At 70.7% G+C, this 115,343-nt stretch carries 105 protein-coding genes, 1 pseudogene and 1 riboswitch (1 of these 107 running past the window's edge); of the genes and pseudogenes, 53 read left to right on the forward strand and 53 right to left on the reverse strand.

Features of this window, described 5'->3' with window-relative positions; translation table 11 throughout:
- The 5 genes from KY469_05080 to KY469_05100 all read left to right on the forward strand — a co-directional run.
- Positions 1 to 207, forward strand: a 207-nt coding sequence (locus KY469_05080; protein ID MBW3662455.1) for a DUF1801 domain-containing protein, incomplete at its 5' end; no start/stop codon positions are given.
- 129 nt (positions 208 to 336) lie between these two features.
- On the forward strand, positions 337 to 912 hold the full coding sequence (locus KY469_05085; GenBank protein MBW3662456.1) for a Fe-S cluster assembly protein HesB: 576 nt from the start codon (positions 337 to 339) through the stop codon (positions 910 to 912).
- Positions 912 to 1,409, forward strand: coding sequence for a PaaI family thioesterase (locus tag KY469_05090; GenBank protein ID MBW3662457.1), 498 nt, complete (start codon positions 912 to 914; stop codon positions 1,407 to 1,409). Before KY469_05085 ends, KY469_05090 begins: the two co-directional genes overlap by 1 nt.
- Before the next feature lie 2 nt (positions 1,410 to 1,411).
- Complete coding sequence (locus KY469_05095; GenBank protein ID MBW3662458.1) at positions 1,412 to 2,953, forward strand: AMP-binding protein; 1,542 nt, start codon at positions 1,412 to 1,414, stop codon at positions 2,951 to 2,953.
- A 113-nt stretch (positions 2,954 to 3,066) separates the two neighbouring features.
- Positions 3,067 to 4,518, forward strand: a complete 1,452-nt coding sequence (locus KY469_05100; GenBank protein ID MBW3662459.1) for a hypothetical protein — start codon at positions 3,067 to 3,069, stop codon at positions 4,516 to 4,518.
- 7 nt (positions 4,519 to 4,525) lie between these two features.
- Here the strand turns inward: KY469_05100 and KY469_05105 are convergent, their stop codons facing one another.
- Both KY469_05105 and KY469_05110 read right to left on the reverse strand, forming a co-directional pair.
- Positions 4,526 to 4,918 (reverse strand): nuclear transport factor 2 family protein, encoded by a 393-nt coding sequence (locus KY469_05105; GenBank protein ID MBW3662460.1) that lies wholly within the window; start codon positions 4,916 to 4,918, stop codon positions 4,526 to 4,528.
- Positions 4,915 to 5,724, reverse strand: coding sequence for an SDR family oxidoreductase (locus KY469_05110; GenBank protein ID MBW3662461.1), 810 nt, complete (start codon positions 5,722 to 5,724; stop codon positions 4,915 to 4,917). Before KY469_05110 ends, KY469_05105 begins: the two co-directional genes overlap by 4 nt.
- A gap of 95 nt (positions 5,725 to 5,819) precedes the next feature.
- Between KY469_05110 and KY469_05115 the strand changes: the two genes are divergently transcribed.
- The 4 genes from KY469_05115 to KY469_05130 all read left to right on the forward strand — a co-directional run bounded on the left by KY469_05115 (position 5,820) and on the right by KY469_05130 (position 10,515).
- On the forward strand, positions 5,820 to 7,046 hold the full coding sequence (locus tag KY469_05115; protein MBW3662462.1) for an alcohol dehydrogenase catalytic domain-containing protein: 1,227 nt from the start codon (positions 5,820 to 5,822) through the stop codon (positions 7,044 to 7,046).
- Between the two features lie 112 nt (positions 7,047 to 7,158).
- Complete coding sequence (locus KY469_05120) at positions 7,159 to 8,541, forward strand: OB-fold domain-containing protein (protein ID MBW3662463.1); 1,383 nt, start codon at positions 7,159 to 7,161, stop codon at positions 8,539 to 8,541.
- 1 nt (position 8,542) lies between these two features.
- Positions 8,543 to 9,721 (forward strand): thiolase domain-containing protein, encoded by a 1,179-nt coding sequence (locus tag KY469_05125; GenBank protein ID MBW3662464.1) that lies wholly within the window; start codon positions 8,543 to 8,545, stop codon positions 9,719 to 9,721.
- Positions 9,718 to 10,515 (forward strand): enoyl-CoA hydratase/isomerase family protein, encoded by a 798-nt coding sequence (locus KY469_05130; protein MBW3662465.1) that lies wholly within the window; start codon positions 9,718 to 9,720, stop codon positions 10,513 to 10,515. The genes KY469_05125 and KY469_05130 overlap by 4 nt, the downstream gene beginning before the upstream one ends.
- A 75-nt stretch (positions 10,516 to 10,590) precedes the next feature.
- Here the strand turns inward: KY469_05130 and KY469_05135 are convergent, their stop codons facing one another.
- The gene (locus tag KY469_05135; protein ID MBW3662466.1) at positions 10,591 to 12,066 is read right to left on the reverse strand and encodes a PQQ-binding-like beta-propeller repeat protein; all 1,476 of its coding nucleotides are present in this window, start codon (positions 12,064 to 12,066) and stop codon (positions 10,591 to 10,593) included.
- A 180-nt stretch (positions 12,067 to 12,246) separates the two neighbouring features.
- Here KY469_05135 and KY469_05140 point away from each other — a divergent pair, with 180 nt between their 5' ends.
- The 4 genes from KY469_05140 to KY469_05155 all read left to right on the forward strand — a co-directional run bounded on the left by KY469_05140 (position 12,247) and on the right by KY469_05155 (position 17,764).
- A complete protein-coding gene (locus tag KY469_05140) occupies positions 12,247 to 14,094 on the forward strand; it encodes a hydantoinase B/oxoprolinase family protein (GenBank protein ID MBW3662467.1) in 1,848 nt (615 codons plus the stop codon).
- Between the two features lie 76 nt (positions 14,095 to 14,170).
- A complete protein-coding gene (locus tag KY469_05145; protein ID MBW3662468.1) occupies positions 14,171 to 16,222 on the forward strand; it encodes a hydantoinase/oxoprolinase family protein in 2,052 nt (683 codons plus the stop codon).
- Positions 16,223 to 16,337: 115 nt separating this feature from the next.
- Positions 16,338 to 16,856, forward strand: a complete 519-nt coding sequence (locus KY469_05150) for a hypothetical protein (GenBank protein ID MBW3662469.1) — start codon at positions 16,338 to 16,340, stop codon at positions 16,854 to 16,856.
- Positions 16,811 to 17,764: an HTTM domain-containing protein gene (locus tag KY469_05155; protein ID MBW3662470.1), complete on the forward strand. Its 954-nt coding sequence runs from the start codon at positions 16,811 to 16,813 to the stop codon at positions 17,762 to 17,764. Before KY469_05150 ends, KY469_05155 begins: the two co-directional genes overlap by 46 nt.
- On the opposite strand, the gene KY469_05160 is transcribed toward KY469_05155, so the two are convergent.
- Together KY469_05160 and KY469_05165 are read right to left on the reverse strand one after the other, a co-directional pair.
- Positions 17,646 to 18,722 carry a hypothetical protein gene (locus tag KY469_05160; GenBank protein ID MBW3662471.1) on the reverse strand — a complete coding sequence of 359 codons (1,077 nt, stop codon included), beginning with the start codon at positions 18,720 to 18,722 and terminating at the stop codon, positions 17,646 to 17,648. The two genes, KY469_05155 and KY469_05160, sit on opposite strands and share 119 nt — an antisense overlap.
- Positions 18,719 to 20,419: a copper resistance protein CopC gene (locus tag KY469_05165; protein ID MBW3662472.1), complete on the reverse strand. Its 1,701-nt coding sequence runs from the start codon at positions 20,417 to 20,419 to the stop codon at positions 18,719 to 18,721. Before KY469_05165 ends, KY469_05160 begins: the two co-directional genes overlap by 4 nt.
- A gap of 143 nt (positions 20,420 to 20,562) precedes the next feature.
- On the opposite strand from KY469_05165, the gene KY469_05170 reads away from it, so the two are divergent.
- The 4 genes from KY469_05170 (at position 20,563) to KY469_05185 (ending at position 23,093) form a co-directional block, all read left to right on the forward strand.
- Positions 20,563 to 21,363, forward strand: a complete 801-nt coding sequence (locus tag KY469_05170) for a hypothetical protein (GenBank protein ID MBW3662473.1) — start codon at positions 20,563 to 20,565, stop codon at positions 21,361 to 21,363.
- 233 nt (positions 21,364 to 21,596) lie between these two features.
- Positions 21,597 to 22,517 (forward strand): alpha/beta hydrolase, encoded by a 921-nt coding sequence (locus KY469_05175; GenBank protein MBW3662474.1) that lies wholly within the window; start codon positions 21,597 to 21,599, stop codon positions 22,515 to 22,517.
- Positions 22,518 to 22,521: 4 nt separating this feature from the next.
- A complete protein-coding gene (locus tag KY469_05180) occupies positions 22,522 to 22,728 on the forward strand; it encodes a ribbon-helix-helix domain-containing protein (protein ID MBW3662475.1) in 207 nt (68 codons plus the stop codon).
- The gene (locus KY469_05185; GenBank protein ID MBW3662476.1) at positions 22,725 to 23,093 is read left to right on the forward strand and encodes a type II toxin-antitoxin system death-on-curing family toxin; all 369 of its coding nucleotides are present in this window, start codon (positions 22,725 to 22,727) and stop codon (positions 23,091 to 23,093) included. Before KY469_05180 ends, KY469_05185 begins: the two co-directional genes overlap by 4 nt.
- On the opposite strand, the gene KY469_05190 is transcribed toward KY469_05185, so the two are convergent.
- On the reverse strand, positions 23,090 to 24,241 hold the full coding sequence (locus KY469_05190; protein ID MBW3662477.1) for an acyl-CoA dehydrogenase family protein: 1,152 nt from the start codon (positions 24,239 to 24,241) through the stop codon (positions 23,090 to 23,092). The genes KY469_05185 and KY469_05190 overlap by 4 nt on opposite strands.
- A gap of 60 nt (positions 24,242 to 24,301) precedes the next feature.
- Positions 24,302 to 26,026 (reverse strand): AMP-binding protein, encoded by a 1,725-nt coding sequence (locus KY469_05195; GenBank protein MBW3662478.1) that lies wholly within the window; start codon positions 26,024 to 26,026, stop codon positions 24,302 to 24,304.
- Positions 26,027 to 26,229: 203 nt separating this feature from the next.
- Here KY469_05195 and KY469_05200 point away from each other — a divergent pair, with 203 nt between their 5' ends.
- The 3 genes from KY469_05200 (at position 26,230) to KY469_05210 (ending at position 30,258) form a co-directional block, all read left to right on the forward strand.
- Positions 26,230 to 27,435: an acyl-CoA dehydrogenase family protein gene (locus tag KY469_05200; GenBank protein MBW3662479.1), complete on the forward strand. Its 1,206-nt coding sequence runs from the start codon at positions 26,230 to 26,232 to the stop codon at positions 27,433 to 27,435.
- Between the two features lie 45 nt (positions 27,436 to 27,480).
- Positions 27,481 to 28,953 (forward strand): AMP-binding protein, encoded by a 1,473-nt coding sequence (locus tag KY469_05205; protein MBW3662480.1) that lies wholly within the window; start codon positions 27,481 to 27,483, stop codon positions 28,951 to 28,953.
- A gap of 153 nt (positions 28,954 to 29,106) precedes the next feature.
- Positions 29,107 to 30,258 (forward strand): S8 family serine peptidase, encoded by a 1,152-nt coding sequence (locus KY469_05210; protein ID MBW3662481.1) that lies wholly within the window; start codon positions 29,107 to 29,109, stop codon positions 30,256 to 30,258.
- An 86-nt stretch (positions 30,259 to 30,344) separates the two neighbouring features.
- On the opposite strand, the gene KY469_05215 is transcribed toward KY469_05210, so the two are convergent.
- Positions 30,345 to 30,614, reverse strand: coding sequence for a hypothetical protein (locus tag KY469_05215; protein MBW3662482.1), 270 nt, complete (start codon positions 30,612 to 30,614; stop codon positions 30,345 to 30,347).
- A gap of 44 nt (positions 30,615 to 30,658) precedes the next feature.
- The gene (locus KY469_05220) at positions 30,659 to 31,669 is read right to left on the reverse strand and encodes an acyl-CoA dehydrogenase family protein (protein ID MBW3662483.1); all 1,011 of its coding nucleotides are present in this window, start codon (positions 31,667 to 31,669) and stop codon (positions 30,659 to 30,661) included.
- Between the two features lie 214 nt (positions 31,670 to 31,883).
- On the opposite strand from KY469_05220, the gene KY469_05225 reads away from it, so the two are divergent.
- From KY469_05225 to KY469_05235, 3 genes are read left to right on the forward strand one after another with little or no spacing between them, the layout of a single operon-like run.
- Entirely contained in the window at positions 31,884 to 33,089 is a 1,206-nt protein-coding gene (locus KY469_05225) for an acyl-CoA dehydrogenase family protein (GenBank protein ID MBW3662484.1), read from the forward strand.
- Entirely contained in the window at positions 33,067 to 33,957 is an 891-nt protein-coding gene (locus KY469_05230; protein MBW3662485.1) for an enoyl-CoA hydratase, read from the forward strand. Before KY469_05225 ends, KY469_05230 begins: the two co-directional genes overlap by 23 nt.
- Before the next feature lie 36 nt (positions 33,958 to 33,993).
- Positions 33,994 to 35,220 (forward strand): CoA transferase, encoded by a 1,227-nt coding sequence (locus KY469_05235; protein MBW3662486.1) that lies wholly within the window; start codon positions 33,994 to 33,996, stop codon positions 35,218 to 35,220.
- Positions 35,221 to 35,295: 75 nt separating this feature from the next.
- On the opposite strand, the gene KY469_05240 is transcribed toward KY469_05235, so the two are convergent.
- Both KY469_05240 and KY469_05245 read right to left on the reverse strand, forming a co-directional pair.
- Positions 35,296 to 36,126: an LLM class F420-dependent oxidoreductase gene (locus KY469_05240; protein ID MBW3662487.1), complete on the reverse strand. Its 831-nt coding sequence runs from the start codon at positions 36,124 to 36,126 to the stop codon at positions 35,296 to 35,298.
- Between the two features lie 88 nt (positions 36,127 to 36,214).
- Positions 36,215 to 36,967, reverse strand: coding sequence for an alpha/beta hydrolase (locus KY469_05245; protein MBW3662488.1), 753 nt, complete (start codon positions 36,965 to 36,967; stop codon positions 36,215 to 36,217).
- Positions 36,968 to 37,086: 119 nt separating this feature from the next.
- Here KY469_05245 and KY469_05250 point away from each other — a divergent pair, with 119 nt between their 5' ends.
- Together KY469_05250 and KY469_05255 are read left to right on the forward strand one after the other, a co-directional pair.
- On the forward strand, positions 37,087 to 37,755 hold the full coding sequence (locus tag KY469_05250; GenBank protein ID MBW3662489.1) for a TetR/AcrR family transcriptional regulator: 669 nt from the start codon (positions 37,087 to 37,089) through the stop codon (positions 37,753 to 37,755).
- Positions 37,756 to 37,758: 3 nt separating this feature from the next.
- Positions 37,759 to 38,787 (forward strand): acyl-CoA/acyl-ACP dehydrogenase, encoded by a 1,029-nt coding sequence (locus KY469_05255; GenBank protein MBW3662490.1) that lies wholly within the window; start codon positions 37,759 to 37,761, stop codon positions 38,785 to 38,787.
- A gap of 9 nt (positions 38,788 to 38,796) precedes the next feature.
- On the opposite strand, the gene KY469_05260 is transcribed toward KY469_05255, so the two are convergent.
- The 3 genes from KY469_05260 to KY469_05270 are packed head-to-tail and all read right to left on the reverse strand — an operon-like array spanning position 38,797 to position 42,021.
- On the reverse strand, positions 38,797 to 39,483 hold the full coding sequence (locus KY469_05260) for an ABC transporter ATP-binding protein (GenBank protein ID MBW3662491.1): 687 nt from the start codon (positions 39,481 to 39,483) through the stop codon (positions 38,797 to 38,799).
- 5 nt (positions 39,484 to 39,488) lie between these two features.
- Positions 39,489 to 40,277: an ABC transporter ATP-binding protein gene (locus KY469_05265; GenBank protein ID MBW3662492.1), complete on the reverse strand. Its 789-nt coding sequence runs from the start codon at positions 40,275 to 40,277 to the stop codon at positions 39,489 to 39,491.
- A 1-nt stretch (position 40,278) separates the two neighbouring features.
- The gene (locus tag KY469_05270) at positions 40,279 to 42,021 is read right to left on the reverse strand and encodes an ABC transporter substrate-binding protein (GenBank protein ID MBW3662493.1); all 1,743 of its coding nucleotides are present in this window, start codon (positions 42,019 to 42,021) and stop codon (positions 40,279 to 40,281) included.
- A 77-nt stretch (positions 42,022 to 42,098) separates the two neighbouring features.
- Here KY469_05270 and KY469_05275 point away from each other — a divergent pair, with 77 nt between their 5' ends.
- Positions 42,099 to 44,603: a Rho termination factor N-terminal domain-containing protein gene (locus KY469_05275; protein MBW3662494.1), complete on the forward strand. Its 2,505-nt coding sequence runs from the start codon at positions 42,099 to 42,101 to the stop codon at positions 44,601 to 44,603.
- Between the two features lie 113 nt (positions 44,604 to 44,716).
- Here KY469_05275 and KY469_05280 read toward each other — a convergent pair whose 3' ends face one another.
- The 4 genes from KY469_05280 to KY469_05295 all read right to left on the reverse strand — a co-directional run bounded on the left by KY469_05280 (position 44,717) and on the right by KY469_05295 (position 47,595).
- Entirely contained in the window at positions 44,717 to 45,217 is a 501-nt protein-coding gene (locus tag KY469_05280) for a PaaI family thioesterase (GenBank protein MBW3662495.1), read from the reverse strand.
- Positions 45,218 to 45,278: 61 nt separating this feature from the next.
- Positions 45,279 to 46,259 (reverse strand): ketol-acid reductoisomerase, encoded by a 981-nt coding sequence (locus tag KY469_05285; protein MBW3662496.1) that lies wholly within the window; start codon positions 46,257 to 46,259, stop codon positions 45,279 to 45,281.
- The gene (locus KY469_05290) at positions 46,256 to 47,131 is read right to left on the reverse strand and encodes an SDR family oxidoreductase (protein ID MBW3662497.1); all 876 of its coding nucleotides are present in this window, start codon (positions 47,129 to 47,131) and stop codon (positions 46,256 to 46,258) included. Before KY469_05290 ends, KY469_05285 begins: the two co-directional genes overlap by 4 nt.
- Entirely contained in the window at positions 47,128 to 47,595 is a 468-nt protein-coding gene (locus KY469_05295; protein MBW3662498.1) for a 2,4'-dihydroxyacetophenone dioxygenase family protein, read from the reverse strand. The genes KY469_05290 and KY469_05295 overlap by 4 nt, the downstream gene beginning before the upstream one ends.
- Positions 47,596 to 47,715: 120 nt before the next feature.
- On the opposite strand from KY469_05295, the gene KY469_05300 reads away from it, so the two are divergent.
- Together KY469_05300 and KY469_05305 are read left to right on the forward strand one after the other, a co-directional pair.
- Positions 47,716 to 48,477 carry an SDR family oxidoreductase gene (locus KY469_05300; GenBank protein MBW3662499.1) on the forward strand — a complete coding sequence of 254 codons (762 nt, stop codon included), beginning with the start codon at positions 47,716 to 47,718 and terminating at the stop codon, positions 48,475 to 48,477.
- Positions 48,478 to 48,516: 39 nt separating this feature from the next.
- Entirely contained in the window at positions 48,517 to 49,329 is an 813-nt protein-coding gene (locus KY469_05305) for a sugar phosphate isomerase/epimerase (protein MBW3662500.1), read from the forward strand.
- A gap of 184 nt (positions 49,330 to 49,513) precedes the next feature.
- On the opposite strand, the gene KY469_05310 is transcribed toward KY469_05305, so the two are convergent.
- From KY469_05310 to KY469_05320, 3 genes are all read right to left on the reverse strand, one after another.
- Positions 49,514 to 50,713: a low temperature requirement protein A gene (locus KY469_05310; protein MBW3662501.1), complete on the reverse strand. Its 1,200-nt coding sequence runs from the start codon at positions 50,711 to 50,713 to the stop codon at positions 49,514 to 49,516.
- 252 nt (positions 50,714 to 50,965) lie between these two features.
- Complete coding sequence (locus KY469_05315; GenBank protein ID MBW3662502.1) at positions 50,966 to 51,184, reverse strand: CsbD family protein; 219 nt, start codon at positions 51,182 to 51,184, stop codon at positions 50,966 to 50,968.
- Positions 51,185 to 51,490: 306 nt separating this feature from the next.
- Positions 51,491 to 52,186 (reverse strand): uracil-DNA glycosylase, encoded by a 696-nt coding sequence (locus tag KY469_05320; GenBank protein ID MBW3662503.1) that lies wholly within the window; start codon positions 52,184 to 52,186, stop codon positions 51,491 to 51,493.
- Between the two features lie 100 nt (positions 52,187 to 52,286).
- On the opposite strand from KY469_05320, the gene KY469_05325 reads away from it, so the two are divergent.
- Entirely contained in the window at positions 52,287 to 53,048 is a 762-nt protein-coding gene (locus tag KY469_05325; protein ID MBW3662504.1) for an SDR family oxidoreductase, read from the forward strand.
- 21 nt (positions 53,049 to 53,069) lie between these two features.
- Entirely contained in the window at positions 53,070 to 54,227 is a 1,158-nt protein-coding gene (locus KY469_05330) for an acyl-CoA dehydrogenase family protein (protein ID MBW3662505.1), read from the forward strand.
- A gap of 94 nt (positions 54,228 to 54,321) precedes the next feature.
- Here the strand turns inward: KY469_05330 and KY469_05335 are convergent, their stop codons facing one another.
- The 9 genes from KY469_05335 to KY469_05375 form a co-directional block, all read right to left on the reverse strand.
- Positions 54,322 to 55,524: a hybrid sensor histidine kinase/response regulator gene (locus tag KY469_05335; protein ID MBW3662506.1), complete on the reverse strand. Its 1,203-nt coding sequence runs from the start codon at positions 55,522 to 55,524 to the stop codon at positions 54,322 to 54,324.
- Positions 55,521 to 56,792 (reverse strand): hybrid sensor histidine kinase/response regulator, encoded by a 1,272-nt coding sequence (locus tag KY469_05340; protein MBW3662507.1) that lies wholly within the window; start codon positions 56,790 to 56,792, stop codon positions 55,521 to 55,523. The genes KY469_05335 and KY469_05340 overlap by 4 nt, the downstream gene beginning before the upstream one ends.
- Positions 56,789 to 57,862, reverse strand: coding sequence for a chemotaxis-specific protein-glutamate methyltransferase CheB (cheB, locus tag KY469_05345; GenBank protein MBW3662508.1), 1,074 nt, complete (start codon positions 57,860 to 57,862; stop codon positions 56,789 to 56,791). The genes KY469_05340 and cheB overlap by 4 nt, the downstream gene beginning before the upstream one ends.
- A complete protein-coding gene (locus KY469_05350) occupies positions 57,859 to 59,991 on the reverse strand; it encodes a response regulator (protein MBW3662509.1) in 2,133 nt (710 codons plus the stop codon). Before KY469_05350 ends, cheB begins: the two co-directional genes overlap by 4 nt.
- Entirely contained in the window at positions 59,992 to 61,452 is a 1,461-nt protein-coding gene (locus tag KY469_05355; GenBank protein MBW3662510.1) for a CHASE3 domain-containing protein, read from the reverse strand.
- Positions 61,449 to 61,994: a chemotaxis protein CheW gene (locus KY469_05360; protein ID MBW3662511.1), complete on the reverse strand. Its 546-nt coding sequence runs from the start codon at positions 61,992 to 61,994 to the stop codon at positions 61,449 to 61,451. Before KY469_05360 ends, KY469_05355 begins: the two co-directional genes overlap by 4 nt.
- Complete coding sequence (locus KY469_05365) at positions 61,991 to 63,253, reverse strand: protein-glutamate O-methyltransferase CheR (protein ID MBW3662512.1); 1,263 nt, start codon at positions 63,251 to 63,253, stop codon at positions 61,991 to 61,993. The genes KY469_05360 and KY469_05365 overlap by 4 nt, the downstream gene beginning before the upstream one ends.
- A 32-nt stretch (positions 63,254 to 63,285) precedes the next feature.
- The gene (locus KY469_05370; GenBank protein ID MBW3662513.1) at positions 63,286 to 63,801 is read right to left on the reverse strand and encodes a chemotaxis protein CheW; all 516 of its coding nucleotides are present in this window, start codon (positions 63,799 to 63,801) and stop codon (positions 63,286 to 63,288) included.
- 213 nt (positions 63,802 to 64,014) lie between these two features.
- Entirely contained in the window at positions 64,015 to 64,584 is a 570-nt protein-coding gene (locus KY469_05375; GenBank protein MBW3662514.1) for a TetR/AcrR family transcriptional regulator, read from the reverse strand.
- A gap of 406 nt (positions 64,585 to 64,990) precedes the next feature.
- On the opposite strand from KY469_05375, the gene KY469_05380 reads away from it, so the two are divergent.
- The 5 genes from KY469_05380 (at position 64,991) to KY469_05400 (ending at position 69,974) form a co-directional block, all read left to right on the forward strand.
- Positions 64,991 to 65,710, forward strand: coding sequence for a hypothetical protein (locus tag KY469_05380; protein ID MBW3662515.1), 720 nt, complete (start codon positions 64,991 to 64,993; stop codon positions 65,708 to 65,710).
- A 118-nt stretch (positions 65,711 to 65,828) separates the two neighbouring features.
- Complete coding sequence (locus KY469_05385) at positions 65,829 to 66,983, forward strand: response regulator (protein MBW3662516.1); 1,155 nt, start codon at positions 65,829 to 65,831, stop codon at positions 66,981 to 66,983.
- 5 nt (positions 66,984 to 66,988) lie between these two features.
- On the forward strand, positions 66,989 to 68,170 hold the full coding sequence (locus KY469_05390) for an EAL domain-containing protein (GenBank protein ID MBW3662517.1): 1,182 nt from the start codon (positions 66,989 to 66,991) through the stop codon (positions 68,168 to 68,170).
- A 228-nt stretch (positions 68,171 to 68,398) separates the two neighbouring features.
- A complete protein-coding gene (locus tag KY469_05395) occupies positions 68,399 to 69,016 on the forward strand; it encodes a M73 family metallopeptidase (GenBank protein ID MBW3662518.1) in 618 nt (205 codons plus the stop codon).
- A gap of 136 nt (positions 69,017 to 69,152) precedes the next feature.
- Positions 69,153 to 69,974 carry a signal peptidase I gene (locus tag KY469_05400; GenBank protein ID MBW3662519.1) on the forward strand — a complete coding sequence of 274 codons (822 nt, stop codon included), beginning with the start codon at positions 69,153 to 69,155 and terminating at the stop codon, positions 69,972 to 69,974.
- A gap of 21 nt (positions 69,975 to 69,995) precedes the next feature.
- Here KY469_05400 and KY469_05405 read toward each other — a convergent pair whose 3' ends face one another.
- Positions 69,996 to 70,640 carry a response regulator transcription factor gene (locus KY469_05405; GenBank protein MBW3662520.1) on the reverse strand — a complete coding sequence of 215 codons (645 nt, stop codon included), beginning with the start codon at positions 70,638 to 70,640 and terminating at the stop codon, positions 69,996 to 69,998.
- A gap of 235 nt (positions 70,641 to 70,875) precedes the next feature.
- On the opposite strand from KY469_05405, the gene KY469_05410 reads away from it, so the two are divergent.
- Positions 70,876 to 73,638: a cell wall-binding repeat-containing protein gene (locus KY469_05410; protein MBW3662521.1), complete on the forward strand. Its 2,763-nt coding sequence runs from the start codon at positions 70,876 to 70,878 to the stop codon at positions 73,636 to 73,638.
- A 24-nt stretch (positions 73,639 to 73,662) separates the two neighbouring features.
- On the opposite strand, the gene KY469_05415 is transcribed toward KY469_05410, so the two are convergent.
- Positions 73,663 to 75,168: an aldehyde dehydrogenase family protein gene (locus tag KY469_05415; GenBank protein ID MBW3662522.1), complete on the reverse strand. Its 1,506-nt coding sequence runs from the start codon at positions 75,166 to 75,168 to the stop codon at positions 73,663 to 73,665.
- Between the two features lie 113 nt (positions 75,169 to 75,281).
- Here KY469_05415 and KY469_05420 point away from each other — a divergent pair, with 113 nt between their 5' ends.
- Positions 75,282 to 76,796 (forward strand): AMP-binding protein, encoded by a 1,515-nt coding sequence (locus tag KY469_05420; GenBank protein ID MBW3662523.1) that lies wholly within the window; start codon positions 75,282 to 75,284, stop codon positions 76,794 to 76,796.
- Positions 76,797 to 76,867: 71 nt separating this feature from the next.
- Here the strand turns inward: KY469_05420 and KY469_05425 are convergent, their stop codons facing one another.
- From KY469_05425 to KY469_05440, 4 genes are read right to left on the reverse strand one after another with little or no spacing between them, the layout of a single operon-like run.
- Positions 76,868 to 77,566 (reverse strand): hypothetical protein, encoded by a 699-nt coding sequence (locus KY469_05425; protein MBW3662524.1) that lies wholly within the window; start codon positions 77,564 to 77,566, stop codon positions 76,868 to 76,870.
- Positions 77,563 to 78,543 (reverse strand): ABC transporter ATP-binding protein, encoded by a 981-nt coding sequence (locus KY469_05430; protein ID MBW3662525.1) that lies wholly within the window; start codon positions 78,541 to 78,543, stop codon positions 77,563 to 77,565. Before KY469_05430 ends, KY469_05425 begins: the two co-directional genes overlap by 4 nt.
- On the reverse strand, positions 78,510 to 79,373 hold the full coding sequence (locus tag KY469_05435) for a hypothetical protein (protein ID MBW3662526.1): 864 nt from the start codon (positions 79,371 to 79,373) through the stop codon (positions 78,510 to 78,512). The genes KY469_05430 and KY469_05435 overlap by 34 nt, the downstream gene beginning before the upstream one ends.
- Complete coding sequence (locus tag KY469_05440) at positions 79,370 to 80,290, reverse strand: ABC transporter ATP-binding protein (protein MBW3662527.1); 921 nt, start codon at positions 80,288 to 80,290, stop codon at positions 79,370 to 79,372. The genes KY469_05435 and KY469_05440 overlap by 4 nt, the downstream gene beginning before the upstream one ends.
- Before the next feature lie 138 nt (positions 80,291 to 80,428).
- Between KY469_05440 and KY469_05445 the strand changes: the two genes are divergently transcribed.
- Together KY469_05445 and KY469_05450 are read left to right on the forward strand one after the other, a co-directional pair.
- Positions 80,429 to 80,680, forward strand: coding sequence for a ribbon-helix-helix domain-containing protein (locus tag KY469_05445; protein ID MBW3662528.1), 252 nt, complete (start codon positions 80,429 to 80,431; stop codon positions 80,678 to 80,680).
- Complete coding sequence (locus tag KY469_05450) at positions 80,667 to 81,110, forward strand: type II toxin-antitoxin system VapC family toxin (protein MBW3662529.1); 444 nt, start codon at positions 80,667 to 80,669, stop codon at positions 81,108 to 81,110. Before KY469_05445 ends, KY469_05450 begins: the two co-directional genes overlap by 14 nt.
- Positions 81,111 to 81,124: 14 nt before the next feature.
- Here the strand turns inward: KY469_05450 and KY469_05455 are convergent, their stop codons facing one another.
- Positions 81,125 to 82,222, reverse strand: coding sequence for an acyl-CoA dehydrogenase (locus KY469_05455; protein ID MBW3662530.1), 1,098 nt, complete (start codon positions 82,220 to 82,222; stop codon positions 81,125 to 81,127).
- A gap of 81 nt (positions 82,223 to 82,303) precedes the next feature.
- On the opposite strand from KY469_05455, the gene KY469_05460 reads away from it, so the two are divergent.
- Positions 82,304 to 83,518 carry an acyl-CoA dehydrogenase family protein gene (locus tag KY469_05460; GenBank protein ID MBW3662531.1) on the forward strand — a complete coding sequence of 405 codons (1,215 nt, stop codon included), beginning with the start codon at positions 82,304 to 82,306 and terminating at the stop codon, positions 83,516 to 83,518.
- 105 nt (positions 83,519 to 83,623) lie between these two features.
- Positions 83,624 to 85,756 (forward strand): hypothetical protein, encoded by a 2,133-nt coding sequence (locus KY469_05465; protein MBW3662532.1) that lies wholly within the window; start codon positions 83,624 to 83,626, stop codon positions 85,754 to 85,756.
- A gap of 9 nt (positions 85,757 to 85,765) precedes the next feature.
- Here the strand turns inward: KY469_05465 and KY469_05470 are convergent, their stop codons facing one another.
- Entirely contained in the window at positions 85,766 to 87,160 is a 1,395-nt protein-coding gene (locus KY469_05470) for an acetyl-CoA synthetase (protein MBW3662533.1), read from the reverse strand.
- Positions 87,161 to 87,430: 270 nt separating this feature from the next.
- Between KY469_05470 and KY469_05475 the strand changes: the two genes are divergently transcribed.
- Positions 87,431 to 87,697 carry a hypothetical protein gene (locus tag KY469_05475; GenBank protein MBW3662534.1) on the forward strand — a complete coding sequence of 89 codons (267 nt, stop codon included), beginning with the start codon at positions 87,431 to 87,433 and terminating at the stop codon, positions 87,695 to 87,697.
- 350 nt (positions 87,698 to 88,047) lie between these two features.
- On the forward strand, positions 88,048 to 88,728 hold the full coding sequence (locus tag KY469_05480; protein ID MBW3662535.1) for a DUF222 domain-containing protein: 681 nt from the start codon (positions 88,048 to 88,050) through the stop codon (positions 88,726 to 88,728).
- A 317-nt stretch (positions 88,729 to 89,045) separates the two neighbouring features.
- On the opposite strand, the gene KY469_05485 is transcribed toward KY469_05480, so the two are convergent.
- From KY469_05485 to KY469_05500, 4 genes are all read right to left on the reverse strand, one after another.
- The gene (locus tag KY469_05485) at positions 89,046 to 91,628 is read right to left on the reverse strand and encodes a cell wall-binding repeat-containing protein (protein MBW3662536.1); all 2,583 of its coding nucleotides are present in this window, start codon (positions 91,626 to 91,628) and stop codon (positions 89,046 to 89,048) included.
- Between the two features lie 102 nt (positions 91,629 to 91,730).
- A riboswitch (cyclic di-GMP riboswitch) is annotated at positions 91,731 to 91,806 on the reverse strand.
- A gap of 69 nt (positions 91,807 to 91,875) precedes the next feature.
- A complete protein-coding gene (locus KY469_05490) occupies positions 91,876 to 94,692 on the reverse strand; it encodes a penicillin acylase family protein (protein ID MBW3662537.1) in 2,817 nt (938 codons plus the stop codon).
- A gap of 114 nt (positions 94,693 to 94,806) precedes the next feature.
- Complete coding sequence (locus tag KY469_05495) at positions 94,807 to 95,613, reverse strand: enoyl-CoA hydratase/isomerase family protein (protein MBW3662538.1); 807 nt, start codon at positions 95,611 to 95,613, stop codon at positions 94,807 to 94,809.
- A 62-nt stretch (positions 95,614 to 95,675) separates the two neighbouring features.
- Positions 95,676 to 96,857, reverse strand: a complete 1,182-nt coding sequence (locus KY469_05500; GenBank protein MBW3662539.1) for a thiolase family protein — start codon at positions 96,855 to 96,857, stop codon at positions 95,676 to 95,678.
- A 77-nt stretch (positions 96,858 to 96,934) separates the two neighbouring features.
- Between KY469_05500 and KY469_05505 the strand changes: the two genes are divergently transcribed.
- On the forward strand, positions 96,935 to 97,753 hold the full coding sequence (locus KY469_05505) for an SDR family NAD(P)-dependent oxidoreductase (protein ID MBW3662540.1): 819 nt from the start codon (positions 96,935 to 96,937) through the stop codon (positions 97,751 to 97,753).
- Between the two features lie 163 nt (positions 97,754 to 97,916).
- Entirely contained in the window at positions 97,917 to 98,222 is a 306-nt protein-coding gene (locus KY469_05510; protein ID MBW3662541.1) for a hypothetical protein, read from the forward strand.
- Between the two features lie 99 nt (positions 98,223 to 98,321).
- On the opposite strand, the gene KY469_05515 is transcribed toward KY469_05510, so the two are convergent.
- Together KY469_05515 and KY469_05520 are read right to left on the reverse strand one after the other, a co-directional pair.
- Positions 98,322 to 99,095 (reverse strand): glucose 1-dehydrogenase, encoded by a 774-nt coding sequence (locus KY469_05515; protein MBW3662542.1) that lies wholly within the window; start codon positions 99,093 to 99,095, stop codon positions 98,322 to 98,324.
- A gap of 135 nt (positions 99,096 to 99,230) precedes the next feature.
- Positions 99,231 to 100,019: an SDR family oxidoreductase gene (locus KY469_05520; GenBank protein ID MBW3662543.1), complete on the reverse strand. Its 789-nt coding sequence runs from the start codon at positions 100,017 to 100,019 to the stop codon at positions 99,231 to 99,233.
- A gap of 53 nt (positions 100,020 to 100,072) precedes the next feature.
- Here KY469_05520 and KY469_05525 point away from each other — a divergent pair, with 53 nt between their 5' ends.
- Positions 100,073 to 100,957 carry an LLM class flavin-dependent oxidoreductase gene (locus KY469_05525; GenBank protein MBW3662544.1) on the forward strand — a complete coding sequence of 295 codons (885 nt, stop codon included), beginning with the start codon at positions 100,073 to 100,075 and terminating at the stop codon, positions 100,955 to 100,957.
- A gap of 29 nt (positions 100,958 to 100,986) precedes the next feature.
- On the opposite strand, the gene KY469_05530 is transcribed toward KY469_05525, so the two are convergent.
- From KY469_05530 to KY469_05540, 3 genes are all read right to left on the reverse strand, one after another.
- Positions 100,987 to 101,757, reverse strand: coding sequence for an Fpg/Nei family DNA glycosylase (locus KY469_05530; GenBank protein ID MBW3662545.1), 771 nt, complete (start codon positions 101,755 to 101,757; stop codon positions 100,987 to 100,989).
- Between the two features lie 206 nt (positions 101,758 to 101,963).
- On the reverse strand, positions 101,964 to 102,641 hold the full coding sequence (locus KY469_05535) for a hypothetical protein (GenBank protein ID MBW3662546.1): 678 nt from the start codon (positions 102,639 to 102,641) through the stop codon (positions 101,964 to 101,966).
- 19 nt (positions 102,642 to 102,660) lie between these two features.
- Positions 102,661 to 103,866, reverse strand: a complete 1,206-nt coding sequence (locus tag KY469_05540) for an acyl-CoA dehydrogenase family protein (GenBank protein MBW3662547.1) — start codon at positions 103,864 to 103,866, stop codon at positions 102,661 to 102,663.
- Positions 103,867 to 103,995: 129 nt separating this feature from the next.
- Between KY469_05540 and KY469_05545 the strand changes: the two genes are divergently transcribed.
- From KY469_05545 to KY469_05560, 4 genes are all read left to right on the forward strand, one after another.
- Positions 103,996 to 105,012 (forward strand): MBL fold metallo-hydrolase, encoded by a 1,017-nt coding sequence (locus KY469_05545; protein ID MBW3662548.1) that lies wholly within the window; start codon positions 103,996 to 103,998, stop codon positions 105,010 to 105,012.
- Between the two features lie 76 nt (positions 105,013 to 105,088).
- Positions 105,089 to 106,123, forward strand: coding sequence for an acyl-CoA/acyl-ACP dehydrogenase (locus KY469_05550; protein MBW3662549.1), 1,035 nt, complete (start codon positions 105,089 to 105,091; stop codon positions 106,121 to 106,123).
- Between the two features lie 33 nt (positions 106,124 to 106,156).
- Complete coding sequence (locus KY469_05555; protein ID MBW3662550.1) at positions 106,157 to 107,800, forward strand: metallophosphoesterase family protein; 1,644 nt, start codon at positions 106,157 to 106,159, stop codon at positions 107,798 to 107,800.
- 159 nt (positions 107,801 to 107,959) lie between these two features.
- Complete coding sequence (locus KY469_05560; GenBank protein ID MBW3662551.1) at positions 107,960 to 108,286, forward strand: ferredoxin family protein; 327 nt, start codon at positions 107,960 to 107,962, stop codon at positions 108,284 to 108,286.
- Between the two features lie 166 nt (positions 108,287 to 108,452).
- Here the strand turns inward: KY469_05560 and KY469_05565 are convergent, their stop codons facing one another.
- From KY469_05565 to KY469_05580, 4 genes and pseudogenes are all read right to left on the reverse strand, one after another.
- Positions 108,453 to 109,235 carry an SDR family oxidoreductase gene (locus tag KY469_05565; GenBank protein MBW3662552.1) on the reverse strand — a complete coding sequence of 261 codons (783 nt, stop codon included), beginning with the start codon at positions 109,233 to 109,235 and terminating at the stop codon, positions 108,453 to 108,455.
- Positions 109,236 to 109,246: 11 nt separating this feature from the next.
- Positions 109,247 to 110,996 (reverse strand): annotated as a pseudogene (locus tag KY469_05570) (OB-fold domain-containing protein).
- A 74-nt stretch (positions 110,997 to 111,070) separates the two neighbouring features.
- On the reverse strand, positions 111,071 to 111,409 hold the full coding sequence (locus KY469_05575) for a carboxymuconolactone decarboxylase family protein (protein MBW3662553.1): 339 nt from the start codon (positions 111,407 to 111,409) through the stop codon (positions 111,071 to 111,073).
- Between the two features lie 8 nt (positions 111,410 to 111,417).
- The gene (locus KY469_05580; protein MBW3662554.1) at positions 111,418 to 111,885 is read right to left on the reverse strand and encodes a MaoC family dehydratase N-terminal domain-containing protein; all 468 of its coding nucleotides are present in this window, start codon (positions 111,883 to 111,885) and stop codon (positions 111,418 to 111,420) included.
- A 249-nt stretch (positions 111,886 to 112,134) separates the two neighbouring features.
- Between KY469_05580 and KY469_05585 the strand changes: the two genes are divergently transcribed.
- Positions 112,135 to 113,043 carry an SDR family NAD(P)-dependent oxidoreductase gene (locus KY469_05585; GenBank protein ID MBW3662555.1) on the forward strand — a complete coding sequence of 303 codons (909 nt, stop codon included), beginning with the start codon at positions 112,135 to 112,137 and terminating at the stop codon, positions 113,041 to 113,043.
- A gap of 150 nt (positions 113,044 to 113,193) precedes the next feature.
- Here the strand turns inward: KY469_05585 and KY469_05590 are convergent, their stop codons facing one another.
- Positions 113,194 to 113,595, reverse strand: a complete 402-nt coding sequence (locus KY469_05590; protein ID MBW3662556.1) for a Zn-ribbon domain-containing OB-fold protein — start codon at positions 113,593 to 113,595, stop codon at positions 113,194 to 113,196.
- Positions 113,596 to 113,707: 112 nt separating this feature from the next.
- The gene (locus tag KY469_05595; protein ID MBW3662557.1) at positions 113,708 to 114,331 is read right to left on the reverse strand and encodes a MaoC family dehydratase N-terminal domain-containing protein; all 624 of its coding nucleotides are present in this window, start codon (positions 114,329 to 114,331) and stop codon (positions 113,708 to 113,710) included.
- Here KY469_05595 and KY469_05600 point away from each other — a divergent pair.
- Positions 114,297 to 115,133: an enoyl-CoA hydratase/isomerase family protein gene (locus KY469_05600; GenBank protein MBW3662558.1), complete on the forward strand. Its 837-nt coding sequence runs from the start codon at positions 114,297 to 114,299 to the stop codon at positions 115,131 to 115,133. The genes KY469_05595 and KY469_05600 overlap by 35 nt on opposite strands.
- A 40-nt stretch (positions 115,134 to 115,173) precedes the next feature.
- A protein-coding gene (locus KY469_05605) for an acetyl-CoA acetyltransferase (GenBank protein MBW3662559.1) crosses the window boundary here: on the forward strand, positions 115,174 to 115,343 show its beginning. The gene runs 985 nt beyond the window's last position; only the first 170 of its 1,155 coding nucleotides appear in the window; it begins with the start codon at positions 115,174 to 115,176; the stop codon falls past the right edge of the window.

Below are 115,343 nucleotides of genomic sequence, written 5' to 3' on the forward strand. Positions count from 1 at the left end.
CAGGGGTCCTTGGTGAGCTTCCGCTGCTTCACCGACTACATCAAGCTCACGTTCTTCGCCGGTGCCGAGCTCGACCCGGTGCCTCCGGTCGACTTCAAGGACCCGAACGAGAAGGCGCTCCACATCCACGAGGACGACGAGCTCGACGAGCAGCAGCTCACCAGCTGGTTCGAGCAGGCCGCTGCCATCCCTGGCTGGACGCCGTAGCCGTCGCTACCGGTGACCTCCACTCAACCTCAGCCCCGCACGCTCTACGCCGAGTCCGATCGCAAGGTCGCCGCGTAGCCCCACGGGCGGATCACTACGCTGCGTGGCGTCGATGTCGGAGGACGCCCCGTGGCTAAGCCGAAGAGCCTGGAGTTCACCGAGGAGGCGGAGGCCAACCGGCTGCTCGCGGACGACCCGCTGGCGCTGATGATCGGGATGCTGCTGGATCAGCAGGTCCCGATGGAGTGGGCGTTCCACTCGCCCTTCCGGCTCCGGCAGCGGCTCGGTCGTGACCTCGACGCTGCGGACATCGCCAGCATCGACCCCAACGAGTTCGAGGCGCTGTTCAAGCAGACGCCGGCGCTGCACCGCTTCCCCGGGTCGATGGCCAAGCGCGTCCAGGCGATGTGCGAGCAGATCGCGGAACGGTTCGACAACGACGCCGCCTCCATCTGGAAGGAGGCCGAGGACGCCCAGGACCTCGCCAAGCGCCTCGGCAGCCTGCCGGGCTGGGGCAAGCAGAAGGTCTCCATCTTCATCGCGCTGCTGGGCAAGCAGCTGAGCGTGACTCCGGACGGCTGGCGGGACGTCGCCGGCAGGTACGGGGAGGAGGGCTCGCACCGGTCCATCGCCGATGTCACCGGCCCTGACTCCCTTCAGGCCGTACGCGATACCAAGAAGGCCGCGAAGGCCAAGAGCGAGTAGTGGTCGACTTCCACCCGGAGGGGCACCTCATCGCGGAGGCGGCGGCGCGGGGCGGCTGGGACGTCGGCGCGGAGCTGCCCTACCACCTCCCCAACTGCTTCGGCTGCGGCCCGCAGAACGAGGTCGGTCTGGGGCTGCGGACGACGGTCGCGGAGCACGACGCGATCGAGGCCGAGGTGATCTTCGAGCGCCGCTTCGAGGGCGCTCCGGGTCTCGCGCACGGCGGTGCCGTCGCGGCCCTGTTCGACGACCTGTTCGGCAGCGTCCTCATGCGCGTGCTCGCTCTGGGCGTGACGACGGAGCTGACCATCCGCTACCGCCGCCCCGTGCGTCTCGACCAGACCCTGCACGCCCTGGCCCGGCTGGACCACCGCGACGACCGCGACCTGTACGTGTCCGGCGAGCTCGAACAGGATGGTGAGGTGGTCGCGACCGCGACCGGCATCTTCCGCACCGTGCCGGCGGAGCACGTCTTCGGCAACCGCGACGGAGCCTGACCTTGGACGCACTCCACGCACTCTCGCTCGACGACGTCCTCGGTGAGCACGCCCGCAGCCGTCCCCAGCAGATCGCGGCGGTCTGCGGCGACGTCCGGTTGACCTGGCCAGAGCTGAGCGACCGCGTCGACCGGCTCGCGACGGTGCTGGCGGATCGCGGCGTGGAGCGAGGCGACCGGGTGCTGTGGCTGGGACAGAACTGCCACCGGCTGCTCGAGGGGCTGCTCGCCTGCGCTCGGCTGGAGGCCGTGTTCGGGCCCGTCAACTGGCGCGGATCCAGCGACGAGCTCGCCTGGGCGGTCGGGCACGCTGCGCCACGTGTCGTGATCTGGCAGTCCGAGGAGATCGGCGACACGGTCGCGGAGGCGCGAGCGGCCGCTGGCGATCGGGCTGGGTGGATCGGACACGACGTGGATGACGCCGAGGGCTACGAGGCCCTTCTGGCCACGCCCGTCCCCGCGGCCGAACCCGCCCCACGGCCGACCGTCGATCCCGCCTCGTCGGTGCTGCTCATGTACACCGCCGCGTTCGAGGGTCGGCCCAAGGCGGCGCTGCTGAGCCACCAAGCGCTGCTGCACCAGAGCCTGGCCATCGCGCTGATCCAGGATGTCTCTCCCGGCTACGTCTACCTGAACTCCGGTCCGCTGTTCCACATGGCGACCTTCATGACCACGCTCGCCACCTTCCACCTCAGCGGGACCAACGTGTTCGTGCGGCGCAGCGACGCCGAGGAGATCCTGCGCCTCATCCAGGACGAGCGCTGCACCGGCGCTTTCCTGATGCCCCCAACGGTGAAGAGGATGGGTGAGCTGAACGCCGAGGGTGCCTACGACCTCAGCTCGCTGCGGACGATGAAGATGGGGGTGGAGGGCTTCGACGAGCACATCTCGTCGGAGCGATCAGCCTGGATCCGCCGCCCCGGCGGCTACGGCCAGACGGAGGTAGCGGGGCTGGCGACGTTCGGGGCGTACGGCGGCTCCGACTGGGCGTCGGGGCGCCCTTCCCCCGTCGCGCAGGTCCGGATCGTCGGTCCGGACGGCGACGAGGTGCCCCCCGGCGAGACCGGCGAGATCGTCGTCCGCGGGCCGATCGTCATGAACGGCTACCTCGGCGACGACCAGGCGACGGCTGTTCGGCAGCGGGATGGCTGGCACCACACCCACGATCTCGGCCGTCGCGAGGAGGACGGCACGATCGTCTTCGTGGGTCCGATGACGCGCATCATCAAGTCGGGGGCCGAGAACATCTACCCCGCGGAGGTCGAGGCAGCGCTCGCACAGCACCCCGCGGTCCGTGAGGCGGCGGTCATCGGGGTCCCCGATCAGCAGTGGGGGCAGAGCGTCAAGGCGGTGGTCGTGCTCCACGAGGGCAACGACACGAGCGAGGACCAGCTGATCGAGCACTGCCGCGAACGCATCGCCTCGTACAAGAAGCCCAGATCAGTGGTGTTCGTCGATGCCCTGCCCCGGACCTCCTCGGGGACGGTCGATCGCGACGCCCTAGATGCCGAACACGGCGGCGGCGGTTACCCCGGGGCCGGCTGAGCCCTCAGCTCCGTCCGCGCCGCCGGCGACCAGCTGTCTTGCGGCGGCCTCGACCCGTGGGAATGCCGATGACTCAGGCAGGAACTCGCCGTTCAGTGGCGAAGTAGACACGCATGCGAACCAGACTCACCCTCACCGTCCTTGCCCTCGCCCTGCTGGCGCTCGCCGTGACCGCAGCGGTCGATCCGAGCGCCGCCCCCGTCGACGCGACTGTCGAGCCGCTCGGCCTGTTGGAACGGGCGGAGAACTTCGAGCTCATCGGCCATGACCCCCTCAACAACCGGGGCATGAACGCGGCGCTCACGGTGCACGGCGACTACGCCTACGTGGGCAGCCGCACCGACGGGAAACCGGGGAACGACAACCTCACGGGCGCAGGGGTGCTGGTCGTGAACGTGTCCGACCCAGCCGCCCCCCAGGTCGTCCACGAGATCGGCCCGCCCGACCAAGGCCTCCAGGACCAGACCTCCCGCGAGCTGCGGATCTGGCCGGCGCAGGAACTGCTCATCGTGATGAACCTGGACTCCAACTGCAGCGAGCTGATCCACGCCTGCTCGCCGGTCGGGGGACAGCCCGACGAGTTCAGCTTCTACGACATCTCGGGGGACAACGCCGCCGCGCCGGTGAAGGTCGCGTCCTACGACCCGTCCTCCAACCCGCACGAGTTCTTCCTGTGGCAGGACCCCGCCGACCCGGCGCGCGCGCTGTTCTTCATCAGCGCGACGAGTAGCAACCGGCTGCTCATCACCGACATCTCCGGGGCCCGGGACGGCGAGTTCGTCGAGCTCGCGTCGTGGCCGATCCCGGTACCCGGCGGTGACCTGCACTCGATGACGCCGACGACGGACGGCAAGACCGTCCACCTCGCCTACCTCACGGGCGGGTACTACCTGGCCGACACCAGCTCGATCGTGGAGGGCCACGGCGGCCAGCCGACCCTCCTCACCCCCGCGGGCCAGGGGCCGAGCTGGCCGGGGCCGGGGGCCCACAGCGCGGTGCCGGTCCCGGGCCGGGACTGGTCGCTCGTCACCGACGAGGTCTACGGCGAGGCGCTGAGGGCGCTAGGTCACGGCTGCCCGTGGGGCTGGACACGGATGATCGACACCTCCAACCCCGTGTCCCCGCAGGTCGTTGCCGAGTACAGGTTGGCGGAGAACGAGGCGTCGTTCTGCGCCACCGACGTGCCGCGGCCGTCGTCGAGCTACTCGGCCCACAACCCGACGATCACCGACGAGCTGGCGTTCATCACGTGGCACTCGGGTGGGCTGCAGGCGATCGACATCTCCGACCCGACCAACCCGACCCAGGCCGGCTACTACTACCCCGACCCGCTGGCGTACGTGGTGACCGAGGACCCGGCGCTGTCGGCCGGGCAGGACAAGGTCGTGATGTGGTCCTTCCCGGTGATCCAGGACGGGCTGATCTACGTCGTCGACGTGCGCAACGGCTTGTACATCCTGCACTACACCGGTGACGGCTCCGACGTGATCGACAGCCTGGACTTCCTGGAGGGCAACTCCAACCTGGGCGACGCGTTGCGCTTCGCACCGGTCGAGAGCCCGTAGCCACGCATCACACGTCGTCGAGGACGATGCGACGGCGGCTGAAGACCCACGCCCCGTCGAGCGGCACGAGGTCGTCGAGGTAGCGCCCCGACGAGGTCACACGCGGCCCGCGCTCGCCGCGAGCGAAGAACAGGAAGTCGCTGACCGACGAGGCCGTGTCAGCCCCGGTCACGTCGATCTCGCTGTTCACCGTGACGTGCTTCCCACGTCGCTCCGGAGGCTGCGCGTGCTCCATCCAATAGCGGATCGCGGCGCGTCCCTCGATGAGCTCCCCGAGGACCTCGACGATGGCGTCCACCGCCCACAGCTGCTCGAAGTCGTCGAAGCGTCCGTCGTCGACGGTGTGGCAGTAGGCCGCCAACGTGCGACGCACCTCCGCGTCGATGGTCGGCTGGGTCACGTCGTCCAGCTCCCGTCCTCGGTGCGGCGCCACCCAGCCGCGGCTACGTTGCCACCGTCGACCGCCACCACCACGCCGGTGACGAACCGAGCGAGCGACGACGCCAGGAACAGCGCGACGTCAGCCACCTCCTCAGGCTCGCCGACCCGCCCCAGGGGCGTCGTGACACCGTCCAGTTCGCCGACGCCAGGGGTCGCGATCACGTCCGGGGCGATGGCGTTGACGCGCACGCCCCGGTCCGCAAGCTCCAGGGCGAGGGTCCGGGTGAGGTTGTCGGCGCCCGCCTTCGCCGCCGCGTAGAGCGCGAAGCCGGGCGCGGCGCGGACCGCTTCGATGGTGGTCACGTTGATCACGCTCGACCCCTCCTGCAGCAGCGGGAGGGCGGCGCGGGTGCACCACGCCACGCTGAGGAGGTTCTCGCGCACGAGCGCCTCGTCGCCCTTGGGCGAGCTGTCGGCGAACGCCCCGTGGTAGGTGCCGCCGGCGTTGTTGATGAGGACGTCGATGACCGCGAAGCGCTCGTCTATCCGTCGGAAGAACCGCTCGAGGGCCTCAGGGTCACGCACGTCCAGATCGGCGAAGATGCACTCGGCCCCGTACGTCCCCGCCTCCTTCGCGGTTGCGGTCAGTCCCTCGACGTCGCGGTCGCACAGGGCGAGGTCGGCGCCCTGCTCGGCGAAACGCAACGCGGCGGCCCGGCCGATGCCTCGGGCAGCGCCCGTGACGACGACGACCCGCGAGTCGAAGCGGAGCGGGTCCTGTGGCTGCTGCACCGTGATCCTCCCCCACGCCCGCCGTGCGTTCATGCTAACGACGCCACGTCCCCGGATCGCCCAAGCTGACCCCACCGACACGCGGACGCGCTAGCGTCAGGGCGGTTGCCAAGGGAGGGAGCACGCAGGTGCGGGGCTTGCTCTTCGGCGTCGCCCCCGACCCGGCCGCCGACGACCTGCCCGCGGGTGCCACAGCCGCCGAGCGGAGCCTGGCGACCACGCCGATGGCGCTACAGAACCTCGACGATCCCGTCTTGCCTGCCGACGACTGGGTCACTCTGCGTCCCCGGCTGACCGGCATCTGCGGCTCGGACGCCAAGCAGGTGTTCCTCGAGGGCGATCCCGACAACGCCATGACCGCCGTCATCAGCTTCCCGCAGGTGCTTGGCCACGAGGTCGTCGCCGACGTCGTAGACGTGGGGCCGGACTCCGAGATAGAACCCGGGATCCGTGTACTCGTCGACCCGTGGCTGACGTGTGCGACCCGTGGCCTCGAGCCCCCCTGCTCGGCCTGCGTGACCGGCAAGCACAACCTGTGCCACAACTTCGCCGGGGGGCACCTCCCGCCCGGCATCCACTCCGGCACGTGCTCGAAGGCGACCGGTGGTTTCGCCGAGCTCATGCCGGCCCACACCTCGATGTGCATCCCTGTTCCCGACGACGTCAGCGACGAGGCCGCCGTCCTCGCGGATCCGTTCTCGGTGTCGCTCCACGCGGTGCTCCGCGCCCCGCCCCCCGAGGGTTCGAAGGTCATCGTGTACGGCGTCGGCGCCCTCGGCGCGACCACCATCGCGGTGCTGCGGACCCTGTACCCGGACACCGAGGTGACGGCGATCGCGCGGTTCCCGGCGCAACACGAGATCGCCACGAAGCTCGGGGCACACAGCGTGCTCCCGCACCGACCCACGGAGGAGATCGTTCGGACCGTCGGCGATCTGACCGGCGGGACCCTTCGCGAGCCACTCCTGGGCCTGCCCTGGTTGCACCCCGGCGGCGTCGACATCGTCTACGACACGGTGGGGTCCCCCGAGACGCTGGAGGTCGGCGTTCGCATCGCCCGTCCGCGCGGCACGATCGTCGTCACCGGCGTGAGCACGCCGGGACGGTTCGAGTGGACCCCCTGGTACTTCAAGGAGCTGACGATCACCGGCTCGAACGCGTTCGGGATCGAGGGTCTGCGCGGCAAGCGCCAGCACGCCATGCGTCACTACCTCGATCTCGTACGCGAGGTCGGGCTGGACCTGCGACCGCTGCTCACGCACACCTACCGCCTCGAGCAGTGGCGTGAGGCGTTCGGGGCGCTGGCCGACCAGGGGCGGTCGGGCGCGGTCAAGGTCGCCTTCGACCTGCGCTGAACGCAGGCACCCGTCGCCGACCACAGCCCCGTTCATGACATCCGGGACGGATGTCTTCCTCGACGGCCAGCCGGCTCACCTGACGCTGGCGTCAGACACTACAGTCGGGGGCGTGGACGTCGCTATCGCTGCCGTCGGGGCAGCCGCCCCCTCACTTCGGCTTCGTGCCGAGGAGGTCGCGGGTGCCTGGGGCGGCCGCGCTCGAGGCGCGCTCGCCGTCTGCGCTGCAGACGAGGACGTCCTCACCCTCGGGTGGCTCGCCGCCACGCGTGCGTTGCGGGCCGGCGCGATCGACTCCACCGCCGTCGAGGGGCTGTGGTGGGCTACGACGACCCCGCCCTTCGCTGACGGCCCGAGCAGCGCGTACCTCGCCGCCGCGCTGCAGCTCCCGGCATCGTCGACGGGAGCGCTGCTCACCGGCTCACCCCACGCCGGCCTCGACGCGATCGTGACCGCAGCGGACGCCGTCCGGGCGGGGCGCGTGACCACGGCGCTCGCGATCGTCTCCGACGCCCCGGTTCCCGGGCCGGGTTCGGCGCTGGAGCGGCGCGCCGGGGCGGGCGCGGTGGCCTACGTGCTGACCGCCGCGGGCGGCCATGCACGGCTCGGTGAGCTGACCACGCGGAGCCGACCGCTGCTCGATCGCTACCGCGGTGCGAGCGACGCGGTGCTGCGCGACGTCTACGACCCCCGGTTGTACCGCGAACGCATCTACCTCCCCGAGATCGGAGCGACGGTCCGGGCGGTCGACCCCGCCCCCACCGCGTGGTCGCTGCCCGACCCCGATGGTCGGCTCGCCCGCCTGATGGCCAAGGACCTCGATCTCGACATCGCCCCGTCCGCAGATGTCTACGCGGCCATCGGCGATGCGGGCGCCGCGACGACCGCGATCGGTGCGGCCGCGGCACTTCGCGAGGGGGGCACGGTCGGGTTCGCAGCGCACGGCGGCGGACGCTCGTCAGCGCTGGTCATCGACGCGGATGCGGCGGTGCCGGGGGCGTTCGACATCCCGCAGCAGCTCGCGGGCGGGCGCAGCGTCACCTACACCGACGCCCTCCGGGCGCGCGGTCTGCTCGAACCCAGCGGCGAGCCGATCCCGATGGGAGTGCCCCCAGGCGGCGCGGGGTTCGTCCGCGGCGGGGAGGAGCTGCTCGGACTGCACGGGGCCAGGTGCGCCGACTGCGGCGTGATCTCGACGCCGCCGTCTGTCCACCCGGCGTGTGTCGGCTGCGGCGGCGACGACCTGGGGGCGGTGTCGCTGAGCCGGCACGGCGAGGTGCACACGTTCGTGGTCAACCAGACCATGCCGCCGCCGTTCGTCGCTCCGCTGCCACTCGTGGTGATCGACCTCGACGACGGCGCGCGCCTGATGGTGCAGGGTGCGGGCGACGGCAGCGACCTGGCCATCGGCGACCGCGTCGAGCTCGAGGTGCGGCGCTACACGATCGAGCGGGGCGTACCCATCTACGGCTACAAGGCCGTGAAGGAGGCCTGACGTGGGCTGGAACCGCGTGGCAGTAGTCGGCGCCGGCATGATCCCGTTCGGCGAGCTGTTCGACCAGAGCTACGAGCACATGGCGAAGGGAGCGTTCGAGGCCGTCATCGCGAGCGTCGACAAGGGGATCGAGCGCTCCGCCATCGAGGCGATGTTCGTCGCCACCCAGCGCGGCACGCTGTGGGGACAGGAGGGCATCGGCGGAAACACCGTTCCGTCGGCCATCGGTCTCAACGGGATCGCCGCGAGCCGGATCGAGAACGCTTGCCCGTCGGGCTCCGACGCCTTCCGCATCGGCGCGATGGCGGTCGCCTCGGGAGTGCACGACGTCGTGCTCGTGATCGGCGTCGAGAAGATGCGGGACAAGTCGACCGAGGAGGGGCTGCTGGCACGCGCCGCGAGCGGCCACCCGATCTACAACCGGGGCGAGACCGCCCCGGTGCTGTTCGCCCCGTTCGCCACGCGCCACATGCACGAGTACGGCACCACCCAGGAGATGCTCGGGGCGGTGGCGATCAAGAACCACAACAACGGCAGCCTCGATCCGTACGCGCACTTCCGCGACGAGATCACGCTCGAGCAGTACCTCGCGTCGCCGATCGTGTGTGAGCCGTTGCACCTCTACGACTGCTGCCCGCAGACCGATGGGGCGGCAGCGGTGCTGCTCGTCCGCGCGGAGCGCGCCTCGGAGTTCACCGACGCGCCGGTGTTCGTGGCCGGCTTCGGGGTCGCGACCGACCACCCCTCGCTGCACGAGAAGACGAGCTTCGTCGAGATCCCCGCGACGGTCGGGGCGGCCGAACGCGCCTACGCCATGGCGGGCCTCGGTCCCGACGACATCGACCTCGCCGAGGTCCACGACTGCTTCACGATCACCGAACTGCTCGACATCGAGGACCTCGGGTTCTTCGAGAAGGGCAAGGCCGGACCGGCGACCCTCGAGGGCGAGACGAGCCGGAGCGGCCGCATCCCCATCAACACGTCGGGGGGCCTGATCGCCAAAGGCCACCCCATCGGGGCGACCGGGCTGAGCCAGATCACCGAGCTGTGGTGGCAGCTGCGGGGCGAGGCGGGCGATCGCCAGGTCGAGATCAGGCGTGGCAACGCGCTGCAGCACAACGTCGGTGGCCGCGGCACCGGCGTCTCGGTGGTCAACATCCTGACGACGGAGCGGCCTTGAGCGCCCCGCTGCGGGTCGAACAGCGCACCGACGGGGTCCGCCGCCTCGTCCTCGACCGCCCCGACGCGCGCAACGCCATCAGCGTCGAGATGCGCGAGCTGCTCGTCGACGCGGTGGTGGCGGCCCGTCGCGACCCCGACGCCCGCTGCCTGCTGCTCACCGGGGCGGGCGACGCGTTCTGCTCGGGCATGGACCTGCGCGAGTCGACGGTCAAGGACGCCGGCGCCGAGGACTTCGACCCGCGCTCGACCTCCGAGACCTTGCGGACCGGGATCCAGGCGCTGATCCGCGAGCTGTGGGAGCTCGACAAGCCCACCGTCGCCGCGGTCAACGGCGTCGCGGTCGGCCCCGGGGCGCACATCGCGTTGGCCTGCGACTTCGTCCTGACCCGCCCCGAGACGAGGTTCGTCTGGTCGTTCTCCCGCTGGGGACTGGTCGCTGACGCGGGCGGGGCGTACCTGCTCCCGCGGCTGGTCGGTATGGCCCGCGCCAAGGAGCTGGTGCTCCTCGGCGACGACGTCGACGGCGAGCGGGCGGTCGCGCTGGGGCTGGCCTACCGCTGCTGCGAGGACCTCGACACCGAGGCGGAGGAACTGGCGGGGCGTCTGGCCGTGATGCCGACGCGGGCCGTGGGGCTGTCGAAGCGGCTGCTCAACACCGCGTTCGAGACCGACCTGCCCGCGTTGCTCGAGACCGAGGGCCACTACCAGGCGCTGGCCACCACCACCGACGACCTCGTCGAGGGCATGGCCGCGTTCCGCGAGAAGCGCGCCCCGCACTTCCGCGGACGCTGACCCTCCCGGACCTCGCTGTGGGTCGGATCATGCCCACGCACGGCCGAAGGTCGACCCGGAGCGGGGCGCCGCCGGTCACACCTCGCCCGACAGGGTCGGCGGCTCCGTCGGGAGGAGCGACGTCTCGCTGGGGACGGGGTCGGGGGACGGCGGGGCGGGGCGCCACACCCCGACGGCGACGAGGCGGTCGTCGGGCAGCACGACGACCGCGGCATCGTGCGCGATCGCGATCCCGGACGAGACCGGGGCACCCGCATCCCACATCCACCGCACCGCCCCGGTGTGCAGGTAGTTGGCGTACACCTGGCCGGTCGTGGTCGCCACGAAGACCGCCCGCGAGTTCGACGCCGGCATCCCCTGGGGGTCGCCGACGCCATCCGAGCGCCACAGGATCTCGCCGGTCGCAGCATCGAAGCCGAACAGCAGCGAGCCGGAGACGACGTAGACCCCGCCCTGTGACAGCGTCGGCGGCTCGGCGATCGACCCCTCCAGTACCTGTTGCCACCGCAGCTCGCCCTCGTGGCCGAACGCGACGACGTCGCCGAAGCGTGAGGCCACCACCACGAAGTCCCCGTCCTGATCCGCGGCACACGCCGGGGCACCCATCACCTCGTGTTGCCACACCAGCTCGAGGGTGGCCCGATCGCGTGCCTGGACCTCGCCGTCGGCGAGGCAGACGACGAGCAGCTCCCCGGCGACGACCGGTGGGTGGATGGCACCCCCGCTGCCCAGATCGATGCGCCGGAGCTCCTCGCCGGTGGCCGCATCGAGCACGGCCAGCACGGCCGAGGGACCGAACTCGTCCGAGCGCTGACCGAGGATGATGTGCAGCTCGGATCCCGTGACCGTCGGGGCGGTGAGCAACGGCAGCTCGAGCGACCAGACCGGTGTTCCGTCCTCGGACCGCAGCCCGTCGACGCGTCCAGCGAGGTCCGCGGCGACGAGCAGGTCGCCCCCCTCGACCAGCGTCGAGCCGGGAGCGACCGCCCCGGCGGGCCCGCGCCAGCGCACCTCACCGTTGCCTACCTCGATGGCGAGCACCTCCCCGTCGACCGTGACCGCGTACGTCACGTCGTCGACGACGAGCGGGGTGGTGCCCGAGACCCCGGACACGTCCCACAGCTGACGCGCGAAGACGACACCGTGGGGAGGCAGCATGCGGCGCGGACCGACATCGGGATCGATGCCCTCGAGGTCGCCCACCTGGTCGCTGGTCCCGACTTCGATGCCGTCGTCGGTCGGCTCCCCTGCGAGCCGTACCGTGAGGTCCGGCGTGGTGATGAGGATCACCGCGAGCGCGACGCTCACCAGCGCGAGCATCAGCAGCGCGACGCGCCGGTGATCTCCTGTGGGGGCCTCCTCCGCGATGAGGCGGACGGGGCGATCGTGCTCGCGGGGAAGGCGGAGCGGGATCGGATCAGCCGGTCCGGCGGGGTCACCACCGGTTCGATCCGACGATCGCGCTCGTTCCCGGGCTTCGAGTCGCGCCCCGCAGTTGCCGCAGAAACGCGACGTCCTCTCCGCGCTCGCTCCGCAGTCCCCGCAGTGCACCAGGCCTCCTCCGGTGGCCGCCGCCGGGCGCCTCCACGCTGCCGGACGCGTCCGCGTGCCGATGTTCCCGCATCGGGGCGCTGTCCGCCACCCCGACCCGCACCTATACTGCTGACACGCGTGTCAGGTTCCACGCGGACCGCGCGGACCACGCGGTCGTCGGAGTGGGAGGTTGACGGGGTGGGAGCGGTGCGCCCCAGTGGGACCTCCGCCGACGCGGTCGCGCTGGCACGCAAGCGCGCTCGGTTACACCCGCCTGGCGAGCTCGACCCGGTCACCGCCGAGGTCGTGCGCACGTCGATGGAGACGGTCTGCTTCGAGATGGCGACCTACGTGTCGCGCACGGCGACGACCCCCATCCTGAACCAGAGCAACGAGCGCAACGCCACGATCCTCGATCGCAACGGTCGTCTCGCCGCCCTCAGCGTCGGGATCCCGCAGTTCATGCTGACCTCCACCCTGCCGGTGCGGTTCGCGCTGGAGTTCTTCGAGGCGGACGAGTGGCGTGACGGCGACGTGTTCGTCTCCAACGACCCCTACCACGGCGGTGGCCACCTCCCCGACTACAACGTCTACGCCCCGGTGGTCATCGACGGCGAGCTGGTGTGCATCGCGTCCATCCAGTGCCACCACGGCGACACCGGCGGCTCCTCCCCTGGCGGCTACAACGTCAACGCCACCGAGATCTGGGCGGAGGGCGTGCGCTGGCCCGCGGTCAAGGTCGTCGACGAGGGCGTGGAACGTCGCGACCTGCTGTACGCGATGGCGTCCAACGTCCGCCTCCCCGGGTTCGTGGGGGACATCCGAGCCCAGATCGGCGCGGCCCAGCTCGGGGCGCGTCGTCTCAAGGGCATCGTCGAGCGTCACGGTCGCGAGACCGTCGAGCGCTCGATGGACTTCGCGATCGAGTACGCCGCGCAGCGCTTCCGCGAGGCGGTCGCGAGCTGGCCCGACGGGACCTACGCCGCCGACGTGTACGTCGACCACGATCCACTCGGCCATCCCGACATCCATCTGCACTGCGAGGTGACCGTCGCCGGCGACGAGCTCACGGTCGACTTCAACGGCACCGACACGCGTGACGAGATCCAGGCGTGGTCGACGTTCGGCAACACGCGCGGCTATGTGATCGCTCAGCTGGCGTCGCTGGTCGACCCGGAGGTGCCCAAGAACGAGGGCTTCTTCGACAACGTCGAGTTGATCGTCCCTGAGGGCTGCGTGCTCAACCCGCGCGCCCCGAAGCCCGTGTCCGCCGGGTCACACCACCCCGGCACCGAGGTCGGCGAGGTGGTCGCGCTCGCACTCGCGCAGGCGATCCCCGACCGCTCCGCCCCGCAGATCTACAAGCTGGGCATCCCCATCATCTTCGCCGGGCTGGACAAGGACGGGAACCGCTTCATCGACCACGGCGGCGAGGTGTTCGGGGCGTGGGTCCAGGCGGTGAAGGGCCAGGACGGCTGGGGCTCGAAGAACGCCGCCTTCGGCAACCTCTTCAAGGCTCCCGCCGAGCTGCACGAGACGTCCACGCCTCACCTGCTCTGGGGCCGCGACTTCATCACCGACAGCGGCGGGCCCGGGCAGTGGCGGGGCGGGTGCGGCTCGCGCTACATCAAGGAGACGCTCGTCCCGGCCCAGGTGCACACCTACGTGGTGGGCAAGAAGTACCCGATGCCCGGCATCGCCGGCGGTCGCAACGGCGCCCCGAACCGTCTCACGATCAAGGTCGGGTCGGAACAGCCGATCGAGGTCGACTTCACCGCCGAGTGGGTGCCGCACGAGGCCGGTGAGAAGGTGGTGTACGAGTTCGGCGGTGGCGGCGGCTGGGGCGATCCGCTCGACCGCGAGCCGCAAGCGGTGCTCGACGACGTGCTCGACGAGTACGTCAGCGTCGAGGCGGCCGCGCGCGACTACGGCGTCGTGCTCACCGGCTCGCTCGAGGAGCTCACGCTCGCGGTCGACGAGCCCGCGACCGAGCGTCTCCGCACCGACCTCCGCGCCTCCCGCTCCGACGCGGAGCCGCGAACTTGAATACCTGGGCACACGTCACTGCACCCAACCATTCAAGTTCGCGTGAGGTGGGGGTCGGCTGGGCGCGGGTGCGCTGATGGGGTACCGGGTCGGGATCGACGTCGGTGGGACGTTCACGGACCTCATCTGCGTGACACCGGATGGCACGGTGGTGCTCGACAAGACCCCGACGACCCCCGACGACCGCAGCGTCGGCGTGATGAACGGGCTGGCGCAGCTCGCCGAGCGGTTCGGGCTGGAGGTCGGGGCCCTCGCAGCGCAGCTCGACCTGGTCGCGCACGGCACCACCACCGCCGACAACACGATGATCGAGCAGGACGGGGCGCCGACCGGGCTGCTGACGACCGACGGGCACCGCGACGAGATCGAGCTGCGACGCGGCTACAAGGAGGACATCTGGGACCCGGCCGCCCCGCCCCCGTTCGCCATCGCGCGCCGGCGGGCTCGCATCCCGATCCCCGAACGGCTCGACCACGACGGCAACGTCGTGCTGGCGCTCGACGAGGACGCGGTACGGCGGGGCGTGCAGCGGCTCCGCAAGCTCGGCTGCACCTCCATCGCGGTCTGTTACCTCTACTCGTTCGTGAACCCCGAGCACGAGCTGCGCACCCGCGAGCTGATCCTCGAGGAGTACCCCGACGTCGACCACATCTCGCTCAGCCACGAGGTGCTCCCCAAAGCGCCCGAGTTCGAACGCGTCTCCACCACGCTGGTCAACGCGTACGTCGCGCCCCGCCTCGCCGCCTACCTCGAGCGGCTCAGTGACCGCCTCCGGGAAGCCGGCTACACCGGCCAGCTGCTCATCATGCAGTCGACCGGCGGCGTGATGACGCCGGAGTACGTCTCGAGCCGCGCGGTGACGCTGCTCGGCTCGGGCCCTGCGGCGGGGGTGCTCGGGGCGGCACGAACGGCGGACCGGGCCGGCATCACGGACTTCATCAGCATCGACATGGGCGGCACGAGCTACGACGTAGGGCTGGTGCGGGGCGGGGCGCCGGAGGTCTCGACGTTCTGGAACTGGCGCCACCGCTACTACGTCGATATCCCGATGGTCGACGTGCAGGCTGTGGGAGCGGGTGGTGGGTCGATCGCCCGGGTGGTCGCGGGAGCGCTCCACGTCGGACCGGGATCCGCAGGCGCCGCGCCCGGACCGGCGTGCTACGGGCGCGGCGGAGACCGTGCGACGGTGACCGACGCAGATGCGGTCCTGGGTTGGCTGCCGAGCTCGAGCTTCGCGGGTGGCCGCATACAGCTCGACCTCGACGCGGCGGAGGCGGCCATCGCGCGCGACGTCGGCGCTCCGCTGGGACTCGACGTGACGCAAGCCGCATGGGGCATCGAGCGCGTGGTGAACGCGAACATGGCCAACGCGGTCCGGCGCGTGCTGAGCACCAAGGGCCTCGACCCGCGCGAGCTGGCGCTCGTCGCCTACGGCGGCAACGGGCCGGTCCACGCGTGGGCACAAGCGCAGGATCTGGGCATCGATCGCGTGCTGATCCCGCGCACCGCCCCAGCCTTCAGCGCGCTCGGCCTGCTCGTCGCGGACTACGTCGTCGACCTCGCCCGGGCCTACGTGACCTCGCTCGAGGAGGCCGATCCACTCCGCATCGAGCGACTCGTGACCGAGATGCGCGACGAGGCCGACAAGGAACTGGCGCCGGCGAACCTCGACCCGGAGGCTCGGTCGGTGACGGCGTACGCCAACGTCTGCTACCCGGGGCAGAACTTCGACCTCGGGGTCCCGCTCGAGGCCGGCGCACCGGACGTCGGGGCGGTCACCGAGCGCTTCCACGAGTTGCACGAGGCGGACCGTGGCTACTGCTTCCGCGACCAGCGCCCGCTGCTGCGCAGCGTCCGGCTGGTGGTGCGGGGCGCGACACCGAAGCCGACGGCTGCGACGACCGACGGCACCGTCACCGACCCACGGGACGCGACGACGGGCAGCCGGGATGCGTACTTCGGAGCTGGCTACGTCGCGGCCCCCACCTACGACGGGCCCGCGCTCGCGTCGGGTGTGCGTGTCGACGGTCCCGCGCTGATCGAGGAGGCCTTCACCGTGGTCGTCGTGCCGCCCGGGGCGCATCTCACCGTCGACCAGCACGGCAACTACGACCTCCGGCTGCGATGATCGAACCGTTGAACCGGATCGTCCGGTTCAACGGTTCAATTCAACCTTCGGCGGGTGGCAGGCGTGGTGACGGCGGGACGGTCGGGGCGGTGGTGACGGCGGGACGGTCGGGGCGATGGTGACGGCGGGACGGTCGGGGCGGTGGTGGGCGCGTCGCGTCGTGTCCGCCATGGTCGTCGCCGCGCAGCTGGTGCTGATCGTGCGCGCGTACCACGCCCCGCAGCGCCCCTTCGGGTTCCAGATGTTCCCCGAGTCGAGCGACTGGCGCGCCGACATCGTCCGCGTCACCTCCGACGGGGAGCGCCACCCGATCGACGACGGCAGGTGGACCTATCACTGGTCCGAGCTCGTCCGAGGCCACGGGCTCGGCCGCCCCGAAGTGCGCCACCACGCGTCCGCCGGGCTGGACTCGACGCTCCACCTGTTCCGCGCGGCGCTCGACTGGGTCGCCGCGAACACACCCCGCGACACCGAGACCCGCTACCTCGAGGCGACCGTGACGACGTGGCACAACGGCGGCGCGCCCCGGACCATCCTCGTGCGATCCGACGAACGGTGCTCAAGTAGCGGAGCGGTAGCACGACCACGGTGCGTCACGGCACCGACGGACACCACCGCGACCGGGACGCGATGATCGCCGAGGGGGTCCGCCGCTGGAGCACACGCATCGACGCGACCGTCGATGTCCGCCACCTCGCGTGGCTGCGCGTGGCGCTTGGTCCGATCGCGCTGCTGCACCTCGCGCCGTTCCTCCGGGATAGCCTCGGCGGCACCACCTACCGCGACACGTTCCACCTCCCCTACGCGAGCTGGTACCCCGAGCTGCCCGAGCCGGCCTACGTGGCGCTGCTGTGGCTGGCCGCAGCCGCTGCGGTCCTGCTCACGGTCGGTCTGCTGTCGCGCCCCGCCGCCGCCGTGACCGCCGGCGTCGTCGCGTACAACCTCTTCATCAGCCAGACGCACTACTCGAACAACCGAGCGTTCCTGCTGATCCTGCTGGTGGGTGCGGCGGCCCTGCCGCTGGGTGGCGCGTGGTCGGTGGACGCGTGGTGGGCACGTCGCCGCGGGCGGAAGCCGCGCACGACGACGCGTGCGTGGATCGTCGATCTGCTGCGGTTCGAGGTCGCGGCGGTCTACCTCGCCAGCGGGTTCAGCAAGCTGATCGACCCCGACTGGTGGGGCGGGACCGTGCTCGCCATCCGGATCGGGCGGGGCGCCGAGGAGGCCGTCGCGGCCGGTATCCCGCGCTCGCTGGTGGACCTGCTGGCCGATCCGACGACGACGTGGTGGGGCGCCAAGGCGGTCGTGCTGACCGAGCTGTTCATCGGGCTCGGCCTGTGGTTCCCGCGGACGCGGCCCGCCGCGGTGCTGATCGCCGTGCTCTTCCACGTCTCGATCCAGCTCACCGCCGACGTGGAGGTGTTCACGTGGGCGGCGCTGGCGGCGCTGCTTCTGTGGGTTCGGACGCCCGCCCTCGCCGCACCAGATCCACCAGCCCCGCCACGGCCAGCCCGATCGCACCCGCGACCAGCACCCGCGTGACGACGTCTGGGAACGCGAACGGCAGCACCGGGGCGGTCAGCACGCCCAGGTTCTGCAGCGCGTAGGCGAGCGTGGCGAGCCCGGCCAGACCGGCGAGCAGGCGCGCGTCCTTCGGACGGCTCCCCCGCAGCATCACGGCAAGCACGCCCAGGAGTGCGGCCGCTGCTGCGACGATGAGATGGGTGGTCGCGACGGACCGGTCGACCTCGGCACCGAGGTAGCCGCCGATCGCCGCGGCCACGGCCACAGCGGCGCCGGCAGCGAGCACGAGGTCGGGGCGCGCCCCGCCACGCACGAGCAGTGCGAGAGCGGCGGCGCCCGCGACCAGCAGGACCAGCGACGGCACGATGGGGGCTTCGTCAGGCAGCCACACCAGCTCGCCCGCGACAGTCAGGGGCTCCCCATCGACGATCAGCGGCACCTCCCAGCGCTCGAACACCACGACCGGTCCGCCGTCGGCGGCGTGCACCGACTGCGGAGGCTCAGGCGACATCCAGTGGATGCGGTGGTCGTGCCAGGCGTGGCTGGCGCCCTCGCCGATGACCTCGAACGCCGGCTCGGCATCGACGGCGGCACCGGGCGGGGCGATGGTTCCCGCGTCGAGGAAGCGCGAGTCGTTGAGGTAGTACGCCGGCGAGCGCACGTTGACCAGCACGGTGCCGTCGGCCTCGATGCGGACGTACGGCTCCTCGTTCCGCCCTCCGTCGCCGTAGCCGAGGATGACCACCTCGACGCCGGGGCGCGCGGAGACGCGCAGGAACGAGTCGCCGCCGAGCACCTCGACGTCGATGCCGTCGGCGTCCGGTTCGATGTCCAGCACGCGTGAGCGGTAGTTCGTGGGGCCGGCGGCGTCCGCGAACACCGGCGTCGGTGCTCCGAGCACGAGCAGCGCCCCGAGGACGACGGCGAGCACGGGGCGGGCGACGGGGATCGAGCTGGCTCCTCGGACGCGGTTCACGGGTTGACGACGACCGGGATGGTCGCGGCGAGATCGCCCTCAGGACCGAGGTGCACCCGGAGCACGATCTCCCACGCGCCGGCGATCGAGAGTTCGTTGCCGGTGAGAACCCAGTGCCCTGGTCCCGCGGACGGTGGGGTCCGCTCGATGGGACCGATGTCGCGTATGGGCAGTCGCAGCATCAGCGTGACTCCCTCGGCATCGCCGACGGGGCGTCCGGTCGCGTCCAGCAGGTAGAGGTGGATCTGGTTCGTGCCGGCGCGGTTCGGATCCACCACCAGGTTGACCTCGTAGCCCTGACCGACCGGTTCGTAGACCGAGAACGCCCCGCCGATCCCCGCCGCCTCGGCGGCGGGTTGCAGGTTCACGAGGACGCCGGTGACCAGCAGCACGAGCGCCAAGCCGGCCACCTCGAGCCGGACGGTGCGGCGGAGCGTTCGCCACCCGGCTGCGTGAGTCGCGTCGCGGTGGCCGGCGTCCCCGCTGCCACCCGCCGGAACCGCCACCTGATCACCGACCACCGCGGCGATCGAAGGCACGAGCCGACGGTTGTTGTACGCCCCGAGGGCGATCACCAGCGCGGCCACCGCGAGCTTGACGATCAGGACACGGCCGTAGGTGGTCGAGGTCAGCGCACGCAGCGCGCGCACCTCCACCCACGCCAGCGCGACGCCGGCGGCGACCACGCCGACCAAGGACCCGGTCGCGAGGTCCGAGAAGCGCTTGAGCAGCCCGGCCGACACCACCGGATCGGACTCGGGACCTCGTTGCCGCAGCACGATCGCCAACGCCACCAGGCCACCGAACCACACCGCTCCCGCCATGAGATGGACGACATCGGCGATCACGACCACCCACTGCGGGTCGGTGGTCAGGGTGTGGCCCTCGAGCACGAACGACAGGGCTGCCACGACCGCCACCACGAGGGCGGCGACGCCGAGCCGCGACCGGGCGAGCAGCAGCAGCGCCACCAGCGCAACGACACGCACGAGGATGCTGGCCCCGTACCACGACCCGACCGCATCCCCCAGCGCCGATGCGTTGGTGAGGACCGACACACCCAGACCGGTCTCCAACGCACTCTGCAGGGGCACGGCGACGAGCGCCAACCCGATCGCCATCCACCCACCGAGCCGCAGCAGCCTCGACAGGCGGTGGCGGTCCTCGAACGCGCGGCGAGTGGCCAGGACGAGGAAGGCGGCCACACCGGCGACGAACAGCGTCGCGGCGTAGTTCAGGCCGCGAGACAGCGTCGCGAGGACGGCCACGCCTCGGTCACGGTCGCCCGCGAACAGATCGGACAACAGCGATCCGTCGACCGGACCTGCAGCACCGATCGTGAAGACGAACGCGCCTTTGAGCGGGTGGCTGTCGGCGGACGTAGCCCGCCACGTCACGATGTAGGTGCCGTCGGGGAGATCCTCGGACAGGTCGGCCGAGACGGTGGCACCGGTGGCCACGACCTGACCGAGCGGCACGCGTTCACCGTCGCGGTCGAACAGCCGCAGTCCGCCGGTCGGGACGCTCACGTCCTCGTTGAAGCTCAGCGCCAGTTCGTCCGGCGCCTCCGCGACCACCTCGCCGTCCGCCGGGTCCGTGCTGCGCAGGATGGCGTGCCCGGACGCTGAAGCCGCCCCGACCAGGAGCACGGCGACTCCGAGGAGCAACGCTACGACGACGCGGCGGAGTGCACGCACCCGCGGTTCACCTCTCAACTCGGCGCGGAGGCCCGATGCTACGCGCCCCTGCCACCACCGCCGTTCACGGCAGCACCCATGGCCGACGCCGTCTAGCGACGAGCGCTCCCCTCAACGAGGAGCGGCCTCGCTACGTTCCGGCGATGCCCCTGCTCGTCCCTGCCTTCTCGTTCGCCCCGCTCGCGCCGCTCGCCCACGGCGGGGCCGGGGCGGCGTGGCAAGCCGTCGTGACCGGCCTCGCTCTGGGTGTGGGCGTGGTCTTCGTGCTGGTCGTGATCGGACGGGTCGAGCTCGACTCTGCGGGCGACCTCATCACACCTCTAGCGCTCGCGCTGGTCGCCGGATCGCTGGCGACCACGGCACAGACCGTGCTGTCCGACTGGGTCGGCTACGCGATGATCGCGGGCGGCCTGACGTTGCTCGCGCTGGCGCTCGTCGCCTCGATCGATCGGTTCGGGCTGCGGCGCAACTGGTCCGTCGCGGTGACCTTCGCGGCCCTGGCCGCGATCCCGACGATGCTGTGGGGGGGCACGCTCAACGCCGAGGTGCACCCACCTGAGGAGCCGCAGAAGGCGCGGTTACCGGATCCGGGCGATGCGGTGTTGTCGCTCGCCTCCCCGGAGCCGGGTGGCACGGTTCCCGCTGGCCAGGTCGAGTTCACGTTCACCGTGACGGGCGGCAGCATCGGGCCGCGCATCGGCAGCCAGCCGATCCCTCCTCCCGACGATCCCCAGGGCTTGGGCCACGTGCGTCTCTTCGTCGACAACCGTCCCGTCACCACCTCCGATGAGGATCGCTGCAGCGTCGCTGCGCCGTGCCGCGAGGTGACCTTCACCACGATGCTGACGGCCGGGGCACACCGGGTCACGGCCGAGTTCGTCGCGTACGACGGGGCGCAGTTCGCCCCGCTGGTCGCGGTGGTCACGACGATCACGGCCGAGTGAGTGCTCAAGGGGCCGCAGGCCGGTAGCACGACCGAGTGTGCTCAAGCAGGCCGCAGGCCGTTAGCACGACCGAGTGTGCTCAAGGAGGCCGGAGGCCGTTAGCACGACCGAGTGTGCTCAAGGAGGCCGCAGGCCGTTAGCACGACCGAGTGTGCTCAAGGAGGCCGCAGGCCGTTAGCACGACCGAGTGAGGGCACGGTTAGCCTCACCCCTCCTGTCGCCCGGAGTCCACCGTGCCCGACCGCTGGCAGCACGTCACATCGTTCGATGGCACCCGTGTCGCGTGGCGACTCGATGCGCCAGCCGACAAGATCACGAAGGCGCGCACAGTCCGAGCCAGCGAGATCGCGGTGGTGCTCTGCAACGGCATCTCGTGTGACCACAGCTACTGGAACCACGTCTGGGGCCCGCTGGCCGAACGCGCCCCGCTGCTGCGCTGGCACTACCGCGGCCACGGGCGCAGCGACCCGCCCGCCGACCCGGACGCGTACCGAGTCGTCGACGTCGTGCGTGACCTCGAGGTGGTCACCCGGGAGAGGGGCATCAAGCGCGCGGTGCTCGTCGGGCACAGCTACGGCGTTCAGATCGCGACCGAGACGCCCCGCCACCTCCCCGATCTCGCCGCGGGCATCGTCTGCGTGGCGGGTACCTACGGCCACCCGATCATGCGGTTCGGGCCGTTCAACCCCGGCGTGAAGGTCTTCGACGTCCTCCACGCCACCACCAAGCTCCCGGGACTGCCGGCGCTGACGCGCGCGGCGATGCGCTCACCGATGGCGTACTGGGGGGCTCGCGCCATCCGACTCATCGGCCCACACGCGCCCCGCGACGACATGCGCCAGTGGTTCGACCACCTCGCTCGCCTCGACATGGGAGTGATCACGCGCATGATGCGGGGCATGCAGGAGCACACCTCGGAGGACCTCCACGAGCACTACGACGTCCCGGTCGTGACGATCGCCGGAGGCAGCGACTGGGCGACGCCGACCCGCATCCTGCGTCGCCTCGCGGAGCGCGCCCCGCACGGCCGCATGGTCGAGGTCGCCGACGGCAGCCACGTGCTGCCCATCGAGCACCCCGACGTCGTCGTGGAGGAGGTCCTCCGCCTCCTCGACGAGGCCCGTTTGACGCGTGGTACCACTTCGGTACCATAGCGTCATGGCTATGACGCTCCGCACCGATGACGAACTCGAGCACGCGCTCGACAAGCTCGCCGAGGCCGAAGGCCTCTCCAAGCAGGAGATCATCCGCCGAGCTGTGCTCGAACGCTACGAACGCGCCGGACACGCCCAGCGGGTCGGCGAGGCGACCGACCGGATGCTCGACCGCTGGAGCGATGTGCTCGACCGCCTCGGCTCGGTGTGACCGAGGTCGAGTACCTCGACCTCGAGGATCTGCTCCTGATGGTGCGGCGGGCGGGGCTCGGACGGGTCCGGGACGTCGGGCTCCTCGACGCGGCGGTCGCCCGCCCGCGGTCGACCGCGTTCGGTGAGGACGCGTATCCCACGCTCGAACTCAAGGCGACCGCTCTCCTGCATTCGCTCGTGAAGAACCACGCGCTGGTGGATGGCAACAAACGGTTGGCGTGGTTGGCCACGACCGTCTTCCTCGATCTCAACGGTGCCACCGTCGAGCTGACCGCCGACGAGGCGTTCGACCTGGTCATGGCGGCGGCGGTCGGCGATCTCGACGTCGAGGGGATCGCGCAACACCTCGGGAGTCGCGGCTAGCGGGGCAGGCCGAGGAGGCGGTCGGCGAGGATCGTGCGCTGGATCTCGGACGTGCCGCCGGCGATGGAGGCGGCCCGGGACCACAACCACTGGCGCTGCCACGCCTCGTCGTCGGGGAACAGCTCGACCGCGAGCGCGGACAGGTGCTGGGTGAGCGTGGTCCAGGCCAGCTTGACCCGGCTCGACTCCGCGCCAGGGGTCTCGCCGCGGCTGAGGCGAGTCATGGTCCGCAGGTTCGCGAGGGCGAGCAGGCGCAGCTCGGTGTAGACCTGCCCGAGGTCCTCGGCGACGAGCAGGTCGTCGAGCCGCCCGTCCTCCGCGGCCGCTCGGAACAGCCGATCGAAGTGGACCTCGTGGACGACCTGCTCCTTGAAAGGGAAGTTCACGCCCCGCTCGTAGGCCAGCGTGGTGGCGGCCACCGACCAACCGTCGTCGACCGCGCCGACGACGTGGTCGTCGGGCACGAACGCTGACTCGAGGAACACCTCGCTGAACTCGGCCTCCCCGGTGAGCTGTCGCAGCGGCCGCACCTCGATGCCGTCCGCCTCCATATCCACGATGAGGTAGCTGATGCCGGCGTGCTTGCGCGCGCCGGGTGCCCCGCTGGGGCTGGGGGCGGTGTCGGGGTCCGTGCGGGCGAGGCAGATGCCCCAGCGCGCGACGGTGGCGTAGGACGTCCACACCTTCTGGCCCGTGAGCGACCAACCACCCTCGATCCGCTCGGCGCGGGTGCGCAGCGCCGCGAGGTCGCTACCGGCGTCGGGCTCGGAGAACAGCTGACACCAGATCTCCTCCGCCGTGAGGATCGCGGGGAGGAAACGCTGCTTCTGCGCGTCGGTGCCGTGCGCGAGCAGCGTGGGACCGGCGTGGGACAGCCCCACCCGGTTCACGGGCTGCGGGGCGCCGGTGCGGGCGTAGGCGAGGTTGAACAGAGCGACCTCGACCGGTGTCGCGCCCCGACCCCCGTACTCCTCGGGCCAGTCGATGCCCACCCAACGGTCGGCGGCGAGCCGGGCCTGCCACCGCCGTCCCCAGGCCACCGCCTCGGCGTCGTGCTCGAAAGGGGGCGGCGGGGTGTACTTGGCGTCGAGCCACGTGGCCGCCTCCGCCGCGAACGCCTCCTGCTCGGCGGTGAACGACAGATCCACCTCAGCGGCCCTCCACGGAGTGGGAGCGAACTGGGGCGCATACGCACAGGTTCGCTCCCACTACAGCTCCCAGAAGCGATCACGACCGTGCTGCTCGAGCGCGACGCGGAGGTCGCCCTCGTCGGCCGTCGTGAAGGGACGGAACGCATCGGCGCCCCGCTCGCGGATCCACACCTCGTCGTCCCCGACCAGGTCCGAACGCCACTTCTGGGTCTTCAGGATGCGGGTGATCACCTTGGTGGTGGCGGTCTGCGGCAGCTCGCGCGCGAGACGGAGGTAGCGGGGCCGCCACTTCGGCGGCAGGTCGGGCTGACCGTCGAGCCACGCCGCGAACGCCCCGGGATCGAACGTCGCGTCGTCGCGCAGAACGAGCGCGACCATGAGCTGGTCGCCGGCTTCGGCGTCCGGTACCCCGTACGCCGCCACGACGACCACGTCCGGATGACGTCCGATCGCCTGCTCGACCGGACCGGTGGGGAAGTTCTCGCCGTCGACTCGCACCCAGTCGTCGGCGCGCCCCGCGAAGTAGAGGAACCCGTCGGCGTCGATGTAGCCGAGGTCGCCGGTCCAGTACCAGCCGAACCGGGTCGCGGCGGCGGTGGCATCGTCGCTGCCGTAGTAACCCTCGAACGGCCCGCCGCCGGCGGTGTTGACGATCTCGCCGACGCATTCCTCGGGGTTCAGCAGCCGTCCCGTCTCGTCGAGCCGTGCTCGCGTCAGGTCGTTGCCATCGTCGTCCACGACCCTGATGTCGTGGGTCGCACGTCCCAGCGCCCCACGGGGCGTGTCCTCGTCGGGCACCAGACCGATGGCACCCTCGGTCGGTCCGAACAGGTCGGTGACCTCGACGCCGAACCGCTCCGCGAAACGCGCGACCGCCTCCGGCGAGCCCTCGTTGCCGAGTGCTCGACAGAGCGGGTTGTCGGCGTCGTCGGGGCGCTCGACGGTCGCGAGGATGTAGCTCAACGGCTTGCCGGTGTAGTTGAACCAGGTGGCGCCGTAGCGGCGCACGTCATCGAGGAAACGCGACGCGGTGAACCGGCGCGCGAGGCCGACCGCCGCCCCGGCTACGAGCGCCGGCATGAACCCGACCATGAGCGAGTTGGAGTGGAACAGCGGCATCGAGATGTAGCCCACGTCGTCGGGTTCGACCCCGAGGAGCAGGCGCATCCGCTCACCGGTCTGCAGCATCCGTCGCTGCGAGCAGATGACCGCCTTGGGGTCAGAGGTCGTCCCGGAGGTGAAGATCAGGCACCAGGGTGTGGCGATGTCGACGTCGCGGTCGATCAGCGTCATACCCGCGTCGTCGAGCGCCTCCTCAGCGGGTGTGCCGAGCACGTCCCCGGACGCATCCCAGCGGGTCACCGTGAGGTAGCGACCGACGGGCGCGTCAAGGCCATCGACCAGGGGCTCGGCGAGCGGGGCGGTCGCGGACTGGGCCACGACGATGCCCACGTCCGTGTGGCGGGCGTCTCGGACGAGTTGCTCGCCCTGCCGCGTCGGGTTGAGCCCGACCACGGTCGCCCCGACCAGCGCCGCCCCGCCGAGGATGGCGAGGTAGTCGGGGACGTTCTGCATCAGCACGCCGACGTGGAACGGGCCCTCGTCGGGGCGCAGCGACGCGAGCACGTTGCCCCAGCGACGGGACTCGTCGAGGTAGGTCGCGTGCGTCCAGGTGACCTGGTCGAAGCGGACGAACGGGCGGCCGCCCACCTCGCTGGCGTTGCGCTCGAGCAGCGCCCCGACGCTCGCCGCGGGCAGCGCGGCCTCTCCCGGTGCCGGCACCGTCCGCGATCCTGACATGCCTGTCACCCTACAGCGTGTGCCTCCGGACCCGCCTCCCGGGTCCACCTGCACCCACTGGCGTGCGCCCCGACCGAGCGTGTGCATCCGGACCCGCCGTCCGGGTCCATCTGCACCCACTGCCGTTGACCACGTCCGCCAGGCCCGACCGTACACTCCGACCTGACGGCGGCGTCAGGCAGCACGTGGAGGCGGGGCAGGACCTGCTCGCAGATAGCGAGGACCAGGCAGCACTGCGCGCGCTCGCCCGGGAGGTCGCCGAGAAGGAGCTCGCGCCCCGTGCCGCTGAGTGGGACGAGCAGGAGCGCTTCCCCGACGAGGCCTGGGCCGCGTTCACCCAGGCGGGCCTGCCCGCCATCACCATCGGCGAGGAGTACGGCGGGGCGGGTCTCGGCGATATCGAGGCGGCCATCGTGCTCGAGGAGCTGGCCCGCGCCGACGTCTCCAGCGCCATCCTCCTCCAGCTCATCTACAACGGCGCCCCGCGCGCCATCGAGCACCTCGGCACGGACACGGCCAAGGAGCACTGGCTCCCCCGAGCCGCCAGCGGCGAGTCGCTGTTCTGTCTCGGCATCACCGAGGCAGACGCCGGCTCCGCGGTCATGGAGATGCGTGCCACGCTGACCCCCGACCGCAACGGGTGGATCCTCGACGCCTACAAGAACTACGTCACCGGGGGGCACAAGGCCGACGCGTGTCTGGTGTGGACCCGCTTCCCGGGCAGCGAGGGTCCACGCGGGATCGGCTCGATCGTCGTCGACCTGCACGCCGACGGTGTGTCGGTCACGGGCACCCACAGGAAGATGGGCCTGCGGGGCGTGACCGAGGCCGAGCTCGCGTTCGACGGCGTCGCCGTCAGCCCCGAGGATGTCATCGTGCACGGCGACGACGAGTCCGCGTTCCGGACCCTGCTCGACCACCTCAACCACGAGCGTTGCGGCAACGCGGCGATGTGCATCGGCGCGGCGCACGGCGCGCTCGAGCATGCCGTGACCTACGCCAACGACCGGGTGATCGGCGGCCGCCGCCTCCGCGACATCCAGGGTCTGCAGTGGAAGTTCGCGGACATGGCCACCGAGTTGGAGTCCGCACGCCTGCTGCTGTATCGCGCGGTCGCGCTGGCAGGGCCGCACGGGACACCGCCGGCGCTCGAGACCGGGATGGCGAAGACCAAGGCCAACCTCGCCGCCAAGTACGTGTGCGACGAGACCATCCAGCTGCTCGGCGGGTACGGCTACTCGCGCGAGTATCCGGTCGAGCGCATCTACCGCGACATCCGCGGGCTCAACATCGGCGCCGGCACCGTGGAGGTCCAGCGCAACTACGTCGGCTCACGGGTGGCGGCGGGGCGCCGTCCGTCCGGACCCGCCTGGCGTGACATCCTGCACTGATGTACCCGGCACACTGACACGCCGACCACCGCCCCACGAGACCCGATGCCGCGCCCCGACTACGACCGCCCCGGCGGACCCTGGGACGTCCCGCCGCTGTCGCGGCTGCCGCGGTCCGGCGTCGTGGACGGCGACACCATCCTCGATCCCGACGAGGTGGACCGCCGTGTCGGCCTGGTCGCAGCCGGTCTGAGCACACGGGGCGTGCGACTCGGCGACCGCGTCGCGTGGCAGCTCCCCAACTGGTGGGAGGCGGTCGTGCTCTACCGCGCCTGCTGGCGCATCGGGGCGGTAGCCGTGCCGATCCACCACCGGGTCGGGCCGGTGACGCGGCAGGTGATCGTCGACCGCGTGCGGCCGCGCGTGACCCTCGTGGCATCCGACCTCGGCCCACCCGACGACGCGATCGAGGTCCGCGGAGAGGGCGACGGCTTCGGGGCGCTGTTGGACGGCGCGCCACGGGGCCACCCATCTCGGAGCCGGGACAGCGCCCCGGCCCCGCCGAACGACGCGGTGATCCTGGCGACCTCGGGCTCGTCAGGGGTGCCCAAGCTCGTGCGGCACACCCACCGCGGACTGGCGTACAAGGCACGGGCGATGGTCGGGGCGCACGGACTCGACACGACCGACGCCATCCTGATGCCCGCCCCGCTGTCGCACATCTCGGGCCTGCTTAACGGCGTGCTCATACCGGGGGCGGGTGGGTTGACCACGGTGGTGGAGGATCGGTGGGACCCCGACCGCGCGCTCGAGCTCATCTCGTCCCAGCGCGTCACGTTCATGATCGGGCCTCCGACGTTCTTCATCGACCTCATGGCCGCGGACGCGTTCTCACCGGGTCGGGTCGCGCCGCTGAGGCTCGTGTCGTGCGGCGGGGCGGGTGTCACGCCCGCGTTCGTGGAGGAGGCACGCGAGCGGCTCGGTGCGGTCGTCAAGCGCACGTACGGCTCGACCGAGGCGCCGACCGTCACGACGAGCCACGCCGACGATCCGCTCGACCGTGCGCGCGACACCGACGGACGCCCCGTGGGTGCGGCCGAGCTGCGCGTCGCGGGAGGTCGGGAGGGGGCGGGGCGGCTGCAGGTCCGCGGGCCGGAACTGTTCGTGGGCTACCTCGACGCCGCGGCACCGATCGACGAGGAGGGCTGGTACGACACCGGCGACCTCGCCCGGCTCGACGACGAGTGGGTGACGATCCTCGGCCGAGCCGACGACACGATCGTGCGGGGCGGCGAGAACATCAGCCCGGGCGAGGTCGAGGCGGTGTGCGCCTGTATCCCCGGAGTCCGCCAGGCGATCGTGGTGGGCTACCCCGACCAGCGGCTCGGCCAGCGCATCGGCCTGGTCATCGAGGCGGAGACCGACGTCGGTCTGGACACGATCACCCGAGCGTGTGAGGCGGCTGGGCTCGCGCGTTTCAAGACCCCTGAGCGGGTGGTGCGGCTCGACATCGTGCCTCGCCTCGACGCCGGCAAGCCCGACCGGCGTGCCTTGAGCGAGTTGCTTGCAGCGCGGTGAGCGACGCCGTGGGCGCCAGATCGCTGGTGTGCCTCCCGTTCGGGCCCGGTCCTTCGGCCGCCCGAGCCGACGGAGGGGGTCGGACGATCGTGGCACTGCCGGTCGGGACGTCTGGGCTCACCCAACCTGGACTCAACATCCAGGGAGCACGCCATGTCGCACATCCGTCGCCCGATGATCGCCACCGCGCTCACGGTCGCGCTGTTCCTCGCGATCGGTCCGGCCGCGAGTGCCGCCACCGACCCGCTCTGGGCCGAGCAGTGGGGCCCCCAGCAGGTGGACGCACCAGAGGCGTGGCCGACGTCGACCGGCGACGGGGCGGTCGTCGCGATCGTGGACTCCGGCGTCGACCTCGACCACGAGGACCTCGCCGCCAACGCCGTCGCCGGCAACACCTTCCTCGACTGCGGCGATAGCGGCTGTGGCAACGGAGACTGGGAGAGCGGCGGCGAGCCAGGACACCCGCACGGCACGCACGTGGCCGGGATCGCGGCGGCGGTCACCGACAACGGTGTCGGGATCAAGGGGGTCGCGCCCGACGCGACGATCCTGGCGGTACGCGTGCTCGACGAGAACGGCTCGGGTTCGTTCGAGGACATCGCGCGGGGGGTGCGGTGGTCCACCGACAACGGCGCCGACGTGATCAACCTCAGCCTGGGTGCGCTCCCGGGTGTCCAGGTGCTCGAGATGACCGGCCTGGTCTCCGATGTGCGGGATGCCATCGCGTACGCGACATCGCGCGGGGTGGTGGTCGTGGTGGCCGCCGGGAACGAGTCGTTCCCGCTGTGCGCGTCGCCGGCGTTCAACGACGGGGCGGTGTGCGTGACCGCGACCGATCAGCGCGAGGCGAAGGCCTTCTACGCCAACCAGGCGATCAAGCCCGATCTGCTCGCGGTGTCCGCCCCCGGCGGCTCGGGGCTGCCGCTGTGCGGCGAAGACATCGTGTCCACGGTCCCGGCCGGTGAGGGCGGGGCGTGCAGCTACCCCGACACGTACGACGAGTTCGCCGGGACCTCGATGGCCGCACCGCACGTGGCCGGCGTCGCCGCGATGCTTACAGCCACCGGCTGTGCCGGTGACGCCGCCGTGAGCGCGATCACCTCGACGGCCCGCAACCCCGTGACCGGTCAACGGGGGGCCTGGGACCCGGCTTACGGCTACGGCATCGTCGACGCCGACAACGCCCTCGCCGCCTGCCCCGTGACCGTGACCCAGGACGCGGATGCCGAACCTCGAGAGACCCCACGCTCCGGACCACCTGACGAACGCGACCGCCCGGATCGTGCTCGCGAACGCCCCGAGTGAGAACCGCGAGCCGCGGAGACCGCGCTCTCCGCGGCGGGCCCCGTGGGAACGCCCCAGCGACGATGCGGATGCAGCGTCGCAAGTTACTAGAAGGGGGGAGCGCCCCGGCCGGTGATCTCGATGCGGTGGTAGACGTCGGTGGGATCCGTGCCGGCGTAACGGGCCGAACCCTCGCTGCCGTCGGGGAGGCGCAGCTTCAGGTCGGCGTCCTCCGCCAGACCGAACCTGGCCGCCCCGCGCAACTCGCCCCACCACTCGTCACGGTCGCCGACGGGTTCCGCGCACAGATCCGCGTGTACCGGACCGAGCGCCGTGTCCCCGTCGCACAGCTCCACCATCCCACTCCAGGTGCGCACCACCCACCTCCGCCCGGCCAACCGGGAGAGCTTGCCACGGCCGCTCACCAGAGGTCGGCGCCCGCCTCCACCCGTTCGCGCAGCAGCCGGGTGACGCGGCGCCGGTGCAGCGTGGCGTCGCCGAAGAGCCGCGACGTCAACTGTGCGCGCTTGAGGTACAGGTGCAGGTCGTGCTCCCAGGTGAAGCCGACGCCGCCGTGGACCTGCAGCGCCCCGGCGGTCACCCGGCGAGCCGCGTCCCCGCACCACGATTTCGCGACGGACGCGGCCAGAGAGCGGTCGGGGGCGTCGGTCGCGACCGCCCAAGCCGCGTAGTAGGCGGCCGAGCGCATGCCCTCGACGTCGACGAGCATGTCGGCGAGCCGGTGCTTGACGGCCTGGAAGCTGCCGATGGGTCGGCCGAACTGCTCGCGCACCTTGGCGTAGTCGGTGGCCATCTCGAGGCAGCGATCGGCGGTGCCCAGCAGCTCCGCCGCGTGCAGCGTCGCGACGAGGTCGAGGAGGCGTCGGGCGCGGTCGGCTCCGGCGATCTGCCCCCCGAGGGATAGGTCGAGCCAGGCGACCTGGCGGGTCAGGTCCATCGCCGGCTCGGCCTGCGGCGCCCCGTCGCGCAGGTCGACCGCGGTCACGTGATCGTCGGTGACGTGCAGCGCCAGCGTCGCGTGCGGGGCGTCGACGGCCAGCTCCTCGGCGTAGGCGAGGCTGGCGGAGGTGGCGCCGGCGATGAGGTCGTCGTGCCACGGCCGCAGGGCCCCCACCTCGGCCGCGACGACCGCTGCGGCCGCCGTCGAGGTGAACGGGATCGGGGCGACGTGCCGGCCGACCTGCTCGGCGAGCACCGCCAGCTCAACGGCACCCAGACCCAGCCCACCGCTCTCCTCTGGGACCGCGATCGCGAGCCACCCCTGGGCCGCGACCTGCTGCCACAGCTGGTGGTCGAGACCAGAACCGTCCTCGACGACCTGACGGACGCGCTCGCTCGTCGCGAGCGTGCCGAGGAGGTCGCGTGCCGCGTCCCGCAACGCGACCTGATCAGTCGACAGCTCGAAGTCCACAGCCCAAGCTTAGGAACCGCTGGTTGTCCGGAACGAAACCCGCGCTGCGCGGTGGTTCCCGTTGCCCAACGGGAACCACCGCTGGCGAGGGTTTCGGGGAAGCCGCGCACGCACCTGACCAGGCCGTAGCGGCCCACTGCTGGCGAGGGTTTCGGGGAAGCTGACAGCGCTACCGACCAGGCTGGGAACTGCAACCCGTGGCAGGATGCGCCCCATGGACCTGTCGTTCAGCCCCGAGCAGGAAGCGTTCCGGACGCAGCTGCGCACGTGGCTCGATGCCAACCGCACGTGGGATGCGCACGCTGGACCACCGCGGTTCGACGACCTCGCCGAGGAGGTCGAGTGGCTCCGCGGTTGGCAACGGCGCCTGGCCGACGGCGGATGGGTCGGCGTCGCGTGGCCCGCCGACCACGGAGGACGCGGCACCGGCACCGCGGAGCACTACATCGTCCAGGAGGAGCTGGCACGGGCTGGTTCGCCGGAACTGGCGGGGCGGATCGGCGTCAACCTCGCAGGACCGACGCTGCTGGCGCACGGGACCGACGAGCAGAAGGCGCGGTGGCTGCCGCGGATCCTGACCGCTGAGGACCTGTGGTGCCAGCTGTTCAGCGAGCCCGAGGCGGGGAGCGATCTGGCGTCGGTGCGCACGCGGGGCGAGCGTGTCGAGGGTGGCTGGCGCGTGACGGGGCAGAAGGTCTGGACCAGCTACGCGCAGTTCGCCGACTGGGGATTGTGCCTGGTCCGCAGCGATCCGGATGCGCCCAAGCACCACGGCATCACCTACCTGGTGATCGACATGCACGCAGCCGGGATCGAGATCCGGCCGCTACGGCAGATCACGGACGAGGTCGAGTTCAACGAGGTCTTCCTCGAGGACGTGTTCGTGCCGGACGAGAACCGCATCGGCCGGGAGCACGAGGGGTGGGCGGTTACCCGCTCGACGCTGTCCCACGAGCGAGGTACGTCGCCTCGCCAGCTCGTCAAGCACCTGCAGCTGGTCGAGGAGCTCCTGCGGCTCGCGCTCGAGACGGGACGCATCGAGGACCCACGCATCGAGCAACGCGTCGCCACCGCGTACGCCGACGTCCGCATCTTCCAGCTGCACAACTGGCGCACGCTGTCGCGCCTCGAGAAGGGCCTCGACCCGGGTCCGGAGGGGTCGCTGCTGAAGCTGTACTGGTCGGAGCGCAGCCAGGACCTCCACGAGACGCTGATGGAGGTGCTCGGCCCGGCAGCACCGCTGTGGCACGGCGCCGACGCCAACCCCGGCGACGGGCGGCTGCAGCGTTCGTGGCTGTACTACCAGGCGGCGACGATCTTCGCCGGCACCAGCGAGATCCAACGCAACATCATCGGCGAGCGTCTGCTCGGCTTGCCGCGCGAACCCAGGAGGCACGATGAGCGACGAGACGACGCCTGACGAGGTCCACATCGGGACGGCGATGCGTCAGCGCCGTCTCGACGCCGTCTCCTACACGGTCGAGGACCACGTCGCCACGGTGACGATGGAGCGTCCCGGCAAGCGCAACGCCATGAACACCATCCTGATCGACGACCTCGATCGCGCCTTCGCGGACCTCGACGAGGATGACGAGGTCCGCGTCGTGATCGTCGCCGGCGCCGGCGACCACTTCTGCGCCGGTCACGACCTCAAGGGCATCCTCGATCCCGCCGCCGCCGATCACTGGCGCGAGATGCGCGAGACGGCGGAGGGCAAGCTGCGCCACGAGGAGGTCATGTTCTACGAGCGCTCGCTGTCCATCCGCGACTTCCGCAAGCCGACCATCGCCGCGGTCCAGGGCGCGTGCATGGCAGCCGGGGTGATGCTCGCCGCCATGTGCGACCTCATCGTGGCGGCCGATGATGCCTTCTTCGCCAACCCGGTGCTGAGGATGAGCGGGGCGGGGGTCGAGCTGCTCGTCGAGCCGTACGAGCTGGGCTTCCGCAAGGCGAAGGAGTTCCTGTTCACCGGGATGACCATCGATGCGCAGGAGGCGTGGCGCCTGGGGTTCGTCAACCGCGTCGTCCCGCGCGCGTCTCTGGAGTCAGACACCCACGAGCTGGCCGAGGAGGTCGCCAAGGTCCCGCCGATCACGGCGCAGATGGTGAAGCGGTCGATCAACGACGCACAGGATCTCGCCGGTCAGCGTCAGGCGTGGCGCAACCACTTCATGATCCACCAGTTCACCTCCAACACCCAGACCGCGCTCGGGATGCTCGAGAGGCGCAAGCAGGCGGGGTCGATGAAGGAGGTCTTCGAGCAGCGCGACGCCGGCGACGAGGGATGACCGCCGCCACCGCGAAGCCGTGACGGTGCGGTCGCCGTGACGGATGCCCCGCAGCCGCTCGCCGGCCTACGTGTGCTCGACGTCGGCACGCGCATCAGCGCCCCGTTCTGCGCCGCCATCCTCGGTGAGCAGGGCGCCGAGGTCATCAAGGTCGAGGATCCGCGGGGCGGGGACTTCATGCGCGGCATCGGTCCGTTCCAGGATGGCTACTCGCTGTGGTGGGCGGTCGAGGGAAGAGGTCGCAAGAGCGTCACCTGCGACCTGCGCAGCGAGCGCGGTCAGGAGCTGTTCCGTTCGCTGGCGGTGCATGCGGACGTCGTGGTCGAGAACTTCCGCCCCGGCACCGTCGAGCGCTGGAACATCGGGCCCGACGACCTGCCCGACCGCATCGTCTACGTGCGCATCTCCGCGTTCGGCCAGGACGGCCCGTACCGCGACCGCCCCGGCCTCGACCGCGTCGGCATCGCGGTAGGGGGTCTGCTGCACCTCACCGGAGAACCCGACCGACCCCCCGTCCGGCCCGGCATCACGTTGTCGGACTACCTCACGGGCACGTTCGCCGCCGAGGCTGCCGTCGCCGCGCTCTACGAACGCGATGCCCGCGGACGCGGACCCGGGCGGGAGGGTGGCAGGGGCGTCGGGCGCGTGATCGACGCCCCGCTGTACGGCTCCATCCTGCGCGTGCTCGAGTGGACCATCGCCGGCCACGACCACCTCGACATCGTCCGCAGCCGGCACGGCAACCGCATCCCGACCTCCGCCCCGATGGACAACTTCCCCTGCGCCGACGAGGTCGTGGTCTGCATCGCCGCGGGCTCGGATGCCAACTTCGCGCGCCTCTGCACCGCCATGGAGCGCCCCGAGCTTCCCGAGGATCCGCGCTTCATCACCCTGACCCACCGCGTCGAGCACAGCGACGAGCTGCACGCGATCGTCGGGGCGTGGTGCGCATCGCTGCCTTCCGAGGAGGTGGAGCAGCGCTGCCTCGCGAGCAACGTCCCCGCCTCGCGCGCGTACACCGCCGCCGACATCGCGACCGACCCGCACCTGGCCGCGCGCGGCGACGTCGTCACCATCGAGGACCCCGTGGTGGGATCGATCCGCCAGCAGGCGCCCTACCCCCGCTTCGACGGCGTGCCGCCGCCCGTCCCCCGCGGGGCGCCGCGACTCGGCGAGCACGACGACGAGGTGTGGGGCGGCCTCGTCGGCCTCAGCGACGCCGACCTCGCCGACCTCCGCGCCGCCCGCATCCTCCGAACTTGAATACCTGGGCACATCTGAGCGCTCCCAAGTATTCAAGTTCGTGATGCGCGGATGCGCCGTCGCCAAGACAAGGGGTCACAGCTCGGCGAGGGCGTGGAGCTGCTCGATGCACTCGGGGCGCGAGCCGTGGCGGAGGCGCACGTTGAGAGCGGTCGCCCCGACACCCCGATGCGCAGCCGCGACCTCGCGCACGTGGTCGGGGTCCCCGATGGGGTCGAGCAACTCGTCGGGGTGGAGCACCACGTCCAACCCGCGGCGGCGCCCCGTCCACGCGGCGGTCTCGCGGGCGGCATCGAGCAGCCCGCGGACCTCGTCGAGGCCGAGGCCGAACGGCACCCAGCCGTCGCCGAGCTCGACCGCGCGGCGCAGTGACCGCGCGGTGCGTCCGCCCACCCAGATGGCCACGTCGGGGCGCGGGGCGCGGGGGTCGATGACGAGAGCGTCGAAGGAGTAGTGCGCCCCGCTGTACGAGGGCACCGCCTCACCCCAGGCGGCGCGGATAGCGCGGATGGCGTCATCGGCACGCGCGCCCCGCCCGTCGAACGGCGCATCGAGCAGCGCGAACTCCTCCTGGAGCGAGCCGACGCCGACCCCGAGGATCACCCGGCCCCGGGACATCACGTCCAGCGTGCTGTAGCGCTTCACGATCGCGAGCGGGTGGTGGTAGCCGAGCACGAGCACGTGCGTGGCCAGCCGGATGTGTTCGGTCCGCCCCGCCAGGAACGACAACGTCGCCAGCGGGTCGTAGTAGCGCGCGCCCCGCTTCGTGACCGCCGACCGTGGCACGGCGACGTGCTCCGATGCGGTCAGGTGCTGGAACCCCAACTCATCGGCCACCGACGCGATCGCGACGACGTCGCCGGGTGTCGCGGTGAGCTCCCACTCGTTGTGCAGCCGCGGGTTCATCGTGACGACGGGAGTGACCAGCCCGACCGGCAGTCCCTCCACCGCGACCGACCACGGCGTGCCCGACAAGTCCAACGCGGGCACCCGGTTACGCCCCGAGCAGATCGAGCTCGGCGAGCGTGGCGACGAACCGGCCCGGGTGGCGGAAGACCCAGTCGTGATCGACGCGACCCCCGTCGGGTGAGGCGACAGCCAGGAACGGAGCGCGCAGCCGCAGCGCCAGCAGTTGTCCCCACGCCACCGGCAGCAGCGAGTCGTCCCGCGCCCACAGCACCGCCGCCTCGACGTCGGACGCCGCGACCGCATCGGCCATCGGTTCCATCTCGAGTCGGAAGCCCCACCACCCGGCCCGCGCGATGTTGCGGGGCCGCGTGACGACCGTGCCCACGAACGCGCGCGCCCCGGGCCCCGAGATCAGTGGGAGGAAGTGGCGGCCGGGGCGCCCGAGCCGGGCGAGATCGCGACGCGTCGGAGCGGTCATGGCGTCCACGAGGACGAGGCGCTTGACGAGGTCGGGTCGCTCGGCGGCGAGCACGAGCCCCAACGCGCCGCCGAACGAGTGCCCGATGACCGTGGCTGGTGGACCGCCGATGTCGACGAGAAGGCGTGCCAGCCCACCCAACGCCATCTCGATCTCCCAGGTCCGGTCGGGAACCCGCAGCCACCACGGCACGATGACCCGGTGGTGGGTGCTCAGCCGGTCGATCGTGCCCTGGTACGCCGATGGGGCGAGCGCGAAGGCGTGCAGCAGCAGGAGCGGCGGGCCGTCGCCTGCCACGACGGCCTGGAGCGCCGGACCGCGCCCGCGATCCGAGCCACCGACCGCGTGCACCTCGGTCATCGCTCCTTCTCGCCCGGGTGATCCTGGCCCATCGGCGCCGGCATCCCCACCGTCCGCCGATCCCGCGCGACGACCGTACCCGATTCCCTGACGGAGCTGTCAGGTAGGCTCCCGCGGCCATGGCGAAGAACGATGATGATGCTGCTGCCGGTCGCCCTCGCGGCGGCGCTCCGGCTCAGGAGCGCGAGCTGCGCGCGCAGGGCAAGAAGACCATGCGCAAGCTGCTGGACGCCGGCAAGCGCGTGTTCGCTGACCGTGGCTTCCACGCCGCGCGCGTCGACGACATCGTCAAGGTCGCCCGGACCAGCCACGGCACCTTCTACCTCTACTTCTCCAACAAGGAGGACCTGCTCCGAGCCCTGATCGACGCCGCCTCAGAGGAGATGGTGCAGCTTGCCGAGACCCTGCCAGACGTCGAGAAGGGAGCGCGCGGGTACGAGGCGCTGCGCGCGTGGCTCGACCGCTTCACCGACCTGTACGAGGAGCACGGGGCGGTCGTGCGCACGTGGATCGAGGCGGAGACGCGCAGCAACGACTTCGCTCTCGTTGGAGCGGAGGTCCTGGGTGGGTTCAGCGCTGCGCTCGCCAAGCGCATCGAGGCCGCCGATACCACCGGGGCGCTCGATCCTGGCATCGCTGCCGTCGCGTTCGTCGCGATGATCGAGCGCTTCTTCTACATCCGCACCGCGATGGGTCGGATGTTGCCCTTCGACCGCGACGCGACCCTGGACACACTGACGACGATCATCCACGCCGGGGTGTTCGGCGGGCAGCGCCGGAAGCGCTGACACTTGGACCTGACGGTCAGCGAGACGCAGATCGAGCTGCGGGAGTCGGTCCGGGGCGTCCTCGAGCGTGAGTGCAGCGCCGAGGTGCTGCGTCGTCGCATCGAGGGAGGCGAGCGCCCCGAGGCACTGTGGCAGCGGATGGTCGAGCTCGGCTGGCCGGCGCTGACGATTCCGACCGAGTACGACGGGCTGGGTTTCGGCTTCGCCGAACTGCTCGTCGTGCTCGAGGAGATCGGGCGCGCGGCTGCACCCGGGCCGCTCCTGCCCACGGTGACTCAGCTGCTCCCCGCGGTCGCCCGCGAGGTCGATCTGCTCGCGGACATCGCCGCTGGGAACCGCACCGGCAGTCTGGTGACCGGCGATCTGCGACTCGACGGCGACGCCGTGCAGGGCACGGCACGGCACGTGCTGGAAGGTTCATGGGTGGACACCTTCGTGGTCGTCGTCGCTTCCGAGGGCGACGCGACGGTCCACCTCGTCGACGCGACTCAGACGCAGCGGACCCCGGAGCAGACCGTCGACGCGACCCGCGAGCTCACCACGGTCACGTTCGACGCTGCTCCTGCCCGGCAGGTCGGTGGCCGCGATCTCGCCGAGGCGGTTCGGGATCACGCGACGATCGGTCTGGCCTGCGAGACGGTGGGGACGATCCAGCGGCTGCTGACGATGACCCTCGACTACGTCCGCGTCCGCGAGCAGTTCGACCGTCCCATCGGGTCCTTCCAGGCGGTGAAGCACCAGCTCGCCGACGCCCACGTCGCCACCGAGAAGGCTCAGGCCGTGACCTGGTACGCGGCGCTGACGGTGGCCGAGGACGATCCGCGACGCAGCCTCGCCGGGTCCATGGCGAAGGCTGCAGCGGGTGAGGCGGCCCGACTCGTGGCGGCGCGCGCGGTCCAGCTGCACGGCGGGATCGGCTACACGTGGGAACACGACCTGCACCTGTACGTCAAGCGCGCCCGCGCCGACGCGGTCCTGCTCGGCGACCCCGCAGCGCACCGCGCCCGGGTGGCGGACCTGCTCGGGGCCTGACCGTACGGGTCAGACGCCGAGGTAGGTCTCGGCGAGGTGGTCGGAAGCTTCGAGCTCGTCGGGCTCGCCGGCCCAGACGACCTGACCGCGGCTGAGGATGTAGACCAGATCCGCGAGCGCCAGCGCCTGCGTGGCGTACTGCTCGACCAGCAGGACGGTCCGGCCCTCTTGGTGCAGCGCCCGGACCGTGTCGAAGATGTTCGCGACGAGTAGCGGAGCCAGGCCGAGGGACAGTTCGTCGGCCATCAGCAGTACGGGGTCGCTGGCAACCGCGCGGGCGAGCGCGAGCATCTGCTGCTCCCCTCCTGACAACGTGCCCGCCGGTTGATCGACCCGCTCGGCCAACCTCGGGAAGTACCGCATCACGTCGTCGCGGCGTTCATCGTGTCCGGCAAGCGCGAGTTGGAGGTTGTCGGCGACCGTGAGGTTGGGGAAGATCCCGCGGCCCTCCGGGATCAGACAGATGCCGTCGAGGCTGCGCTGGTACGCCGGCGATCCGTCGAGGTCCTCCCCACGGATCCGGATCGAACCGGCGCTCGGCTCGACGAGACCCGCGACCGCCTTGAGGGTCGTCGACTTCCCCGCACCGTTGGGGCCGAGCAGCGCGACGACGCTCCCCTCGGGCACGACCAGGTCGATGCCGACGAGCGCGGGCAGCTTCCCGTAGTGGACGACGAGGTTCTCGACTTCGAGCAGGGCACTCACGATGCCGCCTCGGTGCCGAGGTACGCAGCACGGACGCCCTCGTTCTGTCGGATCAGAGCGGGCGTGCCCTCGGCCAGCAGCTCGCCGAAGTCGAGCACGTAGACGTAGTCGCTCAGCTCGAGCACGAAGCTCATGTCGTGTTCGACCAGGAGGACCGACGTGCCCCCGTCGCGGACCCGACGCACCAGGTCAGCGAGGTGCTGTGACTCCTCGGCACGGAGACCCGAGCTCGGCTCGTCCAGCATGAGCAGACGCGGCTTGGTGACGATGGCCCGAGCGAACTCGACGACCCGGGCGGTGCCCAGCGGCAGCTCACCGGCCGCGACATCGGCCCGGTCCTGCAAGCCGGTCATCTCGAGGACCACGTCGACCTGTGCGTCGGCCTCGTACCGGGTCTCGATCGTCGCGGGTAGCGCGAAGAGGTCGCTGACCACGTCCCCCGACCCGTACCGCGCCTCGAACGCCGCCAGCACGTTCTCGCGCACGGTCAACGTTCGGAACAGCTCCAGACGCTGGTACGTGCGTGCGACCCCGAGGTGCGCACGTCGATCAGCGGGCCAGCCCGTGACGTCCTGTCCGAACAGCTGCACCCGACCGACCGTGGGTGGGTAGACGCCCGTGACGCAGTTGAAGAACGTCGTCTTGCCGGCACCGTTCGGTCCGATCAGGCCGACGATGCCGCGGGGCGGGACCACGAGCGAGACGTCCTGGAGCGCGGTGAGGCCGCCGAAGCGCTTGGTGATCCGTGAGGCCTGGAGTGGGTAGGCGACCCTGCGTGCGCCCACGTCAGAGCCACGGCGTGACGTCGCGGAGGGGGCCGCACTCGAACCCGTCGGGTCCGGTCCGCTGCCACGTCAGGTTCCCGCCCCCCGTGTCCACGACCTGGATGCGGACGATGCAGTTGAACACCCACTTGAAGTCCCACTCACCGAACGGCTGGGGCCCGTTCACACGGGTGCTCTGGAACGGCGAGATCGCCCCGAACAGCCCTCCGGCCTGCCAGTCCTGCATCCGGCGGACGGCGTCCATCACGCACTCGCGCGTCGGGGCGCCCCCGCAGGACTCGATCGCGTCAGCGAACATCCAGCCGCTGGCGTAGCCGACGACGGCGTACGTGCCGGTCGGTTCGACGTTGGGGTGAGCGGCGGCGAAGTCACGCAGGAACAGCGCCATGTTCGGGTCGTTGGGCTCCTCGAGGGGCACGTGCGGCAGGAACGTGCGCACCCCGAGCGCGTCCTGACCGAGGTCGTTGATGAACTTGGGGTCGTAACCAGCGTAGGGCTCGTACATCAGCTTGAAGCACTGCGTGACGCAGCGATCCGGCGGCCACGCGCCCTGGTCCGCGGCGGCCTGCACGAGGTTGATGTTCGACTGGAGGTCGGCGTAGGTGAAGACGCAATCCACGCCGTCGCTGCGCATCTGCTGCACGAGCAGCCGGTACTGCGGGACCGAGGCCGCGAGCGCCTGCTGGTACAGCTGGGTGTTGTCCTCGCCCAGTGCCATGCCCCACGACTGCTCGAGCGTGACCTGGCCAATTTCGGCCTGGTCCTGCGACGCCCCGGTCGGCTCGGCCAGGTACACGATCCCGCCGAACGTGCACTCCTCACCCTGTGCGGCGAGTTCCTTCGCGAAGCCGACGAACGCCGTCCCACCGCCGAGGACCGGCGACAGGCTGCCGAGCGGGCTGCCGTGCCACGGCGACTGCGACCGGTTGTAGCTGTACGCCTGACCGCCGATGTCGGGCAGGAACTCGCCGTCGTCGGACGCGCGCGGGTCGAACGGCCTGCTGCTGCCGTACATGCGGCCGTCCTGCAGTGAGGTGATGCCGACGAACGCGAACACCTCGCTGACCATGCGGTCGTAGTGGTTCTGGGCGTCGAACGGGTTGGCGTTGTCGTTGGCGACCTCGAGTTCGATCTGGCGGCCGCACACCCCACCCTCGGCGTTCTTGCGCGCGATGTAGGCCTCGAGGCCCTGCCGCACAGGCCGCAGCTGCGCTGGCAGCTGGCTGACGTCGCTGATGATCTGGCCGATGACGACCTTCTCGGCGTCGATCCCCGTCGCTTCGTAGCTGGGGTCCGGGGTGCAGCCGGCCGCCGTGCCGGTCGTCCCTCCGGACGTCCCGCCGCTCGTCCCGCCGCTGGTCGTCCCACCCGTCGTCGCGCCCGTCGAGCCGCCCGAGGTGCCACCCGACGTGCCCCCCGCGGTGGCTCCGGTCGTCCCTCCCGTGGTACCGGTCGTCGTGGTACCGGTCGTCGACGGTCCACCGGTGGTCGCGGCACCGGGGTCGCCTGGCGAGGTGGTCTCGGTCGGTGTCTCCTCGGCGGTCGGGGTCGCGGTCGGCGGCGCGGTCGGGCCGTCGGCGAGCGGATCGTCGACGGTGACGGCGGCGGGCGCGGTGCCGACACCGACCTCCGCAGCGAGGAACCCCATAGCACTCATGCCCACGCCGAGGAGGAACGCAGTCACGGCGGAGAACAGGGGGTTGCGCTCGATCCAGCCGATCCAGCCGCGCCGGTTGTTCGCCATGTCCCCGCCATCCATCCGCAGGCGCCGCGAGCGTACTCCCTGGACGGACCCTGACGTGGCGGTCATACTTCCGCGCCATGGCGCAGTTCGCGCAAGCCCTGGTCACCGGCGGGGTCCTCGGATCACTGCTCGCCCTGCTGGCGTTCGGCATCGTGCTCACCTACCGGACCACGGGCATCTTCAACTTCGCGCAGGGCGCGATCGGGATGGTGTTCGCGTTCCTGTACTTCCAGCTGGTCCAGGGTGGTCGGGTCTTCTTCGTCGCGGGCGTGTGGGACCAGACGGCGACGATCCCAGGGTGGATAGCGCTGCCGCTGATCGTTCTCGTGCTCGCCCCGGCGTTCGGCTGGTTCCTGCACCGGATCCTGTTCCGGCACCTGACCCAGGCCGAGACCCACGTCCAGATCGTGTCCACCATCGGCTTGCTCATCGCGTTGCAGGGGTTCACGGGGATGCTGTGGAGCGGCAACCCCTCGATCGCACCCGACGAGGTTTTCTCGACCACCCCGGTGACGATCGGGACCTTCACGACACCCGTGAGCAGCTTCTGGACCATCGCGATCGCGGTCGCGCTGGCTGCAGGCCTGGTGGCGTTCATGCGGTTCTCGAGCATGGGTGTGCGGATGCGCGGCGTCGTCGACCGCGCCGACCTCGCCGAGCTGGTCGGCGTCAACTCCTACCGTGTGTCCGCGCTGTCGTGGGGGCTCTCGACCAGCTTCGCCGCCCTCGCCGGCATCCTCGTCGCGCCGGTGATCAGCGCTTCCTTCGACCTACTGACCCTGCCGCTGCTCGTCGTGCCCGCGACGGCGGCCGCCGTGATCGGGCGCATCCGGAGCCTGCCGTGGACGCTGCTCGGCGGTCTGCTGATCGGCATCGGCCAGACGACCAGCCAGATCTACACGGGTGACACGCTCGCCCCGATCCTGGCATCGAGCATCCCGTTCCTGGTGCTGTTCGGAGCGCTGCTCCTGCCGATCGACTGGCACGAGGTCCGGGCCGAGGTCGCCGAACGCCCCACCGTGGCCCAGCGGGAAGGCGTGAGCCGACGGTGGATCCGCGGGGCGATCATCGGGCTCGCGGTGATCCTCGTCCTCCCCTCGGGGTGGCAGCTCGGTCGTCCCGCCGTGCTCGACTGGCCGCCCCTCTCGTGGGTCATCACGATCGTCAACGGTCCGTTGGGGTACTTCGGGGAGCTGCAGAACCAGTTCACCCGCGTGCCGGGCATCGCGGTGGTGTTCCTGGGGTTGGTGCTACTGGTCGGCTTCGCGGGCCAGATCTCGCTCGCGCATGCCTCGCTGGCTGCCATCGGGGCGATCATCGTCGGTCACTTCGTGGCCGACTTCGGCCTGCCGTTCGGGGTCTCGCTCGTGATCGCGGGTCTGGTCACGGTCGTCCCCGGCGTGATCCTGGCGTGGCGCGCCGTCCGCCTCTCGCCGCTGTTCCTCGGCCTCGCGACGCTGGCCTTCGCCGCCCTCATGACCCAGCTCATGTTCAACGTTCCCGCGATCACGAACGGCACCAGCGGCGTGCCGTTCGAGCGCAGCGCCGTGCTGGCCGACCCTTACCACTACTACCTGTTCGGGATCGGGATCTTCCTCCTCGCCGCTGCGCTCGTACGCAACCTCCGCCGCGGCTCGATCGGGCTCGCCCTCCGGGCGATGCGGGACAGCGAGACCGCGATCCGCGGCCTCGGTTCGAGCCTCGGCCGGCTGAAGCTGGCGGTGTTCTCCCTGTCGGCGTTCCTCGCAGGCGTCGGTGGAGCGATGTTCGCTGGCGCTGGCCAGGTGGCCGAGCCGACCCAGTTCGTCGAGCTCTTCTCGCTGCTGTTCCTCGCTCTCGCCGTCGTCGGCGGGATCCGCTACATCCGCGGCGCCCTGATCGGGGCGGGGTTGTTCGTGATGGCGCGACCGCTGCTCACCTCGCTGACGGACTGGATCTCCGGCGAGTTCACGGGTATCGCCTTCTGGAACATCGACCAGCTCCCGAACCTGTTCTTCGGAGCAGCGGCGATCGTGCTCGCCACCAACCCCGGCGGCATCGTGGAGCAGAGTCGCGACGGCTGGCTCGAGTTCGTCGCGAAGCGCGAGGACAAGCGCGCCCGTCGTCGTGGCGACCTCGACATCCTCGCCGACGTGTCAGGGACCGGTGTCGTCCCGGCGTGGGAGGCTCCCACCGACGAGGCGGCGTCGGGGTTCCCCGACATCTACGAGCCGACGCAGGAGATCACGCTGAACGGGCACCCCGTGACCTTCCCCGCCGCCGCGCTGTACCACCGGCCGTCGTGTCTGCTCGCCCGGGGCAAGACCCCCGAACCGATCGGACCGAAGCGCGCCAGGAAGCTGTCGCCCTGTCCGGTGTGCGCCCCGGACCCCCCCGACAGCGAACCCGATCCCCGGGCGGTCGCCGCCGCCCGTGAGCCGTTCGCTCCCGTGGCGACCCTGCCTCGACGCGACGACCTCGAGGAGATGACGCGCGCCGAGCTCTACGAACTCGCCCAGCACGTCGAGCTCGCGGGGCGGTCGAAGATGTCGAAGGCGGACCTGATCGACGCGTTAGCCAGCTACGGCCACGAGGGCGCGTAGCGCCTTCCCCCAGATTCCTCCCCGCCCTCACTGACCCCGACGTCACCAACGAACTTGAATACTCGGGTGCACTCCGATGCCCCCAACCATTCAAGTTCGGGTGGAGCCGCGCGTCATATGTCGGGGTCGGCGGTGTCGGCGTGCTCCGCGGCTTCGAGCGGTTGCCGCAGCGGCACCACCATCGCCGCGAAGTCGGCGATGGCGATGAGCCGCTCCTGCGGATCGACGACGCGGCACTCGACGACGACGAGCTGGCGCCCCGAACGCATCACCTGTGCGCGCGCCTCGACCGTGCCGCCCCGCGGCCGCCCGAGGTAGCGGATGTGCATGTCGGCGGTGACGATGGAGTTCTCGCCGGGCACGAACGTCCTGGACCCCAGACCCGCTGCCGTTCCCGCGGCGACATCGATGAGCGTCGCGATCGCCCCGCCGTGCAGGTTGCCACTGGAGTTGAAGGCCGGCTGGGCAACCGGCATCGAGAAGATGACCGGCATGGGGTCGAGACGGACGGGGCGTACGTCGAGGAGGCGGTGCAGGTCGGTGACGTGCATGTGCTCGACGATGTCGGCCTGTTGCTGGTCCGTGAGCCGGCCCGTCGGGACCTCGTAGGTCACGCCTCCCCCCTGGAGGGGGGAGGGGCCGGCGTTGCCGGCCTGGGGGGTGAGGTCTGATACGTCATGCGGAACCCGGCGCAGCGGTCTCGCCCAGGGTCGCGCGCAGCTCGCGCTCCCAGGCCACGACCTCCGGTCCGACGGCGACCGACTTGAGCTCCTGTAGGGTGGGATGCCCTTCCTCGCGTTCGGCATCCCACTCGTCGGCGAAGCGGCCGTCGGAGATCTCGCCGACGATCGATCGCATCGGCTCGACCAGGTCGATCTCGTCGTAGCGGTCGACGCGACTCAGCTGGCCGTACTGGCTGATGGGCGAGTGGTGCTCCATCTGGGCCGCGTAGCCCTCGAGCCGGAGCCGACGGAAGGTGCGCTCCATCTCGCCGGACAGGAACAGCTCGGCGACGATGGCCTCGAGCGGGATCCCGTGCTCTGCCATGACCTGGGTGAACGCGAGGTTGACGCGTCGCAGGGCCGGGGCGAGCGCCTGCTCGACGGCCAGATCGAGGATGGCCTCCTGCATCGGTGTCATCTCGATGGCGCCCTGCTTGAGCCCACCGATGGCCAGCGCCACCGCGAGCGTCCGCTCCCGCGCGCTGCCGGTCACGTCCTGCTGGACGCCGACGGCGGTGATGAAGCCGACGTCCTCGAGGTAACACTCGCGCACCTCGGGACCGAGCATGCGCGGGGCGACCATGCCGATGTCGCACGAGGGGGTGAAGCGCTCGTAGCCGACCGAGTAGCCCGAGGCGACGACGACCAGGGCGTCGTCACGTGGCGCGACGTCGAGGATCGGGATGATGTCGTCGGGCACGAGCAGGCACAGCACGTCGGCGTCCGATGCCCCGGAGATGTCTGCAGCGTCGAAGCCATCGGCCACGGCCTGCTCACGGCTGTCGTCGGCGCGCGCGTGGACGCGGACGTCGAGACCGGAGTCACGCAGGTTGAGCGCCCACGAGCGGCCCTGGTTGCCGTAGCCGACGACCGCGATGCGCTGGCCATCGAGCGCGTCGAGCGAGGCGTCTGCCTCGTGGTAGATGACGGTCACGGGATGTCCTCGCTGCCGTGGTGGCGGCCTGGCACCCCGGTCGAGCCTCGCCGGTCAGCGATCGCCATCGCGTCTTCGGGCGTTGCGCCCTCGGTCAGCGCGAGGACGTACTCGAGGATCCCGTCGACGCCTGCCCCGTGGAGCGTCATCCCGCCGTCGACGATGATGTTCTGGCCGGTGATGTAGCGCGCCAGGTCGCTGCAGAGGAACACCACCACGTCGGCGATCTCGTCGGGCTCGGCGATGTGACCCAGAGGCGTGACGCGGGTCCACCGCTCCTCCCAGCCCGGCATCATCAGCAGCGGGTCGGTCAGCCCGGTCCGTACGGACCCCGGCGATACCGCGTTGACGCGGACCTTCGGGGCGTACTCGAGCGCGGCGTTCTGGGTCATCGCGATGACGGCGGCCTTGGCAGCCGAGTAGGGCGTCTCGCCAGCGGAGGGTCGGGTGGCGCTGATCGACGCGGTGTTCACGACGCGGCCGTCACCGCCATCGAGCAGGTGGGGGATGGCTGCCTTGAGCACGTGGAACGCCCCGTCGAGGTTGACGCCCAACACGCGCCGCCACTCCTCGGCGGGGTACTCGTGCAGCCGCGACATCGAACCCGTCCCCGCGTTGTTGAACAGCAGGCTCAACCCGCCGAGCACCTCGGCCGCCCCGTTCACGGCCGCCACGACCGCATCGTGATCGGCGACGTCGACCTCGAAGGCGTGCCCGCCGACCTCGTCGGCCACCGTCTTGGCACCCGTCCCGTCGACGTCGAGGACCGCGACGGAAGCGCCCTCGGCTGCGAACCGCTGGGCCGTAGCACGTCCGATCCCTGACGCCCCGCCGGTCACGATCGCGCGGTGACCCGCCAGGAGACCGGTCACAGCACGGCGCCGTCAGGCAGGCTCTTGCCCTCCTGCTCCAGCGCCAGGAGGTAGCGCTCCATCGCGGACTCCGCATCCTCGTACATCCACACCTCGTCGTTCGGCCCCAGGAGCACCAGGCCGCCCTGCATGATGAACATCACGATGGTCTCCTCGGTGTTGTCGTCGAACACCTTCAACGTGTGCACCGAGCTGGCGGGTTCGTGCACGTAGCTGCCCGCCTCCGCGACCCAGTCGTACTCGAGGTAGTGCCACCGCCCCTGGATGGTGTGGGCGTGGACCTGGCCGAAGTGGCGGTGGCGCGGCAGCTCGATGCCCGGCGCGAACCGCACGATGAGCGTGTACTCGTTGTTGTCGAGATCACAGCGGAGGATCTTGACCTGCAGACCCTCCATCCAGGTGGCCCAGGGCAGGTCGTCGGGCAGGACGACGCGGGTATCGGGCGGGGCGGTGGCGATGGCCATGGCTTTCCTCCGAGGGGTCGCGGGGGCGGTCGGTCGGGCTGTCATGGTAGGCCCCACGCACCCTGACTGACACGTCCGTCAGCTACCGTCATCGGGGTTCCGGACCGGAGGTGGCAACGGGTGCGGCTCGCGGGAGCAGCAGCGCTCGTCACCGGCGCGACCGCCGGCATCGGGCGGGCGACCGCATTGCGCTTCGCCGCCGAGGGCGCGACCGTGGTCGTCACCGGCCGCGACCGGGAGCGGGGCGCCGCAGTCGAGGCGGCCGGTGACGGGCGCGTGCGCTTCATCGCGGCCGATCTGGGTTCCGAGGACGAGCGGGGCGCGCTCGTCGACGCAACGGTCGGAGCCCTCGGCGGACTCACCGTCCTCGTCAACTGCGCGGTTGCGCGGTCGGCTGGTCTCGACGGGCCCGTCACGGAGACGACCCCCGATGCGTGGCGCGCGCTGCTCGAGGTCAACCTCATCGCCGCCGCCGACCTGTGCCGGCACGCCATCCCCCACCTCGCCGCCAACGGAGGCGGCGCCATCGTCAACGTGTCATCGCGTGCCGCCACACGCGCCTCCTCGGGCCGGGTGGCGTACCCGGCGTCGAAGGCCGGCCTCGAGGCGCTGAGCCGCTCGATCGCCCTCGACCACGCCGACCAGGGGATCCGCTGCAATACGGTGAGCCCCGGCTACGTCATCAACGACCGCCGCGACGCGAACCTGTCGCCGGAGCGCCGGCTCGAGATCGAGGCGATGCACCTGACGCGGCTACCGACAGCGGACGACATCGCCAATGCGATCGTGTTCCTCGCCAGCGACGAAGCGGCGACGATCACCGGTACGTTGCTGCACGTGGATGGCGGTGGGCACGCCGTCCGTGGGCGGACCCTGGGGTGAAGCCGTCGTGACGTCGCGAACGATCCCGGCGAGGGGCGGATGAGCATCCACCCCAGGATCTCGGTCAGCCAGGCCTGCTCGATCAGGCAGAGGCTCGACGCCGACCTCGCCCTCTGGCACGACCTCGACATCGATCGCGTCGGCCTGCTCTGGCGCAAGCTCGAGGCGGCCGGAGCCGACACCGCCGTGGCCGCGATCGAGCGCGAAGGACTCGAGGTCACCAACGTGATCGCGACGGGGATCCTGACTCCTTCCGATGAGCTGCGGTGGGGCGAGCAGCGCGAGCGGGTCACGAGGATCGCCGAGGTGACAGCGCGCCTCGGCTCACCCTGGCTGGTGCTCACGTCGGGTCCCCTCGGACCGCTGCACTGGGAGGCCGCGGCGGACGGGCTGGCCGAGCTGCTGCGACCGTTGCACCGCGATCTCGCGGACCTCGGGGTCACGCTCGCGATCGAGCACACCAACTCGCTGCGACTCGACCTCTCGTTCGTGACCAGCTTCCGCCAGGCGGCCGCCCTCGCGGTGCGGATGGGCTGCGGGGCCGTGCTCGAGTTGAACGCCGCCTGGCACGAACAGGGGCTCAGCGAGTCGATCCGCTACGGCATCGACCATCTCGGCCTGGTGCAGGTCAGCGACTTCATCCTCGGAACGAAGCGGACGCCCGACCGGGTCGTTCCCGGCGACGGCGACATCCCGCTGCCGCGACTGCTGCGCCAGATCCTCGAGGCCGGCTACGACGGGGCGTTCGATCTGGAGGTCGTCGGCCCGAGGGTCGAGCGCGAGGGCTACGCGTCCACGGTCCGCCGCGGTGTCGAAGCGCTCGGGGCGCTGCTGACCGACCTCGGGGCGTGACCGTCCGCGGCTCCAGCGGGCCGTCGGGGCGGGGCAGACTCGCGGCACCTTCTCGCGGACGTCACGCGCCCCGACGCGGCGCGCAACTTCATCACCCGGATCACTCGCATATCCGAGCGGATCGGGGGACGAAGTGGATGGCAGCCGCCGTGAGAACACGGCCACCCCCGCGCGCACGGGCCGCTCAGGTTCCCGCCGTGGAGCCGTGCTCGGTCGGCATCGGGTGGCGGACGCGGTCGCGGGCTGAGCCGTAGCTGCGGGTCTCGTAGGCGATCAGCAGCCACAGCACCGCGGTGACGGCGGCGAGCGTCGTGGGCGCTGGCGGCTGGGTACCCAGCGGTACCAGGACGAGCAGCACGATCGCGAGCGCGAGTCGCTGGCGGTTGACCGAGTGCGCGTTCCGCAGCCGCAGCGCCACGTGGGCCAGCAGGTACAGCGCGACACCACCGAGCAGGGCGAAGGCCGCCACCGGTTCCAACGGCTCGTCGACGTGGGCGAGGGTGTTCTCGAGGCCGACGGCGACGAGCACGATCCCGGCCGCCATGGGGAAGTGCAGGTACGAGTAGGAGTCCCGCGCCAGGGCGTTGCGCTCACGCCCCGTCGCGGTGCGGGTGAGGCGCTGCTCGGTGACGGACGCGACGACGTCGAAGTACGTCCACCACAGCGCCGAGGCCAACGCGACACCGAGGACGGCCGCCACGATGACGCCCGCGGTGACTCCAGCGCTGGCGCCCACCCCGAGCACCACGATCGACTCGCCGAGGGCGAGGATGATGATGAGTCCGTGCCGCTCCGCGAAGTGCGCCGGCACCAGACGCCACCCCTCGACACCGAACAGAGCCGGCCCTCCGAAGTCGATGGTGATCGCGACCGCCCACAACACCTCCTGGCCGATGCCCTCGACGAACGACGCGGCCGTCAGAAGCCCGATGGCGATGACGGTGCTCACCGACAGCGTCGCGACCGAGTGGCGCAGATCGGGCGTACCGCGGCTGGCCAGCGCGAACAACGCGATGTGGCCGATCCGCACCGCCCCGTACGCCAGCGCGAACGTGAGCGCGAGCTCACCGAACGTCCCGGGGACGGCCAGCGCCACCACGAGCAGCGCGGCCATGACCGCGAACATCGCGATCCTGACCCCACCCTCCTCGGGGTCGACCACGCTGGTTAGCCACGCGTACCCCGCCCACGCCCACCACAACATCGCGAGGACGAACAGACCGTGCACGATCCCGGTCCAGGAGGGCTCGTGGACCATCAACGCCGTGCACTGGGTGAAGCCCAGGACGAACACCAGATCGAAGAACAGCTCGAGGAAGCGCACCTTCTCGGTGTCGCCGCGCAACACCGCCCCGAGTGGTCGCCGCCCGCCCGCGTCCGCCACGCTCTCGCCCTCCCGGTCCCGCCGCGGCTGCCGCTGCAGGCAAGCACAGACGTAGGGGCCCGCGTCCCCGGAGAGCCCACGTCGCCGGACGGGCACACGCATCCACGCGCGTTTCCGTCACCCTCGCGGCCAGAGCAGATCGACCGGACGGGAACACGCACCCACGCGCGTTTCCGTCACCACCCGCGCCGCCAGAGCGTCAGCCCGACAGGGCGCGTCTAACGCGTTCCTCTCTCGACCGTCGTGCGACCGCTACTTCTTCATCGACTCGGCCTTCTCGGCGCCCTGGTGCCCGGCGGCCTCCTGGCGCTTCTCGGCGGCCTTCTCCTCGTAGCGCTCGGCCTCCTCCTCGCTCTGGGCCTTCTTCTGCTGCTGTTCACCCTCGCGTTCGAGGTTCTCGTCGCCGACCGCCTCCCCCGCGATCTCCTTCGCCATGCCCTTGACCTTCTCGACGGTGTTGTCGGTGCCCACGGTTCGCTCCTGTTCGGGTCGGTCGTGCGGAGGTCGTGCTACCGCTTCGCTACTTGAGCACTCGGGTCGTGCTACCGCTTCGCTACTTGAGCACTCGGGTTGTGCTACCGCTTCGCTACTTGAGCACTCGGGTTGTGCTACCGCTTCGCTACTTGAGCACTCGGGTTGTGCTACCGCTTCGCTACTTGAGCACTCAGGATGACCGTCGCCAGCGGCTGGGTGGGCGGGCTGGCTACTGCCGCTCGGACAGCCCGGGCGGGAACGCCGTCCGGACGGCCAGGACGGCCAGGAGGGCCAGGAGGACCATCAGGGCAGGCGCCAGTCCACCGGTTCCGCGGCCTGCTGCTCCAGCAGGCGGTTGGCGCGACTGAAGGGCCGAGAGCCGAAGAACCCGTTGCGGGCGGACAGCGGGCTGGGGTGGGTGCTCTCCACGGCCGGGACGTCGCGCAACCAGCGGCGACAGTCGCGCGCGTCGCGGCCCCACAGGATCGCGGCCAGCGGGGCGTCCCGTTCCGCCAGAGCTCGGATGGCCTGCTCGGTCACGTCCTCCCACCCGATCCCGCGGTGGGAACCGGGGGCGCCGGGACGGACCGTGAGGACGCGGTTGAGCAGCAGCACACCCTGCCCGGTCCAGGGAGTGAGGTCGCCGCACTCCGGGTCGGGGTGGCCGAGGTCGTCTCGGTACTCCGTGAAGATGTTCTGCAGACTCTTCGGCAACGGCCGGACGTCGGAGGCGACGCTGAAGCACAGGCCGATGGGATGGCCAGGTGTGGGGTAGGGGTCCTGCCCGACGATCAGCACGCGCACCTCGTCGAAGGGCTGCTGGAACGCGGCGAGGATGCGATCGCCCGCTGGGAGGAAGCGTCGGCCGGCAGCCTGCTCCTCGCGCAGGAAGTCACCGAGTTCGGCGAGCTTGGCGGCCACGGGTTCCAGCGCCCGGGCCCACCCCGGCTCGACCGCGGCCGCGAGCCTCGCACGCGCCTCCTCCTCGCGCTCGTCGATCTGCTGTCCGAGTCTCAGCTGCCCGTCCACGTCGACCTCCCAGCACGCCCTCGTAGCCTACGAGCCGTAGGCTCCCCGCGACCGGATCGGAGGCGGACGGGTGAGCGGGTCGGGCGGGGCGCGTCAGCTCGATGGCAAGGTCGCGCTCGTCATGGGCGCCGGGAGCGGCCTCGGGCAGCACATCGCACTGGCCCTCGCACACGAAGGCGCGGACGTCGCGGTGGCCACGGTGGACGGCGCCGACCGCGCCCGCACCAGCGTGGTGAGCCCCGTGACCGACGAGGTCGAGACTGCGGGAGCAACCGCGTTCACGGTCTCCTGTGACGTCCAGGACGAGGCGTCGGTCACCGACGCCGTGGAGATGGTCGTCGGAGAGCTCGGCCACCTCGACGTCGTCGTCTGCAACCTCGGCACCCCCTGGCACGCCACGACGCTGGACACACCGGTCGAGCGCTGGCGTGAGGTCGTCGCCACCACGCTCGATGGCGTCTTCATCGTGACCCGCGCGACCCTGCCCCACCTACTGCGGCGCCCCGCAGGGTCGCTGATCGCCCTGACGACGCCCGCGGTGCACCAGCCAGCGTTGGGATCGAACGCGTACTGGGTGGCCAAGGCAGCCGTCGAGCGCTACTACCTCGGGCTCGCACACGAGCTGGCGGCGCACAACATCGCGGTCAACTGTCTCGCCCCGAAGGAGGTCCGCCCCGCCGCACCCGGCGCGGTCGACCGCGCCGAGGAGCTCGGCGAGGATCCGGACGCCGTGGCCCGGTGTGCCGTGTTCCTGGCGAGCCAGGACGCCTCCGGCGAGACCGGTCGGGTCGTGTACTCGCTCGACCTTCTCGAGGAGCTCGCGCGCCGCTGACCCGACAGACCGAGGCGTCACGTGGACTGGACCTACCCACCGGAGGCGGAGGCGTTCCGCGCCGAGCTCGCCGCCTGGCTGGACGAGGCGCTCGAACCCCGCTTCGCCGCGCTGGCTGGCGTCTCGACACACGACGAGGAGCAGCTGGCGATCCACCGGGAGTGGCAGCAGCGCGTCGCTGAGGCGGGCTACGCCGCGATCGCGTGGCCCGACGAGTACGGCGGGCGGGGCGCGGGACTGCTGGAGCAGGTGGTCCTCGCGGAGGAGTTCGACCGCGCCGGCGCCCCGATGCACCTGAACACCCTCGGCCTGTCGAACATCGCGCCGGCGATCCTCGCGTTCGGGACCGAGGAGCAGAAGCGCACGCACCTGCCGCCGATGGCATCGGGAGAGCGCGTCTGGTGCCAAGGGTTCAGCGAACCGGACGCGGGCAGTGACCTCGCCTCCCTGCGGACGCGCGCGGTCCGCGATGGTGGCGAGTGGGTGGTCACGGGGCGCAAGGTCTGGACCAGCTTCGGTCGTTACGCCGACCGCTGCGAACTGCTGGTGCGGACCGACGCCGACGCCCCGAAGCACCGCGGCATCACCTGTCTGCTGCTCGACCTCACGAGCCCGGGGGTCCAGGTGCGGCCGCTCGTGACCATCACCGGCGAGGCGGAGTTCAACGAGGTCGTCCTCGACGAGGTCCGAGTCCCCATCAGCGACACGCTCGGTCCCGTGAACGAGGGCTGGACCGTCGCGATGACCACGCTGGCGCACGAGCGGATGGGCGTCGTGAGCCTGCACCTGCAGGTGCGCCGCCGGATCCGCGAGCTCGCGACTCTGGCCGCGGGGCGCATCATCGACGAACGTCCCGCCGTTGCCGACGCCGGTGTCCGACGCGAGCTCGCGCGGCTCCACCGCGACGGCGAGCTGCTCAAGCTGCTCGCGGACCGCACGTTGTCGGCGGCGGTACGGGGCGCCGAACCAGGTGCCGCCTCCAGCGTCGCGAAGCTGCACTGGAGCGAGCTCGAGCAACGGATGCAGGAAGTTGCGGCCGCCCTTCTGGGTACGGACGCCGACACCGAGCCGTGGCGGACCGAGCGTCTGCGTGCACGCGGCTACACGATCGCCGGGGGCACGACCCAGGTGAACAAGAACATCCTCGCGCAGCGCATCCTGGGCCTGCCCCGCGGTTGAACCTGGACCGGGTGCAGGGAGAGCCCGGCCTTCTGCGCCCTGCCTCCAGGTGCCTTCGTTCCGTCCGTCGGTACGGCTCGAGCGTGAGACGAACTCAGGATCGTTCCGTATCCGTACTGGACGGTGACGGGAACGGGATACGCAGTCGGAACAGGGCGCCAGGTGTCGCGGGCTCGTAGGTGAGCTCGCCCCCGTGCGCGCGCGCGAGGCCGCGCGCTATCCACAGGCCCAGTCCGGTTCCCGTAGCCGTACGGAGGTTGCCGACGCTCGCTTGCGTGAAGCGTTCGAACATCTGGTCGATGAACTCCTCGGGCACCCCTTCGCCGTGGTCCCTGACGGAGATATCGATGAAGCCGTCGTCGAGGGTGCACGCCACCTCGATCGGGGGCTGGCCGTACTTGCGTGCGTTGTCGAGGAGGTTGGTCACAGCGGGCTGAAGGACCGACGGGTCCACGGGTACGGCCACGTCAGGAGCACAGTCGACCTGCACAGAAGCGGAGCAGAGTCCACTGTCCATCACTGCTCGTCGGAGAAGCTCATCGATACGCACAGTGCTGGTGCCAGTGTCAGCGGTTGTAGCGGGAGTCGCCTCTTCGCGGCCATGCAGTTGCGCCGCGAGCAGCAGGTTCTCGATCATGGCCTCGAGGCGGCTGACGCTGCGCCGGATCGCGTCGACGTACGTCGCACGCTGCGTCGTCAGCAGTTGGTCCCAGCGACCGGTGATCAGCTCGGTGAAGCCCGCGATCACGGTCAGCGGCGTACGCATCTCGTGCGACACCATGGCCAGGAGATCCGACTTCATGCGGTCCGCGGCACGCAACGCGTCGTTGGCGCGCTGAAGATCCTCGGTGCGCTCGGCGACGCGCTGTTCCAGCAGGTGCCTCTGCTGATCGAGATCGACGTAGAGCTGGCGGGTCCGTAGGAAGTTGCGGATCCGCAGGCGGACCTCGGAGGTGTCGAAGGGTTTGTTGAGGAAGTCGTGGGCGCCCATCGTGAGGGCTTCTCGACGCAGCCCCGGATCGACATCGGCGGTCATGATGATGATGGGAACGAAGCTCTGTTCGGGGATCGTCGCCAGTAGTTGGCGCATGACCTGGAACCCGTCTAGGTGAGGCATCCCGATGTCGAGTAGGACCAGATCGGGCGCGATCCGCTCGAAGGCGGCGAGCGCCAGCCGTGCATCGCTCACCGTCCGGATCCGTATCCCATCGTCGTTGGCGAAGATGTGCATCAGCAACTGGAGGTTCGCGGGTTCGTCGTCGACCGCGAGGATCGTTGCCTCCGGGCGATCGGTCACGACTCCTCCTCAACGTCCGTCGTGGGCCCCGCTGCGGGGATCTCGACCGTGAACGTGCTCCCTGATCCAGGTTCGCTCTCGACGTGCAAGCTCCCGCCCATCGAGGCGAGCAGTTCCTGTACCAGTGGCAGGCCGATGCCGCTTCCTTCGATGTCGCGGTCGGCGTCGAGTCGATCGAACGGCACGAACAGCCGGGGCAAGTCCTCTGGGGCGATGCCGCGCCCCGTGTCGGCGACCGCGATCCGGACCGTCCCACCGGATGGTGGGAGGCAGGTGAGCTGGACGGTTCCGCCTGCACGGTTGTACTTGATCGCGTTGCTGATCAGGTTGGTGAGCGTCTGGCAGAGCCGTCGGTCGTCGGCAACCACCTCGATGTCGGCGTCGCCGTGCACCGTCACCTCCACATCGTGGCGTTGCGCCAACAAGCGTGTCTGTTCGATGGCGTCATCGAGGACGGGAGCGACCCGGACCCGATCCCGGCTCAGCTGCAACTCCCCGGATTCGATCCCTTCGATGTCGCTGAGATCCTTGATGAGCTGGAACATGCGGTGGCCGCTCGTCCTGATGGCCTCGATGGCCTTGCGATGTCGGTCGCTGAGGTCATCGTCGAGGAGCAGGTCGCCGTACGCGCTGACGACGCCGAGAGGGTTGCGCAGCTCGTGCGCGAGTCGGCTGATGAAGGCGCTCTTGGCCTGGTTGGCAGCCACCGCATCCTCGCGGGCGCGGACCAGTTCCACCTCCTGGTCGCGCAGACGGGCGTTGGCGTACACGAGGTCCTCGAAGCTGCCCATGAGCAGGTCCAGGATCTGCTGGCGGTCGACATCGACGGTGAAGCGGTGTCCGAGCAAGCGCACCTCGGCTCCCATGCGGAAGCGTCCGCCGTCGGCCCGGTCACGGTGCGACTGCAGCGCGCTGTCGACACGCGACAGCAGACGCGCCGGCTCGTAGGGCTTGGTGAGGAAGTTGTCCGCGCCTGCTTCCAAGCCGCGCACGATGTCCACCGGATCGCGCAGACTGGTCAGCAGGATCACGGGTAGCAGGTGAAGGCTCTGGTCGGCCTTGATCGTGCGGCACAGCTCGTACCCATCCATCTGCGGCATCACCACGTCGGTGATCACCAGGTCGTGCCGGTCCTCGCCCGAGAGCATCGCCAGGGCCTCGGCCCCGTCGCGTGCCACGGTGACCTCGTACCCGGCGGTGGTCAGGTGATCCTGCAGGGCTTCGGCCTGGGTCCGGCTGTCTTCGACGACGAGGACGTGCGTGTTCATGTGACTGCCTTCGCGGTGTGCTGCAGGATCTGCTCGGCCAGAGCGCCGACCGGGCCGACGGTCTGCGCGATGCCGGCGGCCGCGACGACACCGGGCATGCCGAAGACGGCGCAGGTGGCCTCATCCTGGGCGAGCACCACGCCGCCCGAGGCGTGCAGGCTGAGCAGGCCCGCGAGCCCGTCGTCGCCCAAGCCGCTGAGCATCACGCCCGCACCCCTGTCGCCGTAGGCCTCGGCGATGGACTCGAACAGCGCCGTCGCCGCGGGGCGGAAACCTCCTATGGGAGGACCGTCGTCGAGGACCACCCGTCGGAGGTGGTCGACCCTGAGGTGGCGATCCTCGGGTGCGACGAGGACCGTGCCTGGCGTCAGCGGCTCCCCTTCGACCGCTAGCCGGACGACGAGTTCCGTGCCAGCGTCCAACCACCGTGCGAACCCCTCGACGAAGCCTTCGGCGATGTGCTGCACGACGAGTACGGGTACCGGGAGGTCGCGCGGCAGGGCACTCAGCAGTTCGTACACGACCCGGGGGCCACCGGTGGAGGCGGCGACCGCGACGATCTCGATGACGGCCCGGCGGGGGGAGACCACCTGCGCAGTCGCGACGTCGGTGGCCGACCGTCGCTGCCCTCTGCTGCCTGCACCCGGGTACCGGCGGATCACCCGCACGCTGGCCAGGGTGACGACCTTGCGGGCGAACCCGGCGGCTTCACGTCGGGCCCCGTCGTCGGTACCGCCCGTCGGTTTCGGCAGCACGGCCAACGCTCCGACCTCGACGCTCCGCAGCGCGAGCGCGACATCGCTGGGGTCCAGCGCCGAGGTGACGACCAGCACCGGAGTCGGGACGTCGGCCATGATCCGTTGGGTGGCTTCGAACCCGTCCATCCCGGGCATGACCGCGTCCATGACGACGATCGAGGGTTGCAAGCGCGTGGTCAGCGCCACCGCCTCGGCTCCGTCCCGGGCTTGCCCCACCACGACGATGCCCGGGTGAGCAGACAGGATGCCGACCAGGAAGGTCCGCGACGTCGCAGAGTCGTCGGCAACGAGTACGCGGATGAGATCGCTCACAGCAGCCTCGCGATCGTGTCCAACACCGAGGTCTGGTCGAAGCTGGACTTGACGAAGTACGCGTCGGCGCCGACCTGCAGACCTCGCGCCCGGTCGCGGTCATCGGCCAACGCGGTCACCAGCACGACCGGTAACGCTGCGAAGCGGGGAGAGGACCTGATCCTCATGCACAGCTCGAAGCCGTCCAGGTTGGGCATGTCCACGTCGGTGACGACCAGATCGGCCCCTTGCTGCTGCAACAGCCGCCACGCCTCGGCTCCGTCGACGGCGACGACGACCTCGTAACCGGCCGCCTCGAGGATGCTCTGCTCGAGCATGCGGGTCGTCGCGGTGTCCTCCGCCAGCAGGATCCGAGCAGCAGGCGGGGAGATCGGGGGCGACGGGAGCGCCTCTTGGCTGGCTCGCTGGCGTACCGCCCGAACCCAGGTCGCCGGACTGAGCAGCAACGCGCACCGTCCGTCGCCCAGCACCACGCCGCCGAGCAGGCCACGCAGTCCCCGAAGGCGGCTGGGCAGGGGACGCACCCAGACCTCCTGCTCGCCGAGCACGGCATCGACGATCAGCGCTGCGTCGGCGTCGGCCGTCCGCAAGCCGACCACGAGCAGCTGGGCGTCTCCGGCGACGGTGCCGTGCCCGAAGCCCAGCACCGTCGCGAGGTGGGCCAGTGCCACCGACCGACCATCGACGACGACCGTGGGACGCCCACCGACGTCCGTCACGGCATCTCGCGGGATCCGCCACGCCCCTTCGACCGCCGCCGCCGGGAGCGCGATCACCTCACCGGCGGTCGTCACCACGACCGCCCGCATGATGGAGAGGGTCAGCGGTAGCCGCATCCGGACTGCCATCCCCGTACCGGCATCGGCCTTGATCTCGACCGAACCACCCACCGTCTCGACGGAGGTCCGCACGACGTCGAGGCCGACCCCGCGTCCGGAGATCTCGGTGGTCGCTGATCCGGTGGAGAACCCGGGATGGAACAGCAGCTGCACGACCTCATCGTCGGTCCCGGACGCATCCAGTCCCCGACGGACCGCCGCAGCGCGGATCGCCGCCACATCGGGACCGGCACCGTCGTCGGACACCGTGACGACGAGCTCGCCTTCGTGGAGGGCGGCTGCGATCGCGACGCGTCCGCCAGCCGGCTTGCCGGCTCGGACCCTCGCCTCTGGAGGTTCGATCCCGTGATCGACGGCGTTGCGTACGAGGTGAAGCAACGGATCGCGCAGTACCGCAGCGACGCCGCGGTCGAGCTCGAGCGTGCCCGCGTCGACCTCCAGCGCAACCTGTTTGTCCGATCGCTTCGCGACGTCGCGCACGGCGCGGTCCAGCCCGACGCAGATCTCGTCGAACCGCACCAACCCCAGTTGCTGCACGGCGTGCTGGACCTCGCCGGCGGCCCGGTTCAGGTGCCGCTCACGCTCGGCCGCGCGGCGTTGCATGTCCGTCGCCAAGGTCGCCAGCTGCCGAAGCCCGGCGTCGACCCGGCCGGCTGCCGCGCGCAGCTGCGCCTGGTTCGCTTCCCCGGTCAGCCAGCCGCTCAGGCCCTGCCAGTCGCGTTCAACGCGTCGTGCCTCCGCAGCCGTGTCCCTCGCGACGTCTGACAGCTCCGTGACTCGAGCGACGCTGAGGTGCAACTCGCCAGCCGCGGCCACGGCCGCGTCGAGATCCTCCGACGCCACACGGGCACGGAGCTGTTCGCCTCTGGCTGGGCCGGGCGCCGGCCTGGCGGGCTGCTGCGTCTCGTCACCACGGCCAACACGGGCCGACGTCTCAGAGGAGGCTTCTGACCCGCCAGGTGGTCGCAGCTCCTGCGCGAGTGAGTCGAGCTGGTCGATGGCCTGCAACGCGGCATGCAGCTGTGCGCCGCCCGGGGCGTCCCCGCTGTCACGCAGCTGCGCGAACAGATCTTCGAGGTCGTGGGCGACGTGCGCGACCGCTGCGATGCCGGCGGAGTGAGCCGCCCCCTTCAAGCTGTGAGCGGCACGGAACAGCTCCGCCACCACTTCGCCCGCGCGGCCAGCCGATGGATGTCCTTCTAGCTCGAGCAGCCCACGCTCGAGGTCGCGACGACGATCCTCAAGCTCTTCCCCGAAGATCGCCAGCAGCCGGCCGCGGTCGAGCGCCACTCAGTCCACTCCCACCAGTGCCTTGAGCCGCTGCGCGATCGACTGCAGCTGGTGCGCGGTCTCGTCGGCCTGGCGTGCTGCAGCGAGGTTCTGCTGGGTCACCTCGTCGACGTTGACCATGGCCTCGCTGATCTGTGCCGTGGCACCCGCCTGCTGACCAGCCGCTGCCGCGATCTGCTCGCTGGCGTCAGCGGCGGCACTCACGCCCTGCGCCAGCTCGGTGATGGTCCCGCCGGCATCAGCGATGAGGCGCACACCCTCTGCCGCCTCCTTGGTGCCCGCTTCGGTCGCCAGGACGGCCTGATGGGTCGCCTGCTGGATCTCGGTGAGGATCTGGCCGATCTGGGCGTTGGCGCTGCGGGTCTGGTCCGCCAGCCGTCGGACCTCCTGGGCGACCACCCCGAAGCCCTTCCCGTGTTCGCCGGCGCGTGCGGCTTCGATAGCGGCGTTCAACGCCAGCAGGTTCGTCTGCTCGGCGATGTCGTCCACGGTCGACACGATCTCGGAGATGGACTGCGCCCGGTTGGCCAGGCCCGTGATCCGTTCCGCGATGGCATCCACCTGCTCGCTCACCGATCGCATGCCCTCGGCGGACACCTCCACCGCCGTGCTGCCCCGCTCGGCGATCTCCGAGAAGAGCTCGGCGTTGTCGGCGACGGAGCGGGCCCGCTGAGCCGTCTCGTCCGCGCTGGCTGCCAGTTCGTTGACGGTCGCAACGGTCTCCTGCACGGCCGCGGACTGCTGGGCCGCGCCCGACGTCAGCTGCCGGGTGCCCCCGGCCACCTCGGTCGAGGCTTCCTCCACCTCGGTGGCCAGCTGCGCGAGGCTGCCGGAGACCCGCCGCGTGACCCACCATCCGGTACCCGCACCGCCGGCGACGGCGACCACCCCCAGGAGGATGAACAGCCAGCGCGCCAGCGCGACCTGATCGTCGGCGCGTGCGGCCCCCGAGTCGACGAGGCGCTCCTCGCGTTCGACCAGCGTGTGGACGGCTGTCCGGGCGGCGTCGAGCGCCGGGAACAGCCGGGCGGCGGCCTCGCGCTCGATGCGGTCGGTCCCGGATCCGCCACCACGTAGCGCGATCAACTCGTCACTCGCCTCCTGGTAGCTCCTCTCGGCGTCACGTATGCGCTCCAGCAGCCGCCGCCCTTCGTCGGTGTGGATGCCCTGTTCCAGGGCCCCCATGATGGCGGTGAACCGCGCCTCTTCCGCGGCGACGTTCTCGCGCTCCGTGGACGCGCCCGTGAGCAGGTAGCCGCGGACGTGCGTCGCGCGTACCGCGAGGCTGGTCTCGAGTCGGTGCGCATCGATCACCAGACGCAGGTCGCGATCGATGACGACACTCTTGGCGCGCGAGACCTGTTGCAGGGCGACGGTGGCCACGACGACCAGCACCAGCGTGGCGGCCAGGGACACCACGAACCCGACGGCGACCTGTCGGCTGACGGTCATCGATCTCATGAGCGGTCTCGTCCCGATCCAGGCGATGGTTGCGGTGCTGGCGTGAAGCGGTCCCACGTCAGCAGGAGGTCAACGTCGAGTAGCCCGGCACCGTCGCGCGTCACCCTGGCCACTGGGGCCGCGTGCAGCTGGCTGGCGTCCGCGTCGAGCAGTTCCTGACGGTCGAGGCGCCGGGTGCCCGTGACGTGGTCCGCGGCGATCGCCAGGCGGTCGGCGCCGTCGCCGAACACGAGCATCCAGGCGGGTGTGACTCGGTCGGCGCCATGGGGAGCGAGGTCGAACACCGTCAGCAGCGAACCGCGCAGCGTGGCCACCCCCAAGAGGGCAGAGGGTGCGTGCGGTACTCGTGCCAGTGGCGAACCTGCCACCACCTGGACCACGTCGCCCAGGGCGACCACGAAGCGCTGCCCCGAGACTTCGAAGGCGAGGACCTCGATCCGGTCGGCAGGTTCGGATCGAGCCGGTTCCGCCAGCTCCCGGGCACGCTGTCGCAGGATCTCCTCGCTCGACCCGGCGACGCCGGAACCTGCCGCGCTGGTCACCTGGGCACCTCCGCGGAGCGACGGTTGAGCACGGACAGCTCGGCCAGCAGCCGGCCGGCGGACGCACCGCCAGCGAGCGGAACGGGCGCGTCGGGATCCATCCCCTCGAGCAGCGCCTGGGCCTGACGCCATGCCCTGCCCGCGCCGGCCAGGTCGCCGACGTGGAGTGCGGCGCGGCCGAACGCGACCTGCGCCACGACCAGGTCCGGCTGCAGGTACAGGGCGCTCCTCGCCGCCCGTACCGCTTCCTCCCAACGCCCTTCGGCGAGCAGCGTGGTGGCCCGCACGTACTCGGCCTCCGGCCTCGGAACCTCGCTCACGGGAACCGACGCCGCCTGCGGCCGCGCAGCACGGTCAGCAGCGTGAGGGTCGCCTCGCCGCCGGACGCGCGACGCTGCCGCCGTGGCGGACCGGCCGCCGGTCAGGCTGGTGTTCCGGGTGCCGGTTCCCCCCGGGACGGTCGTCGACGTGGTGGGTACGCGGCGGTACACCACCCCGTGCTCGGTCACGACAGCTTCCAGCCCAGCCTGCGACGACAGGTGTGGGTCCGAGGACGCCGTCATCAACCAGCCATCGGGCGCGAGCGCCCCGACGAGGCGTCGGACCACCGCGGCGATCGCCTCGGGCGTGAGGTAGATCAGCACGTTGCGGCAGAGGATCACGTCGAAACCCACACCGGACGAGGGGACCGGGTACGGGTCGGCGACGAGGTTGAGCACCTCGAAGGTCACCCGCTGCGCGAACCGTCGCTCAAGCTGGAGGTGGTCCCCTTCGGCACGGAAGTAGGCACGACGACGCGCGTCGCTGACCCCTCGCATCGACCACGGGCGGTAGCTGGCGTCACGTGCCCGTTGCAGGGCTGCGGCGGAGATGTCGGTCCCCCGCACATCGGCACGATCGGCCAAGCCCAGCTCCTCGAGCAGGATCGCGACGGAGTACGCCTCCTCGCCGCTGGAGCAACCTGCCGACCAGATCTGTAGCCGGTGGGATGCGGAACGGTCGCGCAGGAGCTCGGGAAGCATCCGGCGGCGCAGCAGTTCGAACTGGCGGGGCTCACGGAAGAAGTGCGACTCAGCCACCGTGACCCGGCGGACCAGATCCTGGAAGCTCGCGGCGTCCCTCTCGAGGAGGTGGCGGTAAGCCGTACCGGCGACCCCGGCCGCGCCCATCGCCTCCTCGATCGCAGCTGCGGTCCGGTAGGACCGCTCGTCGAGCGTGCGCAAGCCGGCGACCTCCGCGAGCAACCGCGCCGCATCCACCGTGCCACGTGTAGGCGGACGTGGAGATGCGCTCACGGGCCGGCCGAGTCAGCCAGCGCCGCATCCAGCCGGTCCTCCTCCTCCAGGGCCAGGAACGTCGCCAGGTCGTGCAGGACGATCAGGCCCTCGTCGTCGTGGGCCACGCCCTCGACGTGGATCACGCCGGGGAACCGCGAGGCGGCCCGGTCGATGCGATCCTGGGGTACCTCGGTCAGCCCGAGGACCGCGTCGACGCGTAGCGCGACCGTCCTGGCCCCCGCACGGGCGATCACGAGATGATCGGCGGGATCGACCGGCTTCGGAGCGAGGCCGAACCGGTCCCGAACGTCGAGGACCGGTACGAGCCGGCCCCGGAGATCGAACACCCCCTCGACGATGCGAGGCGCGCCGGGCAGCGCTACCAGCTGCACCATGCGCTGTACCTCGATGACGTCCTCGGCCGCGAGCGCGTAGCGCTGCCCGTGGAGGCCGAACACCACCAGTCGGGGCGTCGGGCCCCGCCGCGAGGAAGCTGCTGGCTCGGAACGTGCCTGTTCGCGAAGTTGCACCTGCGCCCCACTCCGCCGATGGTGCCGCCTTCACTAGGTGCACCCTACATCTACGGTTGTCGTGACGCGACAAAGGTCATGCCGTGACGTGCCACCATCTGTGACTATACCCCCACGCATTGTTCCACGCCGGGTGAGGCGTCCGGCCGTTCGACAGGGGTGGCGGGAGAACGCGGTTCGCCGTGCTCCGTCGGAGGCACCGCCGGGGCCGCTTCACCCCCACAGCGTCGTGATGACGTGCTGGACGAGGTCCAGCAGGTCGGCGTCCGTGTCGCGGAGGATCCATTCGTCGATCGCGCAGCCCACCAGCGCGACGGCCGCGGTGGCAGCGATCCGTTCGTCGAAGGTGGGCGATCCGCGACCGTCGAGGTCCGCCAGGCCCTCAGCGAGCTCGGTCGCCCAGCGTTGTCGCCAAACGGCAGCCCGATCGTGGAGTTGCGGCCGTCTGACCTGGCGGACCGCGATGCTGGCCCGGCCGACCGTGACTTCGTCCCGCAGGTGCTCGGCCAACAGCCGTAGCAGCCCGCGGGGATCCGGCCGGCGGATCCCTTCGGTTCGCAGGCGCTCGATCAGCAGCCTGAGCAGCAGCGAACCGGGTTCGGCCAGGAGAGCGTCTTTGGTGGGGAAGTAGCGGAAGAACGTGCGGGCCGACACCATCGCGGCGTCGGCGATCATCTCGACCGTGGTGGCGTCGTAGCCGTGCTCGTCGAACAGACGGAAGGCGGCGTCGATCAACCGTTGGCGGGTGTGTTCCTTCTTGCGCTCTCGGAAACCCACATCCATGCCCCTGACGGTCGCGATCGTCCTGACCGGGCTCGCGCACCCGTGACCGCCTCCCCCGCCTGAGAGGCATGCGGCATCAGCTTACGCCGACGACGTGTAGCCGATGGCCGAAACGGAAGAACCGGGCGTCTGTGAGCCGCCAGCGCACGTTCCGTGCGACGTAGCTGGGCAAGTTGACCTACCAGGATGGGACGACGCCCCCATCCGGCTGCGGACGTCGCGCACCGACAACATCATCGAACCGGCTTCTGCAAGCGTGAGTTGCAACGCCTCTTCCGTGGAAGGACGTCCTGTGGTCACCACCAGCCTTCGAAGCCTGCGCGGCCCCGGCTCGCTCAGCAGGTACCAGCGACCCGACACGCACCGACGTTCTCGTCTCGTTCCGCGCCGCCCCGACATCGTGGTGGTGAGCGGGGATCCGGACGGCGCAGCGGCTCTGCGGACGTCGCTGACGCTCGGGGGTGCCGTGGTCGGCATCGCGCCGACCGGCCCCGAGGTCGCCGCGGAGATCATCCGCCTCGCTCCTGACGTGGTGGTCCTGGACGTCCCCACGGACGATGTCCGTGCCTGGGAGGTCCCCCTGGCGCTCGAGCGCGCCGGCGGCAGCGACATCCCCGTCGTTGTCGTGGCGCCCCGGCCGTGGGGAGACGAGGTCGGGCGCTGCCTGTTGGCCGGCGCCTACACCGTGCTCCTGCCCGAGGACGCAGCCCGGCCGGCCGAGTTGATCGCCCGCGCCGCAGGGGACGTGCCCGCGGACCCGGTCGTCGCGGCACATCGGCTCGCTGCCCTACGCAAGCTCGCAGACGCCGGCACCGAGCGGTCGGCGGATGCCATCAGCGTGCGCGTGACCCGCCTCGAACGCCCCGCCCGGCCCGCGACGAGACGGGATGGTGACCACCTGACCCTTCTGAGCAGTGCACAACGGCGAGTGGTGGAGGGCATGGTCCGGGGCCGTAGCGCCTCCGAGATCGCCGGCGCCGCCGGGATCAGTCGGCAGGCGGTCTACGGAGCGCAGCGGCGGCTGGCTCGCCGGCTCGGCGTCACCACGCAGCAGCTAGCCGACGAGGTTCGCCAACGGTTCGGGATGTCACGGACGAGAGGACAGCGCCGACACCTCCCAGTATGAACGTACAGAGGACGCGCGACACAAAGGTGAGGGTGGGGCCGTAGCATCCGCTGGCATGTCGGAGAAGGGCGCTAACGTCGAGAGGTCGAGGCGTCCACCTCCCAGGGGTCCCAGATCGATGGCGTCGGTTCTGATCGTCGACGACAGCGCTACGAACCGTGCCGTGCTCGCCGAGGCGCTGGCTGACGCTCACCGCGTCTTCGAGGCGTCCAACGGTGCGGAAGGGATCGGACTCGCACGTGTCGAACGGCCGGACGTGGTAATCACCGACGTGCTGATGCCCAAGGTCGACGGCTACCAGCTGTTACGTGACCTGCGTGGGGATCCGCACACCTCATCCGTGCCCGTGATCGTCCACACCTCGGCCTACGAGGACGATGAGGTCCTCCGGATCGTCGGCCACGACCCTCACACCTTCGTGCTGCCGAAGCCCAGCACGAGCCACGCGATCGTCGCTGCCGTGGCCACCGGCCTCGCGGCGGCCCAGCATCCCCGACGGGACCCCGGTGGGACGTGGAACGGTGAGACGGACGCCGGGAGGGACCAACTGTCGGCGCTCAACACCCAGCTTCTCGCCAAGGTCCGTGCGTTACAGCTGGCTGATCGCGAACGCGAGCGGCTCCTCGCGCAGCTCGTGCACGCACAGGAGGAAGAGCGCGAACGCATCGCCGCGGACATCCACGACGACTCGATACAGGTGCTGACCGCGGCCTCCATGCGTCTGGAACTGCTGGGCCGAGCGTTGAAGGACCCCGCATCGCTCGAACAACACGCGAAGCTGCGTGAGACCGTGACGTCGGCGATCGCGCGTCTGCGTCGGCTGCTGTTCCAGCTGCGTCCGCCGGAACTCGATCGAGAGGGGCTCGCGCGGGCCCTGGAGGTTTACCTCGAGCACACCGCCGACGAGGTCGGGTACCGCTACGAAGTCCACGATCGCACCGAACGCCAGCCTGCACCGGCCGTTCGGGTGCTGCTCTACCGCATCGCCCAGGAAGCGCTCGTCAACGTCGCCAAGCACGCACGAGCCTCGTCCGTCCAGGTCCTGCTGGACGAGGATGAGGACGGTTACGTCATGCGCGTCGTAGACGATGGGGCGGGTTTCGTGCCCGACGAGGTCGTGACCGCGCCGCCCGTTCACCTGGGGCTCAGTTCCATGCGCCAGCGAGCCGAACTGGCCGGCGGTCGCTGCCGGATCGACAGCTCCCCAGGCCGAGGTACCCATGTGGAGGTGCGGATCCCACGTCGTGATGTGACCGCAGACACCACCAAGTGAACAACGTGGAGAGCCTGCGGGTGGTGATCGCCGATGATGACCTCGTCCTGCGCGAGGCGCTGACCGAGGTGATCACCGCCTCGGGCCTCGAGGTCGTGGCGGGCGCGGCCGACGCCGAGAGCGCGATCGCCATGGCCCGCGAGCACCAGCCCGACCTCGTGCTGCTCGATGTGAAGATGCCGCACGGGGGCGGTCCGCGGGCAGCGCAGGAGATCGCCCGTGAATGTCCCGCGACACGGGTGGTCGCGCTGTCGGCCTACGACGATCGCGGCGCCATCCTCGAGATGCTGCACGCCGGCGCGATGAGCTACCTGATCAAGGGCGTGTCCACCAACCGCGAGATCATCGACACCCTCCGGCGAACCGCCGCCGGCGAGATCTCGCTACCCGCCTCGGTCGGCGAGAAGGTGTTGCACGAGCTCGGTGAGCACCTCGACCGCACCCACAGCGAAGAGCGACGTCGCCAGAGCATCGACGCACGCGTGCGAAGGGTGATCGCGGCCGGACAGGTCGACATCTTGTTCCAACCGATCCGTCAACTGGCCACCGGCAGCGTGGCGGGGTACGAAGCACTTGCGCGCTTCGATGCGGGATCAACCCGCGGGCCTCGAGCGTGGCTCGACGACGCTCGGAGCGTGGACGCGCTGCTGGAGCTCGAACTGCTGGCGGTACGCGCGGCACTGGCCCACGTCGCGGAACTTCCGGCGGGGACCTACCTCGCCGTCAACGTCTCGCCGGCCACCGCCACGGACGAGGGACTGCAAGACCTCGTCCTGTCGGCCGCGCCCTCCGCCACGGTGCTCGAGATCACCGAACACGCCCCCGTAGACGATTACGAGGGGTTCCACCGCGCCGTGGAGCCCTTGCGGTCCGCCGGCGTCCGGCTCGCGATCGATGACACCGGTGCCGGGATGGCCAGTCTGCGCCACCTGCTGTCGCTGGCACCGGATGTGATCAAGCTCGATGTCTCGCTGACCCGGGGCATCGACAGCGATCGCAGCCGACGCGCTCTGGCCCGCGCACTCATCTCGTTCGCGGACGACACCGGTAGCCAGATCGTCGCCGAGGGTGTCGAGACCGATCAGGAGCTGCACGCGCTGGTCGACCTGGGCGTCACCTACGGACAGGGTTACTTCCTGGGGGTGCCGCGGGCATCGCTGCAAGCCGGAACGCCGCAAGGCGCGTGACCTGGGGTCCGATCGGCGATCGGCCGGACGGGCGGCGCGCATGGTGCATATGACCTACCGCCACAACGGTTCACCCGCCTCACCAGGCGACCCCGCGGGCAGACGATGTCCTTCTCAGATGCTGCGACGAGCAGCACTGGTCCTGACAACAGGGTCTGTACGAGGATCATCCAACCCGGGTGACGCCACCAGCCGCCGACGCGCGGCGCGAGACTGAGAAGGAACATCATGAACTCCGCACGCAACCTGTTCAACCGCAAGAGCGGCGGCAACGTCGGCCGTTCCATGTTGGTCGCCTCGCTGTCGGTCGCGGCCATCGCCACTTCCGTCACCGGTGCCTACTTCACCGACTCCGACGCCCCCACGGGCAGCGGCTTCACCACCGGCGACGTCAACCTCGCCCTCAGCGCGAGCACGGCGATCGTCGCCAACGCCAACATGGCGCCGGGCGACGTCGAGTACGGCACGGTCACCGTCAGCAACAGCGGCAGTCTGGAGCTGCGCTACGCGCTCAAGTCCGTCACGACCGAGAACGTCCTGGCCGCCCAGCTCGACCTGACGGTCTGGGACGAGAGCGCGGAAGCCGACGTCGGCACCGACTGCTCCACGACCGTGCCCGCCACCACCCTGTACGCGGCCGCGGACCTCGGTTCGACCACGGGCGTGAAGGTCTTCGGCGACGCCGCGACCGGCGCCCAGGCCGGCGACCGGACCCTGGCTGCCACCGCCAGCGAGGTGCTGTGCTTCAAGGCGTCGCTGCCTTCCAGCACGGGCAACAGCTTCGAGAGCCTGACCACGACCGCGACGTTCACGTTCGACTCGGAGCAGACGGCCAACAACGCCTGATCCGGCTAGCACCAAGTAGGACCCTGCGGGCCGCGCGGTGATCACCGCTCGGCCCGCAGGTCGCCCTGGAGGGGAAACGATGACGGCTGTCACCACGTTCACCGCTCGGCCCGCAGGTCGCCCTGGAGGGGAAACGATGACGGCTGTCACCACGTTCACCGCTCGGGGGGGCATCATCGGACGGCCCACCACCACCCCGGCACGTCCCGTGTGCGCCGCCCCGCAGGAGACGACGAGGGACGATCGTCACCAGCTGCTCGCACGGCCAGCACCCGGACGACCGCTGGGGCTGCGTCTCCTCGGCGGCGCTCTACGCGTCCTCACAACGCTCGCCCTGCTCGTACTGGTCGCGACGTTCACCACGATCGCGGTGATGCCAGCGGTCGGAGCTCGCGCCATGATCGTGCTCTCCGGGAGCATGGAGCCGGTGCTCTCCGCCGGGGACGCAGCCATCATCCGCGACGTCCCGCCAGAGGATCTCAGGGTAGGTGACGTCATCACCTACTACGGCATCGGCGAGGACAAGGGGCTCACCACCCACCGGATCATCGACCTGGTGCCCCTCGACGGCGGTCTGCACTTCCAGACGCAAGGTGACGCCAACCGGACGCCTGACCCCAACCTCGCCCCAGCCAGCAACGTCGTTGGCCGCTACGACGGCGTGATCCCCCACGGCGGGCGCTTGCTACTGCTCATGAGCCGCCCAGTGGCGAAGATCGTACTCGTGGCCCTCCCCGCCCTGGTGCTCCTCATCGGTGAGCTGCGCACGCTGTCGAAGCTCGTCACCTCACGCCTCCGTGACCGCAGCGGCCCCGACCGGCGGCGCGTGGCCTTCGCGGGGCTCACCCTGCTGCTCGTTGCCGCCGTCGCCGTGACCGCGACCGCGGCCACGATGGCCGTGTTCAGCGACTCGGTGGCCGTCAGTGACAACACCGTCGCGACCGCGACCACGTTCTAGCCAGCGATCGGCGAGGGCGGGTCACCCCGGGGCGTCGATGATGCCCTGCCGCATCGCGGTGGTGACCGCCTCCAGCTTCGAGTGGACGCCGAGCTTGGTGATCACGTTCTGCACGTGGTTGCGGACGGTGCTGATACTGAGCACGAGCCGGTCGGCGATGTCCTGGTTCGACAGACCTTCGGCCAGCAGCTGTAGCACCTCGAGTTCGCGCGGAGACAACGCCCCCACCGGCCGTCGCTGCGAGCGCATCCGCGGCAGCAGCTTCGCCAGCATGGCGGGAGGCACCGTCATCTCGCCGCGGCTGGCGGCCCGAACGGCCGACACGACCTCCTGCGCCGCTCGGTCCTTGGTCACGTACCCGGTGCAACCCGCCTCGATCGCTGCGGCAAGCACCGTGTCGTGGTCCGACGCGGTCACCATGACGATCGCGATCTCGGGCTGGCGCGCGCGGATGCGGACCGTCGCCTCGGCGCCGTCGCCGTCCGGCAGCCGGTAATCCATCACCACGACGTCAGGCTCGAAACGCCCCGCACACAACTCCGCTTCGTGCATCGTGCGGGCCTGACCCACGACCTCCATGTCGGCCTCGGCCCCGAGCACCTCCGACAACCCCTGGGCGACCATCACGTGGTCGTCGACGATCAAGACGCGGATGCGGTCGTTCATGTGCGGAGGCTATCTGGCACCACTGAGGTGGTAGTGCAGACGTACTAGTCCCGATCTGAGGTGCCTGGCTCTGCCGCGCCCTCGGGCCTCGGACGAGACCTCCAGTGAGACGTCACCGCTGGAGGCATCCGTGAACCCGAGTATCCCCCCGACCCCAGTCCACGAACGGCCGGCACCCCGTACGCCATCTAAGGCCACTGCCGTGCGGGTCCTGCTGCGACAGGTCGGGAGGCTGGTGGCGTTGGCAACCGTTGCCAGCACGCTGGTGGCGTTCAACCACGCGCCAGCGCCCTGTGGCGAGGGTCTGCGGCCACTGATCGCTCCTGCCCTCACCGATACGACGGGTGGCGACCTGGTGCTGTGCACCCACGGGCCGGACGTTCACCCGCTCGCCGGAACGGACCGCTCGCCGAGCGCCACGGCTGCCGCGCGTGATCAGCAGACCTCCGTGCAGGCCGCCGCCAGCGCTCCCGTAGCGACTACGCCGGCACAGTGCTACGGCGACGGCGAGAACGGCACGCGGGTCCACGTGATCTACGCCCACCAGCAGGGGACCACGAACCGCGCCACGGCCCTGGACACCGACTTGCGCCGTTGGATCGGCCAGACCGAGTGGACCGTGACGGCCTCGGCCGCACGCACCGGGGGGCGCCGACACGTGCGGTGGCTCACCGAGGCCGGAGTCACCGGGGGGTGCCGTGTGACGATCGATGCCGTGACCCTGCCCTCGACAGCGTTCGCCGATCTGGCGGCCACCGCGAACGCGCTGGCCACCAAGGGGCACCGTCGCGCTGACCGCAAGTACCTGGTGTTCGCCGACGTCGACCGCGGCAGCTGCGGCGCCGGGGTCGCCTACAGCGACGATCGGCCCAGTGCCGACAACCGTGCCAACACCACGGTGGGCTACGCCCGGGTCGACCGGGACTGCTGGGGCGCAGCGGACAACGGGTCCTTCAGCGTCGCAGCCCACGAGCTGGTCCACACGCTGGGTGGCGTGCAGAGGTCCGCGCCTCACGCGACCGCGGGTTACCACTGCACCGACGAGTGGGATGCCATGTGCTACGTGGATGGTGCGGGCGTCGCGACCACCCAGGTGTGCATCGACGGTCACTCCGCCACGAGCAAGGACCGCGATACCAACAACCGGCTCCTGGACTGCAACCACGACGACTACTTCCACACGGCCCCCCGTCGAGGCACGTACCTGGCCGACCACTGGAACGTGGCCGACAGCGCGTTCCTGATGCCGATCACGAGTGACGGTTCTGGCTACTCCACACGGCCACAGGTCGCCGAGGACCCGCAGGGTCGTCCACGCGTGTGGTCGGGCAACCTGGGTGGGGCTCACCGTCCACTCCTGGCGGATGCGTACGGTTGGGAGAGGTGCGACCTACCGATCCGAGTGGCGGTGCAGCGAACCGAGCGAACCGACGGCAGCGTGCTGGGCGAGGTCCTCGACGGCACGACCAGCGGAGGTGCGGTCCTCGCCGGTGACGTGCTGCGGGTCGCCGTACGCGGGGCTACCGATACGGTCAACCGGGCCGTGGGCGAGACCGTGATGGAGGTCGATCGGGACCCCTGGTCGGGTGGCGAGCCACCCGAGGGAACGCTCGTGATCCGGTGGGGCGACACCGTCGGGACAACGCACGTGGCGGTGACGACCCGTGCCGCGCGCATCCGCGCCGCCACCCTCACCGTCGACACCAGCCTGACGTCAGCGACGTCGGCTCAGCGCGAGCTGTCCGTCCTCCAGGGCATGGTCCAGTCCCTGGGTCTGGGCAGGGTCGGAGGGACCGACACACTGATGGCCCCCTACCCCCGACCAGGCGCGGACGAGCGACACGCGATGGCCGCCCTGAGGTTCCTCTACGGCCAGCCGTGCAGCGTCGACGCACGCCTCGATGACGTGGCGCCAGGTCACCCCGCGCAACGTCGGACCGGCGGCACACGACAGCGCGTCGATATCGCCAGCGGGGCTGAGACACCCGTCGCTGCGGCGGCCGCGGTGGCCGCCTGGCTGCGCTCCGAGCGTGGTGGAGGGTGGGCCTCCCGAGCGGTCGTGTGTCGTGACGACGTCCACGCTGACTGCCTGGCCGGCACCGGACTGATCGGCCACGCCGGCCCGATCCTCTACGTCCCGGGTGGGCCGGATGGTCTGCTTCCCGACGAGGTGAGGGACGAACTCCGCGCCAGCGTCCGGGCTGGGGGAACGATCACCGTGCTCGGCGGTTCCCAGGCCGTATCCGACGACGTGCTCGAGACGCTACGTGAGACGCTCACGGGGCGAGACGTCCACCGGATCGCGGGGCAGGACCGCTACGCGACCGCCGCAGCGGTGGCACGCACCGTGGCGGCGACGTCCTCGAGCGACCGGGTGGTGCTGGCTAGAGCCGACGTGGCCGCCGATGCGGTGGCCGCCGGGGCGGCCGCCGCGGAGTTCGGTATCCCGGTGCTGCTGACGGCGCCGCACGCGGTTCCCCCCGTGACCCTCGAGACGTTGACGGAGTTGGGTCCTCGCCGGGTGCTCATCACGGGCGGCCACGTGGCGGTGAGTGAAGGCGTCGCTGCGATGTTGCGTGCAGAAGGACGCGAGGTCTCGCGCCTGGAGGGACGGACCCGGAACGAGACGGCCGTGGCCATCGCCCGTGCGCCCGAGCTGTGGAACCGTGTGACCGTGGTCGACTCGGGATCGGTGATCGGGCTCAACGGTTGGCACGAGCAGACCTGGACGCTCGCCCTGGCTGCCGCCGCCGTCGGCGCCCACCTCGACGCACCGGTGCTGTTCACGACGCGCGATCACGTCCCGTCACAGCCTCCGTCCGGGAGCTACCCCGGTGAGACCTCGCACCTGCTCGTCAGCCTGCCGGTGAGCGGACGCACCCCGTCGGTCACCACCGTGCACGTCGGCGGCCAGGTGTGGACCAGCACAGGGGCGATCGAGGCCTTCCACGGTGCGTCACTCCCCGGCTTCGACGGCAACGTGTCAGTCCGCACCTAGGGACCGCACTAGACAGCAGGCGGATCAGCCCGCTCCGAGCATGATGGTCTTGAGCTCGGTGAACTCCTCGATACCCACCCGGCCGCCCTCGCGTCCCAGGCCCGAGCGCTTGAAGCCGCCGAACGGGGCGACCGGGAGCACACCGGCGTAGTGGTTCACCCCGACGGTCCCGGCCCGGATGGCACGGGCCATGCGCAAGGCGCGGTTGACGTCGGAGGTGAACACGCTCGCGCCGAGCCCGTAGCTCGTGTCGTTCGCCAGCGCGATCGCCTCGTCCTCGTCCTCGAAGGGGATCGCGGCGAGCACCGGTCCGAAGATCTCCTCCTGCGCGATGGTCATCGCGTTGTCGACATCGGCGAACAGGGTCGGCTCGACGAAGTAGCCGTCCGCGAGGTCACCGCCGATGCGCTCGCCCCCGCCGACGAGCCGTGCGCCCTCGTGGCGCCCCGTCTCGATGAACCCCAGGACACGGCTGAGCTGCTTGGCGTTGATGAGGGGGCCGGCGGTGGTGGACTCGTCGAAGGGATCGCCGGCCACCGCCATCGCACGCATCGAGATCGCCCGGTCGACGACATCGTCGTAGACATCGCGGTGGATCAGCGCCCGGGTGAGGCAGATGCATCCCTGTCCGGACAAGCCCAGCGACACCATCCCGATAGCGGTCGCAGCGGCGACGTCGAGCGACTCGACGTCGGGGAAGATGATGTTGGGGCTCTTGCCGCCGAGCTCGAGCGTGACCCGCTTGAGGTCGCCACCCGCCGTCGACAGGATGTGCTGGCCCACCACACGGCTGCCGGTGAAGGTGATGCGATCGACCTCGGGGTGGCGCACGAGCGCGTCACCCGTGGTCGAACCTGGGCCCGTGACGACGTTGATGACGCCGTCGGGAAGCCCGGCCTCCTGGAGTAGCTCGGCGAAGCGCAGCGGCGAGAACGCCGCGTACTCGGACGGCTTCAGCACGACCGTGCAGCCAGATGCGAGCGCCGGAGCGACCTTCTGCGCGAACAGCATCACCGGGGCGTTCCAGGGGATGATGGCGGCGACCACACCCACCGGTTGTCGCAGCGTCAGCAGGTGCGGTCCACCGTCGACGTACGGGGGCAGGGTCTCCCCGTGGAGCTTGTCCACCCAGCCCGCGTTGTGATCGAACACGTCGCGCGCGATCTCGGCCGAGATCTCGTACTGGTGTCGGGCGAAGCGGATGGGCACGCCGTTGTCGACCGTCTGCAGCAGGTTCAACTCGTCGAGGTGGGTATCGATGACGTCGACGCAGCGCTGGAGGATGCGCTTGCGGTCGCGCGTGGAGAGCGCCGGCCACGGTCCCTCCTCGAAGGCTCGCCGCGCCGCACGGACCGCACGGTCCACGTCGTCCGCGCTCGCGACCGCGAACGTCCCCACGTCCTCGCCGGAGGCAGGGTGGACGTGTGTCCACGTCTGCCCCTCGGAGCCGTCGACCCAGCTGCCATCGACGAGGAGGCGCCCCGGCTTTACCCCCGCCGCTGCGACGTGCTCGAGCACGCTGATCCCCATCCGGATCCTCCCGTCGCCGGCCCGTGGTCGCAGCCTACGCCACCCGGACCTGACCCTGACACCGGCGTCAGGCTGTGCTTCACTCCCCGCTGCCCGATACACGGAGCGCGGCGATGGCCTTGATCCCCGATCAGGTGCGGCTCAACGCCGAAGACCATCCCGACGAGATCGCCTACCGGGTCGTCGGTGCCGGCGAGATGACCTTCGCCACGTGGGAGGCGGCGTCCAACCGGCTGGCGCGCGGTCTGATCGACGCCGGCGTCGCCAAGCAGGACCGGGTCGCGCTGCTGTTCGAACCCAGCGACGCCGTCGCGAACCTGCAGAGCTACATCGCGGTGCACAAGGCCGGCGCGGTCACGGTGCCGACGAACGTGCGCCTGTCGACCCACGAGCTACGCCACGTGCTGGGTCACGCCGAGCCGACCGCGGCGATCGCCAGTCCGAGCCTGGCCGACCGGCTGGCCGAGATCCGCCCCGACATCCCCACCCTCCGCGTCGTCGCTGCGAGCGGGCCATCATCCGCCACCGACGCGCTGACGTGGGACGACCTCCTCGCCGATGACGACTCACCGATCCAGGTCGAGGTCGACGACGAGGACATGGCCGACATCCTCTACACGTCGGGGACGACCGGCCTCCCCAAGGGCATCGTGGTCCGACACGCCAACGCGACCCACATACCGGTCGACCACGTCGACGACTTCACCGGGTTCCGCTACGTGCACGCCAGCCCGTTCTTCACCTTCGCCGGTCTCAGCTTCATCTTCATCCCGCCCCGTCTCGGCTTCACCGGGATCTACCTGCCCCGCTTCGACCCGGGCACCTGGCTCGACCTCGTCGAGAACGAGCCGGTGCGGATGTCGTTCCTCGTACCCGCGATGGTCGAGCTGCTGCTCGCCCACGACCGGTTCGAGACGGCCGATCTGTCGGGGCTGAACCTGCTCTCGGTCGGCAGCGCCCCGATCGCCCCCGACAGCCTCCTGCGACTGCAACGCCGGCTCCCCGACACGGTCATCTCCAACAGCTACTCGATGAGCGAGGCCGGCCAGGCGTACCTGATCATGCCACCGGGCGAGCTCGAGAAGCGTCCCGCTTCGGTAGGGCGGCCCGCCCCTCCGATGGAGGTCCGCATCGTCGACGACGACGGCGAGGAGGTGCCCGCCGGCGACATCGGCGAGATCCTGATGAAGACCGCGGGTCGCCAGCGCGAGTACTTCCGCAACCCCGAGGCCACGGCCGAGCTCTGGCGTGAGGGCTGGATCCACACCGGCGACCTGGGCAAGCTCGACGACGACGGCTACCTCTACGTCGTGGGGCGCAAGAAGGACGTGATCATCCGGGGCGGGCACAACATCCACGCCACGGATGTCGAGCACGTGATCCACGAGCACCCGGACGTGTTCGAGGTGGCCGTGGTGGGCGTGCCACACGACGTGCTCGGCGAGGATGTCGCCGCGTTCGTCGTCCCTCACGAAGGTTCCGCGGTGACCGTCGCCGACATCGCCACCTGGTGCGAGGAGCGGCTGGCGGACTACAAGCGACCACGCCGGATCGAGTTCCTGGCTAGCCTGCCCCGCAACGCCATGGGGAAGGTGCTCAAGCGCGAGCTCGTCCCCCCGGGCGCCTGACGTGGGTCCGCACGGCCGGCGTACACCGCTCGGCGGTCTGCTGCTCCGCCGACGCGACTGACCGTTGCGCGTCAGTCGACGTCCTGCCGTCGCAGGAGCCACGAGCAGATCACCACGCCCAGGACGGCGACGCTCACGAGCGTGAGGACGGCGGAGATGACGCCGACCGGGAAGCGCACCTCGACCCCCTCGCCGAGACCGGACAGGATCGAGCCCACGTAGCGTCGCACCGAGAGCGTCGCGAGGTCACTGCTGACGTTGGAGAGCACGTCCTCCCACAGCAGCACGTACAGCAGGCCCCACGCGAGGGATCGGCGGGTCCGCAGGCCCAGCCCGAGGAACAGCGCGCTGTACGCACCGGCTCCGAGCGCGGCTCCGAGCATCGCCCCGACCGTCAGGCCCGGGCGACCCGATACGACCGCGGCCAGACCGGTGGGGACGACCGTGAGCGGCAGCACGGTGGTGAGCGCCGCGACGAACGCCGTGACGGCGAGCCGCGTGCGCGCGATGGGGCGCAGCCACACGTAGACGAGGGTGCGATCCTCGGCGAGATCACCCAGGACCGCGACGGCGAAGATCAGCGAGACGACGGGGACCAGGAAACCAAGCGCCGGGCCCTGGACGAACCCCGTGGCCGCGCGGCTGGGAGCGTCGACGGCGCCGATCGCGACGCCACCGAGCACGACGAGCACGCCCGCCGCCAGCGAGAAGAGCAGTCGGCCCCGCGTCAGGTGGGTACGCAGCAGAAGTCGGTACGCCGGGACGTTCACGGCCTGCCCCCTACCAGGTAGCGGAACACGCTCTCGAGGTCCTCGTCGAGTGGCGCCACCTCGAACAGACGCGCCTGCTGCCGCTGCGCGACGCTCGCCACGAGAGCGCGGAAGGTCGCGACGTCGTGGGTGTCGATCAGCGCGATCCCGCCCTCGGGGTCGAGCTCGATGCCGTCGGCGGCTCCGGCAGCGAGGAGAGCCGCCCCGAGCTCACGCGGACGATCGGTTCGCACCCGGATCCTGCGGGGCCGGTCGTCCATGAGCTCGCGGATGTCGTGGAAGTCGCCCTCCGCGACCAGACGCCCCTGTGCGAGCAACAGGATCCGCGAACCGAACCGCTCGACCTCCGCCAGCACGTGACTGGACACGACGACACAGCGCCCGTCGTCGGCCAGCTGGCGGAACAGATCGATCGTGCGGACGCGCTGGCGCGGATCCATCCCGTTGAGCGGCTCGTCGAGCACCAGGACATCCGGATCGTGCGCCAGCGCCTGCGCCACCTTGACCCGTTGCCGCATCCCCTTCGAGTAGGTGCGCAACGGCCGCGGATCGGCAGGATCGAGGTCGACCATCCTGAGCGCGTCGCCAGCAGCCGCATCGGGGTCCGCGACGTCGTTCATCGCGGCGCAAGCAGCGACGAACTCCTGTCCGGTAGCCGCGTCGAAGACCGCCTCCTGCTGAGGAACGAGCGCGAGACGACGGAACAGCTCCGGGTCCCCGCGAGGGTCGGCACCGAGGAGCCGGACCGTGCCCTCCGACGGCCTGGTCAGACCACAGACCAGCCGCAGGAGCGTGGACTTGCCCGCGCCGTTGGGTCCCAGGATCGCCGTCATGCCGGGCCCGATGGTGCAGGAGACATCGCTGAGGGCGACGACGTCCTTGAAGGACTTCGAGGCACGCGCGACCTCGACGACCGGGACGTCGGTCGGCAGCCGGCTCGTCGTCACCGTGTCACCTGCAGCCGGTGGTAGCGCCACCGCACGAACGCAGCGGTGCCACCGATCCACATGACCGCGGCCAGCGCGACCAACGGGAGCGCCACGTCGTAGTCGCTGGACGTGCCGTAGACGCGTGCCGTGAACTCCAGCGCCACCGTCGTGACGTCCAGCAACGCCACCGGAGCCGGAGCACCGAGGCTCTCGAGGAGCAGACCGTTCACGAGCGCGCCGCCCGCTAGTAGCCACAGGATGATGAAGCCCGACGCGGTGGCGTGTCGGTCCGTGAGGCTCGCCAACGCCATGGTCAGGCCGGTCACCACCGCCGCGACGACCGTCCCGGCTCCGATGGCACGGATCAGCTCGATGCCGAACCCCACGATCCCATCCGGGCCGGCGTCGATCGCGGCCAGACCGATCAGGAGCAGCAGCGCGGGACCGACCGTGGCGATCGCCAGGAAGCCCAGCAGGGCGGTCGACTTGGCGCCGAGGTAGCTGTCACGCGTCAGCGGGGACGCGAAGTACAGCGCGAGCGCGCCCTCTCGCCGATCGGGGCAGAGGATCGCGGGTGCGCCCAGCGCGGCGAAGAGGTAGACGCTGGGCAGGACGAAGCCGAGGTAGTCCTCGCTGCCGGGTAACAGCAGGTCCCCGATCTCGCGCGGGACCAGGACCGCGACACCCACGAAGACGATCGCGGGGACGTAGGCGATCAACCCGGCGATCACCGGGAGCGCCTTCGCACGAGCTCGGCGCTTCAGACCGAGCAGCCGCCGGACGCTGTGCCAGACGAGGCTGCGGACGGCGGTCTCGGGTCCTCCGCGCACACCCTCGTAGCGCACGAAACCGCGCTCGTGGATGCGCGCCCCGTTCACGCCCGCTCCTCATCCGGCACGGCGAAGAACAGGTCCTCCAGCGAGCGCGTGCGCGGCTCGAGCCGACGCAGTCCGACGCCGGCCTCGATCAGTGCGTCGCGGATCGTGTCGAGGACGGCGTCATCGTGGACCGCGACCACGAACTGGGCCACGCCGACCGCCTCGACCGTGAGACCTGCGCGCTCGAGCTGCGCGCGAACCGAGTCGGCGACGCCGTCGACCTCGATGAGCAGTCGATCGCTGACGGTCTTCAGTCCCTCGACGGGGCCTGCGGCCGCGAGACGTCCGGCGTCGAGCACCACCACGCCATCGCAGATGCGCTCGACCTCGTGGATGAGGTGGCTCGAGACCACGACATGGATGCCGAGGTCGTGACCGATGCGACGGATCAGCGCGAGCATCTCCTCGCGCTGGAGGGGATCGAGTCCGTTGGTCGGTTCGTCGAGCAGGATCAGCGCGGGGTCGTGAGCAATCGCTTGCGCGACCTTGACGCGTTGCTTCTGCCCTGTGGACATCGTCCCGATCGGGCGGAAGCGCTCCTCACCGAGGCCGACGAGGAACAGCGCGTCGCTGGCTCGGGTCACGGCGGCGCGGCGGGGGATGCCGTGCAACTCGGCGATGTGCCGCACCAGGTCCTGGGCCTGCACGTCCGTGGGCATGGCCTCGTGCTCGGGGGCGTACCCGATGCGCATGCGCACATCGGGACCGAAGGTGGAAGGGTCGTGACCGAACACCTCGATGGCACCGGCGTCGGGGCGGTGGAAGCCCAGCACCAGTCCGAGCAGGGTGGTCTTGCCCGCGCCGTTCGCGCCGAGCAGACCGGTGACCCCTCCGGGCACGTCCACCGTCACGGAATCGAGCGCGAGCGTGCTCCCCCACCGCTTGGTGAGGTCAGCGACGCGGACGACAGGTTCCATGGCCGGGCCACGCTACCCAAGGGCGCTGCGAGAGCGCGGCCGCCGCTTCCACGTGGGGATCCTCCGGGAGGGCGCGGGAAGGTGGTCACGCAGGATCTCGTACATCGAAACATCAGCGTCTGATGCTATGATGCCCGGATGCGTACGACGATCCGCATCGACGACGAGCTCTACCGTTCCGTGAAGGAACGGGCGGCGCGCACGGGGCGTACCGTGACGGCCGTGATCGAGGACGCCATCCGGCTCGCGTTCACCGTCCGCCGACCATCAGGAGATCCCGAGCCGACGCCGGTGTTCGGAGGGTCCGGGACGCTCCCGGGCGTTGACCTCAGCGATAACGCGGCGCTGCGCGAGCTCATGGATGGAGACGGGGTCGATGCGCTGCGTTGACGTCAACGTCCTCGTCTACGCGCACCGGCCAGAGTCACCCGACCACGACCGTTACCTCCACTGGCTAGACGTAGCAAGGAGCGCCGACGAGCCGCTCGGGCTGAGTCCGATCGTCCTCTCAGGGTTCCTCCGCGTGGTCACGCATCCCCGCATCTTCCGCGAGCCGACGCCCCTGGAGGTTGCGCTGGAGGCCGTCGCGGTGTGGCGCGCCACCCCGAACGCCCTGGAGCTGACGGCAGGTGATCGCCACTTCGACATCTTCACACGCATGTGCCGTGGTGCCGACGCCCGCGGCAACCTGATCCCCGACGCCTACCTGGCCGCTCTCGCCGTCGAGCGCGGCGCGACGTGGTACTCGGCCGACCGATCGTTCGCCCGCTTCGCGGACCTCGACCACCGCCACCCTCTGGACGATCAGGTCGCGCGCTGAGGGCAGGTTCGAGCCTACGCGACGGGTCCCAGGAGGAGATCGGCGACCCGCTGACGCTGCCAGCCCTGCTGCCCGAGGAGCAGATCGTTGACCTTGGCCCGTCGGTAGTGCCAGTGCGGCTCGGCCTCCCACGTGAAGCCGACGGCGCCGTGGATCTGGATCGACTCCCCGGTCACGTGGATCGCTGCCTCCGCGACCCACGACTTGGCCATGGCCGCGGCGACCTCGCGCTCCGGTCGGTCCTCGTCGGAGGTCCACGCCGCGTAGTGCGCCCCGACGCGTGCGAGCTCGACCGCTTCCAGCATCTCAGCGGCCTTGTGACGGATGGCCTGGAACGCCCCGATCGGTCGACCGAACTGCTCACGCACGTGGCTGTACTCCACCGCCAGCTCCAGCGCGCGCTCCGCCGACCCCACCGTCTCCGCCGCCAGCGCGACGGCGGCGTCGTCCGCGACACGGCGGAGGATCGCGGTCTGGTTGCCGTTCGGCCCCAGCCGCCGCGCAGGCGTCGCGGTCAGCTCGAACCGGGCGAGCTTGCGTAGGGGGTCCATCGACGGGACCGCGGTCGCCGGGGGTCGCTCGACCAGGAAGCCGGCGAGTCCGGTGTCGTCACGCGCGACGACGATCGCCCAGTCGGCGGTGTGCCCATCGGGGACCGTCGGCTTGATCCCATCGAGGATCCAAGCGTCCCCGTCCCTGGTCGCCGTCACGGCGACGGCGGTCAGCGGGTCGCGCGCCCCGACCTCGTCCAGTGCCAGCGTGCCCCTGGTCGAGCCGTCAGCCAACCCAGGCAGCAGGTCGTCGGCACCGAGCGCGCGTGCCGCGAGGGTGGCGAGCACGGCGGACGACAGGTACGGGCCCGGCATCGGCACGCGTCCCATCTCCTCGAGCACGACGACCAGGTCGACCAGCCCCAGACCGAGCCCGCCGTGCTCCTCGGCCACGAGCAGGCCGGTCCAGCCGGAGCCGGCGATCACTGACCACAGCGCGTCGGTGAAGCCGCGCTCGTCGTCGCCGAGGGCGATGAGCCGTTCGCGGTCGATCTCGGCGGCGAGGGTCTTCTTGACCGCCGCGCGGAGGGCTTGTTGCTCCTCGTCGAACGCGAAGTCCACCGCCGCCCTCCCGCTGGCAAGACTGACGTCCGTGTCAGGTACGGTGCAGCCTACTGGACCGGCGGATCTGGAGGCAGTCGCGTGGACTTCGCGCTCACGCCCGAGGACGAGGCGTTCCGCGACGAGCTGCGTGGGTGGCTCGATGACAACCTCCCGGACTTCCAGGACGGCACCGAGATCGTCGACACGTGGCTGCCGCGCTCGTTCGCGCGGCGGCGCGCGTGGCAGAAGCGGCTCCACGAGGGCCGCTGGGCGGCGATCAACTGGCCCATCGAGTGGGGCGGCCGCGAGGCCACCATCATGCAGAACTTCATCTACTCCGAGGAGATGGCCCGCGCCCGGGCGCCGGGGATCATCAACGCGGTCGGCATCTGGCACGTCGGACCGATGATCCTGGAGCACGGCACCGAGGAGCAGGCGCAGCGCTGGTGCCCGGGCATCCTGACCGCGGACGAGATCTGGTGCCAGGGCTTCAGCGAGCCGGAGGCCGGCAGCGACCTCGCGAACCTGCGTGCCACTGCGATCCGCGACGGCGACCACTACGTCGTGAACGGCGAGAAGATCTGGATCACGACGGCGCACATGGCCCACTGGGGGATGTTCCTGCTGCGCACCGATCCGACCGCGATCGAGCGGGGCGCCAAGCACGAGGGCATCACCGCGTTCGTGCTCGACATGAGGACCGAGGGCATCGAGGTCGAGCCGATCCGCGACATCGCCGACGAGCACGCCTTCAACCACGTCCGCTTCACCGACGCCCGCATCCCGATCGAGTCCCGGCTCGGCGACGAAGGCGAAGGCTGGCTCGTCGCGATGGGAACGCTGAGCCACGAGCGCGTCGGGACAGCGGGATTGTCGATCTCGATGAAGTCCGAGCTCGACGAGATGGTCGCGACCGCCCGGGAACTCAACCCCGGGGCGCTGGAGGATCCGCTGCTCCGCGACCGCCTCGCGCGGGCGTACACCCGGGTCGAGCTCACCCGTCTGCTGACGGCCCGGGCGCTGTCGAAGATCCTGAAGGGCCAGCCGAACTGGCCCGAGGTGCCGCTCGCGAAGCTGCAGTGGAGCTACCTCAGCCAGACCCTCGCCGAACTCGGTGTCGACCTGCTGGGTCCCGCAGGCGTGCTGTGGAAGGGCGGACCCGACGCGATCGAGAAGGGTCGGTGGTCACGCAGCTACGTCTACCAGCGCTACACGAGCATCGGGGCGGGCACCACCGAGGTCCAGAAGAACATCATCGCGGAGCGCGCACTGAAGATGCCCTCGAAACGTTCGAAGCGGACCTCCTCGGGCTGAGCGCGGGGCGCACGTGCCGGCGGGGCGCGCAAGGTGGCGTCCACGATCGCGGCGAACAACTCCTCATCCTCCCGGCGCGGGGTCGGGACGTCACGGGGAACCGCCATGCGCCATGCGCGCAGCACCTCCATCTCTGCCGTGCTGGTCACCGTCGCGCTGGCGGCCTCCACGCTCGGCTTCGCCACTGCTCCTCGCTCATCCGCCGAGGGGGATGGCGGCGCGCCGTCCGTCACGGCACCGCGGCGATCGGCCACTCCGGCCGTCGCGACGCTCGCCGGCGCCGACGGCGTCGAGCGCGACCGCGGTGGTCGCGCCAGCGCGCGAGCCGTCCTGGGACAAGTCGACGATCTGCGTGCCGTGAGCGCACCGGGCGAAGCAGCGCGGACCCACGTCGACGCCCTCATGGGGCGTCCTCCGACGGCCACGCCGGAGGAGAACGACGTGGCCGACTCCGACTCCGACTTCACCCCGGTACCCGCGTCGTGGAGGTTCGCGCGACCGGTGCCCGACCTCGACGGCGACGGGATCGACGATGTGCTCGATCAGAGCTTCGACGCCGACTCCGGCGAGTACGCGATCGTCGCCCGGCGGGGGACCGACGGTGCGGAGCTGTGGTCGCTCCTCGCGACCGACAGCGCCGACGTGCTCAGCGAGGTGGTGCCCGACCTCACCGGCGACGGCGCGTCGGACCTGTTGATCTGGGACATCACGTTCGGCGACTACGGCTGCGAGGACGAGAACTGCGATACCTGGTACGCGGATTTCACCTGGAGTGTCCGCGTCCGTGACGGTCGCACAGGTGCAGCGGCGTGGACCACGACCTACCCCGGTAGCTACCGCGACGCCTTCGTGTACGAGGAGGGGGAGTCGACGTGGGGCAACACCTACGACTACCGCTCGGAGTTCGAGGCCGACAACTACTGGGTCGTCCCGCTGGTCGCCGACGACCACGACGGCGACGGTGTCCGCGACCTCATCGTCAACCAGATCGACTTCATCGGAGCAGAGGATCGCCAGTACGCCACCTACGAGGAGCCGCTGCCCATCCGTGAGGAGGGCACGAGCCGCTCGATCGACGTGCACGCCACCGTCTCGCTCGTCGGGGGTTCCGATGGTGAGAGCTTCTGGGAGCGGACCGCCGAGGGCGCGGATGGGGACGCGGTCGCCGTCCCGTTCGGCGACGCGGTCGGTAGCGGGACCGATGAGTTGCTGTGGCTGCGCTTCGGTCACCCCACCGGCGACGCATCGTGCCGCTACCTCGACGTGCTCGTCGTGAACGAGCAGCTCGACTGCACCGACACCCTGGTGGAGGAGTGGACCACGACCGCCGAGCTCCTCGATGGCGACGCCCGCGCCACGGCGTGGTCGTACACCGTCACCGACGGCCCCGAGCAGTTCACCTGGATCCTCCCTGCTGAGGCTGACCTCGACGGCGACGGCAGTGATGACCTGTTCGAGATCGTGGACAGCTTCGACTTCGACAGCTGGGAGTCGAGCACGACCATCACCCCGAGATCAGGCGCCGATGCGTCCGCGCTCTGGTCGGCCGTGACCGAGTGGGGTTTCCCGATCGCGGTCGGCTCCCTGGACGGCGGTGCTGGCCAGGACGTTCTGATCGCCGACTCCAGCTTCGTGGAGACCGAGGAGGACTGGTTCACGCGCACCTCGCTCCATCGCCTGGATGGTGCGACCGGGACCGAGCTGCTCACCACGACGCACGACTCCGACGACCTCGACGGGAGCGGGGGAACGTTCACCGGTCTGTTCCTGGGCCAGGACCTGGATGGGGACGGCGGCGAGGATCTGTGGTTGTCCTCCTACACCATCAACTTCGACACCGGCGCCGAGACCTCGAGGGATCTCGTGGAATCGCTGGCGACGGGTGAACAGGTGTACCTGCTGGAGAGCGCAGGCGACCGCTGGGTCTGGGACCTCACCGACCTCGATGCCGACGGTGACGCCGAGGTGGTGCAGGTCGACCTGGTCTCGACCCGGGTGCGCCTCTGGGACGAGTGGACCAGGGTGCCGGTCGCGCTGGACGTTAGTGCGCACCAGCACGACTCCGGCGCGGCCCTCTGGGCGCTGCCACGACTCGACTACTGGGACGACAGCCTCGCGACCGGCAGCGATGTCGACGGTGTCCCCGGTAGCGACCTCATCGAGGCGCGCGCAGCGAGTGATCCAGCGGGCGTCACCCTGCGCCACGGCGCGACGGCGGACGTGCTCTGGACGCGCTGAGTCCGGTCGTCAGGCGCGGGCGATGTTGACGTCGTCCTGCGGCGCCAGGTCGAGCTTGCGGCCGACGTGCTCCTCGGTCTCGAGCGCCGCGAGCAGGTCGGGATCGGTGGCGGTCGCGTAGCAGCGCTCGCCGGTCGACAGCTCGGCGACGATGACGGCACGTTCCGGGCCGCGATCGCGGCTGTGCTGCACCGTGTAGCTCACCACTTCCGCTGTACCTGTGTAGCGGTCGACGATCTCGCGCTGCGGCTCGGCCTCGAGACGAGCCTCGAGGGCTGCGGCATCGGGTGGCGACAGTGGTCCGGGCTCGGTGCTGTAGGCCGCGTAGACGTGCTTGGTCAGGTGCATGCCGACCCCGGACACGACCCCCAGGGCGCCGGGATCCGCGCGGAGTCGATCCGCCATGGTCGCAACCGAGTGCAGCAGGTAGTTGCTCGCCGGCCCGCCCGCGAACGGCAGACCACCGGTGACCGTCAGGTCCCGGTCGCCGAGCGGGTCGATGCCGAGTTCGTCGCACGCGATCGTGACGGAACTCGAGAAGCAGCTGTACAGATCGAGGTGCGCCACATCGTCGATGCCGGCCCCGACCTGGTCCAGGGTGGCGGCAGCGACCGCCCGGATCGCCGGTGACCGCGATAGGTCCTCGCGGGCGGCCGGGTACCAGGGATCGTTGCCGTAGGCCCACCCACGGAGGTAGACCCGGCGGTCCGGGGGGACACCGAGCGCGTCGGCCTTGGCGTGGCTCGTCAGCACCAGCGCCCCGGCCATGTCCACGTCCATGACCGCGATCGTGTACTTGGTGTACGGGTAACTCACCATCCGGTTGTCCGCCGTCGGTTCCACGAGCTCGGCGGCGGAGCGTTCGAACGGGAACCAAGCGTGCTCGTTCGCCGCCGCGACCGAGGTCATCGGGGCGAACAGCTCACCGATGGAGCGGCGGTGGTCGTCGGGCGTGGTGCCGAGACGAGCGCGCCGCGCGATGTCGTTGAGCGCGAACGTCGTGTACGCCTGCCACACCCCGTGGCTCATCTCGGACGCGTGGGGCATCGCCTCGAACGGCATCTGCTGCTTCTCGGGATGGCGGTGGGACCACGCGGGGCGCTCTGCGGCCTTCTTCAGCACCCGTTTCGTGTTAAGCGCCTCGCCGCCGACGATCACCGCAAGATCGAGCTCGCCTCGCAGGATCGCCTCAGCCGTGTCGTTGACGAGCACCTGGGGGGTGGTGCCGCCGATCCCGGAGTAGAAGCGATGCCGCGGCGCGATGCCGAGCGACGCGGCGAGCCGGGCGACGGGGTCGTCGTAGGGCCACGACATGCAGTAGACGACCTGGAGCGAGTCGACCGCTCCGAGCGCGCCGCCGGTGCCGACGTCGTCCACGGCCTCGCGTACGACCGTGGCCCACATCTCCAGCGGCTCGGGTGCCGGCGGCTCACGCCACGTGCGTTGCGCCACCCCGATGATCAGCGGGGCGTGTGGATCGACCGCCAAGGCGTTCCCTCCTACCTGACGCGTACGTCAGGGTAGTCACGGTCCCGTCCAGGACTCCCGAGGGCTGGCAGGGCGTTGCCCGTGCGTTGCCCGTGCGTTCCCCCAACTTCTCGACCCACCTGCTTGACAAGCGAATAGCTGTTCGGTACATTAGTTCATAACGCGGCTGGGGAGACTGCGACCGGGATGGCAACCACCGACACGATGCGGGCCTACGGGCCCGACTCCGACACCGCCACACCGGTGCCCGACTTCGCCCGTGCCCTCGCCGACATCGATGCGCTGGCCGCGACCGACCCGCTGCTGGTCCACCCCGACGAGCTCCCCGCGGGGCTGAAGCAGCTCCAGGCTCTGTCCAACAAGCTGGGCACCGTGCGGGCACGCTGGATCGCCGCGAGCGAGACCCGCAACTCCAACGGGGCGGAGCGCCACAGCAAGTGGCTGAGCGGCTAGCTGGGGGTCGACGGTGACGTCGCCGCCAAGGACGCCGCCGTCGCCCACACCGTCAAGGACCACGAACCGGTCGCCGAGGCGGCCGGGGCGGGCGAGATCAGCCCCGACCACGTCCGCGTCATCGGCCGCGCCGCCGGACAGGTCGAAGAGGAGCACGAGGCCGCGCTGGTGGACGAGCTCGTCGGCTACGCCAAGGACCACACCCCCGAGCAGACCGCCCACGCTCATCGTCCCAACCTTCGCAGTGGCGACGGGCTTTTCAGACTTCCACCGGATCCGGTGGTTTCGGTCCTGAAACCACCGGACTCCGGTGGAAGTCGCAAAGCACGTCCGCGACCACCAACACCAGCATGCGCGAAGGGCTGTTCACGCCCGAGGTCGCCAACAAGCTGCAGTCCGCCCTCGAGCCCCTCACCGGCCCCGACGGTGACGACGTGCCCGAGGACCAGCGCCGCAGCTACCCCCAACGCCTCCACGACGCCCTCGGCGAACTCGCCGACATCGCCATGGGCACCCCCGGCTTCCCCCACTCGCGCGGGCTACCCACCCAGGCCATGATCATCGTCGACCTGCCGTGGCTGATCACCGAGCACGGCCTCGACCTCGACGAGTACGGGCTGCGGATGCGGTCCGGCCCCGAACCGGCGATCACCTTCCAGGGCCAGCCCATCCCCGCAGAGACCGCGCGGCGGATGCTGTGCGACGCCGACATCTCCCGGGTGATCACCAACGGGCCCTGCCAGGCCATCGACGTGGGCCGCTCCACCAACGCCTGGCCCGCCCCCATGCGCCGCGCCATCTACGCCCGCGACCGCGGACGCTGCCGCCGCTGCGGCCGAGCGGCCCAGACCGCCCACCACATCCGCCACTGGCTCGACCTCGGCCCCACCTGCGTCGACAACGGCATCTCGCTGTGCCTGAGCTGCCACCTCGCCGTCCACGAAGGCCACTGGCGCATCACCCTCCACCCCGACAACTCCGCCACCTTCACCGCACCCCAAGGAGACGTCCTCGAACGACCACCCCCCTGACCCGCCCGCCCCCGCCACCGGCGAGGGCCGACCAAGCACACCCGCACACGACACAGCAACAGCCAGACCTTGACCGCGACGGCTGAAGCCAGGGCCGTCCCGATCCATGACAACTGCACAGCGAACGACCGACGCCGACGGGGCGCGTGTCCCGACGACGAACCAACACGCCGCCGGCATCCGCCCCGCCGACGTCGGTCACCCGCGACCGTGACGACGCTGGCGAGCGGCGGAACGCCGCCCTCGCGTGTGCCAGATGACGGCTAGCCCGGACTTCCGCGTACCAGATGCGACCGAGCCGACCTATCGCGTGACCCTCAGAGATCGGCTCCGGCTCCGTAGACGGTGGGCACGAACGGGACCGCCCCCGCCGGGAGCGACCCGCCGCCGAGCTCGGTCAGGAAGGAGCCGTCGGCGTCCTGGCCGTACGACCTCCACTGCGCGGTGGTCTTCGCGGAGTCGTCGCCCCAGAAGAAGCGGCGCTGGGTGAGGCTGTCGAGGCGGTAGGTGTTGGCCTCGAACCGGTTGCCGCGGTCGGTGTACGCCGCGGTCGTCTCGCCCTGGTCGATGTTCAGCCCGGTGCGGCCCTCGGTGACCTGGATGTCGTTGTGGTGCACGTGGAGGTTGGAGACGACGGGACTGCGGTTGCCGGCCGAGCGCGCCACGATTCCCGAGGGGTTGCCGTACACGAGGTTGTGGAACACCTCCACGTCCGGCGAGCTGCTGACGTAGATGCCCGCGGCGTTGATGACCGGAGACTTGCCAACACCGTTGTAACGCACGACGTTGTCGTAGATGACCGCACCGTGGCTGATCTCGTAGAAGATGCCCTTCTCGGTGTTGTGTTCGACGAGGTTCGAGCGGATCACGGCGTCGTGGTTGTAGACGTCGAACCACGGACCGGGGCCGTCGTTGTGGTGCACCCAGTTCTGCTCGAAGAGGATCCCGGCGGCGTGCTCCGCGAACTTGGTGGCGCCGCCCTCCCAGCTCCACTTGAAGTCGAGGACCGCGTTGTGAGCGATCTCGTTGTGCCGGACCGTTACGGGGAGGCTCTGGCCCTCACGTGGTCCCCAGCGGAAGGTGCCGACGCCCTTGACACCGAGCTGACCGTTGTGGTGCAGGCGCGAGTACTCCAACACGGACCCCGGACCGGTAGAGACGCCCGCCCCGTGGTTCCACCGTGCGGTCACACGCCGGATGGTCCAGTTGGCGCTGTTGATGGCGTTGATCGCCCCGTGCGAGGAGCGGTTCGCGTACTTCTCGACGGTAACGTTGTCGATGGTCACACCGTCGACGTTGGGCCCATCGAACGCGTACTCGACGGCGCTCGCTTCGATGCGGCCGAGAGTCGTCGGATCGGTCCCGACCCAGATACGGTCGGCCGCATCGTCGAGGAACCAGCGCCCCGGCGCGAGCTCGGCCACACTCCCGACGCGCTGCCACCGGGCGTCGTCCACGAACAGCTCGTTGCCGTACGCGTGCCAGGGGTTGCCACCGCTGTCGATGGTGCCGTTGGACGAGCTGGTCTGGGTCTGTCCCTCGACGTACCAGGCGCCGCTGGCGGCCCGCCACGTGATCGCTCCCGCCGACAGGTCGCGTGCGCCGGACAGGACCGTGCCGGGCTGGCCGACGAACGTGTCGCCTGACTTCGGCGTCGCGGTGGCGAGCCGGTGGATGCCGGCGGTCAGCAGGTAGGTGGTGCCGGCGGGGTGGGCGTCGACCACGGTCTGCAGGTCCGTGCCGGGCTCGACGACGACGTCGGCGTCGTAGGTGGGCAGTCCCGTCGGGGCGATGCGATCAGCCATGACCCATCCGTCACCGGTCGGCTCCGGCTCTGGGTCGGGAGTCGGCTCCGGGGTCGGGATCGGCGTCGGTGACGCCGTCTGCTCCGACGCCGTTGGCAGCGCCTGCGCCACCTCGGTGGCGACCCCGTCGTTGACGGCGGCAGGTCCGCCGACCACGAGGACCCCGCTGGGACCATCGAACTCCGCGATACCGGCGAGCTGGACCGGATCGGCGCTCTGTGGCGGCACCAGCAGCAGCGTGCCGTCCAGTGCCGCCGCGAGCGGGCCCGCGGCGAGGCCATCGGGGAAGTCGGCGCCCGTGGCGAGCACGAGCGGTCCCGATCCCACGGACAGCGCCGCGACCCGGAGCGAGGTCTCGTACCGGGTGGCGCCAGCGACCCGATCCACCGCGTAGCCGCGCCTGATCAGCGCATCCGCGACTGGAGCCGGCACGGCTGCTTCACCACCGATCAGCAGCACACGAGCCGGGCGTAGGAGATCGAGCGCCTCCCAGGTCGCCTTCGGGACGTCGGTGTTCACGACGAGGACGGGCCACGGCTCGCCCGACGCGGCGCGTCGTGCCGCGAGACCGGAGACACCAAGCGCGTCGGGCCAGCCGCCCACGACCAACGCGGTGCCGCCCGGCGCGACGTCCAGGTGGCGGGCGACGACGGCGGCGGTCTCGTAGCGGTCCTTGCCCGCGAGGCGGACCACGGCGTCCACGCCCGCCTCGCTCAGGCCATCGGCGACGGCACCGGAGAGGGCGACCTCGCCGCCGAGCACGTAAGCGGTGCGAGCGCCGAGGCGGGCGACCTCCGCGGCGACGTCATGAGCCAGAGCCGTCGAGGGCGTGATCAGCAGCGGGGCGGAGAGTCGGCCGGCGAGTGCGGCCCCGGAGAGCGCATCGGCGGGGTCGTCCGCGCGCGCGATCACCACCGCGTCCGACGTTCCCCAACCGTGGCGGCTGACCGCCACCGCGGTGGCGACCCGGCTGTCCCCGGCGATGCGGCTGAACTCGGCCGCTCGAGCAGCGGGTACGGCGACCACGCCGACCAGCAGTCCCGCCACCACGACGGCAGCGACGGACCGGAGAGTGCTCCAACGCAACGCGACCACGAACCGCTCCCTCGACACCCATGAGGGGGGTGGTCGCGGAACGGCGTGTGGTCACGCCCTCCGTTCACAGCCCGCACGCGAGGCGCGGGACTGGCCTGGTCCTTCGGTAGCCCGGCTGTCCGTTCTGGATCCGTAGCTTTGCACTACCCGCCTTCCGACGGGCTCGCCTTTGTCGGCACCACGCCCCTGTTGCTCTTGCTCTATCGTTGTCGTCAGGCCCGGAACGCTGCTTGAGTCGGCCGTTCGGTCACCGCACGACCCCCCGCCGCCGCCGGGCGAGCCCCGCCAGCAGCAGCAGCGCCCCGAGCGCGGCGATGCCGCCGCCGGTCGTCGGCAGTGGTGCGACAGGGGCTGGGGGCGAAGCAGGTGCCGGGGGTCGTGGCTCCTCGACCGACCCGACACCGAACGCCAGCACCTGCTGGAAGGTGGGGCGGTTCTGCCAGTCCATCGGCGGGGGCACGTCGGAATCGAGCGCGCTGAACGAGATGTCCTGGCTGGACTCGTCGAAATCCCACTCCGAAGGGTCGGTGCCGTGGTCCGCCTCGATGCCGGCCAGCACCTCGTCGAGACTGTCCAGCAGCGCCTGCCGGCACGCGTCAGCATCGCCGCCACCGCAGTAGGTGCGCGACGCCGGGGCGGTGAGGGACTCGCCGAGGAGCTGGCGAAGGTCGCGGTGGATCTGGCCGTGCCAACCGCCGAAGTAGGCGCTGCCACCGGGGCGTGCCCGTTCGGTCAGCGCCAGCGGCACCTCGTCCATCGCCGCCCCCAGGGTCGGGCGGAAGATGGCCTCGGTGAGGGCCGGGAACCACGCGTCGTAGAGCACCAGCGGGGCCTGCACGTCGACCTCGCCGTCGTCATCGAGGTCCCGACGGTGGGCCCCGCCGTCGACCCAGTCGTCGATCAGATCGAGCGCTGCCTCGAGCCGGGCATCGCCGGCGTCGCCGATCACCTGGCGCACGAGACGGTGGACCTCGAGGGCGTAGAGGTCCTGCGTTCCCGCGATCGCCATCGCCCGGGTGAGCTCGACCAGGCTGACCTTGCCGTCATCCGCGGCGCCTCGCAGCACACCGTCCGTGAGCATCGTCACCCGTTGGGTGGGCCCGAAGGCGTACACGTTGTCGGCGGCACGGAAGTCCGGAGCCTGCTTGCCGTTCCAGTTCGTGATGAACCCACTCGCCGGGTTCGTGGCGTTGGGGATCTCGGACTTCTCCAGGAGCCGCACCGGATCCCACGCCGGGTCGCCGCTGATGGGCAGATCCGGATCGACGCCATCTCGCAGCACCGGGTAGTGGCCGGTGAGCTGGTAAGCGATGTCGTCGTCGTGCACCAGGAACCAGTTGAAGCTGTAGCTGAAGAAGTCGACGAACGCGTCCTTGGCGTCCTGGATCGACTCGATGCGGTCGGGGTCGTGCAGCTTGGTGTAGGTCAACGTGGCGTCGACCTCCTTCATGTAGCTCTCGCGGCTGAGCACGAACACGTACGGGACACCGCCGTCGGCCAGGGCGCGGGTCTGCACGATGCCCGCGTGGGTCCGCTCGGTGGTCGCCGAGACGACGACGTCCGTGGGGTCCTCGGGGATGCCCGCCGCCGTCGGCTTCGCGACCCACGTGTCGGTCCGGGTGTGCAACGCCTTGCACTCCCCGTCGTGGAGGTAACCGTCGCTGTCGAGCGTCGCCTCGCCGCCGCCGGTGTCGCACAGCGGGAACGCGCGGATGTCACGGTGGTCGCCGTTGGCGGTGGTCGCGCTCCAGGCGTAGTTCTGGCCCCGTCCGAGGAGCACGTACAGCCCCACACCGGGGAACGCCGCCCCGCGCGCGTGCACGCCCGGGGCGTGGATGTCCAACTCCAGCAGAACCTCGGGCGAGAAGTACCCGACCTGCGGGCCCATCACCGCCAGCGCCTGGCCGGTGTCCGACAGCTGCGAGCCGACGAGCAGGGCGTTGCTGGCCGGGCGACCGGGCCCGAGAGCCAGGGGCCCGAACGGTGTGTCGATGGTCTCGAGCGCCGCGTACGCCGCGTTCACCTCGGCGGCGACGGCCTGCGGGTCGTCAGGCAGCACGACCGCGTCGGGGTCGGGCTCGCCGAGGTCGTCGTTGAACGGGAACGGCGCGTCGACGGTGTGGGGCGCCTCCGGGTCGTCGGCCATGCGGAGGTCGGCCAGGATCTCGCGCGCCTGGGATCGCTCGAAGCCCTCGTCCTCGAGCGCCCCGACGACGGCGGCGTTCTGCAGCTGCGCGCCGCCGCCGGGACTGAACACGGCGCCGATGTTCACGGCCACGGCGACGGTGTCCGCGACGGTCCACGGCTCGGGGACCTGTTGGAGGAGGTGGTAGACGGCGGGGAGCTTCGACTGGTCGAGAGTGACCTCGCCGATGTACTGGTTCACGCCCGCGACGTACGCCTCGACGTCGGCGCGAGCGATCGGGCCGAGTTCGGGGTCGAGCGTCTCGACGCGATCGGCCATCGCGGTCAGCTCCTCCTCGGTGTAGTCGGCGAGCTTGCGCATCGCGAGGTCGTCCTCGATGGTGTCCGGGTCGGGCCCGGTCAGCTCCGACAGCTTGCCGCGACCGAGGTGGCGCAGCGCGTCCATCGCGAACAGCCGGTCCTGGGCGTTCACGTAGCCCGCGGCGTACATCGCGTCGTCGCGCGTGAGCCCGTAGATGTGGGGCACGTCGTAGGAGAGGTCGCGGATGATCACCGCGGCACCGTCCCGCAGCGTCGTCACCTCGCCGACGTCACCGGCGGGGACCCCGAACGAGGCGTCCTTGAACAGCGCGTCGAGGTCGTCGGCCGTGAGGTCCGGCGCGGCCCGGATCAGGTCCTCGTACAGCGCGATCTGATCGGTGTTGTGCGGGGGGAAGTCACCGCCTGCCTGGACCTGGAGGAACTCCGCGTCGGTGAGGTGGTGGCCCTGGCCAGGCGGGAGGATGTTGCGAGCGGAAGCCGCCTCATCACCCTCACGGTACGCCTGGACCGGTGAGTCCTGGCTGATCGCGGCGGCGGGGAGGCTCGCAGCGAGCAGAGCGACGCCGACGAGCGTGAGCAAGGTCCGGGAAGGAGACATGGGCGATCCTGCGGCTGGGGGTCCACGGGATGGACTACGACGTCGGTAGGGCGACTTCCTGCCCAGTGGGTGCAGGTCGACCACCGGCTACCGGGCCGAGATGCACGCGCTCGGTTACCGGGCCTGCCAGTTGGGGGGGCGCTTCTCCGCGAAGGCGCGGGGGCCTTCCTTGGCGTCCTCGCTGGTGAACACCCGGTAGCTGAGCTTCATCTCGATGCCGTACGCCTCCGCCATGTCCACCGCCAGACCCCGGAGGACCGACTCCTTGGTCGCCTGGACGGCGATCGGCGCGTTCTTGGCGATGCGCCGGGCCCAGTCGAACGCCCGGTCGAGCAGGTCGTCCGGGGCGCACACCTCGTTGACCAGCCCCATCTCGTACGCGCGGAGCGCCGGGATGGGGTCGGCGGTCAGAAGCACCTCCATCGCGTGCGGGTAGCTGATCTGGCGCGGGAGCCGGACGGTCGTCCCACCGCCGGCGAACAGGCCCTGCCGCGGCTCGAACACGCCCATGCTCGCGTTCTCGGCAGCGACGCGGATGTCGATGCCCCCGAGCATCTCCATCCCGCCCGCGACGCAGAAGCCGTTGATGGCGGCGATGATCGGCTTGTACATCTCGACGTCGCGGAGCACGGCGAAGGTGGAGTCGGTCAGCGGGAAGCCGTCGATCTCGGTCACCATCCCCTGCGCGATCTCGCGCTGCGCAGCAGTCACCTTGGGGATGAAGTTCTTGAGGTCGGCGCCGGTGCAGAACGTGTCACCCACGCCCGTGATGATCGCGACCCAGGCCTGCTCGTCGTCACGGAACCGTCGCCACGACTGGGCGAGGTGGTGGAAGTGCTCGGCGTCGAGCGAGTTGCGGTGGTCCGCACGGTCGATCGTGATGAGGACGATGTGGCCGTCGTCGTGCGTCTCGTAGCGGATCGCCACGGGGGCTCCTCGGCGTCGGGTACGGGTGGTCGGGATGTTCGGACAGCGCCGATCGGTCAGGCGACGCGTTCGATGACCGTCGCGTTGGCCTGGCCACCGCCCTCGCACATCGTCTGGAAGCCGTAGCGCCCTTCGGTGGCCTCGAGTTGGTTCAGCAGCGTCGTCATCAGGCGGACGCCGCTCGCTCCGAGCGGGTGTCCCAGAGCGATCGCCCCGCCCCGAGGGTTCAGACGCTCGGGATCCGGCTCGAACTCGCGCGCCCACATCAGCGCGATCGAGGCGAACGCCTCGTTGACCTCGATGGCGTCGAACTGGTCCACCGTCATGCCGGAGCGTTCGAGCAGCTTGCGTGTGGCGGGGTTCGGGGCGGTGAGCACCCACACGGCATCGTCCGCGGCGACGGTCAGGTGCCGGATGACGGCTCGGACCGGCAGGCCCAACGCTTCGGCGGTGGCGCGGTCGGCGACGAGCATCGCCGCCGCCCCGTCGCTGATCTGGCTGGAGTTGCCCGCCGTGATGTCGGGCGCGAGATCGGGATCCCAGTGGGTCGCCGGGCGCAGGTTGGCCAGCGTGTCCATCGTGGTGTCGCGGCGGATGCCCTCGTCAGCCGTGATGACCTCATCGGTGCGGTTCCCGTCGGGGTCCTTGCGGGGCGTAGGGACGATCTCGTTGGCGAACAGGCCCGCGGCGGTGGCCTCCGCCGCGCGGCGGTGCGACTCCATCGCCAGCGCGTCCATGTCCTCGCGCGACACGCCCCAGTCCTTGGCGATGTGTTGCGCGACCTCGAACTGGCTCTTGAGCTGTCCGTCGGTGGCAGCGAGGAAGTCCTGGCTGAAGGGCCCCACCCCGCCCCGCGCGTTGCTGCCCATCCCGATGCGGCTCATCGACTCGACCCCGCACGCGATGGCGAGGTCGTAGGTCCCGGCCATCACGCCCTGCGCCGCGAAGTGCAGCGCCTGCTGACTGGAGCCGCACTGGCGGTCGACGCTCGTGGCGGGGACCGACCACGGCAGACCGGCGGAGACCCAGGCGTTGCGGGTGACGTTGCAGCCCTGCTCGCCGACCTGGCTGACGCAGCCACCGATGACGTCGTCGATGCGCTCCGGATCAGCACCGGTGCGGTCGAGCAGTGCGTTGAGGGTGTGCGCGAGCAGATCGGCGGGGTGCCAGCCGGAGAGCACGCCGTCACGCTTGCCGATCGGGGTGCGCACGGCGTCAACGATGACGGCCTCACGGATCTGCACGGCTTCCTCCCGCGGCGAACCCTGACATGATAGTCAGGGTTCTCACGGGCTCCCGACGCCGGAGGTGGGCGGTGCACGTTGCAGGTGCGGTCGCGGTCGTGACCGGGGCGTCGTCGGGGATCGGGGAGGCGACCGCGCTGGCGCTCGCTCGTCGCGGCGCGCGGGTGGTCGGGGTCGCCCGTCGCGAGGAGCAGCTCCAACGTGTGGTGGACGCGTGTCGGACCCACGCCCCGGACTCGGTGGCGTCTCCTGGCGACGTCTCCGACCGCGCGACGTGCGAGCGCGTCATCGCGGACGCGACCGAACGGTTCGGCCGGGTCGACATCCTCGTCAACAACGCCGGCGTGTCGATGCGCCGCCACGTCGCGGAGCAGACCATCGACGAGGTCGAGCGCGTGATGCGCATCAACTACCTCGGCACGGTCTACCTGACCTTGTCGGTGCTGCCGCAGATGGTCGAGCGCGACGAGGGTTGCATCGTGAACGTGACCTCCGTCGCCGGGTACGTGCCCAACCCGCGCGAGTCCGCGTACGCCGCCTCGAAGGCCGCGATCAGCATGTTCACCCACACCGCGGCGGTGGACCTCGCGGACAGCGGTGTGCACGTCGGGGTCGTCAGCCCCGGACCGATCGCGACCGAGATCTGGGACAAGGACGAGGAGGAGGCCGCCTACGAAGGCAAGCTCTATGCCCCGTCCCTCGTCGCCGACGCCATCATCGACGTCATCGAGCACGAGACGGTCCACCTCACCGTCCCGCGCCACTACGGCCTCGTCGGCGCCCTCTACCCCCTCCTCCAACGGCCGATGCGACGGGGCTTGGTGCGCTTCCAGCAGAAGGCCGAGTCCGCACGCGGCTCGATGAAGCGCGACCGGCCTCCCAGCGTCTGACCGACGCCCCGGCCGGTCGGCCGGGGGCGCCCCTTGGCCCTCCGGCCACTGTCTTCGACCGGAGCGGGACGGTGCCACGCTCGTCGGTCCATCCCGGCCGGTCCCGTGAGCGCACGTCATGCCCGACGGTCCGACGGCAGGCTCACCAAGGAGGAGGATGAGCATGTCCGCGACCTACACGCACGAGGAACTCGGTTCGATGCTCGACTCGTACCGACCGGCCGGGACCGACGCCGAACGGCAGGAGTTCGCCCGGGACTTCGCGGCTGCGATCCGGCGCCACATCGAGGCCGAGGGCCGGGACGCGACGCCGGATGATGGTTCCGCGACCGGCGACGTAGAGGACCTCGAGCAACTGGCGATGCAGCTCGGAGAGGCCGACCCCTCGGACACGCGGTTCGACAACCTCGTCGAGAACCTGCGCTCGAGCCTCCGCGCGCACGCCGACGCGTTTCCCGATGGGAGCTGATCCCGTACGGGTGGGTGGTCAGCCCTCCGCACGGTTCCACCGCCAAGGGGAGCATGGGACCCCGCGACCGGGGATGCGTGCTCCCCTCACCGTTGCGGGTCACCCGTGGATGAACGCCCCGCCGTCCACCATGAAGGTCTGCCCGGTGAGGTAGCGACAGGCGTCGCTGCAGAGGAACGCCACGACGGGAGCGATGTCGTCGCGCGGATCGCCCTGACGGCCGATCGGGTGGTCTCGGAGGAACTCGCGGTAGGCGTCGGTCTCCTCGGCGGCGGCACGAGCCCCTCGCTCGCTGGCGGCGGCCGGGGCGACGGCGTTGACGACGATCCCGTCGCGACCCCACTCGCGAGCGGCCGTGCGGGTGAGGGCGCGCACACCCTCCTTCGCCACGTTGTAGGCGCCGTAGCCGGGCATGCCACGGATCCCCGCGGCCGAGACGAAGTTGACGATCCGCCCCCACCCCGCAGCGGCCATGTGCGGGTGGACCGCCTGCATGCACCACAGCGATCCCAGGGCCGCCGAGCGCACGTGGGTGTCGAGCTCCTCCGGCGTGGTCTCCAGCAACGAGCGGTTCGGCGTGAACGTGTGCGCGTTGTTCACCAGTGCGTCGATGCGGCCCCACTCCTCCACAGCACGCGCGACCATCGCCCCGATGCTGTCGCGGTCCATCACGTCCGTGACGACGCCGATGGCCTCACCGCCGGCGTCGTTCACCGCGGTGGCGGCCTCGTGGCAGCGCACCTCGCGCCACTCCGCGATGACGACCCTGGCGCCCCGCGACGCGACGTGCTCGGCGATGCCGCGGCCGATGCCGCGCCCCGCGCCGGTCACGATGACCACGCGACCGTCGAGATCAGGAGCGCCCGGCACCATCGCGGTCATGCCTCCCCCTTTGAGGGGGGAGGGGCCGGCGTTGCCGGCCTGGGGGGTGTGGTCTGATCGGTCATGCCTCCCCCTTTGAGGGGGGAGGGGCCGGCGTTGCCGGCCTGGGGGGTGTGGTCTGATCGGTCACGAGCGTCCCGACTGACGCAGCAGCATGCGTCGGTGCAGTCGCGGCGCGATCGCCTTCACGAGGGGAGCGGCGAGCGCCGCTCGGGCGAGGTTGATATCCACCGGTCCTCCCAGTCCGTCGAGCACGGCGTCGACGACCTGATCGGGTGTCCGCCGGACCAGCCTCGGCGGCATCGGCATCCCTGCCTCCACCGCCTCCAGTCCCATCGGCGTCGGCACCCAGCCGGGGTAGAGCACGTGGAGGTGGACACCGGTCCCGTGGTGCTCGAGGGCCACCGCCTCGGTGAAGGCCGACAGCGCCGCCTTGGATGCGGCGTAGCTCGAGGTCGCGACGGTCGGGGCGCGGGCCGAGTCCGACGAGACGTTCACGATGTGGCCTCGACGTCGCTGTCGCATGCCCGGCAGGACCGCGAGCGTCCCCGCGACGGCAGCGAGGTAGTTGACCTCCATGACCTCGCGGTAGTCGGCGACCGTGGCGTCGATGGCCTCCAGCCGTCGCTCGATCGCGGTCACGTTGAGCAGCAGGTCGATGCGCCCGTGATCCTCCTCGACGTCAGCGAGGAGGCCGGTCCACGCGGACCGATCGGAGACGTCGCAGACGGCGTGCCGACTCGCCCGGCTGTGCGAGCGCAACTCGTCGCTGACCTCGGCCAGCCGGTCCGCGCGGCGCGCCACGACCACGACCGTGGCGCCCCGCCGGGCGAGCGCCACGGCCAGGTGACGCCCGATGCCGGACGACCCACCGGAGAGGACGGCGATGCTGCCGTCGACGTCGACCCGCGCCACGCTCCCGCCTCCCCGCCTAGCGTCCAGGACCCTGGGCGAGCGTAGGGGCGACCGTGACCGCACCGCTGTTCGACCTGTACCTGCCGCAGGTCCACATGGACTTCGCGACGATCCTCGAACGGGTCCGGGTCGCGGAACAGGCGGGGTTCCACACCGTGTGGTTCATGGATCACCTCGCCGCGCCTCTGCTCCCCGACGCGGACGTGCTGGAGGCCTGGACCCTCGCCGCCGCGGTGGCGGCACGGACCGAACGGATCCGCATCGGCCACCTCGTCCTCGCGGACGCCATGCGTCATCCCGCCGTTCTGAGCAAGCAGATCGCGACCGTCGACCACATCAGCGGCGGCCGGGTGGAGCTCGGACTCGGCTGGGGCTCGGTGCCGGATGAGCTGCGGCGCTTCGGCATCACCGACGCCCCGGGCGAGCAACGAGCGGCGCGGCTGCGGGAGAGCCTCACCGTCGTGACACGCCTCCTCGCGGGCGAGACGGTGGATCACGAGGGCGAGCACCTCCGGCTCCGTGGGGCGCTCCAGCGCCCAACGCCCGTGCAGGCACGCGTTCCCATCACGGTCGGGGGCGCGGGCCCCACGCTCACCATGCCCCTGGTGCGTGACTTCGCGGACTGGTGGAACTGCCCCAGCTACGCCGCGGATCGGCTCGACGAACTCCGTCCCCTCGCCGGTGACGCTCGCATCTCGATCCAGCGTCCCATCGCGCTCGCACGCCGGGGTGACGACGTGGCCACGGTCGAAGCCACCGCGCGACGACGCTTCGAGGGGTGGGGAGGTCTCACGATCGGCTCACCGTGGACCGTCGCCGAAGGTCTGCGCGCCGACCTCGCCGCTGGCGTCGAGCGCTTCATCATCCAGTTCCACGACTTCGGACTAGCTCCCTCCGTGGAAGCGTTCGCCGCCGACGTCGTCCCGCTCCTGTCCTGACCCCGACGGAACCCGGACCGTCCCAGGGGTTAACGCCGCTGCTCCCGCGGGCACCAGTAGGTCGTGCGTCCCGCGACGGTTGCGCGCGCCAACGCGCCGTCGCCGTTGGGGCACGTCGGTTCGTCGCTGCCACGCTGGCTGTTGATCCACGTCGGACCCGACGGAACGTGGCCGGCACGCACCGACCGGCGGAGCACGTCGCGCATCGCGCGGTACAGCTCGTCGGTGTCGGCCTCGTCGAGATCCGCGTCGCTACGGGGGTGGAGTCCGGCACGGAAGAGGATGTCGTCGACCAGCTCGTTCCCGAGCCCCGCGATGAAGGTCTGGTCCATCAGGGCGGACTTCAGGCCACCGCGGCGACCCTCGAGCAGGCGACCGAGCTCGTCGCGGTCTACGTCGAGGGCGTCCGGTCCGAGCGGACCGGTTACGTCCGAGAGCGCCTCGGCTGACCGCAGGTAGTGCACCCGGCCGAGCCGCCGCTCCGTGCGGTACGCCAGCCACCCGCGACCGAACCCCAGCGCCACGGCCGCCTGACCATCGGGTTCGTCGTCGTGCCAGTCCAGCGCACCCGTCATGCGGAAGTGCACCGCCAGTCGGGGACCGTCCAGCTCGAGCACGAGCCACTTGCCGTGTCGACGAGCCGCGGTGATCGTGCGCCCCACCAACGACCGGCCTAGACCCTGGGGCGTGGTTCCCTCGAGGATCTCCCCGTCGGGGACCCGGACCGCCTCGACCTCGTGCCCGCAGGCGTGCCGTGCGGCGAGGCGACGATGGGCTTCGACGTCCGGTAGCTCGGGCACCAGCCCCTCCGGGATCGGGTCGCCGAGACGAGGATGCGCTGCTGGAGGGCGGCGGAGGTGGAACGCGCGCCGACGAACGGCCAGGGCGACATCCCGGCCGCGCCCGGTCGCGACCGCGGGACCTCGCGCCAGCGGGACCTCGTGCCCGGGTCGGCCTACTCGCACGGGAGGCTTCGGCCGCCCCCTCCGACGTCGCCGGTTCGGCGTCAGTCGCGAGGGGGGACCTGCCCGATGCGGCGGTAGGCGTCCTCCGGGATGGCCTCGAGGTCCTTGTAGACGTGGTGGACGCACGGCTCGCCAGGCGCGGTGGGCGGGTGCTCGACCGTGACGGGGTACCCGGTCGCTTCGATCGCCTGCATCTCGTTGTTGACCGAGCAGTGGGCGCAGTAGACGGGGAGCGCGTCGCGGTCGAAGGTGCGTGGGGCGCGCTCGGTGAGCGTCAGCAGCGCTCCGTCGCCCTCGTAGCGGCGCTCGTCGATCAGGCGACCGCCGGTGCCGCAGCGGAACGACAGGGTGATCTTCTCTGCGTCCTCGTTCACGTCCACGGTGCCGAAGTTGGCGACCATCATCGAGGCGATAGCGCGGGCGCGGGTGCGCGCCGGCAGGGCGTTCCAGTCGACCTCACCGAAGTTCCGCGGCCGGATGTAGTCGTCGCCGAACTCCCGCAGCGCCTCCTCGACCGCCGGCTCGCCGAGGCGGCGCCCCACGAACGACAGCAGCTGGGCGATCCACGAGATGGAGTAGTCCTGCAGCCGCCGCCACCGCTCGACGGCGGTGTCGAGGTGCGCCTCGGCCGCCTCGAGATCCCCGTCGTGGAGCGCCGTCCGGACCTTCTCCCACTCCGGCGTCGACATCTCCGCGACGCGTTCCTCATCGAGTTCCACGGATCACCTCCGGCCGGTCCTACCGTTCGCGGGGCAACCCGAGCACCCGTTCCGCGATGATGTTGCGCTGGATCTCCGACGTCCCGCCGGCGATCGTCTGCGCGAACGAGCGCAGGTACTGCAGTTCCCACGCGCCCCGCCCGTAGTTCACCCCGCCCTCGTCGTCCGACACGTCGAGCGCGTCGGCGCCGAGCGCGTCGACCCCGGCCTGGTACAGCCGCTGCTCCAGCTCGGAGCCGTAGAGCTTGAGGATGAGGTGCTCGGGGGCGAGTTCGCCCTTGGCCGCCTTCGCGAAGCCCTTGTACCCGAGGAGCCACAGCGCCTGGCTGTCGATGTGCAGCTGCGCGAGGGTGTCGGCCCAGCGCGGATCCTCGGAGAGCCGCGATCCATCGGGTCGGACTTGGTCGAGCTCATCCTGCAGGCGCGAGAGGTTGCGCTCGATGTTCGCGGCCTGCATGACCCACAGCATGGCCCGCTCGTGACCGAGCGAACCAACGGCCATGGCCCACCCTTGGTGCAGGCCCCCGAGCAGTCGGTCGGCCGGCACGTCGACGTCCTCGAAGAAGACCTCGTTGAAGTCGGCGTGGTCGGGATCGGTGAGCTCGGGCAGCGGTCGGCACGTGATCCCGGGCGTGTCCATGTCGATGATGAGCGTGCTGATGCCCTTGTGCTTGGGCGCCTCGGGATCGGTGCGCACGAACGCGAGACAGTGATCGGCGTGGTGTGCCCCGCTGGTCCAGACCTTCTGTCCGTTCACGACGAACGAGCCGTCGTCGCGCAGCACGGCGGTGGTCCGGAGTGAGGCGAGGTCACTGCCGGCATCGGGCTCCGACATCCCCACGCACCAGCTCACGTCGGCGCGCAGCGTCGGCAGCAGGAAGCGCTGCTTCATGTCCTCGTCACCGAAGTCGTACAGGGACGGGGCGATGATGCCAAGACCCTGCGGGTTGTACGACCGCGCGAGGTCGGTACGAGCGAACTCCTCGAAGTACACCATCTGCTGGGTGGGGGCCGCGTCGCGCCCGCCGAGCTCGGGCGGCCAGCCGGGGACGAGCCATCCGGCGTCGAACAGCGAACGCTGCCAGGCCCGCGCCCAGTCCGGGAGGTGGGCGCTCGACTGGCGCGGCGTCGCGGCCATCGCCTCGGGGTCGGGGCGGTGCTCGGCGATCCACGCGCGCAGCTGCGCGCGGAACGCCTCGGTGTCGGCGTCGTACCCCAGTCGCATGCTGGCTACCGTACCCCGACCGCCTCCGAGGTCTGACAGCGACTGCTCAAGTAGGCCGGAGGCCGGTAGCACGACCGACAGTGCTCAAGTAGGCCGGAGGCCGGTAGCACGACCGAGAGGTGAAGGCCGTTGCCGCAACTTCCTCCCGCCGAGAAGGTACGGCCCGGCATATGGAGTCTGCCGGTCCCGATCCCTGACAACCCCCTCGGCTACACGCTCGTGTACCTGTTCGACAGCGATCAGGGACCGGTCCTGGTCGACACCGGCTGGGACGACGACGCCAGCTTCGCCTACCTGACCAAGCGGATCGCCGAGGCCGGCTTCGATCTGGCCGACGTGTACGGGGTCCTCGTGACCCACCACCACCCGGACCACCATGGCCTATCGGGGCGCGTGCAGGCGGCGTCGGGGGCGTGGATCGCCATGCACGCCGACGACGCCGAGGTGGTCACACGGCGCCGTGAGAGCGGCGACGACTGGATCCTGATGACCGCGCACTACCTGCTGGACGCCGGGGCGGGCGAGGACGCGCTCGCGTCGCTGCCACCCGCGGACGAGATGATCGATCACCGACCGCCCGCACCGACGCTGCCCAACCGGCTCATCGCGGACGGGGAGCAGGTGGACGTGCCAGGCTGGGACGTGCGGGCCATCCACACCCCCGGCCACACCCCGGGTCACACGTGCTTCGTCGTGACTGCGGAGGACGTGGTGCTCACGGGCGACTGCGTGCTGCCACGCATCTCGCCGCACATCGGGCTGATGCACCCCGACCTCGACGACGCCGACCACCTCGGGGACTACCTCGTCTCGCTGCGCCGGCTCCGCGACGGCCACGCTTCCGCGGAAGGGTTCCCGGCCCACGAGCACCGCTTCCCCGATCTCGCCGGGAGGATCGACGAACTTCTGGCCCACCACGAGGACCGGCTCCACGAACTGCGCGCGATCCTGGGTGAGGGCGGGGCGCTCACCGGCTGGGACATCAGCGAGCGCATGACCTGGAGCCGCGATTGGTCGGAGATCCACTTCATGATGCGCCGCGCCGCGCTCGCCGAGGTCGTCGCGCACCTGCGCCACCTGGAGCGCATCGGCGAGGTCGAGGTGAACACCGCGTCGAGCCCGACGACCTACCGGATGACCGGCTGACCCGTCCGTGTACCGGTTCTGTCGGTCATGACCGAGCAGAGCGGTACACGGACAACGCGAGCAGGAGGTTGACGGCTTGGACCTGGAGCTGACCGAGGACCAGGTGGCTCTCCGCGACACCGTGCGCCGCTCGCTCGACGGCGACCTCCGCCCGGCCCGCGCGGTCCACGAAGGCGGCGCGCTCGACCGCGACCGGTGGCGTGGCCTGATCGAGCTCGGGACCACCTCGCTGCTGGTCGCCGAGGACCAGGGTGGTCTCGGCCTGGGGATGGTCGAGGCAGCTCTGGCGGCCGAGGAGCTCGGAGGGGTCGCCGACCCCACGCCCTGGATCGCGGCCGCCGTCCACGCGGTAAGCCTCGGCGAGGAGGAGGTCGCGGCCGCCGTCGGGGCGGGTGACACCATCGCAGTGGTCGTGGACGGCGGGGTCGAGCCGGACGCGACCCCGACCGGCGGGACGCTGTCCGGTTCCGTGCGCGGGGTCCTCGGAGCGATGGTCGCGGACGTCCTCATCGCCGTGGCGGAGCCGCACGCGTGGCTCGTCCCGGCGACCGAGCGCGGGGTGACGATCGCGCCCCGCCGCGGCTCCGACCCCACCCGCTACCTGGGGGACATCGACCTCGACGGCGCCGCGGCGCGGGCGCTCGCGCTCGAACCCGACGCGGCGGAGCGCGCGATCCTGAGGCGCGACGCCGCGCTGGTCGCCGACGGCCTCGGGGCAGGCGAGGCCGCCATGACGATGACGGTGGAGTACGCACGCGTCCGGGAACAGTTCGGCCAGCCGATCGGGGCGTTCCAGGCGGTGCAGCACCTCTGTGCCGACATGCTGGTCGACCTCGAGCTCACGCGCGCGGGTCTGCTCCGGGCGGCGTGGGCCGTCGATCAGGCGGACCCGGAGGTGGCACGTCACGACGTCGCGGTAGCCGTCGCCCAGGCTGCGGAGGCGCTACCACGGGTCACCGAGCGCGCCATCCAGGTGCACGGCGGGATCGGGGTGACGTGGGAGCACGACCTGCACCTGCTGCACGCGCGCGTGCTGTCGATGCAGCAGCTGCTCGGGGGCGCGCGGGCCGCCGTCGACCGGCTCGCGGCTGTCGTGGTCCCCCGCCAGTAGCTTCCCGTCGGGGCGCGACGAGAGGGCCGACCCGTGTGCGAGTCGCTCACTCGGCGACAGTTGCTCAAGTACGGGGCGATGGTCGCGGCGACCTTCCCGTTCGCCAAGGTGGGGCTCGAGGGGTGGTCGCTCGCGGCCGAGGCACAGACCGGCTTCGCCGTCCCGATGCACCTGGAACTGGTGACGGTCACCGACACCTCCGCGATCCTGACCTGGTTCACCGGCGACCCGACACAGCCCGACGAGTTCGGCCGCCCCGCCCCCGTAGCCGCGCCGGGACGGGTACTGCTGGGCTCGCAGGCCTCGGGGACCCTCGCGGAGGTCGAGTCCCACGATCCCACCCCGTACCACTACGTCGAGCTGACCGGCCTGACACCCGGGACGACCTACATCTTCGTGGCGGAGTCCAACGGCGTGCCTGCGCTGCGGACCACCATCTCGCCCGCGGGCGCGGTGCTGTCCCCTACCGACGTGGACACCTCGAACGGTGGCCTGTTCACGACCCTCGTGCCGCCGCCGGGAGCTGAGATCGGCCGCATCGCCTGGGTCAACGACCTGCACGTCGGCGAGTCCGTATCGGGTCTCGCCTACAGCGACGACCGGCTCCCCGGTGGGGGCTTCCCGCCCGGGTTCGCCGCCGACCCCGACAACCCGTACTGGCGCTTCATGACCGAGGCCATGACCGCGGAGGCCGCGGCACGAGGTGCGACGTTGCTGCTCGCCAACGGCGACGTCACGGGCAGCGCCGACCCCGCCCAGGTCGGCAACGCCCGGCGTCTTCTCGACGGCTTCGGCACCCTCGGCCGCGGCGAGCAGGGGCCGGATGGTGTCCGGCTGGTGGCTGCCGGCAGCGCCCCGACCTACTTCGTGACCCGCGGCAACCACGACCGTGCCCACGCCGGGCCGGAGTACGCCGACTGCTCCCCGGTCGAGGGGCGCCCCGAGCTGTACGACTGCTACCGCGACACCTTCGCCGCGTCGTTCGTGCCGGGCACCACACGGTTCGCGGTCTCGTTCGGGACCGACACGCACCGCTACCGGTTCGTCGGACTCGACTCCAACGACATCGCGACCGGCGCGGGACAGATGCCCGACGAGCAGATCGACTTCCTCGCGGCCCACCTCGACGCTGGCGAAGCGACGATCCCGCTGTTCCACCACCCGGTCGGCGACCGCGCCACCGTGTTCGCGGTCCCACCGGTGGTCTTCGGCGTCCGGCCGGACCAGGCCTCCGGATTCCGGGCGGCGCTGGCCGACCGCGACAACTTCGCCGGTGTCTACAACGGCCACACCCACCGCAACCTGCGAACCACCTCGACCGAGACCGGCGACGTGCCCTACTTCGAAGGCGGCGCCGTGAAGGAGTACCCGGGCGGGTACACGATCGTGCGGCTGTTCGAGGGCGGCTACATGGTGAACTTCTACAAGTCGTCCACACCGGAGGCACGCGCGTGGTCGGAGCGGTCGCGGGGCGAGTACCTCGGCCTGTACCCCTACTACACCCTCGGCGAGCTCGGGGACCCAACTGGGTCTACGAGATCGACGCCCGCGTCCGCCGTGACGCGAGCGAGCCACCCGCGGACGGGCCCGACCCCGGCGGGGCGCCCCGAGACGGGGCCCCGGGCGCGGGCAGCGACCTCCCGGCCACGGGCGGAGGTGGCCTCGCGGCCGGCCTGACCGCCGTGATGGCCGCCAGCGCCGTCGGGCGCGGTCGGCGCAAAACCCCACCGGACGAGTGTTCGCACTGACGGTTGGTGGTGCAACCAGACGGCCAGGTAGCCTGCGGACGAAGCACCACCTCTGAGCGCCACGAGGCGGCCGGAACGGAGAACGCGGATGACCTACACGATCGCCGAGCCCTGCATCGACGTGAAGGACAAGGCGTGCGTCGAGGAGTGCCCGGTCGACTGCATCTACGAGGGCGACCGGATGCTCTACATCCACCCCGAGGAGTGCATCGACTGTGGCGCCTGCGAGCCCGCGTGCCCCGTCGAGGCCATCTTCTACGAGGACGACGTGCCGGATGAGTGGCAGGAGTTCACCCCCATCAACGCGGATTTCTTCAACGACGACGTGAGCGGTCTGGGCTCCCCCGGGGGCGCCGCCGGTGTCGGTGCCGTCGCCGTGGACCACCCCAAGGTCGCCGCCTGGGAAACCGTCTGAGACGACCGTCGGCCGCAGGCTGATGCCAGATGGGAACCACCGGATCCGGTGGTTCCTGTCATCTCGGAGACGTCTCGACGACCGCAGCTGCTGAAGCTCACGGAGAAACCACCGGATGCGGTGGTTTCCGGGGAACCGGGCAACGCGCCTGCCGGCATGGGCACCATCATCCGGGCATGTTCATGCCGGCGTCGACGCACAGGATCTGGCCGGTGATCATCCGGGCGTCGTCGCTGGCGAAGAACACGGCAGCACCGGTCAGGTCCTCGGGTTCGAGGTCCTTCTGCAGCGCGGTCATGAAGCGCAGCGCGTCGAGGAAGTGGCTGGGAACCTGCTTCTCGGTCGCCTCGGTGCGGGTGATGCCGGGGACGATGCAGTTGACGCGGATGCCGTGGCGGCCGAGCTGGCCCGCCATGAACTTGGTCAGCCCGATGACCCCGTGCTTGGTCTGGCTGTAGCTGAAGCTGCCGACGCCCTTGAACCGCCCCGAGCCCATCGGCGGGATGACGTAGGTGTACGCCGCCCCGGAGCTCTGGTTGATGACCGCGCCCCCGCCCTGCTCCACCATCGTCGGGGCGACCGACTTGATCATGATCCAGGTGCCGTGGAGGTTGACGTCGAAGACCTTGCGCAGGTACTCCAGGCTCTGGTCGCGGTTGTCGATGTCGTAGTACAGGGCGGCGTTGTTGACGAGCACGTCGACCCGGCCGAAGCGCTCGACCGTCGCCGCGACGCACGCCTCGGCCGAGGCCTCGTCGGAGATGTCGGTGCGGACGAAAGTGACGGCGTCGCCACCGCCGAGCTCGGACACGGCGGAGGCGCCCCGCTCCTCGTTGATCTCGGCGATGACCACCTTGGCGCCCTCAGCGAGGTAGCGACGCGCGTACTCCAGGCCGATGCCCTGACCGGACCCGGTGACGATGGCGACCTTGTCGTCGAGCCGTCCCATGGCGTGTCTCCTCAGCGGTTGCGGGTGAGCAGGACGCAGCCGGCGAGGTTGCCGCCACCTGCCGCGGCCACGGCGACCTCGGGGTCGCCGGGTACCTGACGTTCGCCCCCCTCACCTCGCAGCTGCACGATGGCCTCGTGGAGCAGGCCGAAGCCGTGAAGGCGACCGCCTGAGAGCTGGCCGCCCGCGGTGTTGAGTGGCAGCTCGCCATCGAGCGCGATGCGCGTCCCGCCCTCGATGAAGGCGCCCGCCTCGCCGCGACCGCAGAACCCGAGCGCCTCCAACCACATGAGCGTCAGCCAGCTGAAGCCGTCGTACAGCTGGGCGACGTCGACGTCGGCTGGGGTCAGGGAGGTGCGCGACCACAGGTGCGCGGCCGCGTCGCGCCCCGCCATCGTGGTCAGGTCCTCCCACTGGTCCCACGACGGCCGGCCGCGCAGCGCCGTCCCGACGGCGTCGACGGTGATCACGCGATGGTCCAGGGCTAGGGCGTGGTCGGCGACAGAGACGATCACGACGGTGGCGCCGTCGCACGGGGCGTCGCAGTCGTAGAGGCACAGCGGCTCGCTGATCATGCGTGCCCCGAGGTAGTCGTCCATCGTGAGGGGATCGCGGTAGACGGCCTTCGGGTTGATGGCCGCGTTGCGTCGGTCGTTGAGCGCGATCCAGGCGAGCTGCTCTCGGGTGAGCCCGTACTCGTGGGCGTAGCGCTGCGCGTACAGCGCGGTCCAGTTCGCGGCGGAGTACGCCCCGTAGGGCAGCAGCCACTGCAGGAAACCACCCATCCCTCTGACCGCGCTGGACGGATCGGCTCCGCCGCTGGGCAGCCCGATCCCCTTGCGGCCTCCGGAGCCCTGGGCCGTGGCCTCGGTGACCGTGCGGTACACGAGCACGTGGCGAGCGAGGCCCGCCGAGACGGCCAGGACCGCGTCGACGAACGCCGACAGCTGTGCGGGGCCCTCGGGCCCGGCGCGGTGCCAGGACAGCTGCAGGCCCAGCGCGTCCTGCACCGCGGGCGTCCCCGGTCCGCTGAAGCCCTTGGGTGTGCCCATCTCGCCCGGGTAGCTGGCGAGTCCATCGATGTCGTCGCGGGTCAGTCCGGCGTCGGCGATCGCCTCGAGGCACGCCTCGACGGTCAGGTCGAGCTCACCCCGGCCGAGGCGGCGGCCGACCTCGGATTGGCCGATGCCGCTGACGATGGCGCGCCGCTCCGCCTCAGCCACCACCGCCTCCGGTCGGGCGGAACTGTGGCAGGTGCACCTCGCGCTCGCCCTCGCCGATGACCTCGAAGCACACCTCGACGTCCATCCCGATGCGCACGTCGTCCGGGTCGACGTCAACGAGGTTGGTGAGCAGCCGAGGACCCTCCTCCAGCTCGACGAGCACGATCGCGTACGGGTGGCTCATCGTGGGGTTCCACGGCTGGTGGTTCAGCGTGTAGCTGTGCACGACGCCCCGACCGCTGACCGTCTCGACCTCGAGGTCACGCGACAGGCACTCGCGGCAGATCGGCGCGGGCGGGTGGATCCAGGCTCGGCAGTCCTGGCAGCGCAGCAGGCGCAGCTCACCATCGGCGCCGCCGCGCCAGTAGTGCTGGTTGGCGTCGTCCACCTTCGGCGGGACGCGGAAGACCGCGGGTTGGCGGAACGTGTGGGTCACGGGACGCCCGTCACCAGGAGCGCGCTGAACATGTCGCTGGCGGCGCCTGACGGCCCGACGACGCCCCTGGCGGCGTTGCCGATCCTCGACGATGCGCTGCATCGCCTCCGGTCGGCGCCTTGCCAGATGACCCTGTCGGCCTCGTCATGCATCCACCGGACATGTCCAGCACACTCCTAGTCTGCCTCGGCCTCCTCGGCCTGCTCGAAGCCGCGCCGGGCTGGTTCGATGGCCGCGCTGGCGGGCAACACGCCGAACGCCGGCTGGGTCAGCGCGAGCGCCTCGACGATGTCGGCCCACGTCGCGCCAGCCTCGGCGGCGAACTGCGCGTGGCGCGTGACGCCGTCGGCGTTGCGGGCGATGGCGAGGCAGACCATACGGATCAGCTCGTGGGTCCGACGGTCGAGGCTGGTGAGGGACTGGATCGACTCGAGCCACGCGACCTGCGCCTCGTGCAGCTCGGGGGCGACCTCGTGCAGCGGTCCCTCGTACGGGAAGGTCCAGTCGTCGGCCACGCGCGGGCTCAGGCGCGGTGGATCAGCGTCGTGATCGCGGTAACGACCTTCTCGCCGCTCTCGTCGAGCCAGTCGGTCTCGGTCACCACGAACGTCATGGTGCCCGACGACCCCTCCTTGGAGTAGACGTCCTTGATCGTGCCCTGGCTGGTGAGCTTGTCCCCGACGAGGACGGGGCGGTGGTAGACGAACTCCTGCTCACCGTGGAGCACGAGACCGCCTTCCTGCATCAGTGCTCCGATGGCGTGCATGACCGGGTTGACGTCGCTGGATCCCTCGGGCTGGATCTCGGGGTAGGCGCCCATGTGCTGGAACGCGAACGCGTAGGTCGGCGGGGCGGGGATGGCGTCGAAGCCGGCTTCCCTCGCGGCGTCGGGGCGCTGGTAGATCGGCGACCCGTCGGTGATGGCCTCGGCGAAGTAGCTGACCGGCCCACGCTCGATCACCACCGCCTGCGGCGGGGTCGGCTTGCCGATGAGCTCCCGTGCGTCCGCCACGTGATCCCTCCGCTGATCTCACGACCCTGACATGACCGTCAGGAACGCGAGCTACAGTAGCCAGCCCCCGAGACCCGTCGCAAACGAGGTGCTGAAGCAGCGAAGCGGTAGCACAACTCGATGGTGCTGAATCAGCGAAGCGGTAGCACAACTCGATGGTGCTGAAGCAGCGAAGCGGTAGCACAATTCGAAGCGGCGGGTCGCCTCCCGCGAGGATGGAGCACGCGCATGGGTCTGTTGGACGGCAAGGTCGCGATCGTCACCGGGGCCGGACACGGCATCGGCCGCGGCGAGGCGCTCGAGCTGGCGGAGCAAGGAGCCAAGGTCGTCGTCAACGACCTCGGCGTCGGCGTCGCCGGCGAGGACAGCGACGAGCGCCCCGCCGAGACCGTCGCCAAGCTGATCCAGCAGCGGGGCGGCGAGGCGGTCGCGGACCTCGAGGACATCGCCGACTGGGAGGGTGCGGGGCGGCTCGTCCAGCACGCCATCGACGAGTTCGGACGTCTCGACATCCTCGTCAACAACGCGGGGATCCTGCGCGACTCGATGATCGTGAGCCTCACCGAGACCGACTTCGACGCCGTGGTGCGCGTGCACCTCAAGGGAACGGTCGCGTGTATCCACCATGCGGCGGCGTACTGGCGGGCGGAGTCGAAGGAAGGCCGCCAGCCGCGTGCGGCGATCGTCAACACGGTCTCGAGCGCGGGCCTGCAGGGCAACGTGGGGCAGGTCGCGTACGGGGCGGCGAAGGCCGGGATCGCCGCGACCACCGTCATCGCGAGCCTGGAACTGGCGCGCTACGGCGTCCGCGCCAACGCCGTCGCCCCGGGCGGCTTCACCCGCATGGTCGGCGTTGCTATGCCAGACATAGAGGTCAAGGAGCCGGAGGAGTTCGACGAGTTCGACCGCATGAGCCCGGGCAACTCCGCCCCGATGGTGGCCTGGCTCGCCTCCGACGAGGCACTGCACGTGACGGGCCAGGTGTTCCGAGCGGTCGGCTCGTCCATCGCGCACTACGAGCCGTGGAAACTCGGCGCCGAGATCACCACCGAGGATCGGTGGGACGCCACCAAGATCGGCCCCGAGGTCAACGCCACGATCTTCCGCTCCCGCGCCCCCGGCCTGAAGATGCCCTGACTCTGGCGACGGCACGGATGCGCAGTCACCAAGCTCGGCGAGACGGTCCGGATCCCCGTGCAACCAGAGCGGCCGAGACCGCGCTCTCGGCCGCGGGTGGCCGCCGAGGTCTGGATCGACGGCGCGGATGCGCCGTCGCCGAAGGAAAGATCAGGCGGGGGTGAAGAAGGGCAGGACGAGGTCGTCGGTGTGGGCGCGGAAGGTGACCTGCAGGGCCATGCCGACCTCGAGCGTGTCGGGGTCGGCATCGACGATGTTGGTCTCCATGCGCGGGCCTTCGGCCAGCTCGACGATCGCGGCGACGTACGGGACGCGTTCGGGGAACGGCGGCAGGTCGTTGCGGTGCACCACCGAGTAGGTGTAGAGGCTCGCCGTTCCTGACGCCTCGACCCACTCGACGTCGTCCGACCAGCACGTCGGGCAGAACGGACGTGGGTAGAAGTGGTGCTCGCCACACGCCCCGCAGCGCTTGATCAGCAACCTGCCATCGGCGGCGGCGTCGTAGAACGGCTGGGTCTCGCCGTCGGGGGTCGGGACGTCGAACCTCATCATCCGCGTGCTACCGCCTTCGGCTGCTTGAGCACATCCGCGTGCTACCGCCTTCGGCTACTTGAGCACATCGGCGTGCTACCGCCCTTCGGCTACTTGAGCACAGCGCACGCGCTCAGCCGCGTGAGGGGAGCGCGGCGGTAGCCGAACCGGTCACGACCGCGACGCCGTCGTCGTTCACCAGTTCGACCTCGAGGTCGACCAGGTTGTCGTCGCCGTCCTTGCGCTTGTCGGTGACCTTCACCTTCGTGCTCAGGGTGTCGCCGGGCCACGTCTGCTTGGTGAAGCGCACGCCGTACCGACGCAGGTTCGCCAACCCGACGTAGTCGGTGATCGCGCGGCCGAGCAGCCCCATCGAGAACATGCCGTGGCCGAAGACACTGGGCAGCCCCGCGGCCTGAGCCTTGATCTCGTCGTGGTGCATCGGGTTGAAGTCCCCGGATGCTCCCGCGTACCGCACGAGGTCGGTGCGTGTCAGCTCGTGGCTGATCGGCGGCGCCTCGTCGCCGACGTTGACGTCCTCGAAGTGCAGCTGCTCAGCCACGCGCCCGCTCCGGTCACGCTCCGACGTCCGCCGGAGCAGTGTGGTTGGTATCCGTTCCCTGACACGGGTGTCAAGTTGCACGACGAGAGCGGCACCCAGCGTGCGCCACGGTTGGGCGCCGTTCTCCTGTGACCTCACCGCTAGCGTGTCGGCTCCGTCGATGGGGAGCTGCGTCGTGGACGACTTCACCGCCATCGAGTACCGCGTCGACGAGCACGTCGCCTGGGTCACGTTGAACCGCCCCGACGTGCTCAACGCCTTCGACGCGACCATGCGCGACGAGCTGCGGACGGTGTGGCGCACCATCCGTCGCGACCTCGACGTGCACGTGGCCATCCTCACGGCCACCGGCGACCGTGCCTTCTGCACCGGGATCGACCGGGCCGAGATCGCAGCCGGCGGAACCGCGGATGCTCGTGTGGGTGAGGTGGGAAGCAGAGCCAGCTACGTCCACTTCGACGACCCCGGCGGGATCATCGGACCGAAGTCGAACGACCTGTGGAAGCCGATCATCGCGGCGGTGAACGGCATGGCGTGCGGCGGGGCGTTCTACCTGCTCGGCGAGGTGGACATCATCCTCGCATCCGAGAACGCCACCTTCTTCGACCCCCACGTCACCTTCGGGATGGCGAGCGTCTTCGAGTCGATCCACATGGCCCAGCGCATGCCCCTCGGTGAGGTGCTGCGGATGCAACTCACCGGCAGCCACGAGCGCCTCAGCGCACGACGTGCCTACGAGATCGGCCTGGTGAGCGAGGTCGTCTCGCAGGAGGAGCTCCCCGTCGCGGCACGGCGGCTCGCGAGGATCATCGCCTCGCAGCCAGCGCTGGCCGTCCAGGCGACGGTCCGATCGGTGTGGACCGCGTGGGAGATGGGACGTCGGCAGGCACTGGAGCAGGGGTGGGCGCTCATCGCGGCAGGGACCAGCGAGGAGGCACTCGCGGCCGGTCAGGCGCGCTTCGCCTCGGGCGAGCGCGTCGAGTGGCGGCTGCGGTGATCCCCCAGCCGGCCAGGACCACGAGGATCAGGAGGGACGGATGAGGAAGGCCGCGATCGTCGGCGCCGCACTGAGCGACGTCGGCCGGGTCGATGACCAGACGCCCTTCCACCTCCACTACCAGGCGTCCAGAAGGGCCATCGAGGACGCGGGGCTCGGCAAGCACGACGTCGACGGGTTCATGTCCACCGGGATGGGGTTGCTGCAACC

It is taken from the genome of Actinomycetota bacterium (genome assembly GCA_019347575.1).
Taxonomy (GTDB): Bacteria; Actinomycetota; Nitriliruptoria; order Nitriliruptorales; family Nitriliruptoraceae; genus JAHWKY01.

What these genes read in the sequence shown, in the direction of transcription:
- KY469_05590 (MBW3662556.1), bottom strand. Translation starts at nt 113,595, where the DNA reads ATGATGAGGTTCGACGTCCCGACCCCCGACGGCGAGACCCAGCCGTTC.
- KY469_05510 (MBW3662541.1), top strand. Translation starts at nt 97,917, where the DNA reads ATGTCCGCGACCTACACGCACGAGGAACTCGGTTCGATGCTCGACTCG.
- KY469_05145 (MBW3662468.1), top strand. Translation starts at nt 14,171, where the DNA reads ATGGGGTACCGGGTCGGGATCGACGTCGGTGGGACGTTCACGGACCTC.
- KY469_05400 (MBW3662519.1), top strand. Translation starts at nt 69,153, where the DNA reads ATGACGGCTGTCACCACGTTCACCGCTCGGGGGGGCATCATCGGACGG.
- KY469_05100 (MBW3662459.1), top strand. Translation starts at nt 3,067, where the DNA reads ATGCGAACCAGACTCACCCTCACCGTCCTTGCCCTCGCCCTGCTGGCG.
- KY469_05600 (MBW3662558.1), top strand. Translation starts at nt 114,297, where the DNA reads ATGGGGAGCTGCGTCGTGGACGACTTCACCGCCATCGAGTACCGCGTC.
- KY469_05355 (MBW3662510.1), bottom strand. Translation starts at nt 61,452, where the DNA reads ATGAGATCGATGACCGTCAGCCGACAGGTCGCCGTCGGGTTCGTGGTG.
- KY469_05415 (MBW3662522.1), bottom strand. Translation starts at nt 75,168, where the DNA reads ATGGGGATCAGCGTGCTCGAGCACGTCGCAGCGGCGGGGGTAAAGCCG.
- KY469_05480 (MBW3662535.1), top strand. Translation starts at nt 88,048, where the DNA reads ATGCGCGAAGGGCTGTTCACGCCCGAGGTCGCCAACAAGCTGCAGTCC.
- KY469_05245 (MBW3662488.1), bottom strand. Translation starts at nt 36,967, where the DNA reads ATGACCGAGGTGCACGCGGTCGGTGGCTCGGATCGCGGGCGCGGTCCG.
- KY469_05270 (MBW3662493.1), bottom strand. Translation starts at nt 42,021, where the DNA reads ATGGCGAACAACCGGCGCGGCTGGATCGGCTGGATCGAGCGCAACCCC.
- KY469_05150 (MBW3662469.1), top strand. Translation starts at nt 16,338, where the DNA reads ATGGTGACGGCGGGACGGTCGGGGCGGTGGTGGGCGCGTCGCGTCGTG.
- KY469_05275 (MBW3662494.1), top strand. Translation starts at nt 42,099, where the DNA reads ATGGCGCAGTTCGCGCAAGCCCTGGTCACCGGCGGGGTCCTCGGATCA.
- KY469_05205 (MBW3662480.1), top strand. Translation starts at nt 27,481, where the DNA reads ATGCCGCGCCCCGACTACGACCGCCCCGGCGGACCCTGGGACGTCCCG.
- KY469_05385 (MBW3662516.1), top strand. Translation starts at nt 65,829, where the DNA reads ATGGCGTCGGTTCTGATCGTCGACGACAGCGCTACGAACCGTGCCGTG.
- KY469_05565 (MBW3662552.1), bottom strand. Translation starts at nt 109,235, where the DNA reads ATGGGACGGCTCGACGACAAGGTCGCCATCGTCACCGGGTCCGGTCAG.
- KY469_05595 (MBW3662557.1), bottom strand. Translation starts at nt 114,331, where the DNA reads ATGGCGGTGAAGTCGTCCACGACGCAGCTCCCCATCGACGGAGCCGAC.
- KY469_05375 (MBW3662514.1), bottom strand. Translation starts at nt 64,584, where the DNA reads ATGGATGTGGGTTTCCGAGAGCGCAAGAAGGAACACACCCGCCAACGG.
- KY469_05440 (MBW3662527.1), bottom strand. Translation starts at nt 80,290, where the DNA reads ATGGAACCTGTCGTCCGCGTCGCTGACCTCACCAAGCGGTGGGGGAGC.
- KY469_05395 (MBW3662518.1), top strand. Translation starts at nt 68,399, where the DNA reads ATGAACTCCGCACGCAACCTGTTCAACCGCAAGAGCGGCGGCAACGTC.
- KY469_05225 (MBW3662484.1), top strand. Translation starts at nt 31,884, where the DNA reads ATGGACCTGTCGTTCAGCCCCGAGCAGGAAGCGTTCCGGACGCAGCTG.
- KY469_05470 (MBW3662533.1), bottom strand. Translation starts at nt 87,160, where the DNA reads ATGTGGGCCACGGTCGTACGCGAGGCCGTGGACGACGTCGGCACCGGC.
- KY469_05515 (MBW3662542.1), bottom strand. Translation starts at nt 99,095, where the DNA reads ATGGTGCCGGGCGCTCCTGATCTCGACGGTCGCGTGGTCATCGTGACC.
- KY469_05250 (MBW3662489.1), top strand. Translation starts at nt 37,087, where the DNA reads ATGGCGAAGAACGATGATGATGCTGCTGCCGGTCGCCCTCGCGGCGGC.
- KY469_05475 (MBW3662534.1), top strand. Translation starts at nt 87,431, where the DNA reads ATGGCAACCACCGACACGATGCGGGCCTACGGGCCCGACTCCGACACC.
- KY469_05490 (MBW3662537.1), bottom strand. Translation starts at nt 94,692, where the DNA reads ATGTCTCCTTCCCGGACCTTGCTCACGCTCGTCGGCGTCGCTCTGCTC.
- KY469_05170 (MBW3662473.1), top strand. Translation starts at nt 20,563, where the DNA reads ATGCCCCTGCTCGTCCCTGCCTTCTCGTTCGCCCCGCTCGCGCCGCTC.
- KY469_05340 (MBW3662507.1), bottom strand. Translation starts at nt 56,792, where the DNA reads ATGAACACGCACGTCCTCGTCGTCGAAGACAGCCGGACCCAGGCCGAA.
- KY469_05450 (MBW3662529.1), top strand. Translation starts at nt 80,667, where the DNA reads ATGCGCTGCGTTGACGTCAACGTCCTCGTCTACGCGCACCGGCCAGAG.
- KY469_05305 (MBW3662500.1), top strand. Translation starts at nt 48,517, where the DNA reads ATGAGCATCCACCCCAGGATCTCGGTCAGCCAGGCCTGCTCGATCAGG.
- KY469_05420 (MBW3662523.1), top strand. Translation starts at nt 75,282, where the DNA reads ATGGCCTTGATCCCCGATCAGGTGCGGCTCAACGCCGAAGACCATCCC.
- KY469_05210 (MBW3662481.1), top strand. Translation starts at nt 29,107, where the DNA reads ATGTCGCACATCCGTCGCCCGATGATCGCCACCGCGCTCACGGTCGCG.
- KY469_05180 (MBW3662475.1), top strand. Translation starts at nt 22,522, where the DNA reads ATGGCTATGACGCTCCGCACCGATGACGAACTCGAGCACGCGCTCGAC.
- KY469_05560 (MBW3662551.1), top strand. Translation starts at nt 107,960, where the DNA reads ATGACCTACACGATCGCCGAGCCCTGCATCGACGTGAAGGACAAGGCG.
- KY469_05585 (MBW3662555.1), top strand. Translation starts at nt 112,135, where the DNA reads ATGGGTCTGTTGGACGGCAAGGTCGCGATCGTCACCGGGGCCGGACAC.
- KY469_05240 (MBW3662487.1), bottom strand. Translation starts at nt 36,126, where the DNA reads ATGAACCCGCGGCTGCACAACGAGTGGGAGCTCACCGCGACACCCGGC.
- KY469_05445 (MBW3662528.1), top strand. Translation starts at nt 80,429, where the DNA reads ATGCGTACGACGATCCGCATCGACGACGAGCTCTACCGTTCCGTGAAG.
- KY469_05295 (MBW3662498.1), bottom strand. Translation starts at nt 47,595, where the DNA reads ATGGCCATCGCCACCGCCCCGCCCGATACCCGCGTCGTCCTGCCCGAC.
- KY469_05230 (MBW3662485.1), top strand. Translation starts at nt 33,067, where the DNA reads ATGAGCGACGAGACGACGCCTGACGAGGTCCACATCGGGACGGCGATG.
- KY469_05110 (MBW3662461.1), bottom strand. Translation starts at nt 5,724, where the DNA reads ATGAACGCACGGCGGGCGTGGGGGAGGATCACGGTGCAGCAGCCACAG.
- KY469_05465 (MBW3662532.1), top strand. Translation starts at nt 83,624, where the DNA reads ATGCGCCATGCGCGCAGCACCTCCATCTCTGCCGTGCTGGTCACCGTC.
- KY469_05405 (MBW3662520.1), bottom strand. Translation starts at nt 70,640, where the DNA reads ATGAACGACCGCATCCGCGTCTTGATCGTCGACGACCACGTGATGGTC.
- KY469_05540 (MBW3662547.1), bottom strand. Translation starts at nt 103,866, where the DNA reads ATGCGACTGGGGTACGACGCCGACACCGAGGCGTTCCGCGCGCAGCTG.